At 57.5% G+C, this 109767-nt stretch carries 123 protein-coding genes, 3 tRNA genes and 2 pseudogenes (2 of these 128 running past the window's edge); 97 read left to right on the forward strand and 31 right to left on the reverse strand.

The genetic code is table 11. The features are described 5' to 3' along the window. Nucleotides 1–749 carry the 5' portion of a 3-deoxy-7-phosphoheptulonate synthase gene (gene aroF, locus TSACC_RS09070; RefSeq protein WP_075079008.1) on the reverse strand. 271 nt of this gene lie to the left of the window's left edge, so the window shows 749 of its 1020 coding nt (coding positions 1–749); it begins with the start codon at nt 747–749; the stop codon falls past the left edge of the window. A gap of 71 nt (nt 750–820) precedes the next feature. Between aroF and TSACC_RS09075 the strand changes: the two genes are divergently transcribed. Further along, nucleotides 821–1843, forward strand: a complete 1023-nt coding sequence (locus TSACC_RS09075; protein WP_075079009.1) for an LOG family protein — start codon at nt 821–823, stop codon at nt 1841–1843. 12 nt (nt 1844–1855) lie between these two features. Here TSACC_RS09075 and TSACC_RS09080 read toward each other — a convergent pair whose 3' ends face one another. Then, nucleotides 1856–2401, reverse strand: a complete 546-nt coding sequence (locus TSACC_RS09080) for an HdeD family acid-resistance protein (RefSeq protein WP_075079010.1) — start codon at nt 2399–2401, stop codon at nt 1856–1858. A 45-nt stretch (nt 2402–2446) separates the two neighbouring features. Then, nucleotides 2447–3181: a class I SAM-dependent methyltransferase gene (locus TSACC_RS09085; RefSeq protein ID WP_075079011.1), complete on the reverse strand. Its 735-nt coding sequence runs from the start codon at nt 3179–3181 to the stop codon at nt 2447–2449. 142 nt (nt 3182–3323) lie between these two features. On the opposite strand from TSACC_RS09085, the gene TSACC_RS09090 reads away from it, so the two are divergent. The 41 genes from TSACC_RS09090 to TSACC_RS09285 all read left to right on the forward strand — a co-directional run bounded on the left by TSACC_RS09090 (nt 3324) and on the right by TSACC_RS09285 (nt 30031). Continuing rightward, nucleotides 3324–3398, forward strand: a tRNA-Asn gene (locus TSACC_RS09090). Nucleotides 3399–3666: 268 nt separating this feature from the next. Next, entirely contained in the window at nt 3667–4557 is an 891-nt protein-coding gene (locus TSACC_RS09095) for a tyrosine-type recombinase/integrase (protein ID WP_169809587.1), read from the forward strand. 127 nt (nt 4558–4684) lie between these two features. Further along, nucleotides 4685–5044, forward strand: a complete 360-nt coding sequence (locus tag TSACC_RS09100) for a hypothetical protein (protein ID WP_075079013.1) — start codon at nt 4685–4687, stop codon at nt 5042–5044. A gap of 101 nt (nt 5045–5145) precedes the next feature. Further along, nucleotides 5146–5301 (forward strand): hypothetical protein, encoded by a 156-nt coding sequence (locus TSACC_RS09105; RefSeq protein WP_153811350.1) that lies wholly within the window; start codon nt 5146–5148, stop codon nt 5299–5301. A gap of 91 nt (nt 5302–5392) precedes the next feature. Continuing rightward, the gene (locus TSACC_RS09110) at nt 5393–5683 is read left to right on the forward strand and encodes a hypothetical protein (protein WP_153811351.1); all 291 of its coding nucleotides are present in this window, start codon (nt 5393–5395) and stop codon (nt 5681–5683) included. Between the two features lie 47 nt (nt 5684–5730). Next, nucleotides 5731–5934 carry a hypothetical protein gene (locus TSACC_RS21735; protein ID WP_153811352.1) on the forward strand — a complete coding sequence of 68 codons (204 nt, stop codon included), beginning with the start codon at nt 5731–5733 and terminating at the stop codon, nt 5932–5934. Continuing rightward, a complete protein-coding gene (locus tag TSACC_RS09115; protein WP_075079016.1) occupies nt 5931–6149 on the forward strand; it encodes a helix-turn-helix domain-containing protein in 219 nt (72 codons plus the stop codon). The genes TSACC_RS21735 and TSACC_RS09115 overlap by 4 nt, the downstream gene beginning before the upstream one ends. Then, entirely contained in the window at nt 6146–6376 is a 231-nt protein-coding gene (locus TSACC_RS22695; protein ID WP_075079017.1) for a helix-turn-helix domain-containing protein, read from the forward strand. The genes TSACC_RS09115 and TSACC_RS22695 overlap by 4 nt, the downstream gene beginning before the upstream one ends. 178 nt (nt 6377–6554) lie before the next feature. After that, entirely contained in the window at nt 6555–6704 is a 150-nt protein-coding gene (locus tag TSACC_RS21740) for a hypothetical protein (RefSeq protein ID WP_153811353.1), read from the forward strand. Continuing rightward, nucleotides 6701–6856 carry a hypothetical protein gene (locus tag TSACC_RS21745; protein WP_153811354.1) on the forward strand — a complete coding sequence of 52 codons (156 nt, stop codon included), beginning with the start codon at nt 6701–6703 and terminating at the stop codon, nt 6854–6856. The genes TSACC_RS21740 and TSACC_RS21745 overlap by 4 nt, the downstream gene beginning before the upstream one ends. 19 nt (nt 6857–6875) lie before the next feature. Beyond that, on the forward strand, nt 6876–7181 hold the full coding sequence (locus TSACC_RS09125) for a hypothetical protein (protein WP_153811355.1): 306 nt from the start codon (nt 6876–6878) through the stop codon (nt 7179–7181). Next, a complete protein-coding gene (locus TSACC_RS09130; protein WP_075079019.1) occupies nt 7181–7501 on the forward strand; it encodes a hypothetical protein in 321 nt (106 codons plus the stop codon). Before TSACC_RS09125 ends, TSACC_RS09130 begins: the two co-directional genes overlap by 1 nt. A gap of 130 nt (nt 7502–7631) precedes the next feature. Next, nucleotides 7632–8498, forward strand: a complete 867-nt coding sequence (locus TSACC_RS09135) for a hypothetical protein (protein WP_075079020.1) — start codon at nt 7632–7634, stop codon at nt 8496–8498. Beyond that, the gene (locus TSACC_RS09140) at nt 8495–9124 is read left to right on the forward strand and encodes a lambda exonuclease family protein (protein ID WP_075079021.1); all 630 of its coding nucleotides are present in this window, start codon (nt 8495–8497) and stop codon (nt 9122–9124) included. Before TSACC_RS09135 ends, TSACC_RS09140 begins: the two co-directional genes overlap by 4 nt. Before the next feature lie 5 nt (nt 9125–9129). Beyond that, nucleotides 9130–9411 carry a hypothetical protein gene (locus TSACC_RS09145; RefSeq protein ID WP_075079022.1) on the forward strand — a complete coding sequence of 94 codons (282 nt, stop codon included), beginning with the start codon at nt 9130–9132 and terminating at the stop codon, nt 9409–9411. Nucleotides 9412–9414: 3 nt separating this feature from the next. Beyond that, on the forward strand, nt 9415–9672 hold the full coding sequence (locus tag TSACC_RS09150; protein WP_075079023.1) for a hypothetical protein: 258 nt from the start codon (nt 9415–9417) through the stop codon (nt 9670–9672). 168 nt (nt 9673–9840) lie between these two features. Continuing rightward, nucleotides 9841–10716 (forward strand): DNA cytosine methyltransferase, encoded by an 876-nt coding sequence (locus TSACC_RS22700; RefSeq protein WP_202815938.1) that lies wholly within the window; start codon nt 9841–9843, stop codon nt 10714–10716. 2 nt (nt 10717–10718) lie between these two features. Continuing rightward, entirely contained in the window at nt 10719–11243 is a 525-nt protein-coding gene (locus TSACC_RS09160) for a class I SAM-dependent methyltransferase (protein WP_237763926.1), read from the forward strand. A 19-nt stretch (nt 11244–11262) separates the two neighbouring features. Beyond that, nucleotides 11263–11664 carry a hypothetical protein gene (locus tag TSACC_RS09165; RefSeq protein ID WP_153811357.1) on the forward strand — a complete coding sequence of 134 codons (402 nt, stop codon included), beginning with the start codon at nt 11263–11265 and terminating at the stop codon, nt 11662–11664. Beyond that, nucleotides 11661–11858 carry a Lar family restriction alleviation protein gene (locus TSACC_RS22705; protein WP_075079026.1) on the forward strand — a complete coding sequence of 66 codons (198 nt, stop codon included), beginning with the start codon at nt 11661–11663 and terminating at the stop codon, nt 11856–11858. The genes TSACC_RS09165 and TSACC_RS22705 overlap by 4 nt, the downstream gene beginning before the upstream one ends. Before the next feature lie 314 nt (nt 11859–12172). Beyond that, nucleotides 12173–13150 carry a hypothetical protein gene (locus TSACC_RS09175; protein ID WP_075079027.1) on the forward strand — a complete coding sequence of 326 codons (978 nt, stop codon included), beginning with the start codon at nt 12173–12175 and terminating at the stop codon, nt 13148–13150. Further along, on the forward strand, nt 13147–13497 hold the full coding sequence (locus tag TSACC_RS09180) for a hypothetical protein (protein ID WP_075079028.1): 351 nt from the start codon (nt 13147–13149) through the stop codon (nt 13495–13497). The genes TSACC_RS09175 and TSACC_RS09180 overlap by 4 nt, the downstream gene beginning before the upstream one ends. 41 nt (nt 13498–13538) lie before the next feature. Next, nucleotides 13539–13799, forward strand: coding sequence for an XkdD/Y8K6 family phage-associated protein (locus TSACC_RS09185; RefSeq protein ID WP_153811358.1), 261 nt, complete (start codon nt 13539–13541; stop codon nt 13797–13799). A 430-nt stretch (nt 13800–14229) separates the two neighbouring features. Beyond that, nucleotides 14230–14910 (forward strand): hypothetical protein, encoded by a 681-nt coding sequence (locus TSACC_RS09190; RefSeq protein ID WP_075079030.1) that lies wholly within the window; start codon nt 14230–14232, stop codon nt 14908–14910. Beyond that, complete coding sequence (locus TSACC_RS09195; RefSeq protein ID WP_075079031.1) at nt 14910–15695, forward strand: hypothetical protein; 786 nt, start codon at nt 14910–14912, stop codon at nt 15693–15695. Before TSACC_RS09190 ends, TSACC_RS09195 begins: the two co-directional genes overlap by 1 nt. Beyond that, on the forward strand, nt 15692–15985 hold the full coding sequence (locus TSACC_RS09200; protein ID WP_075079032.1) for a hypothetical protein: 294 nt from the start codon (nt 15692–15694) through the stop codon (nt 15983–15985). Before TSACC_RS09195 ends, TSACC_RS09200 begins: the two co-directional genes overlap by 4 nt. A 618-nt stretch (nt 15986–16603) precedes the next feature. Beyond that, complete coding sequence (locus TSACC_RS09210) at nt 16604–16987, forward strand: hypothetical protein (RefSeq protein WP_075079034.1); 384 nt, start codon at nt 16604–16606, stop codon at nt 16985–16987. Between the two features lie 480 nt (nt 16988–17467). Further along, nucleotides 17468–17854: a hypothetical protein gene (locus TSACC_RS09220; protein ID WP_075079036.1), complete on the forward strand. Its 387-nt coding sequence runs from the start codon at nt 17468–17470 to the stop codon at nt 17852–17854. A 58-nt stretch (nt 17855–17912) separates the two neighbouring features. Then, nucleotides 17913–18359 (forward strand): terminase small subunit-like protein, encoded by a 447-nt coding sequence (locus TSACC_RS09225; RefSeq protein WP_075079037.1) that lies wholly within the window; start codon nt 17913–17915, stop codon nt 18357–18359. Beyond that, nucleotides 18356–19939 carry a terminase large subunit gene (locus TSACC_RS09230; protein ID WP_075079038.1) on the forward strand — a complete coding sequence of 528 codons (1584 nt, stop codon included), beginning with the start codon at nt 18356–18358 and terminating at the stop codon, nt 19937–19939. The genes TSACC_RS09225 and TSACC_RS09230 overlap by 4 nt, the downstream gene beginning before the upstream one ends. Before the next feature lie 331 nt (nt 19940–20270). Further along, a complete protein-coding gene (locus TSACC_RS09235) occupies nt 20271–20591 on the forward strand; it encodes a hypothetical protein (protein WP_075079039.1) in 321 nt (106 codons plus the stop codon). Beyond that, nucleotides 20591–22276 carry a portal protein gene (locus TSACC_RS09240; protein WP_075079040.1) on the forward strand — a complete coding sequence of 562 codons (1686 nt, stop codon included), beginning with the start codon at nt 20591–20593 and terminating at the stop codon, nt 22274–22276. The genes TSACC_RS09235 and TSACC_RS09240 overlap by 1 nt, the downstream gene beginning before the upstream one ends. Further along, a complete protein-coding gene (locus TSACC_RS09245) occupies nt 22273–22587 on the forward strand; it encodes a Bbp19 family protein (RefSeq protein ID WP_075079041.1) in 315 nt (104 codons plus the stop codon). The genes TSACC_RS09240 and TSACC_RS09245 overlap by 4 nt, the downstream gene beginning before the upstream one ends. Continuing rightward, nucleotides 22584–23366 carry a hypothetical protein gene (locus TSACC_RS09250; RefSeq protein WP_075079042.1) on the forward strand — a complete coding sequence of 261 codons (783 nt, stop codon included), beginning with the start codon at nt 22584–22586 and terminating at the stop codon, nt 23364–23366. The genes TSACC_RS09245 and TSACC_RS09250 overlap by 4 nt, the downstream gene beginning before the upstream one ends. Before the next feature lie 3 nt (nt 23367–23369). Then, nucleotides 23370–24263, forward strand: a complete 894-nt coding sequence (locus TSACC_RS09255) for a hypothetical protein (protein WP_075079043.1) — start codon at nt 23370–23372, stop codon at nt 24261–24263. Between the two features lie 255 nt (nt 24264–24518). Continuing rightward, a complete protein-coding gene (locus TSACC_RS09260) occupies nt 24519–25427 on the forward strand; it encodes a phage capsid protein (RefSeq protein WP_075079044.1) in 909 nt (302 codons plus the stop codon). 22 nt (nt 25428–25449) lie between these two features. Then, nucleotides 25450–25911, forward strand: a complete 462-nt coding sequence (locus TSACC_RS09265; RefSeq protein ID WP_153811360.1) for a hypothetical protein — start codon at nt 25450–25452, stop codon at nt 25909–25911. 130 nt (nt 25912–26041) lie between these two features. Next, nucleotides 26042–26572, forward strand: coding sequence for a phage connector family protein (locus TSACC_RS09270; protein ID WP_237763927.1), 531 nt, complete (start codon nt 26042–26044; stop codon nt 26570–26572). A gap of 3 nt (nt 26573–26575) precedes the next feature. Then, entirely contained in the window at nt 26576–28849 is a 2274-nt protein-coding gene (locus TSACC_RS09275; RefSeq protein ID WP_075079047.1) for a phage tail protein, read from the forward strand. After that, nucleotides 28839–29291 (forward strand): hypothetical protein, encoded by a 453-nt coding sequence (locus tag TSACC_RS09280; protein ID WP_075079048.1) that lies wholly within the window; start codon nt 28839–28841, stop codon nt 29289–29291. The genes TSACC_RS09275 and TSACC_RS09280 overlap by 11 nt, the downstream gene beginning before the upstream one ends. After that, a complete protein-coding gene (locus tag TSACC_RS09285; protein WP_153811361.1) occupies nt 29279–30031 on the forward strand; it encodes a hypothetical protein in 753 nt (250 codons plus the stop codon). The genes TSACC_RS09280 and TSACC_RS09285 overlap by 13 nt, the downstream gene beginning before the upstream one ends. A 2-nt stretch (nt 30032–30033) precedes the next feature. Here TSACC_RS09285 and TSACC_RS09290 read toward each other — a convergent pair whose 3' ends face one another. Next, on the reverse strand, nt 30034–30495 hold the full coding sequence (locus TSACC_RS09290) for a putative periplasmic lipoprotein (protein WP_153811362.1): 462 nt from the start codon (nt 30493–30495) through the stop codon (nt 30034–30036). 77 nt (nt 30496–30572) lie between these two features. On the opposite strand from TSACC_RS09290, the gene TSACC_RS09295 reads away from it, so the two are divergent. Genes TSACC_RS09295 through TSACC_RS09345 form a run of 11 tightly spaced genes read left to right on the forward strand, consistent with a single transcriptional unit; the run spans nt 30573 to nt 43101 of the window. Further along, a complete protein-coding gene (locus tag TSACC_RS09295; protein WP_075079051.1) occupies nt 30573–32546 on the forward strand; it encodes an RlpA-like double-psi beta-barrel domain-containing protein in 1974 nt (657 codons plus the stop codon). Beyond that, nucleotides 32543–38248, forward strand: coding sequence for a hypothetical protein (locus TSACC_RS09300; protein WP_075079052.1), 5706 nt, complete (start codon nt 32543–32545; stop codon nt 38246–38248). Before TSACC_RS09295 ends, TSACC_RS09300 begins: the two co-directional genes overlap by 4 nt. 55 nt (nt 38249–38303) lie before the next feature. Continuing rightward, nucleotides 38304–39638: a virulence factor Pgp3 gene (gene pgp3, locus TSACC_RS09305; protein ID WP_153811363.1), complete on the forward strand. Its 1335-nt coding sequence runs from the start codon at nt 38304–38306 to the stop codon at nt 39636–39638. Then, complete coding sequence (locus TSACC_RS09310) at nt 39635–40054, forward strand: hypothetical protein (protein ID WP_075079054.1); 420 nt, start codon at nt 39635–39637, stop codon at nt 40052–40054. Before pgp3 ends, TSACC_RS09310 begins: the two co-directional genes overlap by 4 nt. Next, nucleotides 40051–40530: a hypothetical protein gene (locus TSACC_RS09315; RefSeq protein WP_075079055.1), complete on the forward strand. Its 480-nt coding sequence runs from the start codon at nt 40051–40053 to the stop codon at nt 40528–40530. Before TSACC_RS09310 ends, TSACC_RS09315 begins: the two co-directional genes overlap by 4 nt. Beyond that, nucleotides 40530–41333, forward strand: coding sequence for a hypothetical protein (locus TSACC_RS09320; protein ID WP_153811364.1), 804 nt, complete (start codon nt 40530–40532; stop codon nt 41331–41333). The genes TSACC_RS09315 and TSACC_RS09320 overlap by 1 nt, the downstream gene beginning before the upstream one ends. Then, nucleotides 41330–41674 carry a hypothetical protein gene (locus TSACC_RS09325; RefSeq protein ID WP_075079057.1) on the forward strand — a complete coding sequence of 115 codons (345 nt, stop codon included), beginning with the start codon at nt 41330–41332 and terminating at the stop codon, nt 41672–41674. Before TSACC_RS09320 ends, TSACC_RS09325 begins: the two co-directional genes overlap by 4 nt. After that, nucleotides 41671–41970 (forward strand): hypothetical protein, encoded by a 300-nt coding sequence (locus tag TSACC_RS09330; protein ID WP_075079058.1) that lies wholly within the window; start codon nt 41671–41673, stop codon nt 41968–41970. The genes TSACC_RS09325 and TSACC_RS09330 overlap by 4 nt, the downstream gene beginning before the upstream one ends. Nucleotides 41971–41972: 2 nt before the next feature. Beyond that, the gene (locus tag TSACC_RS22100; RefSeq protein WP_075079059.1) at nt 41973–42182 is read left to right on the forward strand and encodes a hypothetical protein; all 210 of its coding nucleotides are present in this window, start codon (nt 41973–41975) and stop codon (nt 42180–42182) included. 41 nt (nt 42183–42223) lie between these two features. Continuing rightward, entirely contained in the window at nt 42224–42583 is a 360-nt protein-coding gene (locus TSACC_RS21245; RefSeq protein ID WP_075080651.1) for a DUF1353 domain-containing protein, read from the forward strand. Then, nucleotides 42580–43101 (forward strand): CHAP domain-containing protein, encoded by a 522-nt coding sequence (locus tag TSACC_RS09345; RefSeq protein WP_169809590.1) that lies wholly within the window; start codon nt 42580–42582, stop codon nt 43099–43101. Before TSACC_RS21245 ends, TSACC_RS09345 begins: the two co-directional genes overlap by 4 nt. Here the strand turns inward: TSACC_RS09345 and TSACC_RS09350 are convergent. From TSACC_RS09350 to TSACC_RS09370, 4 genes are all read right to left on the reverse strand, one after another. Then, entirely contained in the window at nt 43088–43696 is a 609-nt protein-coding gene (locus TSACC_RS09350) for a hypothetical protein (RefSeq protein ID WP_075079061.1), read from the reverse strand. The genes TSACC_RS09345 and TSACC_RS09350 overlap by 14 nt on opposite strands. 561 nt (nt 43697–44257) lie before the next feature. Beyond that, nucleotides 44258–45301 carry a tyrosine-type recombinase/integrase gene (locus tag TSACC_RS09360; RefSeq protein WP_075079063.1) on the reverse strand — a complete coding sequence of 348 codons (1044 nt, stop codon included), beginning with the start codon at nt 45299–45301 and terminating at the stop codon, nt 44258–44260. A 117-nt stretch (nt 45302–45418) separates the two neighbouring features. Beyond that, nucleotides 45419–45509: transfer RNA gene (locus TSACC_RS09365), tRNA-Ser, on the reverse strand. A gap of 226 nt (nt 45510–45735) precedes the next feature. Beyond that, on the reverse strand, nt 45736–46821 hold the full coding sequence (locus TSACC_RS09370; RefSeq protein ID WP_075079064.1) for a HoxN/HupN/NixA family nickel/cobalt transporter: 1086 nt from the start codon (nt 46819–46821) through the stop codon (nt 45736–45738). Nucleotides 46822–46901: 80 nt separating this feature from the next. Here TSACC_RS09370 and TSACC_RS09375 point away from each other — a divergent pair, with 80 nt between their 5' ends. After that, nucleotides 46902–47189, forward strand: coding sequence for a metal-sensitive transcriptional regulator (locus tag TSACC_RS09375; protein ID WP_075079065.1), 288 nt, complete (start codon nt 46902–46904; stop codon nt 47187–47189). A gap of 40 nt (nt 47190–47229) precedes the next feature. On the opposite strand, the gene TSACC_RS09380 is transcribed toward TSACC_RS09375, so the two are convergent. Next, a complete protein-coding gene (locus tag TSACC_RS09380; RefSeq protein WP_169809591.1) occupies nt 47230–48453 on the reverse strand; it encodes an autotransporter-associated beta strand repeat-containing protein in 1224 nt (407 codons plus the stop codon). Nucleotides 48454–48710: 257 nt separating this feature from the next. On the opposite strand from TSACC_RS09380, the gene TSACC_RS09385 reads away from it, so the two are divergent. Then, complete coding sequence (locus TSACC_RS09385) at nt 48711–50801, forward strand: beta-galactosidase (protein ID WP_075079067.1); 2091 nt, start codon at nt 48711–48713, stop codon at nt 50799–50801. Between the two features lie 13 nt (nt 50802–50814). On the opposite strand, the gene TSACC_RS09390 is transcribed toward TSACC_RS09385, so the two are convergent. The 7 genes from TSACC_RS09390 to TSACC_RS09415 all read right to left on the reverse strand — a co-directional run bounded on the left by TSACC_RS09390 (nt 50815) and on the right by TSACC_RS09415 (nt 53749). Beyond that, complete coding sequence (locus tag TSACC_RS09390) at nt 50815–51246, reverse strand: DUF3347 domain-containing protein (protein ID WP_169809592.1); 432 nt, start codon at nt 51244–51246, stop codon at nt 50815–50817. 55 nt (nt 51247–51301) lie between these two features. Continuing rightward, nucleotides 51302–51706, reverse strand: coding sequence for a hypothetical protein (locus TSACC_RS09395; protein WP_075079069.1), 405 nt, complete (start codon nt 51704–51706; stop codon nt 51302–51304). Nucleotides 51707–51746: 40 nt separating this feature from the next. Continuing rightward, nucleotides 51747–52313: an RNA polymerase sigma factor gene (locus TSACC_RS09400; RefSeq protein WP_075079070.1), complete on the reverse strand. Its 567-nt coding sequence runs from the start codon at nt 52311–52313 to the stop codon at nt 51747–51749. After that, nucleotides 52310–52747, reverse strand: coding sequence for a periplasmic heavy metal sensor (locus TSACC_RS09405; protein WP_075079071.1), 438 nt, complete (start codon nt 52745–52747; stop codon nt 52310–52312). Before TSACC_RS09405 ends, TSACC_RS09400 begins: the two co-directional genes overlap by 4 nt. Beyond that, nucleotides 52744–53016: a hypothetical protein gene (locus tag TSACC_RS09410; RefSeq protein ID WP_153811365.1), complete on the reverse strand. Its 273-nt coding sequence runs from the start codon at nt 53014–53016 to the stop codon at nt 52744–52746. Before TSACC_RS09410 ends, TSACC_RS09405 begins: the two co-directional genes overlap by 4 nt. A 59-nt stretch (nt 53017–53075) precedes the next feature. Next, entirely contained in the window at nt 53076–53375 is a 300-nt protein-coding gene (locus TSACC_RS21755; protein WP_153811366.1) for a hypothetical protein, read from the reverse strand. A 191-nt stretch (nt 53376–53566) separates the two neighbouring features. After that, entirely contained in the window at nt 53567–53749 is a 183-nt protein-coding gene (locus TSACC_RS09415; protein ID WP_075079073.1) for a hypothetical protein, read from the reverse strand. 154 nt (nt 53750–53903) lie between these two features. Between TSACC_RS09415 and TSACC_RS21760 the strand changes: the two genes are divergently transcribed. After that, a complete protein-coding gene (locus tag TSACC_RS21760) occupies nt 53904–54062 on the forward strand; it encodes a hypothetical protein (RefSeq protein ID WP_153811367.1) in 159 nt (52 codons plus the stop codon). A gap of 71 nt (nt 54063–54133) precedes the next feature. Here the strand turns inward: TSACC_RS21760 and TSACC_RS09420 are convergent, their stop codons facing one another. Together TSACC_RS09420 and treZ are read right to left on the reverse strand one after the other, a co-directional pair. Further along, entirely contained in the window at nt 54134–54352 is a 219-nt protein-coding gene (locus TSACC_RS09420) for a hypothetical protein (RefSeq protein ID WP_075079074.1), read from the reverse strand. 32 nt (nt 54353–54384) lie between these two features. Beyond that, a complete protein-coding gene (treZ, locus tag TSACC_RS09425; protein WP_237763928.1) occupies nt 54385–56202 on the reverse strand; it encodes a malto-oligosyltrehalose trehalohydrolase in 1818 nt (605 codons plus the stop codon). Nucleotides 56203–56395: 193 nt separating this feature from the next. Between treZ and TSACC_RS09430 the strand changes: the two genes are divergently transcribed. Next, the gene (locus TSACC_RS09430) at nt 56396–56983 is read left to right on the forward strand and encodes a sigma-70 family RNA polymerase sigma factor (RefSeq protein WP_169809593.1); all 588 of its coding nucleotides are present in this window, start codon (nt 56396–56398) and stop codon (nt 56981–56983) included. 135 nt (nt 56984–57118) lie between these two features. Then, nucleotides 57119–58372: a glycosyltransferase family 9 protein gene (locus TSACC_RS09435; RefSeq protein ID WP_084400342.1), complete on the forward strand. Its 1254-nt coding sequence runs from the start codon at nt 57119–57121 to the stop codon at nt 58370–58372. Here TSACC_RS09435 and TSACC_RS09440 read toward each other — a convergent pair. Further along, complete coding sequence (locus tag TSACC_RS09440) at nt 58348–59559, reverse strand: glycosyltransferase family 87 protein (RefSeq protein ID WP_075079077.1); 1212 nt, start codon at nt 59557–59559, stop codon at nt 58348–58350. The genes TSACC_RS09435 and TSACC_RS09440 overlap by 25 nt on opposite strands. Nucleotides 59560–59715: 156 nt before the next feature. Between TSACC_RS09440 and TSACC_RS22710 the strand changes: the two are divergent. The 6 genes and pseudogenes from TSACC_RS22710 to TSACC_RS09495 all read left to right on the forward strand — a co-directional run. After that, nucleotides 59716–60069, forward strand: a pseudogene (locus tag TSACC_RS22710) (cellulose binding domain-containing protein); the annotation flags it as partial. A 47-nt stretch (nt 60070–60116) separates the two neighbouring features. Beyond that, on the forward strand, nt 60117–60440 hold the full coding sequence (locus tag TSACC_RS22390; RefSeq protein ID WP_174548587.1) for a hypothetical protein: 324 nt from the start codon (nt 60117–60119) through the stop codon (nt 60438–60440). 31 nt (nt 60441–60471) lie between these two features. After that, entirely contained in the window at nt 60472–61797 is a 1326-nt protein-coding gene (locus TSACC_RS22395; protein WP_269084868.1) for a glycoside hydrolase family 9 protein, read from the forward strand. 235 nt (nt 61798–62032) lie between these two features. Then, nucleotides 62033–65881, forward strand: coding sequence for a glycoside hydrolase family 9 protein (locus TSACC_RS22210; RefSeq protein ID WP_237763929.1), 3849 nt, complete (start codon nt 62033–62035; stop codon nt 65879–65881). 100 nt (nt 65882–65981) lie between these two features. Further along, nucleotides 65982–66069 (forward strand) — tRNA-Ser (locus TSACC_RS09490). A 294-nt stretch (nt 66070–66363) separates the two neighbouring features. Further along, on the forward strand, nt 66364–66873 hold the full coding sequence (locus TSACC_RS09495) for a ferritin-like domain-containing protein (RefSeq protein ID WP_075079078.1): 510 nt from the start codon (nt 66364–66366) through the stop codon (nt 66871–66873). A gap of 384 nt (nt 66874–67257) precedes the next feature. Here the strand turns inward: TSACC_RS09495 and TSACC_RS22110 are convergent, their stop codons facing one another. Next, nucleotides 67258–67473, reverse strand: coding sequence for a hypothetical protein (locus tag TSACC_RS22110; protein ID WP_169809595.1), 216 nt, complete (start codon nt 67471–67473; stop codon nt 67258–67260). A gap of 360 nt (nt 67474–67833) precedes the next feature. Between TSACC_RS22110 and TSACC_RS09500 the strand changes: the two genes are divergently transcribed. Beyond that, nucleotides 67834–69579: an endonuclease/exonuclease/phosphatase family protein gene (locus TSACC_RS09500; protein ID WP_369695379.1), complete on the forward strand. Its 1746-nt coding sequence runs from the start codon at nt 67834–67836 to the stop codon at nt 69577–69579. On the opposite strand, the gene TSACC_RS09505 is transcribed toward TSACC_RS09500, so the two are convergent. Beyond that, nucleotides 69576–70010, reverse strand: a complete 435-nt coding sequence (locus tag TSACC_RS09505; protein WP_075079080.1) for a DUF2383 domain-containing protein — start codon at nt 70008–70010, stop codon at nt 69576–69578. The two genes, TSACC_RS09500 and TSACC_RS09505, sit on opposite strands and share 4 nt — an antisense overlap. Before the next feature lie 140 nt (nt 70011–70150). On the opposite strand from TSACC_RS09505, the gene TSACC_RS22715 reads away from it, so the two are divergent. Further along, on the forward strand, nt 70151–70462 hold the full coding sequence (locus TSACC_RS22715; protein ID WP_075079081.1) for a histidine kinase: 312 nt from the start codon (nt 70151–70153) through the stop codon (nt 70460–70462). Here the strand turns inward: TSACC_RS22715 and TSACC_RS21795 are convergent. After that, entirely contained in the window at nt 70437–70610 is a 174-nt protein-coding gene (locus TSACC_RS21795; protein WP_153811369.1) for a hypothetical protein, read from the reverse strand. The two genes, TSACC_RS22715 and TSACC_RS21795, sit on opposite strands and share 26 nt — an antisense overlap. A 170-nt stretch (nt 70611–70780) precedes the next feature. Here TSACC_RS21795 and TSACC_RS09515 point away from each other — a divergent pair, with 170 nt between their 5' ends. Then, nucleotides 70781–71470, forward strand: coding sequence for an HAD family hydrolase (locus TSACC_RS09515; protein WP_075079082.1), 690 nt, complete (start codon nt 70781–70783; stop codon nt 71468–71470). A 93-nt stretch (nt 71471–71563) separates the two neighbouring features. Next, the gene (locus tag TSACC_RS09520) at nt 71564–72223 is read left to right on the forward strand and encodes an ROK family protein (protein WP_153811370.1); all 660 of its coding nucleotides are present in this window, start codon (nt 71564–71566) and stop codon (nt 72221–72223) included. Between the two features lie 105 nt (nt 72224–72328). On the opposite strand, the gene TSACC_RS09525 is transcribed toward TSACC_RS09520, so the two are convergent. Beyond that, nucleotides 72329–72820, reverse strand: coding sequence for a YciE/YciF ferroxidase family protein (locus TSACC_RS09525; protein ID WP_075079084.1), 492 nt, complete (start codon nt 72818–72820; stop codon nt 72329–72331). Nucleotides 72821–73040: 220 nt separating this feature from the next. Between TSACC_RS09525 and TSACC_RS09530 the strand changes: the two genes are divergently transcribed. The 15 genes and pseudogenes from TSACC_RS09530 (at nt 73041) to ligD (TSACC_RS09600) (ending at nt 86872) form a co-directional block, all read left to right on the forward strand. Further along, nucleotides 73041–74054 carry an SDR family NAD(P)-dependent oxidoreductase gene (locus TSACC_RS09530; protein WP_075079085.1) on the forward strand — a complete coding sequence of 338 codons (1014 nt, stop codon included), beginning with the start codon at nt 73041–73043 and terminating at the stop codon, nt 74052–74054. 69 nt (nt 74055–74123) lie between these two features. Further along, the gene (locus TSACC_RS09535) at nt 74124–75281 is read left to right on the forward strand and encodes a zinc-dependent alcohol dehydrogenase (RefSeq protein ID WP_075079086.1); all 1158 of its coding nucleotides are present in this window, start codon (nt 74124–74126) and stop codon (nt 75279–75281) included. Between the two features lie 32 nt (nt 75282–75313). Continuing rightward, nucleotides 75314–76004: pseudogene (locus TSACC_RS09540) on the forward strand (DUF6766 family protein). A 26-nt stretch (nt 76005–76030) separates the two neighbouring features. Beyond that, complete coding sequence (locus TSACC_RS22720; protein ID WP_202815941.1) at nt 76031–76621, forward strand: UdgX family uracil-DNA binding protein; 591 nt, start codon at nt 76031–76033, stop codon at nt 76619–76621. Nucleotides 76622–76815: 194 nt separating this feature from the next. Then, the gene (locus TSACC_RS09550) at nt 76816–77607 is read left to right on the forward strand and encodes an SDR family oxidoreductase (protein ID WP_237763930.1); all 792 of its coding nucleotides are present in this window, start codon (nt 76816–76818) and stop codon (nt 77605–77607) included. A gap of 42 nt (nt 77608–77649) precedes the next feature. After that, complete coding sequence (locus TSACC_RS09555; protein ID WP_075079089.1) at nt 77650–77916, forward strand: hypothetical protein; 267 nt, start codon at nt 77650–77652, stop codon at nt 77914–77916. After that, entirely contained in the window at nt 77913–78431 is a 519-nt protein-coding gene (locus TSACC_RS09560; protein WP_075079090.1) for a hypothetical protein, read from the forward strand. Before TSACC_RS09555 ends, TSACC_RS09560 begins: the two co-directional genes overlap by 4 nt. A 12-nt stretch (nt 78432–78443) precedes the next feature. Further along, nucleotides 78444–79280, forward strand: coding sequence for a DUF72 domain-containing protein (locus tag TSACC_RS09565; protein ID WP_075079091.1), 837 nt, complete (start codon nt 78444–78446; stop codon nt 79278–79280). A 291-nt stretch (nt 79281–79571) separates the two neighbouring features. Next, on the forward strand, nt 79572–80684 hold the full coding sequence (locus tag TSACC_RS09570; RefSeq protein WP_084400346.1) for a DNA topoisomerase IB: 1113 nt from the start codon (nt 79572–79574) through the stop codon (nt 80682–80684). Nucleotides 80685–80740: 56 nt separating this feature from the next. After that, nucleotides 80741–81085, forward strand: a complete 345-nt coding sequence (locus tag TSACC_RS09575; protein WP_153811371.1) for a hypothetical protein — start codon at nt 80741–80743, stop codon at nt 81083–81085. Between the two features lie 69 nt (nt 81086–81154). Next, on the forward strand, nt 81155–82108 hold the full coding sequence (locus TSACC_RS09580; RefSeq protein ID WP_084400347.1) for a YihY/virulence factor BrkB family protein: 954 nt from the start codon (nt 81155–81157) through the stop codon (nt 82106–82108). Nucleotides 82109–82110: 2 nt separating this feature from the next. Next, nucleotides 82111–83490 (forward strand): family 1 glycosylhydrolase, encoded by a 1380-nt coding sequence (locus tag TSACC_RS09585; protein ID WP_075079094.1) that lies wholly within the window; start codon nt 82111–82113, stop codon nt 83488–83490. Nucleotides 83491–83562: 72 nt separating this feature from the next. After that, a complete protein-coding gene (gene ku, locus TSACC_RS09590) occupies nt 83563–84393 on the forward strand; it encodes a non-homologous end joining protein Ku (protein WP_075079095.1) in 831 nt (276 codons plus the stop codon). A 2-nt stretch (nt 84394–84395) separates the two neighbouring features. After that, on the forward strand, nt 84396–85940 hold the full coding sequence (gene ligD / locus TSACC_RS22840) for a non-homologous end-joining DNA ligase (protein ID WP_075079096.1): 1545 nt from the start codon (nt 84396–84398) through the stop codon (nt 85938–85940). Beyond that, a complete protein-coding gene (gene ligD / locus TSACC_RS09600; protein ID WP_075079097.1) occupies nt 85940–86872 on the forward strand; it encodes a non-homologous end-joining DNA ligase in 933 nt (310 codons plus the stop codon). The genes ligD (TSACC_RS22840) and ligD (TSACC_RS09600) overlap by 1 nt, the downstream gene beginning before the upstream one ends. 20 nt (nt 86873–86892) lie before the next feature. On the opposite strand, the gene TSACC_RS09605 is transcribed toward ligD (TSACC_RS09600), so the two are convergent. Beyond that, nucleotides 86893–87606 (reverse strand): response regulator, encoded by a 714-nt coding sequence (locus TSACC_RS09605; RefSeq protein ID WP_075080657.1) that lies wholly within the window; start codon nt 87604–87606, stop codon nt 86893–86895. Between the two features lie 305 nt (nt 87607–87911). Here TSACC_RS09605 and TSACC_RS09610 point away from each other — a divergent pair, with 305 nt between their 5' ends. Next, entirely contained in the window at nt 87912–88733 is an 822-nt protein-coding gene (locus TSACC_RS09610; RefSeq protein ID WP_075079098.1) for a PEP-CTERM sorting domain-containing protein, read from the forward strand. Here TSACC_RS09610 and TSACC_RS09615 read toward each other — a convergent pair. Further along, entirely contained in the window at nt 88730–89680 is a 951-nt protein-coding gene (locus tag TSACC_RS09615) for a LysR family transcriptional regulator (RefSeq protein WP_202815943.1), read from the reverse strand. The genes TSACC_RS09610 and TSACC_RS09615 overlap by 4 nt on opposite strands. Before the next feature lie 29 nt (nt 89681–89709). Between TSACC_RS09615 and metE the strand changes: the two genes are divergently transcribed. Further along, nucleotides 89710–92079, forward strand: coding sequence for a 5-methyltetrahydropteroyltriglutamate--homocysteine S-methyltransferase (gene metE / locus TSACC_RS09620; RefSeq protein WP_202815998.1), 2370 nt, complete (start codon nt 89710–89712; stop codon nt 92077–92079). 58 nt (nt 92080–92137) lie between these two features. Continuing rightward, on the forward strand, nt 92138–93034 hold the full coding sequence (metF, locus tag TSACC_RS09625; protein WP_075079099.1) for a methylenetetrahydrofolate reductase [NAD(P)H]: 897 nt from the start codon (nt 92138–92140) through the stop codon (nt 93032–93034). 30 nt (nt 93035–93064) lie between these two features. Here metF and TSACC_RS09630 read toward each other — a convergent pair whose 3' ends face one another. Then, complete coding sequence (locus TSACC_RS09630) at nt 93065–93559, reverse strand: hypothetical protein (protein ID WP_153811372.1); 495 nt, start codon at nt 93557–93559, stop codon at nt 93065–93067. A 120-nt stretch (nt 93560–93679) separates the two neighbouring features. Next, nucleotides 93680–94690: a glycosyltransferase family 9 protein gene (locus TSACC_RS09635; protein WP_075079101.1), complete on the reverse strand. Its 1011-nt coding sequence runs from the start codon at nt 94688–94690 to the stop codon at nt 93680–93682. A 5-nt stretch (nt 94691–94695) separates the two neighbouring features. On the opposite strand from TSACC_RS09635, the gene TSACC_RS09640 reads away from it, so the two are divergent. Both TSACC_RS09640 and glgX read left to right on the forward strand, forming a co-directional pair. After that, on the forward strand, nt 94696–95745 hold the full coding sequence (locus TSACC_RS09640) for a glycosyltransferase family 9 protein (protein WP_075079102.1): 1050 nt from the start codon (nt 94696–94698) through the stop codon (nt 95743–95745). A gap of 73 nt (nt 95746–95818) precedes the next feature. Continuing rightward, complete coding sequence (glgX, locus tag TSACC_RS09645; RefSeq protein WP_075079103.1) at nt 95819–97951, forward strand: glycogen debranching protein GlgX; 2133 nt, start codon at nt 95819–95821, stop codon at nt 97949–97951. 97 nt (nt 97952–98048) lie between these two features. On the opposite strand, the gene TSACC_RS09650 is transcribed toward glgX, so the two are convergent. Beyond that, nucleotides 98049–98393, reverse strand: a complete 345-nt coding sequence (locus TSACC_RS09650) for a hypothetical protein (RefSeq protein WP_075079104.1) — start codon at nt 98391–98393, stop codon at nt 98049–98051. Between the two features lie 179 nt (nt 98394–98572). Here TSACC_RS09650 and TSACC_RS09655 point away from each other — a divergent pair, with 179 nt between their 5' ends. The 3 genes from TSACC_RS09655 to rpsR are packed head-to-tail and all read left to right on the forward strand — an operon-like array spanning nt 98573 to nt 99579. Next, entirely contained in the window at nt 98573–99154 is a 582-nt protein-coding gene (locus tag TSACC_RS09655; protein WP_084400606.1) for a TraR/DksA family transcriptional regulator, read from the forward strand. A 5-nt stretch (nt 99155–99159) separates the two neighbouring features. Beyond that, entirely contained in the window at nt 99160–99333 is a 174-nt protein-coding gene (gene rpmG, locus TSACC_RS09660) for a 50S ribosomal protein L33 (protein ID WP_075079106.1), read from the forward strand. Between the two features lie 6 nt (nt 99334–99339). Then, nucleotides 99340–99579: a 30S ribosomal protein S18 gene (gene rpsR / locus TSACC_RS09665; RefSeq protein ID WP_075079107.1), complete on the forward strand. Its 240-nt coding sequence runs from the start codon at nt 99340–99342 to the stop codon at nt 99577–99579. Nucleotide 99580: 1 nt separating this feature from the next. Here rpsR and TSACC_RS09670 read toward each other — a convergent pair whose 3' ends face one another. Together TSACC_RS09670 and TSACC_RS09675 are read right to left on the reverse strand one after the other, a co-directional pair. Then, complete coding sequence (locus TSACC_RS09670) at nt 99581–102028, reverse strand: AsmA-like C-terminal region-containing protein (RefSeq protein WP_075079108.1); 2448 nt, start codon at nt 102026–102028, stop codon at nt 99581–99583. 23 nt (nt 102029–102051) lie between these two features. Then, a complete protein-coding gene (locus TSACC_RS09675; RefSeq protein ID WP_237763933.1) occupies nt 102052–102726 on the reverse strand; it encodes an ABC transporter ATP-binding protein in 675 nt (224 codons plus the stop codon). A 129-nt stretch (nt 102727–102855) separates the two neighbouring features. On the opposite strand from TSACC_RS09675, the gene TSACC_RS09680 reads away from it, so the two are divergent. The 6 genes from TSACC_RS09680 (at nt 102856) to TSACC_RS09705 (ending at nt 109506) form a co-directional block, all read left to right on the forward strand. After that, complete coding sequence (locus TSACC_RS09680; protein ID WP_169809598.1) at nt 102856–103731, forward strand: L,D-transpeptidase family protein; 876 nt, start codon at nt 102856–102858, stop codon at nt 103729–103731. A gap of 90 nt (nt 103732–103821) precedes the next feature. Next, nucleotides 103822–105201 (forward strand): hypothetical protein, encoded by a 1380-nt coding sequence (locus TSACC_RS09685; protein ID WP_075079110.1) that lies wholly within the window; start codon nt 103822–103824, stop codon nt 105199–105201. 4 nt (nt 105202–105205) lie between these two features. After that, nucleotides 105206–105664: an acyl-CoA thioesterase gene (locus TSACC_RS09690; protein WP_237763934.1), complete on the forward strand. Its 459-nt coding sequence runs from the start codon at nt 105206–105208 to the stop codon at nt 105662–105664. Continuing rightward, a complete protein-coding gene (locus tag TSACC_RS09695) occupies nt 105661–107337 on the forward strand; it encodes an ArnT family glycosyltransferase (RefSeq protein ID WP_075079111.1) in 1677 nt (558 codons plus the stop codon). Before TSACC_RS09690 ends, TSACC_RS09695 begins: the two co-directional genes overlap by 4 nt. Before the next feature lie 45 nt (nt 107338–107382). Continuing rightward, nucleotides 107383–108303, forward strand: a complete 921-nt coding sequence (gene trxB / locus TSACC_RS09700) for a thioredoxin-disulfide reductase (RefSeq protein ID WP_075079112.1) — start codon at nt 107383–107385, stop codon at nt 108301–108303. Between the two features lie 30 nt (nt 108304–108333). After that, the gene (locus TSACC_RS09705; RefSeq protein ID WP_075079113.1) at nt 108334–109506 is read left to right on the forward strand and encodes a glycosyltransferase; all 1173 of its coding nucleotides are present in this window, start codon (nt 108334–108336) and stop codon (nt 109504–109506) included. A 1-nt stretch (nt 109507) separates the two neighbouring features. Here TSACC_RS09705 and TSACC_RS09710 read toward each other — a convergent pair whose 3' ends face one another. Further along, on the reverse strand, nt 109508–109767 hold the 3' portion of the coding sequence (locus TSACC_RS09710) for a hypothetical protein (protein ID WP_153811373.1). It continues 130 nt past the right edge of the window; 260 of the gene's 390 nt are visible here — the last part of the coding sequence; its start codon lies off the right edge, out of view; it ends in the stop codon at nt 109508–109510.

The raw sequence follows: 109767 nt of genomic DNA on the forward strand, positions 1-109767 counted from the left end.
GTGTTGCGAGTGTAGGTTTCAAAGGTGCGGATGCCCCGCTCGCAGAGAAAGACATTCGGGTTGCCGTGGGCGAGCAGGTACTCGGCGGCGAGGAGCCACTCCTCGATGCGCTCGCTCATGCCGCGCTTCAGCAGGACGGCCTTGCCGCTTTTGGCCGCCTCGATGAGGAGTTGGTAATTCTGCGCATTGCGGGCGCCGATTTGCAGGATGTCGGCGGTTTCCGCGACGTGCTCCACATCGCGCTCGCTCAGGACCTCGGTGATGATCTTCAGGCCGGTTTCCTTACGGGCGAGGGCGAGGAGTCGCAGACCTTCCTTGCCGAGGCCCTGGAATTCGTAGGGAGAGGTGCGTGGCTTGTAAGCCCCACCGCGCAGGATGGTCGCACCCGCCGCCTTAACGGCGTGGGCGGTCTTCATGAGTTGCTCCTCGCTTTCCACGGAACAGGGACCGGCCATGAGGCCAAATTTCCCGCCGCCGACCTCTACCCCATCGACATTGATGACTGTATCGGCCGGATGGGATTCACGGCTGGCCAGCTTGTAACGCTTCTGGACGCGCAGGACGCTCTCGACCTGGGGAAAGGCGGTGAGGGACTCCAGGTTGGCGTGGGTGCGCTCGTCCCCGATGGCGGCGATCACGGTCTGCGTCGCTCCATGAATGGGTGCGGGCGTGTACCCGAGCACCTCGACCTCGTGAAGCACCTGGTCGATTTGTTCCTTGCTGGCGTGGGGTCGAAGAACGATGATCATGGTTTCCAGTAATTGAGGGATTCAGCGTCTAAAGGCAGATGAGGGAAGATGTTTGAGCAACTCGGTACGCCATGAAAGATAAAGAGAAAGCAGACCTGATAAAAAGCCTCATTTCCGATGTTGCCCAAGGCCGCCAGGCCGAGTTGCTCGAGGAGATGGTAGAGACCGTCCTGCGTTTCGGACGCGACGGAGCCGGCATCGCCGACCTGAAGCTCTACAGCCGGGCCGTGCGCGAACTGCGCTACGCCACCAGTGTTTTCAGCAAATATCACGGCATCCGCAAGGTGGCTGTCTTCGGCAGCGCCCGGACGAAACGCGAGAGCCAGGAGTATCAACTGGCCCGCGAGTTTGCCCGGCGCATTGTCCAGCATGGATACATGATCATTACCGGGGGCGGAGATGGCATCATGGGTGCCGCTCAGGAGGGGGCTGGTGCGGAGAAGAGCTTTGGGCTGAATATCCGACTGCCCTTCGAGCAGCGGGCCAATGAGGTGATCGATGGCGATCCGAAGCTGATCAATTTTCGCTACTTTTTTACCCGCAAGCTGCATTTCGTGAAGGAAACCCACGCCTTTGTGCTTTTCCCTGGAGGATTCGGCACGCATGACGAGGGCTTTGAGGTGCTGACCCTCATGCAAACGGGCAAGAGTGCGATCGTTCCCATCGTCTTTGTCGATCGCCCAAATGGCCACTACTGGGAGACATGGCGGAGGTTTGTCTCGCTGGATTTGCTTCAGCAGGGGCTCATCTCACCCTCGGACCTGAATCTCTTCAAGATCACCCACAGTATCGAGGAAGCCGAGGCGGAGATTCTCCAGTTTTACAAGAACTTCCACTCCTACCGCTGGGTGCGGCAGGCCATGGTCATCCGCATCCGGCAGCGTCTCTCAGACACCGCTCTGGACGCGCTTAATCGCGACTTTGCCTCTCTGCTCGTCGATGGCACGATCACGCAGGGTCCGGCCTTGCCAGAGGAGGCGGCCGAGGTGCAACTGGCCGATCTGCCCCGCATCGTACTCACGCCGACCAAGCACGACTTTGGCGGCATCCGAGCGCTGATCGATGCGATCAACGCTGCGGAAACGCAGGAGTAGGTTTTCTTCCGGTCAGGCCGAGGCTTTGGGAGCACCAAATCCGAGGCCGAGGAGCGAGACGCCGGAGAAGATCGAGTTGATCCCGTAAAAGGTGCCGATCACCCAACCCGTATTCGCGGGCCACTGGAAGTAGATCATCACGCCGAGGACTAATGCGATCACACCGGAAAAAACAAAGAATCCCCAACCGCCGTGACCGCGCAGCCGGAAGGCGCTGATCGTGGTGACGATGCCTTCCAGGATCAGAAAGACGGCGAAGATCAGCGTGATGACCTTCATTCCCGAGGCGGCGCAAAGCAGCAGGGCAACGCCCACGCCGATACGAATGAGCGCGGCGATGCCATTAAGGATCCGGTGATCAGGCTTTTTGCCCGAAATGGCCAGGCCGAGGGAAACGAAGCCGCTCACCAGGCAGAAAATACCGATGACCTGGGTGACGATGAGCGAAAAGAAATATGGGAAGCTGATCGCAAGGAAGCCGAGGACGAGGGAGAGAATGCCCGAGAAAATCAGCCAGCTTTTGCTGTGCCCGTGGTGGGAAGGATTTGCGATGCTCATCGGTGCGGACTCTAGTCGGATTTCCTGGATGTTCGCCAGCCGGAATTACCGTGGTTTCATCGCGGTAAGGCTCAGGAATTCCCTTCCATCCGTCCGGTGCTTGTCAGGAAAATTTTCAAAGCAGAAATACTCCAGGGATTCGATTTCAAAGCCGGCCTCGCGCACGGCTCGCCCGAGGATATCCTTATCAAAGAGGTGGATCATATCCGGAAGCCTGTCCCGCCATTCCGGGGAGGCGACTTCCTTGGGATTGAGGACTCCGGGCCATCGATCGCCTCGGGCTTTCCGAGCGTGGAACTCATCCCAGTACTTTCGGTAATAGCTCAGACTTGGCGTGATCGTGATGGCGAAAAGCTGTCCTCCGGGAATCAACCACCGATAGATCCTGCCGAGGGCCTCCTCCAATCTTGGACCATCGAGAAAATGCAGGACCTGGCCCCCGAGCACTCCAGCCACGGAGGCATCGAGCAGGCTGAGTTCCTCCGGGAAACGGGCAGGCATCACAACGAGGCGCTTTTGCTCCTCGGCTCCGGCGGATTGCTGGAGGATGGCCAGTTCCGTTGGAGAGAGATCGACCGCCACGACCGTGGCGCCATTTTTCAGGGCTGGCAAGGTAGCATTGCCATAGGCAGCTCCGATGTCCAGCAGCGGCCGCGTGGCCGATTTCGACAATGCCACAAATTCCCGGGCGGCCGGGCCGAGCTCCCGGGTCATGATACCCATGTTGTCGTCGGTCGGGATAAGCCCTTGTTCCAACTCTTCAGGCCACAGCGATTCCATCGGCCTTCGGTATCGGAAAAACTTCCCGATGAAAATAGCCGGGAGGGAAAAGAGTCTTTTCCTCGTGGCTGACGAGAATCTTGCAAAAAAGCTTGCATGAAGGGGTTGGAAAGCGTTTCTTTACCCGCTCTCGAAAACGAATTCCTGAGTAGCTCAGTGGTAGAGCGGTCGGCTGTTAACCGATTGGTCGTAGGTTCGAATCCTACCTCAGGAGCCATTCCAAGAACCCTGTTAAATACAGGCTTTTCACACTTGAAGGCTGATGAATAAAGGCTCTGCGGAGAGCAATTGCATTTCGATACAATGCGAAGCGCGGCTTTCCGCTGTCAAAAACGCCGACTTTCTGCGACTTTCCGCAATAGATGAAAGGGCGTCCGAAAAAGACAGCGATCGAGCCGCGATTCAATGAAACCCGCCAGCGGTGGCAGGTCGAGTTGCCTGCTTCTTGGGCTGGGAAACGGAAGATCGCCTTTTTTCCAGATGAAATGTCCGCTTGGGACTGGCTCTCTGATCGTCAGAAGGAACGCACCCGAGGGCTGGATATTTCAACGGAGCGCAAATCTGGTGCGCGATCAGTTTCAAGGCTGGTGGATTTGTACCTTGAGACCCGAAAGGACAAGTCCGGGTATAATACGACCCGGAACCACCTCGAAAAGCTCCGGTCGGAGTTTGGCGGGCTACCGATCGACGATATTTCACCCTTGAAGGCTCGGCGCTGGATAGAGGGCATTCCTCTGGCTCCTCGGACGCGCTGGGGGATTTACTCTTCATGCAGATCCTTTGCGGCCTGGGCAGGCCGGTATGAGTTCGCCGCTGGGAATCCGTTCGCCGTCATGGAGGAACCAGAGAAAGGGGAGCCTCCAAAGGTGATTTTGACCGTGGCGCAAATGAAGGCGCTCCTCGCTGCGGAGATGCCCGTCTATATGCGCTCATGGATCGTTCTCGGGGGATTTGCCGGGATACGCACTGAGGAACTTCTGCGTATGACGTGGAATGCGGTCAACCTGGAGGAGAAGGAAATCCATGTTTCCCGGGAGGCGATCAAGCGGACCAGGGGAGGAATGCGTGAGCGGTACGTGTCGATGCTCCCGGCGGTGATTCGCCATAGCCCGCAGGGCCAGAGCGGGAAAATCATCCCGGTTGCCAGGACTACGTTTCACTACCACGCCAAGAGGATTGCGAAGGCTGTTTTCAACATCGAAGACGGCTGGCCGCACAACTGCTTGCGCCATTCCTTTGCCAGCTACCATCTCGCCATGTGGGAAGATTCGGGGAAGACGGCTCACCAGATGGGACACACGTCGCCAAACATGGTGCATCAAAACTACGCCCGGGCGGTGAAGAAAAAGGAAGCCACAGAGTGGTGGGCGCTATGAAACTGTTCTCAATCGAAAAGCGAGCCATGGAGGCGCTTTCGGTGATCCTGTCTCCGCTGATCCTGCTATGTCTTATCGGGAAATTGCTCTGGTCTGCCGTGATGTGGATATGGGATAGGGTAAGGCGATGAGCGGTAATAAAAATTCAAATCCGTGGCCGGTAATAATCGGATTCGGATATCTGTTCTCGTTCCCATTTGCATGGGCGATTTCAGATAAATTGAAACTGGATGGCGCAGGATTCGTTTTTATTGTAATTATATCCCCTGTGTTCGTGGCGCTGGCTATCGCTGGAATAATTGGCGCTGTCGTCTATTCCGTAAAGTTGCTCGCACTTTGGAGTGATGAAGTTGAATCGGTGATGAAAGACCGCAATAAGGCAATCGCCGAAAGGGATTCAAAAAAAACCATTTACCTATGGTTGGTATTGGCGGTTCTAGTTATTCCAGTAGTGCTGTTTGTTGTTTTGATGTTTGCTGCGGACTGAAACTTATTCACCGTTGCGCAACGATATGTGAATAAGTATTTTACGTACGTAAATGTACGTCGGACATCGCATGTCCGATGCCCCCCGTTAGCGTGGGGCGCATGAAGAGAGAAGTGCGAATCCCGGCGGCGCTGAAGCTGGCAGCGCGAGTGATGAAAATTGATGAGGCGACTCTAGCGGAATACCTCCTCGAATGCGTGACAGGTGCCCAGGCGTACCAGATCGCAAAAGCCATCAAGGTGGGAGGTTGGAAGTGAAGAGGGTATATATAAAGGTTCCCGATGGGATCGAGGAATGGGGTGAGAAAAATGGCGTCTCAAGCGAGGCCGCGATTCAGGCCATCCTTGAATGGTTTATTACCCCGTACCGGTTGACACGCAATTCGGGGTGTGTTACACCATGCGCGTCATGCCAAACCAGAGATCAAAAGGGAAAACGCACTTCACGGCGTCAACGGAAAACGAATTAAAGGCGGCAATCGAGAAGTATGCTCGCGACAATAATCTTGATCGGAATACTGCCATTCGGCTCTTGCTGTGGCAGTCCGCCGAAAAAGAGGGGATCGCTGTTGCTCCAGAGGAATTCCATAAAGAGGTTTCCGAAACGAAGCTCAAAAACAAAGCAAAGAAGAGGAAGTAAAATTCCTTGTTGACAGGTGTGTCACACCTAATGCATTCTCTCACCGCATGAGCCAAGTACGATTCACAGCCAGTATTGAGAATCCGTTGGCGGCAGCTATTGACGTGTTCAAAGTTCGTGATCGCAGACGCACCCGAAACGCGGCGCTAAATGAACTGCTGTACCGCCACCCCGAACTGCAAAAAATTTTGTCGGAAGGTGTGACACACCCGAAGGCGAAACGCAAACCCGCGAAAGGAGCAGCGAAATGAAACTTCGCGAGTCCGCCGAGAAGTTCGGTCAGCGCGTCGGCTTGAGCACCTACACGGTCCGCAAGATGTGCCACAATAACAAGCTGATCGCCCGCAAGGTTGGTAGGAGTTGGCAGATCGACGTGGAAGCTAGCGAGAATGGTCTTTCTCTCATCAGTGGAAACACACCGGAGAAGGCAATAACGAAACGGCGCATTACGGATGGGAAGAAATGAGCGCGACAACCCAATCCCAGGCCGACGCGATCTTGGCGTACCTTCGCGCTAAGGGGCGGATTACACCGATGGAGGCGCTGCGTAAGTTCGGATCGTTCCGTCTTGGAGCGCGGATTTACGACCTTAAGCGCCGTGGCTTTATGATCCATACAAAGCTTATCGAGAGGCGCGGAAAGCGGTTCGCGCAGTACGAGATGAGCAACGACCAGCCGGATCACGCGAAATGACGACAATTCGACAAGGTAGCCGGTGGGTCCAATCTGAAACCAAGCTGATCCATTACGTTACGATGGTTGAGGATGGCGAGGTTGTTACGTTCTCCGATCCGTCCCGCTATTCGACTGGATACACGTGGCGAGGAACTACGACGGAGTTTCTCAACCAATTCAAACCGGAGGGATCGAAATGAAAGAGTTGCTGATACAGATTGCATGGGCCTTCGTGACAGTGTGGGCGATTAGCGCAATGGGAATTATGCTGTTTTCGTTCTGGCTGACGGTTGAGGAGATCAAGCGCAGGATCGAAGTGCGGTTCGGCAAGGAGGACGAGCGATGATCGAGATTCCAACATGGTATCCGGTGGCTGGGCTGGTGCTGACTATCGGCTGGAGCGCGGTATGTTTCGCCGCCGGATTCTGCAAGGGCCTGAAGCGCGGCAACCAGATCACGCAACGCAAGCGCCGTTTCGGAAGCGCGGAGGACTATTGAGATGCCTACTGTACTTGAAATGCAAAAGTTCGCCGAGCGATTCAGTTCGGACGAGTGGAAGTTTTTAACGACAAATCAGCGATTCCTTGCTGCTGTTTCGCAGGATATTCAAACGGCCTGGATTTTGGCGATTGGATTGCTTGCGAAGTATTATAGCGCAGAGACACGATTCAAGAGCCATCTTGCAAGGTTGATTAATGTATATCTATCAGCCGGGTTATCACGAGATTTCATCCTGAACGAACTTGATGATGCGGCGTTTCAGATCGAGTTGATCACGGGGCGCGAAGATGACGACTTCGGCGAAGAGCTTGGAGTTTTTTAATGCTTCCGCTGACGATCATCCATAAGGAGCCGAACGGGCGTGAGCATGAGGTCCTTTGCGACCTGAGCCGAGACGGCGACGAGATCGCGGCAAGATCGTTGGAGAACGTCTACGGCTGGGAATGGAATGCGAAGCTCGAAGGATGGGACCGGACGCGCGAGCCGATAATCACGGAATGGCAGCGGATGGAGCTTTCGGACGCCGACTACGGACGAGCCGAGCGAGCCTTTAACGAACAGAGCCTGTTTATGGCGCTACAGAACCGCGACTTCCTCAAGCGGACTGCGGCAGGAGGACGAGAGCGCCAGGAGAACAACTAACACTTTGCGAGCGGCGGCGTGGAAGGCCACGCAGGCAAGAAAAGATCGGGTGTGACTAGCTAGCCCGTGACGCCTCCTAGTTAAGCAGGTTTCGAGTCCGGCCCGCTCGCACCTTTTCAACATCAAAACAATGAGCACAACCAACGAACTCGCCTTGTCGCAGGAGAACGCGGTAGCCGCGCCTGCATCTAACCCTTTCGGAACCGCAATCGCTCATCGCGAATCGCAAACTACGCTTGGCGATGTTGAGCAGTCACGAGCTATTGCCGAGGTTCAATCGGCTATGGTGATCGCTAAGCGGTTTCCGCGTGACCAGAAAACCGCATTTGATGCGATCATGAACGCCTGCGACCGTCCGACGCTGGCAAACTCGGCCCTGTATTCTTACTCTCGCGGAGGGTCTGACATCACTGGGCCTTCCATCAGGCTTGCCGAAGCTTTGGCGCAGAACTGGGGGAACATTCAATTTGGAATCCGTGAGCTTGAGCAACGCGGTGGGGAATCGACCGTCGAGGCGTTCGCGTGGGACATCGAGACGAACACCCGGCAAGTGAAGGTGTTTCAGGTCAAGCACGAGCGCCACACGAGGCAAGGGGTGAAGCGTCTAACAGATCCTCGCGACATCTATGAACTCGCGGCAAATCAAGGTGCTCGTCGTCTCCGCGCCTGCATCCTCGGTGTGATCCCTGGGGACGTGACTGAGGCGGCGGTTGCTCGGTGCGAACAGACCATGAGCGCCAATGCGGATTGCAGCCCGGCGGCGATGAAAAAGATGGTCGATGCGTTCGGCGAGTACAAAGTCACAAAGGAGCAAATCGAGAAACGAATCCAGCGCCGTCTTGAGGCAATCCAGCCCGCGCAGGTCGTCCAGTTGAAGAAGATCTATGCGTCGATCCGCGACGGCATGAGCACGGCAGCGGATTGGTTTGAGATTGCCAAACCATCAGCGGTGGCAACGGAAAATCCGATCAATCCTTTCCCCGAGACGAAGGAATGACGATTTACGACCAGATCGAGCAGGGCAGCGACGAGTGGAAAGAGTTGCGCAAAGGCAAGCCTACCGCGTCGAGCTTCTCAAAGATCATCACGGCGGCGAAGGGCGAGCTTTCGAAGTCGGTTGATGGCTACATTAACAAGCTCATCGCGGAATGCTTTTGCCCCGAGTGGGAGGACTGGCAGGGGAACTTTTTCACCGAGCGCGGGAAGGCTTACGAAGACGAGGCGCGAGAAGCGTTCCGCCAGTTTTCCGGACACGACGTGCGTAAGGTTGGGTTTTGTCTGTCTAACGATGGCGTAAGCGGGTGCTCGCCTGACTCGCTTATCTATTGCGACGGCAACCCGGTTGCAGGGCTGGAAATCAAATGCCCAGCCCCGGAAACCCATGTGGGTTACATCCGCGCCGGGGTGCTGCCAGACGATTATAAGCAGCAGGTGCATGGATCGCTGGCGGTGACTGGCCTGTCAGAGTGGCACTTTTGGAGCTACTTCCCCGGAACTCAACCTTTCCACGTTGTTGTAAGACCGGACGAGTACACGGCCAAACTCGCCGCCGCGCTGGAGAAATTTGTCGAGCTTTACAAGGCCGAGTACAGCGCCGCGCTCCCGAAGATCATTAAGAACTAAATTTTATGGCATCCACAAGAACACACGAAGTAAAAGCCACGGTCGGCGAGTATACCGACCAGAGCGGCGCGAAGAAGAAACGGTACATCACGGTTGGAGCCGCCTTCACGGACGACCAGGGGCGAGTGTCTATCAAACTCGAATCCGTTCCGGTCAGCCCTGAGTGGTCTGGATGGCTTTCGCTCTACCCGGTTGAGCGCAACGGCAACGGCCAGCAGCGCCAATCCCCGCCGCGCACACCTAAGCCCGCCCCGCTGGATGATGACGAAGACGACATTCCTTTTTGACCTATGAGCACTGCAATAACACTCACGACAACAGAACTGGAATCCTATCGCACTTTCTTCATTGGAAGAACCGACATCGACGGGCTTTTGATTATTCGAGGTATCGACGCGGAACTCTACGAAAGGAACGCAACACGCTCAGAGCAAGAAAAAATGGAGGAGGAAATTAGGCGAAACCGTGAGTTTAACCAAATGAAAGAAAGGCTCGCGGAAGCAAATGAGCGTCTCGAAGAGATCAGCGATCTCGCGAACAAGGTCTAAACCCAAAGACGACCGGAGCGAAATGGAGCGAGACCTAATCAACCTGTACGGGAGCGACGCAAAGGCAATGAACGCGCTGGACGGCATTGTGTCTGACGAGGCCGTGACGCTACGGGACGTTGCAGACTGCGACCTCGTGCGGGCCTGGAACTGGAGCAGATCGAAACTGTGAACTATTACAATGAGTTTGACCCTAAAGCAGCCGCTTGGCTCCGAGAGCTTATTTCAGCAAGACTTATTCCCTTTGGCGACGTTGACGAGCGATCTATCTGCGACGTTCGGCCCGAAGACTTGCGAGGATACACTCAGTGCCACTTCTTCGCCGGGATTGGCGGATGGAGCCGAGCCTTGCAACTTGCAGGATGGCCAGAAGATCGTCCTGTATGGACCGGGAGCTGTCCATGCCAGCCATTCAGCGCCGCTGGAAAGCAACTCGGGACAGCAGACGCGCGGCATCTCTGGCCCGTCTTCTTCCGACTCATCGCCGAGTTCCGACCTACAACGTGCTTTGGCGAACAGGTTGCGAGCCGCCTTGGACGTGAATGGCTCGCCGGAGTACGTGCTGACCTGGAAGGAGTGGCCTATGAAGTCGGGTCCGCCGATTTGTGCGCTGCGGGCGTCAGTGCGCCGCACATCCGCCAGCGTCTTTGGTGGGTGGCTTACTCCAAAAGGATCGGATGCTCAAGGAGGGTGGCAGGGGAAGGATTTGCGGACGACTCCGGGAGGAGGACTCAGAAAGTTGATAGATCAAGCGATGATTGCCGGCTGGCTTACTCCATCAGCGAACGAGGATGCGGCGGGGAATTGGGGAACTGGAATGCAGGCGATGCTGGGAAGTCAAGTGAAGTTGGTTTCTGGGACAACGCAATCTGGCACCAATGCCGAGACGGGAAAGCGCGGCGGATTAGTCCTCAACCCGAGATTTTCCCTCTGGCTCATGGGCTACCCGGAAGAGTGGGCGTCCTGCGGGGAAGCGGCAATGCAATCGTTCCGCAAGAGGCCGCGGTCTTCATCAAATCGGCAGCGGAAGCAATCGGAGGATAGCAATGGGGTGGCCTAAAGAGGTGCTGCAAATGCCGTTGGTTCTGGATGCTTGCTGCGGATCGCGCATGTTCTGGTTCAATCCGGCTGATGATCGGGCGGTGTTTGTCGATAAGCGCCGGGAGACTCATCACTTAAAGGACGCTTCGAGCAAGTGGGGCGGTCGAACGCTGGTTGTTGATCCTGACATCCAAGCTGACTTCACTGCACTACCGTTTGACTCTGAGAGTTTCGCGCTGGTCGTCTTTGATCCTCCGCACCTTCACCGGATTGGGAAAACTAGTTGGATGGCCCGGAAATATGGAAAGCTTGAGGGGGAATGGCGCGAGGCCCTGCGCAAAGGATTTGCGGAGTGCTTCCGAGTTCTCAAACCTGATGGAACGCTGATTTTCAAATGGAACGAACATCAGGTTCCAGTTTCGCAAATCTTGGCGCTTACACCGGAGCGGCCGCTTTTCGGAAACCGATGCGGTAAGCAGCAAAAGTCACACTGGATCGTTTTTATGAAAGGAGCCGAATCCAATGGGTAACTACCCGTCAATATTGCACATGCAGAACGTGGCAAAGTGCTTGTCAGAAAAAGACCGGAAGGCGCTGAAAGTCCAGACTCGGGAGGAGGCTGAGCTTGCGTACGTGGCGAAGAGCGAGAAGGAACTGCAACGCAAGATAGAATCTCTCCTTAACCGTCGCGGCTATCGTCCTATCCGGCAGCGGATGGACCGAAAAAGCAACATAGCGGAGGGGATGCCTGACATTCAATTCTCGTGCTACGGGCAAGCGGTCTACTGGGAAATCAAGCTCCCTGGACGAAATCCCGACCCAGCGCAGAAAGAGCAGATCGCAGCGCTACTTACCGCCCCGAACTCCGCAGAGGTTCGCGTAATCCGGTCCTACCAAGAAGCCTTCAACCACCTTCAAGAACTCGAACGAAAGTACAAACCGAAACAATGAACGAAATCACCGATAAGCTTGCGCCATGCCCGTTCTGCGGGTGGCACAATATCAGAATCAATCCTCACCGGGTTGGCGGATACGTCCGAACGGGAACACGCTACCAGACCGTTTGCAGCCGTTGCAAATCACGCGGCCCCATCAAGGGAACGGAACAAGAGGCTGAAGAGGCCTGGAACAATCGAGTGAAATGAGACGCCGACCCCGATCCTGGCGTGAACACCCTATGATGTGGGTGATTGGCTGTATCGACGCCTACGGAGCAATTGTCGCCTCGCCCAGCAGAGAGGGCAGAACGCATCGACCGGAGGAGTCTCGAGGGAAACGCTGGCGCTGGTGTGTCTGGTCGCAGGAACTCGTGACTCTCGGGCCTCGAACGATTGACGAACTAAATAACCCCGATTCGCGCACTCTAACATCCGAAGAAGGATTCGCCGTGTGGGAGTGGCTGCGGAAGCGTGGCTACACAGACGACCGAACGATGCCAAAAACAACTGTTGAATAGCATATGAAAATCCAATACCTGAACCCCGAGAACGCGCCGACTCCGCCCGATGGCTGGCGATGGAAGACCGCGCTGTGCAAGCCTGAGACGATCAATGATTGGCGCGTGTGGAGAGATAACTTTAGCTATTATTGCGATAGATTCCGCTACGATGGGTCAGTCTTTGAATGGACGTACATCACGCAAGCCGACCTCCCCGCGGATTACTATTTCGACTTCGACGGCACTGGGCTGAACTTTGACGACCCGTTCTACCGTCGCGGGGTCATGTGGGCCGCCAAAGAAGGGAAGACGATTCAAGTGCTTCACCATGATGGAAGTCCATGGGAAAACTGCTCTCCTAGTTGGAATTGGAAGTATCATTCATACCGCATCCACCCGCGCCACGCTGCCGACTACGGGCTGGAAGTTCCGGGCGACAAGGAGCCGACCATTCCGGCCAACCTGCCGCCGTTCCCTCCGTCGCCTAAGCCTGGGCATCACTTGGAGTATCGGACGCCTGCACAGGCCAAGGGGAAACTAGGAATATGGTATTGCTTTGGGGGTGGACTCAAAGACTGGACAGAATGCGGTCGTCTGTCGTCTCCGTTGAATGGAAATGAACCGCACTACGCCGAGCTAGTCCCCGACACTCCGACCGAGCAGCTAAAAAATGAAAGTCAAATTATGAACCAAATAACCCTAAAATTACTCCTCGAATCAATCCACGAAAGCACAGCTCTTTCGACTCCCGAAGAACTCAAAAAAGCATGCGTGCTCATTGAACGGGTGCAAGGAATGAATAGTGCCGAGCGCGACGTTATTCGCGCAACCTTCAGGAAAGGCCCGCTTTTTGATGGGGACGTTCCAAGCAAATCTGGTCGAGATTCCTTATTGTCAGACGGGTTTGTTGCGAAAGTCGTTGTGAAAGGCGAGGACGGCTACAACGCGTGCACCTACAAGGGCCGCAAAGCTTACCGACTCATTGAGGCTGGAGCATGAGTGCTGAAATAACCAACCAGCCCGACCTCGACTCCCCGGACTACTGGCGCGGCAAGCAGGATGAGGTGCGGATGCAGTGGGCGCAGAATCCAGCGATAGCGCGGGAGTATTGGGAATCTGCGGATAACTCATGGAAATGCCTAGAGCACACGAATTGGTACGATTTCGCCATCTACCGTCCCCGCCCGGTCGCCCTGACGGATGAGCAGCGGGACGAGCGGGATTTCAAGGAGTGGTTCGGGAAGATTTCCGAAACTAGTAACCAGAGAACACATCATGAAATGCGGTATGCGTGGCTAGCTTCCCGCAAGGCCCTCCGCGAGCAGCAGAAGGGAGGCGCGAAGTGAGCGCGGAGTACATTCCAGCAGGCCCATACGAGTTCGGTCTTTTGACCGGAGAAGTATGGCAGGTAAGCACAGGAGCGCCATTGGCAACCGTCCATGGCATTGCATTGGACGACCCGCGATGCGTTTCGGTCGGAAAACTCTTCGCAGCCGCGCCGGAGCTTCTTGCTGCGCTGAAAGAGTTGCTGATGGTCCGCGAGTGGGCCGATGAAACCGGATACGTGCAGGATGTCGGGTTCGTTGACGTAGAGTCCATCCACGAAAAGGCCCGAGCAGCCATCGCCAAGGCGGAGGGCGGGAGATGAAAATCGAACGAGACAGGTTCTATCGGACGCGTGACGGGCGTAAGGCGCTCTGCGTGTATAATCAAAAGGAAGGGGAATATCCATGCGTAATAGTGGCAGCATCGGGCCAATGGAGTGCAACTGAGAAAGGATCATATTATTCAGACGATTCCGAATCTGATCTCGACATAGTATCACAATGGGTTGAACCCCTCGACCTTGACCATTCCGCCCTCCCGGCTTGGGCGAATAAGTTCGTTACAATGGATGCAGATTACCGATGGACATGCTCCGATTCCAAGCCTGAACGTCGTAATCGCGGATGGGACTCTACTAACTACGCAATGTGGATTCCGCCAGAGCACAATCCCAAAGGATTTGACGGAGAATGGAAGGATTCCCTGCACGAATGGAATGGGAGCGAATGGGTCCGAGTGAAAGGAGAAGAAGCATGAAAGAGACATCCTACGCATTCCCGGCCCCGATAGCAGACGCGATGATCCGGGCGCTTCTGGAGGGGCGCAAGAGCCAGATAAGGGTTCCGGTGAACAACCGAAAGTGGATGCAGGTTTACGATGGAATTGACTACGCAAACGGAGCCGATTTCATGGGTCCTGGAATCTACCATCCGACCGTCATCAAGCGGGGGATCGAACAGCCCGGACCGGAGATGTTCGGAATCTACTCCAGCGATGGTGAATGGGGGATTCCCAGCCCGCTCGGAGCGCCAGGGGACCGCGTTCGGTTCAGGGAGGCGTGGGGAAAGACATACGAGCCGATTCATTGGGATGGGGGGTGCGCGACCAATGACGGAACGGTCCGTTACAGGGCTGACTACGTTCCGGTAGGTGCAATCATCGGACCGAAGCCAGAGAAATGGCGCTCGTCCCACACGATGCCGCGCCACCTGAGCCGCATCTCCCGCGAGATCGTATCCGTCCGCGTCGAGAGGGTGCAGGAGATCAGCAATAAAGACGCGAAAGCAGAGGGAGCGGTCCTTTCTGAAAGGATCAAGAATCTCCAATGCTGGCATGCATCTTACCGAGCCGGATTCGCGTCGCTGTGGAATCGAGCTTACCTGCCCGAATCGTGGTGCGAAAACCCGCTCGTCTGGGTCTATGAGGTGAAGTAATGGCCTGGATCGAATCACACCAGCAGCTAGCACGTCATCCGAAAACCGTTCGGCTCGCGGCAAAGCTCAGGATCAATAAGGCTCAAGCTATCGGCCACCTACACCTTCTGTGGTGGTGGACTCTTGACTATGCCCCCGGTGGGGACTTGTCGGTGTTCACTTCTCACGAGATCAGTGCGGCGGCGGAGTGGCAAAGAGACCCTAACGGATTTCTGGTAGCTTTAAAGGAAGCCGGATGGATAGACGATGATATGCAAATCCATGACTGGCATGATTATGCAGGAAAACTCGTAGATGAAAGAGAGCGCGATAAAGCGCGAAAACGGGCTTCACGTAAAAGAGAATGTCCAGCGGATGTCCTGCGGACGTCCGGCGGACATCCGTCGGACGTCCAACCACCGTCCGGGCGTACCCAACCCAACCCAACCCAACCCAACAATACAGTAGCTATCAGCGACGACGAAAACTCGGTTGATGAAATCTGGCGGTCTCACGATTGGGGCGGAATGACGCAGGAGCAGGCATTCGGCCAGCTTGAGCATCTATTCCCCGGGATTGATGTCATCGGAGAATACCACGCATTTAAAGCGAGGTTAGCCAAGGAAGGCCGGAAACCATCGTGGAAGCCCTTCATAGGCTGGCTACGGAAAGCAACTCCTGTGGTGAAGCTGTCGAAGCCGAAACGTGGAGCCGCGATCATGGATGAAGCAGAGCCAGTATCGGAGGAGGAGCAGTTGCGACTTGCTGAGGAACTGAGAAGAGCACGGGAGGCGGCGAATCTATGACCATAACCATCGACTACGAGACGGAGGAGGAGCTTCCCGGCAAGCTGGCGACGGTTCTGGAGCGGTTCGGGTGGATCGTTTTGCCACCGAATCCGCCGTATGTGACGCCTGGGGAGTACCGGAAGCGGTTCGGAGTTTCTTCGGGGGCGCTATCAACCGCCCTTGCCGATCCGTGCGTCCCGTCCTTCGCGTCGATCACCGGGCCTAGCGGTCGAATTAACAAGCTGCTGCCGAACACAGCTTTAGACCGCTGGCTAGCGGCCCGGTTCGGAAAGAGGAAGAGTTTATGACACCACCAATTGAAGGAATGAAAGTCAGGCCATACGGGGAGGACTACATGGTCGGAGCGTTTTTTGGAATTGTTTCGTTTTGCCTCAGCAATGATGGAGCAAGGGGGGCATTCAAAAAAGCTACAGGACGCGACCTTGATAAAAGCAGATCGCCAATAGAGGTACAGATCGATCAAGCAACTGGATACGATCGGGACACCCTAGCTCTATTCGCTGATTGGGTCGCTGAAACCGAATGGGGGATCGAGGAATGATCCGATTCCAGATCCAGACCAACCACGCCGGAGAGCCGCAGCTATGCCGGATCGTATCGGGCCGAGGCGACGCCGCAAACTGCCGCGAGATCATCGCGACCGGCGACGAGCTACAGGAGATTTTGACACTACTAACCAACAACGAAAGAAACGATATGAAAGTGACAATTATCAAACCCGTGCGCTGCTGCCGATGCAGAAACTTGCACGGAGAGAATGACCGAGTAAGGAAGAAACGCCGTGATGGATGGTTTCAGTCAATCTGTCCCCGATGTGGAGGAATTGATTATCATCCTGTCAATGCAGATGGAAATAACTGCAAATCTGGAGATAAACAGGCTGAGACGCTTGTGAAGGAGGCCCGATGAGCGACCCGACCGAACAACCCGCCCCCGTCGTCTCGGAGAGGCACAGGGAGGTGGCGAAGGAGATAATTGGCGAGTGGGATTCTATTATGCGGTATCCATGCCTAAATGATCGCGAAAGTGAGGCCGACGAAGCCGCAGCGACCGTCCTCGCCCGAGCCTTCCCGCTCCAGGTGCCGACGACCGACAGGCCGACTCAACCAGGAGTTTTCTGGTACAGGAACAGGCCCGAAGAACATTGGGAGCTTGTGCATGTGAAACGCCTCATGAATGCGCTTTGTGCTTATACTGATGGATGTTCCCTTGCATGGGTTGACGACATGACCGGCGAATGGCTGCGCATCCCGACGCCGGACGAGCTGGCCGGAAAGGAGCAGGCGTGAGTGGATTAACCTTTGCCAAACTGGTTGAGGCCAAAAGGATATTGGATGCGTCTTTACCGAAACCAAAAGGCGACGACCTTTTATACATTATGACAGATCGAGGTCCGGTCATGATGAGCCGGGACGAACTTGCGAAGTTTACAAAAACAAGAAAGGAGCAGCCATGAGCGCCCACGAGAGAGCGGCTGAGGAGATTGCTGACGAATTCTATCGAGTCGGAAACTCCAGAAGCGAGGAGATAGACGCCGTGCAGAATGTCCTGCAACGCCACTTCCCGGACTGGCAGGACATCAGCTCCGCGCCGAGGGATGGGACCGTGTTTGATGTCACTGTAAAGGAAAGCGGAGAGCGTAGGGCTGATTACTGTTGGTGGGATATGGGCCGTTGCTTCAAGCCAACCAATCCAAGGGGAGGCCGATGCTTTGACGAATGGGAACTATCCCACTGGAAGCCAATCGGCCCGCTGCCGGGGAGGGTTGGATGAACCGCAGCTTAGGCCGCTTCAAACTCGGATTCGAGAAGGTTGAATTGCGCATTCGATCAGGCGAGGGCGGGTCAGCCGCTCTTTGCCCGGTCAATGGCGCATCTGGTCGAATCACGATCGGTATTGAAACGGATCTCTGGGAGGAGGTTTACAGCGTTCTTCTCCATGAGGCTATGGAGTACGCCTTACATCGCAACGGTTGCAGCTACTCTCCATCCTGCGACTTCACCAACAACCCTGGGGCGCGAACCTTCGTTGTCGATCATCAGAAATTTGACCTTTCCTGCCGAATGGCCGGAGAATTCATCACCGAATGCTACTCGCTCCTACTGCTCGCTTGGAAGAAACACACGAAACAGGTCCAATCCCGCACGCTCCGCTAGCGCTTCGCTAAATAATGTGCTGGAAAACAGCCTGTCAAGCGTGTATTGACTAGGCCATATGGGCAGGCCGTCGAAATTCACTCCAGAAATAGCCGCAAGTATCTGTGAGGCAATTGCATCCACGCCGCGCGGACTTGATTACATTTGCGGCACAAATGAAGAGTTTCCATCAGCAAAGACCGTTCACGCTTGGCTCAATGAGCATGAGGACTTTCGTAAGAGTTACGTGCTCGCGCGGGAAAGGCAGGCGGATTTACTTTTCGATGAGTGCCTAGAGATCGCTGATAATGCGGCTCAAGACACGATTCTCCTTGAAAAGAACGGTTGTGAGATCGAATTGCCTGATAAAGAATGGATTCTCCGTTCCAAACTGCGCGTTGATACTCGTATGAGGATGGCTGGTAAACTGGCACCCAAGAAGTACGGCGACAAGCAGGAGGTGACGCACCAGCCAGGGGACGGATTCACGGAGTTTTTGACGCAGATCAGGAACCCGGGCGCATGATTGAGAACCTTAAGGACAAGCTCTGGCGTCTCCAAAACCTTTACAGCATCAAAGACGCCGAGACCGGGCAGGTCCGTAAGTTCGTTCCTCGCCCGGAACAGATGGAGATTTTCCGGGCGCTGCTTGCAGGACATCGCAAGATCATCATTCTCAAGGCTCGCCGCCTCGGCATGAGTACCGCGATCGACGTTTTCGCGGCGGATGAGGCAATATTCAACGCTGGGCGGCAAATCAGCATCGTCGATCAGAACCAGGACGACGCGAGCAAGAAGCTGCAAAACATCGTCAAGGTGGCGTATTCCTCGCTCCCCGCGGCGATCCGGGAGCGCATCGTTGTTACCCGCGACAATGATGGTTCGTGGCAGGTGCAATCCAAGGCGGGAGACGCATCCAGCGCTATCTACGCGGGAAAGAATGCTCGAGGCGGAACCAACCAGCTTTTGCATATTTCGGAATGGGGCGTAATCCAGGCCGACGACCCGAAACGCTCCGAAGAAATTCTTACCGGTGCTTTGCCATCGGCTGAGCATGGTGTGACGATCATCGAAACCACGTGGAAGGGCGGGCGCAAAGGACACCTTTGGAACCTCGTTAAGCAGGCGCAGTCCATACAAGAGGAACAGCGCACCTTGGGAGATTGGCGCGTGTTCTTCTTTCCGTGGTTCAACGACCCTACCTATGCGGCCAGCGGTCCAGCGGTGACAGATTCGGAATTGCTCAAGTATTTCGCTGAGAAGGAGGCGGAAACAGGGCACACGTTCACGCCTGCACAACGTCTTTGGTATCAGCAGAGGCGCAACACGCTCGGGGCGTTCATGTACCGCGAGTTTCCCACCACGTTTGACGAGTGCTTCCGAGCGCCGATCGATGGGGCGATCTATGCCGGGTTGATCGATAAGGCCCGTGCCGAGGGGCGGATTTGCACTTTCCCGGTGGATGGTGCCGGTCTGGTTCACACCTTTTGGGACTTGGGAAGCCCTCTCAATACCGTCGTGTGGTACGTGCAGTTTGTCGGGCGCGAGATTCGTGTCCTCGATGTCGACATGTCAACCGATGAGGCACCAATCGACCTGACTCCAACGGAGCGGGTAGCGAGGATAAAAGCCAAGGGATACCCGCTCGGGAACCACTATTTGCCGCACGATGCAGCATTGACGGAGCGCAGCGGGAGGACATTCCAGACCGAACTGGCATCGCTCGGCCTGGGAAACATCAAGATCATACCACGCACCGTGGATGTCTGGATCGGAATCAATCATTTGCGACAGATCTTTCCTCGGATGGCTTTCCGTCTTCCAGCGTGTGAGCTTGGGATTGACGCGCTGACCAACTATCACACCCGCAGCGAGAGCGGAACAGGCAGGGCGTCTGACGATCCGGTACACGATTGGTCGAGTCATGCATCGGACGCTTTGCGCATGATGGCGGAGGCGGATATGCATGGAATGCTCGACGCGGGCGGGTATAAGCCTCGGTCGTCGCTGGTTGTCAAACGGGGCGGTGAATCATCAAGGCATGTCGATCCCGTAGACGCCTATTTCGAGCCGCAGCGCCGCAGGCTGGTCGTGAAACGCCGATGAGTCCGGTTGATACCATCAGGGCCATGTATCGGGCGCAGCCGACGCGCTGGGCGTTCGCTGAGGAACTTGACGGGTATCTAAGCCACGGGTGGGTTATCAACTCGCCGGAATGCTTCCTTATGGGGCGTGAGGTCCGGCGCGATGGAACGCATGAACAGATCACGGACCCGTGGTTTATTTTCGATAAGCCTGACGCATGGTTCGTTGCGGCTTATGCAGGGAAAGTCAATACAGCCTTGACTCTGATCCCGTTTAGGCATAGGTGGGTTGGATGGGAGCGCGGTTTAAAGTCCGGGCTTCGATTTCACGACTTCGACACCTTCCAAAAGACATGCGAATCAATGACCCGCTCAAAAACCCGCTCGCCTTTGAGGTGATTTCGTTTTTTTCCTCGCCGAAAGTTTCGGTTAAGCAGCCCAGCCAGAAGGCTGCCAAGATTCCAGCCGCGCCAAATATCGTGATCCCCGACCCTCCGGCGGCTACTCCGGTTGCCCCTCCACCCAGCGCCACGAACGCCGAGGTACAGCAGGCCGCAAGCGACCAGCGCCAGCAGGCCGCAAGCCGAAAGGGAGTACGGGCAACGCTGATCGCTGGTGAAACAGGCGGATTCACTCCGGCAACCCCTAGCGCAAAGAAATCACTCTTGGGCTAATGGCGCAGAACCTTTCAGATGCAAGGCCGATTTTGGCCCGTTGGGAGTCCATGAAGGGAAAGCGGTCAACGTGGGATTCCTACTGGCAGCGCATCGCGGATTACGTCATGCCGCGGAAAGCCCAGATCACTATCAAAAAAATCGGCCCGGACCATCTCTCAAACGATCTCTTTGACACAACGGCGGTATATGCAAACCAAACGTTGGCAAACGGGATGCTGGCCTACATGACGCCTGCTGATGGGAAATGGTTCTCGTTCTCTCCTCCGGCGTCAAAGGATACTGACGATGAGGTTTCGCAGTGGCTCCAAAAATGCACGGAGATCGTGCAGCGCAGCTTGGCGAACTCAAATTTCTACTCTGAAATCCATGAGCTTTACTTTGACGATGGCGCTTTTGGAACCGGGGCGCTGATTGCGCTTCCAGGCAAGGCGTCGGCAATAAACTTCCAAGCTCTTCCGATTGGAACATATTGCATCTCAGAGGATGACGAAAAGCTCGTAGATACTCTTTTCCGGGAGTTAAAGCTCACCGCTGGTCGAGCCGCTGAAAAGTTCGGAGAAGAGAACCTTTCTGATAAACTGCGAAAGGAACTTGCCAAGGAGAGGGAGACTGGAAAGGGATGCGATACAGAGCATTGCTTTCTCCATGCGATATATCCAAGGCCGGAATCCGAAAGGGAACGAGGCAAGGCGGACGGGAAAAACAAACCATTCGCATCGGTGTACATCGACGTTGAAAACCGTCATGTGATTTCGGTCGGCGGATTCGATGAGAAGCCATTCTTTGCGACCCGTCATTTGCGTTGGGGGCAAGAGGTATGGGGCATCTCGCCGAGCTGGATGGCGCTACCGGAGGCCAAGCAGTTGAATTACCTCGTCAAGAGCATGGACGCTCTGGCTGAGATCAAGGCTTTTCCGCGCATCCTTGCTCCTGGGGATATGGAGGGGGAGATGGACCTCGACGCATCAGGAGTGACGTTCTTTGACCCGTCGAATCCGAATTCAAAACCTCAACAGTGGGCTGATGCCGGGGATTACAATATCGGGCTGGAGCGGGAGAAGCGGAAGCAGGAGGCGATTGAGAGAGCGTATCACGTTCCGCTATTCAACATGTTCGCGCAGATCGAACGCCAGATGACGGCTCGAGAGGTGGCGGAGCGGAGCGCTGAGAAACTGAATCAGTTCACACCGGCTTTCACCCGCAAAACGACCGAGCTACTTTCCCCACTGCTTCGTTGCGTGTTCAATATTCACCTTCGCGGAGGGTATTTCCCGCCACCTCCTAATGGAATGGTGACGAAAGACGCAGCCGGAGAGGCGGTATTGAGCGAGCCGGAAATCTCATACAATTCCCGCGTTGCCCTGGCGATCAAGGCTCAGGCCAATATTGCGGCAGGAAGAACACTGGAGGGTAGTCTGATGCTGGCTCAGGCGCGGCCTGAGGTTCTCGACCATTACGACTTTGACCGGATCACGCGCGAAAGTGCGCGGAATGACGGTCTTCCTGCTGACTGGCTTTTGCCTTCCGAAAAGGTTGACGAGATGCGGAACGCCCGAGCGCAGGCACAGCAGGCAGCGCAGGCCCAGCAAAGCGCACTGCTCGCCGCCGAGGTTGCGTCAAAGGCCGGTAACATCAAACCGGACAGCGCACTCGCTCAAGCCGTCCAACAGCAAGCCGCATGAACGAGGCCACCCAAAAGCGACAGACCGAGAACGCCAAGGAGCGGCAGCGCCTAATCAATGCGGCCAAGCGGGTTTTTGCATCCGAGGACGGGCAGCGCGTATTGGCGCATCTCGAGACGACTTTCCGCGTAAACGAGCGCGTTTTCACTCCGGTGCGATCCGGTCCGGACCTGTATGCGTATGACGCAATTACAGCGGCTCTTACGGATGGAGGCCGAGCAGTTATTATTGAAATCAAAAGGCTTTTGGACGCTCCCTCGCAGGGAGATGCCAATATCGAGGAGCCAACCCTGAAAGTAACAAAGCAATGAGCATTGAAATCAAAGACGGTGCCGTTCTGAAGGACGGCGAGAACGTTGGATCAATCGGACCGGACGGAAAATTCGTCCCGGTCGATGGCCTGCAATGGAAGCGCCGAGAGGCAATCGAAAAGTTCCTCGCCGACGAGGCCGGGAAGCCGCCTGCCGAGAAGCCGCCAGAGGAAATCCACCAGGAAGCCGCAAACGGCAAAACACAAGAGGTTCCGGGAACGCAAATGCATCGGCTTTCGATTCCAGATCAGCCGGAGCGCGAGGTCTTTGGCTTCACGCACGTCGACTCGAAAGGGAAAGAGCACTTGATTGCAGTCGAGAAAGACACTCTCATCGTTGACGGTGATATTATCGGACATTTCACGGTGGCCGATGACGGGAAAATCGCGCTCATCGGATGGTCTGAAGAAGAGGATGCTCGCAACCTCGAAATGAATATTCGAAAGCTCAAAGAGAAATGGGGCGATTCGTTCGAGGAAAAGCGCGATCGTGCGCGAAGCGTTGCAGAAGTCGCGGGATTCGACCTGAACACTTCTGACGCACTTCGAGACGCGGGCTTCGTGATCGGCCTCGAGTCGCTCTATGACCGGATATTCCCGGCTGCCGCTCTTCCCTTGCGGGATGGAGTAAAGTCGGGGGAGGTGTTCGATTCAAAATCACCCGAGCCGATCAAAGATCCTCAGTTCGGCGACCTGACCCCAGAATGGGTTGAATGGTTCCGCGCGAATCATTCCTCCGAGGAGTTTGCGGCCAAGTACCATCACAGGGGGGTGTACTAAGCCATGAAGATCAAGCACAGCATGATGTTTTTCGAGGGCGAGACGGCAACGGCGGGCGGTGGCGGTGGCGCAGCAACCACGACGGAAACAGGCGGAGGCTCGCTCATTTCTGATGGAAGCGCAGGTCAGCAGCAGACCGAAGCTACGCCATGGGTAGGAGCGGACGGCGCATTCTCGGAAGGGTGGACAAATCGCCTTCCCGAAGACCTCGGCGATTATCGCGCCAGCCTAGGCAAGTTCAAGAACGTTGGCGACATGGCAAAGTCGTACCGCGAACTTGAGACGAAGCTCGGCGTCAAGGGCACATTCATTCCCGGCAAGGACGCCAAGCCCGAGGAGGTGGCAGCGTACCGCAAGGCCGTTGGAATCCCTGACGAGCCGACCAAGTACAACATCAAGCCCGAGCAGCTTCCCGATGGGTTCACGTGGCCCGCTGACGAGGCAATCAAGCCAATCCTTGAGGTTGCGCACCGGCACAACATTCCCGAGGCGGCGCTCCGCGAGCTGATCGGTGCGAACATCGGCGCTCAGGCGGCGGCATCGGCGGAACTCGCCAAGGCGCAGCTTGAGGAAGGAAAGGCGCAGCTTCAGCGCGAATGGGGCGACAAGTTCGGTGCCAACATCCAGCGGGCGGCGGCGGCGGCAAAGCTGGCCGGAGTCGATCCGAACTCGGTTGGCTTCACTGATCCAGAAGTTGTAAAAGCCGTCGTTGCGCTGGCGGCGAAGATCAGTGACGATCAGTTTGTCACGAGCGGCGGAACCGGCAGCGGATCGAAGGGCGGCGTTGCTGAAGCTCGGGAGATTCAGACGAACCCCGATCATCCGAAGTACAAGGCATATCAGGAAGGCGATGCGGATACCGTTGCCTACGTGCGCGGACTTCTGCAACGCGGATGATTTCGCGTTGACGTATTGGCTGATACCGCATAGTATTCAGCCTTCATCACTCCTCGACGCGGCCCCGGTCGGATTAAAAACCTGACCGGGGCTTTTCTTTGGTGTTGACGTATTGACCGATCCATGCTCTAAGCATGGTAGCGGACAACTTCCTTTGAAGCCCGCCCCAAACCCGAAAGCTGGGACCTGCCTTGAGCAGATAATCCAGGTGCCGAAGGGGCGCAGTGAACTTCAAAACCTCAAAAGGAGAAAATCATGTCCAACGCACTTACTCAGATTCCGTCCTACTATCCAACGGAATTCACAACCAACTGGACTCATAAGGTCCAGCAGATGACCTCCAAGCTCCGCGACCTCGTCACTTTCGACACGGTCAACGGCAAGGAGAAAGTCACTCAGCGAATCGGAACCGTTACCTTCCAGCGCATCACTGAACGCGCCGGGTCGACTCGAATCACCGATCTTAACCTCGAAAAACGCTGGTTGCGCATCGCTCCGTACGATGATGCAAAGCTCTTCGACGAGTGGGATGACGAGTTTCTCGGCCAGATCGTGCTCCCAACGAGTCCGCTGATCGAGAGCCAATCTCGGGCGTATGCTCGCCTTTGTGATTCGGTTATCATCACGGCAGCGATCGGCGATGCCATCACCGGAGTCGACGGAACGACCTTGACCCCTCTTCCGAGCGGTCAGCAAGTCGCCGTTGATTACGTGGAAACCGGAAGCACGGCAAACAGCGGTCTGACCATCGCGAAAATGCGCGCCGCAAAGTACATCCTCGACAACAACGATGTTGACGATATGGAACAGCGTACGCTCGTCGTCACTGCCCGCCAGTTGCAGAACCTTCTGCGTACCACGGAGGTAACCAGTCACGACTACAACGATGTGAAAGCTCTCGTCGACGGCAAGGTCGATACCTTCCTTGGCTTTTACATCAAGCGCGTTTCGTCCACCATCGTCCCGAAGACGGGCAACATTCGTTCGCTCCCGTTCTTCGTGAAAAGCGGCGTTCGCTTTGCTGACACCGGCAAGCAGACGCTCATGGACATCATCCCGACGCAGTCGCATTCCGTCCAGATTCGCACGAAGGGTGCCGTTGGTGCCGTGCGTGACGAAGAGGAAAAGGCTGGCGTCATCTTCTGCGACGAAACCGTCCTGTAATCCAACGAAAGGAACCTGACTTATGGCAACTGTACTTACTGATGTGGCGACCTTCCAGGCCTCCACGAACCCGAAAGATCGTGGCGACGCCAATAAGGTGTCAGCCGAAATCCGAATCGCCGAAGCCGTTTACACGACCACGGCGGGCTGGTCTGATGGCGACATTATCAATGTCGTCACGCTCCCCATTGGCGCAATCGTGCTTCCCGAGCGTTCTTGGGTGGCGACCGAAGCGACCGGAGGAACTGGAACGGCAATCTCCAAGATTGGCGATGCCTCCGACGATGACCGCTACTCGTCAACCAGCATCACGCTCACCAGCGCGGCAACCATTGCGGTGACGGCGGCTTCGTCCACTGGAACCATTGTGCGAACCCCGGTGACGAGCGCGACCAACACTATCAAGGCGACCTGTGCGCTTTCGAGTAGCACGGTGACGGCGGGCAAGAAAATCCGCTTCTCGATCGCCTACATTCTTCCCTAATCCGGCTCAGGGTTGATACCCCGCCTTCCTGGGTTTCATTGTTTTCCCGGGAAGGCGGTAATCAGCCATGGCAGCAGATCAGACCACAATTTGCAATCTGGCCTTGGCCCATCTCGGCAAGGCGTCAATTATGTCTCTGGACGACCGTACGCCGGAGGCCGCGCTATGTAATCGATTCTACGATCAGACGCGGGACGAGGTTTTGCAGTCGCACCCGTGGAACTTTGCCATCAAGCGGGCGACGCTTTCACTGCTGGCTGATGCTCCTGCCTTTGGCTGGGCGTATCAATACCAGCTACCTTCCGACTGTTTGCGCATTCTGCAACTGAACGGGTATCAGGTCTATCAGGCGGACGGGCGATTTGATATTGAGGGCGGGCGAATGATGACGAACTGCGACACGGCGCAGGTTCGCTACATTGCCAGGGTGACGGATGGGACGCTTTTCCCGCCGCTCTTTGTTGAGGCGCTGGCTCTGAAGCTGGCAACCCGACTGGCGAAGCCGATCACCGGGAGCGCGTCGGAGGTTGAGCGCCTGAAGACCGAATACGAGCGGATTACAAAGCCGCTGGCGATGCGGATGGATGCCGCCGAGGGCAAGCCTCTGGTAAAACTGCCGTGGGCAAACAGCCGGTTTGTGCGGGCGCGATTCGGAGGATAACCGATGCCGTATCAACTGATCCCGAGCTTCAACGCAGGGGAAATCTCGCCATATCTCGATGCGCGGGCGGATCTGGAGAAGTACGCCTCCGGGTGCCGCCTGCTGGAGAACTTCATCATCATGCCGTATGGCGGTGTGTTCCGCAGGCCGGGGACTGAATACCTCGGTACGGCAAAGTACTCGGACAAACGCTGCCGTCTCGTCGGATTCAACTTTTCGACAACGACGCGTTTTGTCCTCGAACTTGGTAATCTCTACATTCGATTTTGGTCAAACGGGTATCAGGTGACTTCCGGAGGGTCGCCTGTCGAGGTGGTTTCGCCATACCTTGAAAGCGAGCTGCGCGACCTCCAGTACGTGCAGATCAATGACGTGATGTACTTCGTTCATCCCGCGCATGAGCCGATGAAGCTTACGCGCGTGACGGATACCAACTGGACATTCGCTTCGGTCGCCTGGGATTGGCCCGCTTTCCTCGATGAGAATGTCACAGCTACAACAATCACACCGAGCGCGACGACGGGAACAGGAATCACTCTCACGGCCTCGGCTGCTTTGTTTGATTGGGGTCATGTAGGCGGATATTTCCAGATTGCGCACGCCCGGACGAATGCAGCGGTGGCGCTGACATCGGTGACAGCATCCGGCTCTTCCGGCGGATTGGCCGTGCTGGGAAGCTGGGATTTCACGACGTACGGAACTTGGGTCGGCGTGATCCAGTTGCAGCGGAGCAAGGATTCCGGCAGCACGTGGGAGACGTTCCGAACTTTTTCCGTTGCGGGAGATCGGAATATCACAGCCACCGGGAAGGAGACGGGCGAATCTCAACTCCGTATCACCTACACGCACACGAGCGGAACGCTGACGGCCAGACTGGAGGCCATCGACGCCCGGGAATACGGTGTTGTGAAGATTACCGCGATAACCGACACCACGCACGCAACAGCGGATGTCGTCAATGACCTCGCTGGAACGGGAGCAACAAAGATTTGGAGCGAGGGCGCATGGTCGGTAAAGAACGGATTCCCGCGCACAGTTGCGCTACATGAGCAGCGGCTTTGGTTCGCTGGAACGAGCGGTCGGCCTCAGTCGCTATGGGGGAGCATGATTGATGATTTCGAGAACTTCCGCACCTCGGCGCTAGATGACTCGGGATTGTTCTTCACCCTCTCCGCGCAGGAGTCGAACGTCATCCAATGGTTGCTTTCGCAAAAGTCGCTTCTCATTGGAACCGCTGGAGGAGAGTGGACGCTGGGAAGCACGGACAGCAACGCCGCAATCACACCAGCGAACGTCAAAGCGTCGCAGGAATCGTCCTACGGGTCGAAATACCTTCGGGCTTTGATCGTCAACGACGTGGTTCTTTTCGTCCAGCGCCAGGGGCGCAAGGTGCGCGAGTTGCTGTATTCCAACCAGACTGAAAGCATGGTGGCGCAGGATTTGACGCTGCTTTCCGAGCACGTTACCAAAGGGGAAATCCTCGAGACGGCTTTTCAGCAGCAGCCGGACGCGATTTACTGGACAATCACCGGGACGGGGCAGCTTGTCGGGTTGACATACGAGCGGCTGCAAAATGTCGTGGGATGGCATCGTCACACCACGGACGGCACGTTTGAGAGCGTGGCGACGACGTACGGAGCGAACGGAGCCGATGAGGTATGGGTTGCAGTCAAGCGGACGGTAAACGGTCAGGATGTGCGGTATATCGAGCGATTCCGCACTGATTTCCGTGAGAGTTTCGAGGCCGAGGACAAGGAAAATTGGTGGTATCTTGACTCTGCCAAGCGCGTGACGCTTTCTCCGGAGAGCGCGAGCGTCACCGGTCTGGCGCACCTTGAGGGTCGTACGGTCGACATTCTTGCTGATGGCGCAGTGTCTCCGGCCCGCACGGTATCCAGCGGAGCAATCACTTTGCAGGCTCCGGCTGGAACGGTTCTCGTCGGCCTGCCGTTTGTCTCGACGCTCAAGCCGACGAAGTTGGAAATGACACAGTACGGAACGCGCGGGAAGACGAAGCGGGTTCACCGGATCAACCTTTCCTTTCACAAGTCCCTGGGCGGCCTGTTCTCGACCAATGGGAGTGAGTTTTGGGACATCGTCAGCCGGACAACCGCGGACGCCATGGACGACAGCCCGCCCGCATTCACCGGGGACAAGAATCTCGCCACCGGTGCCGATCATTCAGCATCGGCTGACATCATCATCCGGCAGGAGCAGCCTTTGCCGCTGACGATCCTTGCCATCACTCCGAAATGGGACGCCTACGATGACAACTGACCTGACCCCATTTGATGGCAGCCCGATCGCATTCGGCGAGATCACCGACGAGATGCTCGATCATATCGAGGATCGTCTCGAGCAGATCGCTCTAAATACAGGGGTTCCGTTTGAGGCTCCGGTTGATCACGCGTTTGCCGGTGGAATCTACATGCGTACGGTTTTTGTCCCGGCTGGTTCGCTCGTCGTCTCGCATATCCACAAAACCGAGCATCATTACGCCGTGCTGATGGGGGAGGTTTCTGTTGCCATCGCTGGCGGCCCGGTCGAACGCTTCGCGGCTCCACGTACCGGAATCACTAAGCCGGGAACCAGGAGGCTCGTTTACGCACACCGTGACACCGTCTGGACGACCTATCACGCGACCGAGGAAACGGACGTTGAAAAGATCGCTGAAATGATTCTCGAACCACGAAGGAGGAAAACGCCATGTCTTGGGTAGTCACCGGAGCGACCGCAGCCAGCCTTATAGCCACGGGTGTAGGAACGGGCATGAGCTACATGGCCGCGCAGGATGAGGCGGCGAATCAAAAAGCGCTGGCAGACATGAATTACGGCATTCAGGCGCGGAACGCGAAGATCAACGCGACCATCGCGAAGCGTCAGGCGAACCTGAAGAAGACCTATTCGAAAGCAGCGATTGCCGCCAAGGAGGTAAACGCCAAGAACTACGAGATGCAGGCGGGGGCCGTCGAGGCGCAGGGCCGTGAGCAGGCGCGGCGAATGCGCGAGCAGGGAGCCTCTGTTATGGCGGCAATCCGCTCCGGGTATGCGGCGTCTGGCGTGACATCGGAGGGAACGCCGATCATCGCCATGGCCGACACCGCCGGAAAACTGGAATTGGCCGTTCAGGATGCGAAATGGCAGTCCGACACCGAGGCGAACCGATACAAGGACGCTGCCGCCATGGAGCGGTATAACCAGAATTTCGACCGGGCTGACATCCTCGTTGCCGATTACGAGGCCCAACTCGCCAAGATGGGGCAGCAACTCAACATGGACGAGGCGTATTTCAATCGTTCGGCAGGGTATGCGCAGGCGTCGGCCACCAAGACAGCATCTTACGGGACGCTGATTTCTGGGGTAAGCTCGATGGCTACGACCACCGCGAATTATGCGGGATCTTCAGCGGGACAGCAGCTTTTCGCAAAGAAAACACCTCAATATACCGGGAGGGTATAATGCTATCGACTGCCATAAATAGCAGTCGTGACAGCTTGGGTATTTGCCATGTTGTTCAACGTCTGAGCGTTTGCCTGAGCATTCGATTGTGCGCTGGACATGATATTATTCACAGCCTGAGCGTCGGCTGCTCTGCGGGATTGCTCAAGTTGCTGTTGTTGAACAAGAAGTTGCTGGCGTTGAATCGCAAGGCGCTCTTTTTCGATCTTATAGTTAGCCTGCTCAACGGGAGTCATCGAGGCGATAAGCTTTGCCTCCGCCGCATCTTCCGCTCTTGCATTTCTCCATATCGCCATCATGCGATCGTACTGAGCTTGGGAAATCTTTCCAAGCTCAAGGCTGCTTTTAAGGTACGCGGGGTGTTGCTCTACGGGGAGAGTGTTCACATAGGCAACGGTCTTTTCATACGAGGACGCACACCCGACCAAAACCAGAGCCAGCCCGAGGAAAAGAAAACGCTTCATGGTCGAGGCGGTACGCAACTTTGCGAAGAAAAGCAAGGCTGGATTTTTCCTCTCTCACCCTGTATTGACTAAGCCTTATGCCCGTGCGTCTTGCTGAAATCCCGAATGCTCCGCAAGCCGGAGGCCAGCCGATCACCTCGAATGGACCCGGCGCGGCCCCTGATATTTCCTCGGCGGCGCGGTCGTCGCTCTTGCAATCGAGCGTGGACATCAACGCTTTCAGCGGCCCGGCCCAGGCAGCGCAGAGCGTCGGAGAGGCCATTGCTGTCGCTGGTCATCGGGTGGGGGCGGCCATGACGGATTTCGCCCAGAAGCGGCAGAACATCCAGGACATGACCGCCGACAACCAGGTGGATGCAGAATGGGCGGCGCTGACTGCCGACGTGACGGCGCAGACGCAGGGGAAGCCGGGGGATCAATGGCAGGGAATCTTTGAGAAGGCGTATCAAGAGAAGGCTCCCAACTTTAACGCTCTGATCGCGACAGCCTCACCCGAGGCGCAGGCGCGAATCCGTGGCATGATGGGGACTCGGTACGCAACGACGCTGGGGCAGTTCAAAGTGACCGGCCTGCAAAAGGCGCTTTCGGATTCCAAGGACATCAATGATGCGGCGATCGAGAGGGCATTTCAGGCCGGAGACTACGAGACGGTACACACCAAGATCATCGAGGGCGAAAAGAATGGCCTGTACACCCAAGGAGACGCGGAGAAGAAGCGCGTCTACTACGATGGAAGGCAGCAAGACGACCTCCTGCAAACCGCAGTTTTGACCAATCCCCGGGCGGTTCCCGAGATGGTGAAAAAGGGTGTGTTCGGAGAACTGCCGGACGCCAAAAAGGCCGAGGTAATTTATCGGGCTGATCGGGCTGTGAAGATCGACGAGAGCGAGGCGTGGAACGAGGCGCAGAACATGCAGGCCGAGGGAATGACGCTGGACGCCATCAAGAAGACGCTCGGCGACCGACTGCCGGAGCGCCGCGCCGCGCTCCTTCAGAAACGTGCCATGGCCGTACGCCCGTACGATCCGGCAACCGATGGCCCGATGGTTGCGGAGATTCAAACGCTGATCCGGGGCTACAACGGCAAGGACGACCCGAAAAACGACCAATACAACCAGATCGACGAACGGATTTCCACGCTGCCGAAGGAGTACCAGGACCGCTACCGCACCGAACTCAACCAGAAATGGAACAAGACATGGGTGAACGGCGAGGAAAACCCCATGAAGGACAAGCAGCTCGCGCAATGGGGCAACGAGTTTGAGCGGCTCTCGAAGGCCGGGTATCTCGGCCCGACCGGGCGCGACAAGAAGAGCTGGGAAAAGGTCGACGATATGGCGGCTAGTGCGGCCTGGGGACAGAAGTACCAGGACTTTCAAAACCAGATGGCCGATTGGGCCACAAAAAACCCGCAGGCCAGCCCGGAGGAATGGCGCAAGAAATTCGCCGAGATCGTCGGGCCGGAGGCGGCGAAGCATAGCACACAGTCTTTCATGCCACAGCCGACGCAGGAATTCGGAGGCGGATGGAATCGCCATGCCTCGGCGGTGAACTACGGAATACCTATGTCCCGACCAATCTTTCCCAACGTGCCATCCGTGGCCGACGTGCAGAACAAAGTGGGCGTCAAAGTCCCATCGACCTATTACACGCTCGGAAAGAGCGTAGGAGGAACCGACGAGACACAGGACACGTGGACGAACAAGGGATACTCCGCAAAAGGAGAGAACCTCACGCCCGGGGTGGTCGCCGTCAATACCGATAAGTACCCGCTTGGGACGATCTTCCGCGACCCGGCCACGGGAGAGGCATTCATCGCCAGCGACAAGCACGGAAACGCAGATCCCAACGTGATCGACTTCTATACACCGCCCAGCCAGTACCAGGCGAAGAAGGAAGACCGGACGTTGCAGGTGGTCGGGAAGGTGGCAGAGAAGGACATTCCGAAAGACGCCGAGGGCATCCGCTCCCTGCTCGCAAAATACGGAACCGTTCCGCCCGGTGAATCCGCCAAGGAATCCCTTGCGAAATCCAAGCTAGCCAGCAAATGACCAATCTCCTTCAGCCCACGACCGCGGCGACCATCGACGACGCGACGGCCACGCGGTACTACAACGAATTCGACTCGATCACGGACCCGGCGCTCAAGCAGCAGCGAACCGCCGAGCTTCAATCGTGGATCGCATCGAAGCAGCAGGACGCGCAGGACAGCGTCGACACGCATTTCGAGAAGGTTTTCACTGATGACCGCTATTTTGAGCAGCTCGCCCAGAACCCGCAGATGCGCGAGGCGGCGAGCCTGAGCGTCGCTCCGGACCTGCTCAAGTACGAATCGGCAAACCGGGCATACTTCAACTACATCCGGGGCCGCGACCTGACGGACGAGGAATACCAGATTGACCGCTCTGCCTACCTGAAAAACCGATTCGACAAGACGCACGCCGGAGACGGGGAGCTTTATCGGATGATCCGGGGAGAGTACGAGATCGGGAAGTCGCTCAATACCGACATCCCGAAAGCGATTGTCGGCGCCATGGCGACCGGGAAGCCGATTTCCATTCCGGCAATCGTCGACGAGTGGAAGGCTGGAAAGACGATTCCCGGACCGCAGCAGGACGCCATCATGCAGCAGGCAAACCGCACGGCGGCGCAGGTCTATTTCGCCTCGCAGAAGTTCGGGCCTGAGATTCAGGACGCATACGGGGTTCTGAAGAGCTACACCGAGGGCGGGAAAGGGCTGGAGGACATCACCGCCCTGGCCGAGCGCCTGCAATCAAAGTCTCTCGAAGAGCGTAAGGCGCTTTATGGATTCCTCGCCCTGGGAGCGGACGCGAACGGGATCGACCGGGGGGCATTTGAGCAGGTCGCCAAGAATATCGGAGATTCCCTCTCGCGGAGCGTGGACTTTCTTCCGAAAGGCGCACTGAATGCCCAGCAACGAGAAGTGCTTTTTGCCATCGACGCGGCAGAAAACGGGCGAATGCTGATCCGCGAGGAAGACGGGAAACCCGTCATGCAGGCCGGGAGCATTTACGAAGGCGCTCCGGGATACCGCAAGCCCACGGCAGACGAAACGGCGCAGTTCATCGATAAATACCGCAAGGTGCTGCCGGTGATCCAGATTGCGCGGGAGCTTCGTTCCGTGGCGAAAGATGGCATTGACCCGATCAAGCCGATCTTGCGGGAAGGCTCGCTCCTCGGTACGGCGGAACGCGGTATGTACGGGCTGGCTGGTAGCGCTGGAACGATGGCAGCTACGGCGGTTCCCGGCGTGGGAATGGTGCTCAGCTCGCTGGCGCTGGCCGACGAGGAGCTTGACCGCATCCAACTGCAATACCCGAACGTCGATTTCAACACGGCGCAGAGCATGGCGCTCGTGAGTGGAACGGCGCAAATGTCGCTAGAAAAGCTGCAACTCGAGTCGCTCGCCGGGCGGCTCCCGATGGTGGGCGCTTTGTTCAAAAACATGCAGGCAGGCTTTCAAAAGGCCGCGCTTGGCGTCGCGGCATCCGCTGGAGAGCAAAATGTCCAAGAAGGATTGCAGGACATGGTCCCTGTGCTGGTCGACAATATCACGGCAGCGGTACGGCAGGACATGCCGGAAGCGAACTGGAAGGATGATCTTGGCGAATGGGCGAACCAGAGGCCAGAAACGTTCTTCGCGGTGCTTCCGCTGGCGCTTGTTGGCGGCGGACTGGCGAACTTCCGCGATTTCAAGGACGGCGGGCGGTTCATGCTCACGCCGGACATGCTGAAATATGGCGGATTTTCACAGAGCCAGCGCGATCGGATTCTTGCGGCTACAACGCAGGACGAGGCGCAAGCGGTTTACCGGGAGGAATACGGGAAGCGCACGCCCGAAAACATTTCTGCCGGTGTGCAGGCGCTCCAGGCTGACCAGAAGGCGGCACAGGAAGCCCAAAACGACGCCACAAGGCCAACCATGGAGACGTTCACCAAGCCGGACGGCTCCCGCGTGTGGCGCATCACAGAGCCAGAGAGCGGGCAGACGACGGAGTTTGGAGACCAAGACTCGGCAGATCAGGCGTACGTTGATGCCGCCCGGCGAGCGGAACAAGTGCGCATGGTTGCGGATCAGCAGGCGGCGCAGTCGGATCAAGCCATCCTCGAATCCGGTCGGAAAGCCAACCCATGGGGCGCAATTGACAGCACGCCGGATCAAGGGTTGACTATGACACCGGAAAAGCTTTTCAACTTCACGCCGATTCCCGATGAGCAACTCCCAGCCTCAACCCAAAAAGCGCTTAGCGCCCTCAATCAATCCCAACAAAACCGAGGAGCAAAAACGTCGGCAGTTCGCTTCGTTGCACAAAGCTATGGGGGAAACCTGGATAACGCCAAACAGGCAGGAAAATCCGCCGAATTCATCAAGCAGTTTGAAAACCTGACCGGCAAGCAGGTTGTCTTTGTAGATTCCAATCAGGAAACGCCCACCTTCGCCGGGGCGATGAATAAGGCGAATCCGAACACCATTTTTATCCATGTTCGGGGTAATCGCGATGTTCACGCGCTGATCGGGCATGAATGGGGCCACACGGTGGAGCAACAAAACCCGGAGCTTTACCGTGAGATGCAGCGGGCCTTGCTTGGTTACGTCAACGATCCGAAGTCCAGGGCCAAGGCGCTCAAGAGCTCAACATACACCGATCCCAAGGTGATGACGGTCGAACTCGCCAATAACATCATTGGTGATGCCTTTCTTGATCCGCAGTTCTGGGATTACGTACACGCCGCCGAGCCAACGCTTTTTGAAAAGCTCGTCGCCTCGGTAAGGGCGTGGTTCAAGGCGGCAATCGAAAAGATCAGCAATTCCGAGTGGGGTACACGGGAATTCATCTCCGACATCGAGGGAATGCAGCGCACCTTGGCCGAGTATTTCAAACGGGCTACTGAAAACGGCAGGCAATCAGAATTGCCGATGTCTCCTGACTCGGAGCTTTCCCTTTCCACTCCCCGCCCGGTCAACCGCGAAGCCGAGACACAGGCCGCTCTTGAGGCGCAGATGAAGTCACCGGACGGTCGAATCCGCATGTTTGAGCGGGCGCGGGATCGGATGATGACGTTGCAGCAGCAGAACCGGGTGGCGATTGAAGGGATGCGGTGGGGGACGGCCAGCCAAGACAAGGTTGCCCGGCAACAGCTTATCCGATCCATCGGAGAACTCGACGCCCTGCTTTCGGTGTTCCCGCCGGAGATTCGCGGGAAGGTCGGAGGGTACGCCGTGCTCTCAAAGATCGGCAACGGCGAAACCGCCCTGGCCGACTTTTTCACGAAGCGAATCGAGATGATCGGAACCGAGTTGGAGCGGTCGCTCAAACGCGAATACGGCTCGAAGATGGCAAAGCTGATGGAGCGATCCAAGCCAGCCAAGAACCAGTCAGGCCAGAAGCGGGAAGGCACAGCAGGAGCAGACCTGCACGCGCTCTTTGACACGCTGCGCGATGCGATGGACTGGACGACCGACCGGGCAGAGGCGCACGTCACGGCCTTGGAGGCACAGATTGCCAAGGGCGAGATGACGCCAGAGGAAGAGGCCCATGCGCAGATGGAGATTGGCCTTGTTCCGCTTGTCGCCAGTTGGAAGCAGGCCGATGCGGAGCGCCGGGCGGCGGCAGTCGCCAGCGCAACCGAGATTTGGGATCGCGGATACCGGGCATTCAAGGAACAGAAGATCCAGGAGCGCGAGCGGAGGCAAGCCATCCGGCAGCAACTCATCACAGACACCGGGAAGGCCGGAACAGCCCCGGAGCGTGACGCCAAGGCGCTCGAAAACAACAGCCTGAAAGGGCGGTGGAAGGATTCGCTCCTCGGACTTCTCAACTTTGAGCAAGTCTCTAAGTGGGTATTTGGCGACAAGTCGATCGAGGCGCAACGGCTGGCCGACATGGAGCGCGAGGCATCCCACGCGAAAGAGGACTCCATCACGGAAAAGACCGTGGCTCTGGAAGACCTCTTTACCAAGCTGGCCGGGGATCGCTTCAAGGGTGAAAGCCTCCGCTGGCAGATGGCGCAAAAGTCGATGACGGTCCCGCTCTCGAACGGGAAAGAATCGCTCCATATGAGCCAGCTTGAAGCCATCACGGCAACGCTGCTTTGGAGGCAGGAGGACGGACGGCGGCACATGATTGGCCTTCTCGACGACTCCGGGAAGCCGGTGAGTGCCTGGCACTACAATCAAGACTTCATCGACAATATCGAGAAGCAGTTGACGCCCGAGGCTCGGGAGGTGCGGGCGTTCCTGAGCGAGCAGTACGCCAGCGAGTATGCCCGCCTGAACCCGGTCTATCGGGAGTTGAACGGAATCAACCTGCCGAAGAACGCGAATTACTCGCCCATCACCGTTGTTCCCCAGCAGGCGCAGTCCGGCCAGACCATCGACCCGGTAACGGGCAATACGATGTCCACGGCATCAACCACGCCGGGGAGCCTGCGGACGCGATCCGGCAGGGTGGCCGAGCCAGATTTCCGCGATGCCCTGCAAGTCTACATCTCGCACACGAAGCAGATGGAGCATTGGATTGCGTACGCCAAGTTTGTGAACGAGGCTACGGCCTTGCTCAACAATCGCGACGTGGGCAACAGCGTCCAGGCGGCGAGCGGTGAGCAGGCCGTCAAAGTCCTTCGCGGATGGCTCGACTACTTTGGAAAGGGAGGGACACGCGACGCCGGGGCGTTTCTAGCGCTCAATCAGGGATTGGGCCGGATCATGAACCGGGCGGCATCCGTGGCGCTCGTTGGGCGCATCGGGACAATCGCCGTGCAGTCGACCCAACTCGCCGCAGGGTTGGCCGAAATGCCGACAGGCTCGTATCTGTCCCGGCTCGGTAAGCTCTTCACCGGGCAACTCGGCTGGGGGACGGCTTTCCAGTCCGACTACATCCAGCGGCGCTTGCAAGAAATGCCGCCGGTCGTTCGTCAGGCGGTCGAAGGCATCCGGGCCGAGAAGCCGAATCGTTTGCGTTATGCAGTTTCCAAACTCGGCCAGTTGATCGGCGGAACCGATGCACTGATGACAGCGGGAACGTATGCAATCGTCCATGATTACCAACTGAAACGGGCGCATGAGTCCGGATTGACCGGAGCCGATGCCGAGCGTGCGGCGCGAGAGGCGGCAGAGCGTTCCGTTGATCGTCTGGCGCAGCCGACGCGGGCCGGAGCGCGATCTCTTTTCGAGAACACGGCGACAAATCCGGCTGTTCGTCTGGCTTGGGCCTTTGCCTCGGACGCTCGCAAAAACTTCGGACTGATGGCATACGCGCTGGCTAATCGGCCAGCGGCAGAGGCCGCGCGTGTGATTACGGCTGTCTGGATCGCAAATAGCGTCATGGCGGCGCTGATTCGAAGTGCCTGGGCGGATGCTCGGAACGATGACGATGAGGAGATTTTTGACGCGAAGAACTGGAGTCCAAAGACCTTGGCGCTAAAGGCTGCAACCGACCCGCTAGCTGGCATCCCGTTCCTTGGAGACAAGGCGCAAGGAATGGTCTTGCGGGCGTTCGGCGTCTGGACGCCTGATGGGGATATTCTTTCCAGCATCGACCGTGCAGCTGTCAGCGTAAACCGTATTGACGATTACCTATCCGGAGACTTCGAGGCAAAAGACGTTTTCCGAGACGTAGACACGATCCTTTCAGGAATGGGATTACTGAATAGCAATATTGCGGCTGCGGCTTCTCTTGCGCACTTGTCCAGCGACCTTTTCAACGTAACCAAAAACGCAACAGGAGAATAAGCGGAATGCCTAAGAATTCTTGCGCGTCAACCTTTTTCCGTGTATTGACTGCCCCATGAGTGTGCAGAGCGATAATTCCAGAGTGCAGTACGTTGGCAATGCCTCGACTGTCACGCCGTACACCGTGCCGTTCTATTTTTTCGATAATACGGATTTGCGAGTGGTCGCGACAACCGCTGTTGGAGTCGATACGACATTGACTCTCGGGACTGATTACGCCGTAACCGGTGCAGGTAATGAAGCTGGAGGAAGTATTACCACGACCGCAGCTATTCCGAACACTTCCAAGGTGACAATCTTCCGTCAGGTTCCAATGACCCAAACGACGGTTTACGAGGAGAACTCCGACTTTCCGGCTAAGTCCCACGAACGTGCCCTGGATCGGGCAACCATGTTGGCACAGCAGAACTCCAGAACGGTAGGGCGGTCGCTGAAGGTGCGCGAGAGCGACGGGGCGAAGAACGACCTTACGACCGTTGCCAATTCGGTGATAGGATTCGGCGGCGACTCTCAGCCCCGGACGTTCACTCCGGCGCAGCTTGCGGTATGGTTGAACCTGACGCAGCAGTATTTTGGCGAGGGAACGAAAACATGGCTTACGAATTCCGATCGGGCAACGGCGGTTCCGGATTTCCTCGGACAGGTCGGTGTGCAACTGGATAACGCCTCGTTGTGGGTTGCCAATGGCACATCCGCCGGGAACTGGACTGATCCCGTCCCAGGAATCGCTGACGGGTCCATTTCAACGGTTAAGCTCGCTGATGGAGTTCTCTCTGCCGATGCGACGGGTCGGGCAAAAATGGCTGATGCGTTCCTCACGCTGGCCAAGATCGGAGCGGGTATTTTTACGGCTGACTCCACGGGGCGCGGTAAGTTCGCTTCCGGCTTCGTGGATTCCAGTCTTTGCGCCTCGGGCTTGTGGAGAGCAATAGCGCCAGCAGGAGCTGTTATTCAAACGGTTTCCGCCTCGGTATCGGCCTCATCCAGCTTTTCAACAGCCATACCGCTTGACGCGACAATCCCGCAGAACACAGAAGGCACACAGGTTATTTCTGCGTCTATTACGCCATCAAGTTCCTCGTCAAAAATCAAGGTGTCATGGAGCTTGCAGTTGTCTCGTCAGTCAGGAACAGATCCAGACGTAATTGCTGCACTATTTAGCGGCGCTGCGAATGCAATCTTTTCGACTTGTTTCGAGCTATATGCTCGCCAGGAGAATCGTACCGCTGCCTACATTGATTCACCGTCCACAACAAGCCCTGTGACCTATAGCGTTCGCGTCGGAGCCAGCGGGGGAACGACGATTTACTTGAACTCGACGCCATCCCTCTCAACGCTGCTTGGTGCTACAGCGGTATCAACTCTCTTTCTGGAGGAGATCAAGGGATGACGATTACTGCCGCAAAATACGCGAATGCGCAGCGCTCCATCGTTGAGGTTCAAACGCTCGAGGCCGGGGCCGTTCTCGTGCCGCTCGATGGGCCAGACGTTTCCGGCGGGTGGCGCGATGTCCTCTATCGCTGGGTTGAGTTCTTTTCTCCTGATCCCTACATCGAACCAGTTCAAACGCGCTCGGTTTCGGAGCATCTAGCGGCTTTCGGGTTCGATGCCATCGCGCTCGTTAATCTTCTCGATACCGCGGCGAAATTTGCGGCGCAGGGCGTTCCGCTGCCTCCGAAATGCGCGGCAACTCGCGAATGGATCAACGCGGCACAACTCGCCTATGCCTCCGGCCAGACTCTTCCCGACGCACCCTACACCCTTCCCGAGCTTCTCGCGGAAATTGCACCACTCCTACAGCCATGATCGTTGAAAACTTCCGAACCATAATCGTTGATCTTGTCCCGACTCTGGACACCTCGGCCTATGCCGCCGGCGATGTCCTGTTTGATCGAACTGTGCTCGACATCGGGAATTACGCGAACCCGGGCCAGAGTGCCGTGCAGAAGATCCGGGGCCGAATCCTTTCGATCGGTGTGCTCGACAAGGACGATCAGGGTATTGCGATGGACCTCTATTTTCTCAAGGCTGACGTGAGCCTGGGAACGGTGAACGCGGCTCCGTCGATCACGGATGCGAACGCCGAGAACATCATCGGGTTTGTCACTGCCACGGCCAGCAAGGATCTCGGCGGATGCCGATTCGGCCAGGCTGATTGTGACATCCGATTTTCGATCGTCGGTGAAACCCTCTATCTCGCCGGGGTGACGCAGGGAACTCCGACACACACGGCGGCGGGGCTGAAGTTCCGCATCGTGCTCGAACTCGAGGAGGGGTGGTAATGTCGGTGCCTTGGCGGCGGTCTTCTGGTATTGACCCCGACGCGCGGGCGTATTGCCTGCGAAGCGGGGCGACGGATCGGCGCGTGATGTCGGACTGGGTGCGCGGGCTGAAGGGGCTGGCCCTTTGGGAGCAGTGCGCCGGCTGGACATTTCTCCCGGGGCAATGTGCTGGCACGGGATCGGTAGCACATACCGTTGGCGGGCTGTACTCGACGAACGGCACGCTGGTTAATGGGCCGACATGGGGCCGGGGATTAACGATGACGGCTGCGAACGCGCAATATATCGCGACCGGTACCATTCAGAATGCAGCGGCGGCGTCCATCGCGGTCGTCTGCATGATTCCGTCCAGCACGACCGTCCTGCAAAACAACCTGTTTGGAGACTACGGAGGATTTTCCACCATCGGCTCTTACTCTCTGCACTTTGGCAGTCAGAACAACGGAAACTCGTCATTCGCGGGACCATCGAACCCATTCACCTTCTCCGGTAACGGATCGGAAGGCGGAATAAATAAGGGATCGGGTTACTACAAGGACGACAAGTATCATTTCCTCGCGCTCTCCGGAAATCGGGCGATCCCTTCCAATGAATTTTTCCAGGATGGCGAGTTTCTGCAAAAGTTTCCTACGTCAGCTAATGGTATTTTAGGGCAGCAAATCTATATCGGCGGCGTGGTCAATCCGCCAACGGCAACTTTTGCGGCAGCGCTTTACTTCCCCACGCGACTGAGCCAGGCGCAATGGGCGGGGGTCTATCAGCTCTATCGCTCGACGCTCGGAAAGGATCTCGGATTGCTATGAGTTTCCAAACTTATCAGCGCATCGTTGCGATTGATCCCGCGCGGGTTGCCGACGTTTTCGGGCCGCTGTGGGCGCAGTTCGGCGAGGTCTTACCCGATGGGTCAGATCGCATCCGCACGATTGGGGCATTTTGGGATGATGAAGGGAGGACCCGCATTCGCGCAGCCAGCCTGGTCGATGGAACTATTTCGCCAATCCCGCTGACAGATGGGCGAGTTGCTTACCGGTGCCTGTGGCAATCGGATGTTGCGGCGGCTTTTTCAGCGGGAGAAATCCCCGGCGCTACTGAGTTGACGGAGGAACAATTTGAATCCCTTCGGGTGAAGGAGGAAGCACCATGACCGACGAACTGAAAGCGGCCGCGCAGGCTGGAGACCGTTTTGCCAACATTATCTTGATGGCCTACAAGCTGGGCGGCTGGGGTGTGCTTGCTCTCTCCTTGCTGGTGGCGCTCCGGTATGTGTGGGACGAGCGCGCGTTAACCAGTCAGGCGCTCATCTCTGAACTCCGTGAGGGGAAACAGGCACAAATCGAGGTGATTAGTCAAAACTCGCTGGCTCTTCAAAAGAGCGCCGAGGCGCAACAGCAGGTAGCCAAGGCGGTTGAACAGCTGACCGCGGAAGTTCGGAGGCGATAACTATGAAGACCGCATTTGCATTGTTGGCGCTGACGCTGGCCGGTTGCCAGTCATGGACATCTGTCGATCGCTCCTACGGCGTGCAGTACGACATGACGAACAGAACCGGGTATTTGACGCTGAAATTCACCGGCAACCCGGAGAACAAAGGCCGTGCCTCGGTGGAGGCTACAATATCGGGAGGCAAGGCGGTTATCCCGCTGGGGAAGTGATGGAGACGGGATTCATTGAGCCGTTGCCGGGATTCCGATGGATGAGCTATCGGGACGGGCGGCAGGCGCTACTTGCGCCGCTCGTATATGTCTCCAAGGACGGAGAGCGGTTCGAGGTGCCAGCGGGATTCGTGACGGATTACGCCTCGGTTCCGTCGATCTTCTGGAACATCCCGGGCTTTGATCCGTACGGCCCGGCGAAGTTCCCGGCGGTGCTGCATGACTGGCTGTATTCGCTGCGGGGAGGCGAACCTCACCGGAAGACCCGTGCGCAATGTGACGCGCTCTTTCTCGAGGCCATGCAGGAGGTAGGGGTGGGCTGGCTTCATCGGCGCATCATCTGGGCGGCGGTGCGCCTTTGCGGCGGCATTTGGTCGATGTCTCAGCCATGGGCGAAATGACGAGCACTTTGCCACCGCTTGCGGTTTCACCCCTCGAGATCGCGGCCCGATACGTCGGGACCCGGGAGACTTCGCGCAACCAGGGGCCGGAAATCGCGCTCTTCTGGAACGATACCAGCTATCCGCAGGGCGACGATAACCGGGAGCCGTGGTGCGCGGCCTTTGTGTGCTTCTGCCTGGCTGAAGCTGCCCGGCAAGGATGGCGTCCGAAGGTCAAAGCGCTCCCCAAGGAGGCGGCTGTCCGGTACTTCCTCGACTGGTGCCGGGGGCGCTACGGCGTCGAGGTGTGGGCGAACGACGGCAAACGGCTACCGCAGGCCGGAGATATCGCCGTTTTCCTGCCGAAGCTCTCCCATATCGGATTTGTCGAGAGCGTGTCCGGACGCACGTTGAACACGATCGAGGGGAACACTGACGACGGCGGAAGCAGGGAAGGGGATGGCGTTCACCGGCGGCAGAGGGCACTATCGTTTCCCGGGTGGTTTGTGCGATTCCAGAATCCTATCACCTCGGCTTGATTCCCATATAGATTGTCACGTCAGGATTGGGAAGACTGGTTCCCGTCATTAACATTGCTGCTCCTCCTCGAAAAACCGGTCCTTGTTCTGAAAAGGGAATCCCGGCTTTGGAAAAGGCTTCACGGACGGTGCTTACCATCTGCGGGTTATCTCCAGTTATGGCCATTCCAACAAAGATCATGTTTGGCAATGTAAAGCCATTCGCACCAATTTCCCAATTTTCAAAACACTGCTGCAGATAATAGGTATACATCTGCGATTCTGGGTCATTTCCCACCAATACAAAATTAAGCGTTCCTCTAGTTTCGGCCAAAGCGCTTCTAAGAATTTTATCTTGCTCCTTTGTGATTTCTCGCCACGAAACTCGCTGTTGGAGCTCTTTATATCTTACTAGATTATCCGAGTTCTCCTTCTGAAGCTTTGCAACAACCTGTCGCGATTCCATTTTGTCTCGCTCCATCGCTCTTTCTTTATTTTTTGAATCCTGGGTTGTAAAAAAAAGGGCGATGGCAGTGAAAAAGCCTGCCAGAAGACCGAGTCCCACGCTGGCTATTGTGCACCAACTTCCAAGTAATGATGTAAGTTCAGGGTTCATAAGCATGTTGTTTTTGCTTTCATTTCGGAGGTCAAGCGTTGACTTGGTGAAAGGCCTAGACCCCACACTTTCCGTAGCCTTTGCCACTCGGTATATCTGGCTTGGATTGTTTCCAGACGTGCAAGGGTGCTTTCCCGCATCGATTCAATCGAGTGCGCCCATCGTTCTCCCCTCAGAATGGCTATTTCCCAAGCGATAGCGGTCTGACATTCCGGGTGTGTCTCGGGATACCATTTCCCATCGAGGCGAAAGTACCAGCCAGGATCTACGTTCCAATGGCCTATGGTCCATTCTTTGCCCGCCTCATCGCGTAGAACGATATCGCGCTCTTTTTTATCCACAATTCGCAGCAATGCTCCGTCGGGGAGGCCCGGGGGAAGCGGGTATTGTGGAATCTCCGTGGTCCAAGCGGGTTCACCGATCAAAAATTCCCGCTTCATGGCCATTCCGAGGACCGTTCGCGTACCCATTCCGAGACGATCACGGGAAGGCTGCGCATGGTCAAGGATCGGAATCGTGAAAAGTCACGATTCTTCTAGCATCAGGCTCCGGCAAATGCCGCTACAGTGCCCACCACTTTCGCCAGTCAGCTTTTTTCGCTGGAACGGCGTAAACGCGTTGGACCATAGCGGGCGAGGTGTGGCCCATCTGAAAGGCCGTGAGCCCCGGGTTCTTTGTCTTCGCGAGGTGGTAGGTTGCAAAGGAGTGACGAAGGCAGTTTTTCGGCCATTCCTTCCAGTCCATCGGGCCGAGGATGTATCGTTCCCTGTAGGTGTGCAGCTTGCGACCAACGACGGGTACAAGCTTCCCGACGCCTGAGATTTCTTCCTTTCGCCGAATCAGGGGCGGCATCATGTCGACGATTCGCTCGAAGAATCCGCCCGAGTCCTTTTGAACGCCTGGGCGGATATGAATTTGCTCGGCCTTCGTGTCGATGTCTTCCCAATTCATCCGAACCATTTCCTCTGAGCGCAGCCCGGCGAATGCGCCAAGGAGGACGGTTGCGCGGAGCCATTTGGGCATCTCGAGAGCGAGCACGGTTTCGAGATCCTCGGGAGTGAGAATGTTCCGCAGCGGCCGCGACGTCGGACAGTCGATTGCTCGCATGGGGTTCCGGTCGATCATGTCTCGGCGTTCAGCCCATCGGAAGAACATGCGGAGGTAGCGAAAATATCCGGCCTGGGTGGTTCCGTTCGTCTCACCTTTCCGCATGATGGATTCGACGTGCTCGGGGCCAATCGCCTTTAGGCTCATGGCTCCGAAGCGTTCCTTGAGGATGCCACAGATTTGCTCGGTCTTTTGGCGGTGCGACTTGCTCGAGCCTTCGACGCGAGGGAGGAACTGAGCCACGGCGGCTTTTACGGTCAGCCCGCCGGTTTCGATTGATTGTCGGCCCTGATTGCGGATCTGATCGACCAGCTGCGAGCCTACGGAGATGGCCTCCTCCTCGGAATCCCAGAAGCTCCGGAGTTTCTTCCCGGCAAAGCTGGCTCGGATTTCCAGCTTGAAAGGCTTACGGGCAGGGTCACTCCACTTGGTGACGAAGAACTCTTTGCACTCGAAGAGTGGTTTAGCGGGTTTGGGTCTTGTGTCCGCTGTGTCCATTAACCCCGGATTAAACGCAATATTTCGCAACAGCAAGCAATGTTTCCGCCCGGTGAAATGCCTCCTTGTGGAGGCTCATAAACAGAGGCAGAAGAAGTATTTCCAGAGGGGAAATACTGGCGGAAGGGGTGGGATTCGAACCCACGGACCCTTTTGGGGTCGCACGATTTCGAGTCGTGTGCCTTAAACCGGACTCAGCCACCCTTCCTAAAGAGGACGGGGAGTATTGCGCAGGAGGAAGGGTTTGTCCAGTGCCCTCCGGAGGATTTTTCCATCCGGCCTCCAGGAGGTTCCACGCCGGAGCACTTCGGTAAGTTGTCGAAGAGTTTGAGCGTGGGACGATCTGGCAGACGGCGCGCTGGAGGCTGCTTCATCTCACTTGTTTCCGGCCTGTCAGTCCCTGCGCCGCCAGGCCACCGTGCCGTTGAAAACGCCTACAGGATATGCCGTGCACCCAGCCAGGTGATGAAAAGGCCCAATACAAGGAGAATGGCGCTGGAAAAGTAGGGGGCGCGGGCTGCCAGTGAGGAGAACCAGGAGAATCTTTTCGAGGCGTGCTGTACCCCCCATGCGGCGGCAGCACCGACGGTCACCATGGTGAGGGCGAGACCGAAGCTGAAACAGGCGACGAGGGTGAAGCCAAGGATGAATTGCTTCAACTGCAGACAGACGAGCAATACCGTGATCGCGGCGGGGCAGGGGAGCAGACCTCCAGTGAGGCCGAAGACCACAATCTGCCCGGTGGTGACATGGCGGTTGCGAAATCTGCGTGCAATGTCAGCCGCGTGTTCGCGTTCATGCGTATCCTGGAAGTTGCCGCCAGAAAGGTCCAGATGTTCGTGTTCCTCGAAGGTTACGCTGTATCCTTGGCCTTTGGGTTCCACCCGAAGCTCGGCAGTGAAGGCGTGAGGCTCGGGCAGCTCGGATGTGGCCTCCCAGTAATCTCCCGAGCGGGTGAATTGGTAGATTTCCCGCGAATCGTCAGGGCGGGAGACTTCCACAATCGGGGCGCTGGTTTGCGTGAGGGGCCCATAGACCCGGAATCGTGGAGGCACGCCGTCTTCGTGGATGCAGACTTCGATTTGTCCGAGGTTCGTTGAGACGATCTGGCCGCCATGGGCGCCTGCTCCAGAGGCATCATGATGATGGTGGTGCTCATGATAAGCCGCATCAAGCTGATCCCGGCGGGTCCGCCAGAACATCCACCCGGCGAGGGCGACGATGATGAGCCCGGAAATGAACTGGAAATACGGCTCCGTGGTTTCGACATCCCACCGGGAGCCAAAATGCAGTGCTGTTGCCGCCAGCAGCCAGATGACGAAAGAGTGCGAGATCGCGGCCGACAGTCCGAGCAGGACAGCTTGTGCCACTGTGCCGCGGATCGCGATGATGAAGGCCGCCATCATCGTCTTGGAATGGCCGGGTTCCAGTCCATGCAGGATGCCGAGGAGCACCGCTGTCGGAATGAACAGCCAGGCATTTGCCGCTCCCTGGGTGATTAATTCCTGGAATGATGTCACGGATAGGGTATACCCCCTACCCCTATAATGAGCAACCTTGCTCTGGCGGAAAAATCTTTCACCCCGTATGATCGCGTGCGATGTCGAATGACCTGCATCACCACCCGGAAGATGAAACCAAGGCGCTTAAAGCGCGTCTGCGCCGCATCGTTGGACAGCTTAACGGCATCGAGCGAATGCTGGAGGCCGACCGGGATTGCGCGGATGTGCTGATGCAGCTCGTCTCGGCGCGGAAAGCGTTGAAGTCGCTTTCCGAGAGGGTGGTGAACATCCACATGAACCACTGCATCGAGGGTGCCCAGCATCCGGAGGAGGGCAAGCGCCGCCTGCGCGAACTCCTCTCCGTGCTGGAGCGATACGTCGAATAGGCGCTGCGATTGAGGCAGCGCCGTGGCGGGACAGCGAAAGCTAGCTTTGCCGGCGTCTGCGCCGGGCAACGAAGACGAATGTCATTCCCAATGCGAGGCAGAGAAGGGTGGCCGTCTGCGGCTCGGGTACGACGGTGAGGATCAGGTTGGTATTGGAATCCGAAAGACTGAGCGTGCCTGTGTAGCCATTGCCCAGGTCGACGCTCGTATTGGCTCCCAATGTTCCCGAGATCGTGGAGGCGGTATCGAAGAGGACATAAACCCCTGAGCCAAATCCTGCGAGGGTGGTGAAGTCGAAGTCCGTTGCCTCCAGCAGGCCCGTGCCGATGTCCAGCGTGCCGCTGGTCATTATGATCTGGTCATAGGTTGACCCCGGGGTGATGTTCGACCCCAACTCAAAGATGAACGCGCCTGTATTGGCACCTCCGACGGCAGCTTTCGCATCGAGAGATCCCGTGCCGAGGGCAAAGGTGAGGCTTTCCACGGAGGCTCCGCCGGAACCTCCCGCGGTCAGCTTCGCGCCCGATCCCAGCGTGACTCCGGAGTTGACTGCGGAAAGATTGATCGTGCCAGTTCCCCCGAGGATGCCGCCGGTAACATTGTAGGCGGTGGCCGATGTCGTGCCGGAACTCACCGTGTGGGAGCCGTTGATGAGGAGCGTTCCGGACGAAACAGTTGTTTGTCCGGTGTAGGTATTGCTGCCGGTGGAAGTCAGGATGCCATTTCCGCTTTTGGTGATCCTGCTGATCTTGACTGCATCCCCATCGGTGATAGCGCCATTAATATTCGTTGTGCCATCTCCAGTGATATTGATGGTTCCGCCGCCGTTCGTGTTGGAGTAAAAGGCGGTGTTGATCGTTAGCGTGATTCCGCTTTTTACCGTAACGGATGGAGTGGTTCCAGACATCCGCGTGGCAAAACTGCCGCTAATGGTGAGATTCTGGGTGGCTTCGGATAAATCCAGTGAGCCAACGGTGAGTGTTCCGCCTGTGGATAGAGTCACCGCATGTCCTGGATCGAGGATCACAATAGAGTCAGCGCTGATTCCCGCAGTGTTGACTGAAGCGGTAGTGTTCGCGAAAACGTTGTTAAAGATAATACGAGATCCTGAAGGGTTGGTAACGGTGTCGTTTGGAGCGGCATAGGTGCCAGCAGTCTTCAGGTTCAGGCTATTATCAGCCTTGATCAAATCTGCAGCGTGCGTGGAGGGAATCCCTGCGGCAACGCTCAGAGCAAGGGCCAGCTTGGGGAAGGGGATCTTCATGACGGCACCGTACATCGGGTCGTCGGGAAATAGAAAGGGGCAGGCGTGCCAAGATTGTTCTTACCGTAGAATTCGTGAGTGCGGTGTTTCTTTTCTTTCGAAGATCAGTTCAATGCGTTGAATGAAATTTCCCCGCAAAACCGCCTCCGCGGGATTGTTGGGTCGAGGGAGCGCCGGATACGGTTGCACTCCCTTGGAGAGGCGACCGCCTGACCGACTTAGGCAATCGCATCCTTTGCTAGTGATCCCCTGATATTATGACATCATCTGAAGCTTCTCGCCCTTTGCTCATTCCGGGCTTCCGGAAAATCCTCCATGGTGGAGATTATAATCCCGACCAGTGGTTGAATGCTCCCGAGATCATTGACGAGGACTTTCGACTGATGTCACTGGCAGGATGCAATACCTTCACTCTCGGTGTTTTTGGCTGGACGAGTTACGAGCGCGACGAGGGTGTCTATGATTTTGAATGGCTCGACCGGATATTTGACCGGATGGCGGGGCAGGGTCACAAGGTGATCCTCGCCACACCTAGCGGGGCGAAGCCTGCCTGGATGTCGCAAAAGTATCCCGAGATCCGGAGGGTCAATGCCCAGGGGCTGCGGGAGCCGCACTGGCACAGGCATAATCACTGCTGGTCGTCGCCCGTTTACCGGGAGAAAGTGAGGGCGATCAATGAGCGTCTCGCTGATCGTTATGGCCAGCATCCGGCTCTGGCGATGTGGCATATCTCCAATGAGCTCGGCAACGACGATCTCCAGGGGCAGTGCTTCTGCTCTCTCTGCCTGGAGCAATGGCAGCGCTGGCTGGAGCGGAAGTACGGGACGCTGGAAAACCTGAACCGCTCCTGGTGGGCCGCCTTCTGGAGCCATGAGTTTACAGCCTGGGAGCAGATCGATCCCCGGGATTGGAGCGTCGACAGTCTCTCGGTGGACTGGCTGCGGTTTAGGAACTGGCAGCTTCAGGATTGGTATGAGTTTGAGGCGGGGACAGTTCGGCCGCTTTCGCCTGGTGTGCCGATTTCAACCAATTTCATGGGCATGCATTCGTGGATCGATTATGCCGCGCTCTCTCACAAGGTGGATCTGGTCATGGATGATCAATATCCGGCTTATGAGATCGATGATCCCGATCTCATCCAGTCCGCAGCGGCGATCAGCTTCAAGGATAACTACTATCGCTGTTTCAAGCCGGATCGCCCATGGATGCTGGTGGAGAGTTGTCCGGACGCGCCGCAGTGGAAGTCTCGCATGCGACCGAAGCCTGCGGCGGTGCATCAGTTGGAAATGCTTCAGGCCCTCGGACATGGTGCCGAGGGGACGTGCTACTTTCAATGGCGTAAAGGACGGGGAAGCCGGGAAAAACTCCACGGGGCGGTGGTGGACCACTCCGGTCGCGCCGATGGCCGGGTCTTTCGCAGCGTGGCAGATTTGTCCCTCAGCTATGAACGGTTGGAACCGGTTCTCGGCTCCGTGCCTCAACCAGCGCGCGTCGGCCTCGTTTACGACCTGGAGGCGCGGTGGGGATTGGAATTCTCCGAAGGGGCTGCTCGCGGCAATGATGCGTACGACGTGGTCGCAGGTCAGCATCACTTTGCCTTCTGGGAGAGGTCCATACCGGTGGACATCTTCCCATCCGAACACGATTTCACTCCCTACGAAATACTGGTTCTGCCTCAGCTCTGGATGCTCAAGTCCGGTGTCGCACGGAGGTTGGAATCCTTTGTCGAGCAAGGCGGCATCCTGGTGGCCACCTCATATCTCGGCATCTGTGACGAGACAAATCTTTGCCTCACTGGCGGCTGGCCTGGGGACGGGATGATGCGTCTCTTCGGCCTTTGGAACGAGGAATACGACACCCTTCCCGACGGGCAGAAGATCGCACTGGAACCCGCTGTCGGCGCTGCCCGTGGCCTGGGCGAGAGGCTGATGGCAAGCGTGCTTTGCGGCATCCTGCGCGATGTCGAGGCCGAGGTGGTCGCCACCTACTCGTCGGGGATGTTTGCGGGAACCCCTGCGATCACGAGAAATCGCCACGGAAGGGGCGAGGCCTGGTACATCGCTCCCCGATTGGAGGCTGACGCGTTGCGAGCATTTTACCGCCCTCTGATCGAGCGTCTGTCGCTGGAGAGCGCCTGGACGGGCGAGTTGCCTGCGGGTGTATCGGTCCAGTGCCGGATCGGTGACGGCGAGGACTACGTGTTTATCGAGAACTTTACGCCGCAGCCCCAGGTGGTTTCCCTGGCAGGGATGAAGGTGCGTAATGTGTTGCTCGGTGAAGTGCTTGACGGTGCTCTTTGCCTCTCGCCAGCAGGATCGGCCGTGCTGGCGATCGATTCATCGCACTAACATCCGGGAGGCGTTAGCCGCAGCAGCCGCCCATTTTCATGGGAGCAGTGGAGTCCTTGATACTTCCGCAGGAGGACATCTGCTTACCCATGTAGGGATTTTGCACATCCTTGCTCTTTTGCACCCAGTCGGCTCCGGCCATGGGACAACGGAAAACATAATACCCAGACTGGCCCGAGGCCAGTTTCTCCGCGGCGGCGCTGAGCGTGCGAAAGCTTTCGCGAGCTGCGTCGAGGGAGGCTGCCTCCGCCACCTGGGAGGCCGGTGCTGAGAGAGCGCCCTTCTCCCGGGCGAGTTTTTCCGCAGCCGCCTTGGCCGAGCCGAGGTTATCCTGGGCGAGTGCCGCGGAGACCGCCACGTACTCGTCGAGTTCAGCGCTCTGTGCACGGAGAAGCCCCGGCGCGAGGGATACGGCGATGGCGATGAGAAGGAGTGTTCTTTTCATGATAGGAGTGAATAGCCGCAGAGAGAAAAACCCCTCGGGGAAATTCGTAAAATCCCTATATTTTTGCTTCGCCATGGTGATGGCCAGAGTGCGGGATGACGGCGACCTTGCCAATCTTTGAGGCTTCTACAGGAAGATATGCTGTGTAGGAGGCCCGCGGGCTAGGGGCGTAGTGGCTCGCGATGAAATCGGAGCGGTTCAGGATCTCGATCTTTTCTAGAAGGATGTCGCCGTCTCTGTCGTATGCGATGATATGGAGATGAGGCTGGGCCGGGGCCGAAACTCCCAGGGCCGGTCGGGAAATGCCGGAAATATAGGTCCCGCCGTCGGGAGCGGCGCGGATATGCGAACTGGCGACGACCACGTCGCTGCCTGAGTGAATGTCGATCACCGGATCGGCTTGCATGGCCGTCGGGACGGCGAGGAGAAACGCGGAAGCGAGAGAAAACACCGTTTTCATATGGGTAAAATCCCGTGAAAAGGGGAAACCCTCGGAGTTTCTAGAGAAGGAAGCGTAGTTTTTGGCGAAGGATCTGTCGCGCCCGGTAAAGGCGGGTCTCGACGGCCTTTGCCGAGCAGCCGACCACGGCTGCTATCTCGGCATGGGACATTCCCTCGTACTCGAAAAGGATCACAGCTTCGCGAAGGTCTTGAGGGAGATCGCCGATGGCCTTCTTCACGGCGATGGCCTGTTCGGATTTCACAGCATCTCCGGAGGGCGTGCCTGAAGCAGATGGCAGTCGGTCATGGAGAGCTTCTCCGTCGACGGGATCATCCAGGGACACCGCAGGGTGCCTCCGCTGCCAGCGGAGGTGATGACGGGCCAGATTCGTCGCGATGGCGAAAAGCCAGGTGGAAAATGTCGCTGACGGACGGTAACTCAGGCGACTGCTATAGACGCGGACAAAGGTCTCCTGCGCCAGGTCGACGGCCGTGGTCTGACTGGACACCATTCGAATGAGATAGCTGATGACACGTGTGCGCCATCGATCCATCAATTCGTTCAATGCGAGGTCGTCTCCCGCCTGGAGACGCAGCATTGCAGCGCTGTCAGGTTCAGGACTCATCGCATATGATCGTCGTGCATTTCTCCAGGGTGCAGGACGACCGGTAATACCTTGTCCAGATACCGCTGGCGTTCGCTCTCAGGCATCAGGGCCGCGGTTTGATAGAAGTGACTTAACATTGCGATCCGGCAATCGGTGCGGACGCGGTCGGTCTCGGCGATCGCCGCGGCGATTTCCGGCGTGATTGAGGTGCTTGAGCGGATCGCCGATGCGAGCCGGGCGTCTGTCTCCGCGATGCGACGGCACATGGTCTCGCAGCTGGCCTCATACTCGGAGTGCAGAGCCGCAGCCTTTTCCATCTGGGCGTCGGTGAGGTGAAACTCGTCGCGGAGCCAGTCCATCGACGAACGGTTGGCGAATACGTGGCGGGAGACTGCCAATGCCACAAATGCGGCGACGAGAACGACGGTGAGAACGCTGATTGCTCTTTTCACCGGAGGCGGGCGTAGGGATTGACGGAGCGAAGATACGTGGCGCTGTCGGTGCGCTCCGCCGTGGCGGCGCCGGCGAATCCACCAAGGACGAGGGCGACCGCAACCATGGCCCATGCCACGCGGGGGCGGACTAGCCACTCAAGAATGGGCCGCCTTCGTTGTACGGAGGGCGTTTGCTCGATACGCGACCATACCTTTCGGCGAAAATCCGAGGTCTCAGGGACGTCGGGTTGCCACGATTTCAGCAGGTTTCCAAGGTCGTCTTGCATGGTGAGATCATAAGCATGATCTGGAGGCGAATGCAGCATTCGCCTCCAGATCGATAGTCTTAGCTCTGGCGCATGGCCTGGCAGGAGGTCTGGCTGGGCTTGCACGTCAGCTTGTTCTCCGCGGTGCGGGTGCAGCCTTCGTGGCGGTAGGAGGTCGTCTGTGTGGCAGCAGCAGCTCCCTTGGGGTTGGTCGTCGCCAATGAGTGGGCCACTGGCGTGACCATCGGACATCCATGCCTCTGTGATACGGACGGGACCCCGGAGAAAGAGCTGGCGGGATTACTGGGGCCTGCGACGGCGAATCCGGTGGCGGCGATAAGGGAGAAGGCGAGCGCGAGAAGTTTTCTAGAGGTTTTCATGGGATTCAGGATTTGGTTTTTTTTTGGATCGGGAGGTGTTTTCCGTCCCGTATATCGAGTCCAATCCCGCTTCCGGGAAAAACCCTCATGGAAATTTTTGTGGCTTCCGTTTCACAGGGGCAAAAAAAACTCCACCTCTCGTGCGCCAGGCGAACGGAGAGGTGGAGTGGGTTGCGTGTGGAGGCGGCTTCCTAATATGTCGTAGTGCGTTCCACGGTGGTGGACGACGATGGCACAGCCGTGGAGGTTCGTGTCACGGTCGTCGTGGTATCAGGTTCCGTGTGGCGTTCGACGTTGATGCAACCGGATAGGAAGGTGCCGGTCAGAGCGAGGGCCAGAGCCAGGGCTGTTTTGCGAATGAGTGCGAGTTTCATAACTGAATAGTATTTACGCTAGGTTCGTTTTTAGATCGGCTGGTGGTTGTGTCCGAAATGTGGGGAAATCTTACGGCATCCGAAAGTGGCTTGAGCGCCGATTCCCGGGCATGAAGAAACAATATTCATTCATCGGAGCGGGAGGTGTCTCGTCATGAACGGAATCATCGGCGTCGCAATATTCCTCTTGATCGCCTGGTTCATTCTGCGGGTCGCATTCGCCCTCACCGGGCTGGCCTTCCACCTGCTGTGGATTGCGGCGATTGTGCTCTTTGTGATCTGGGTGTTTGGAAAGATTTTTGGGGCAAAGTAAATCCTCCTCTGAAAGCAAACACCCCCTCCGGCGCAAGGCTGGAGGGGGTGCTTTTTTTTATTTCCAGGAAGCTATCGTTTGCCTTTTACGGCGGAGGCGATGACAATCCCGGCGCCCGAGGCCAAGACCACCAAGCCGATGATCGGCGAGATCGGGACGCTTTCCTTCTGTTCCTTCACCGCCTCGATGGGACCGATATCAAGGACCTTTTCCTTTTTCGTGAAGGTAATGTAAGGCAGCGCAAGAGTGGCGATGCCGATGACAATAAGAATGATTCCGAGAGTTTTCATAGGCTACTTTCCTTGGAACATTCGCAAATGGTTCACTTGGTGCGTGTACCGGGGAGAGATCGTTTCAGGAGAATGGATTCCGGCCCTCTAAACTGTAAGGCCTCCACCTCACTGTGTGCCGTACGGATGCCGCCGAAGCGGATTTCTTCGCTGCTTAGCACGCTCTGCCAGGTGCCGCCGGGCGAGATCTCACATGCTTCTCCAAGGTGGGTGACGAGAAGCCATTCCGTATCACTGCCTGTCCAAAGAATGCGTAGAGTGTCTTTCTCGCATTCGGTGCGATAGCCATCTCGTGCGCAGGGACGGAATGCGGCTTCCTTGCGCCGCAGCTGCAGGCACTCGCGGTAAAGGGAGAGGACGAGCGCGTGCGGCTCTCGTTCCACTTCATCCCATCGTAGCTTGGATTTGAGGAAAGTCTCCTGGTCCTGCGGACTCGGTATGCGCTCCCGGGTTTCCGCATCGGCAAATTCCGGAAAGGAGGCAAACTCCTTGCGGCGGCCTTCGATGACGAGCTTGCCCAGCTTTTCATTATGGTCCGTAAAGAAGAGAAAGGGCGATGTGGCCGCCCACTCCTGCCCCATGAACAGCATCGGGGTGTAGGGAGAGAGGCACAGCAGCATTGAGATGGCACGATAGCCGGAGAGTGAGGTTACTTGACTGATCCGGTCTCCAAAGGCGCGGTTGCCCACCTGGTCGTGATTGGACAGGCAATGAACGAACTGATGTGGCGGCAGATGTCCGCCGGGTGTGCCTCGGGGCTTGCCGGTCACCGGAGCTTTCTGACCGTGGTACAACCAGCCTTCCTCAAGAACGGCTCCCGCTTCCGTTGCTCCACCGGTGAAGTTGCCGAGATAGGAGTGATTTTCTCCAGTGAGGGTCACGCGGATGCTGTGATGAAAGTCGTCGGCCCATACGCCGTCAAATCCCATGCCACCCTGCGATGTCGGAGTGAGCATCCGGGCTTCGTTCCGATCATCCTCTGCGATGGCAAAACCACCCCGCTTGTGAATCTCGTCGGTCATCTCGGCGAGAATGTGCGGAGTAGTGTCGTCCTGAATCTCGTGGGCTGCGTCGAAACGAAATCCGTCGATATGAAACTCGTCCATCCAGTACCCCGGATTGGCCCGGAAATACTCACGCACCGGGGCGCAATGGTCGGCATCGAAGTTGAAACCGTTTCCCCATGGGGTGTGATGTCGGGAGTGAAAGTAGTAGGGACTGAACGCGCTCAGGTAGTTCCCATCCGGTCCGAGGTGATTGTAGACGACATCCAGGATCACAGCGATGCCCTCGCCATGCGCTGCATCGACGAGCGACCGAAGGTCATCTGGCGTACCGTAGCAGGACGCTGGAGCATAGATCTGTACTCCATCGTATCCCCAGTTACGAGTGCCGGGAAAATCTGCGAGTGGCATGAGTTCGATCGCAGTGATCCCGAGTGTGCGGAGGTACGGCAGACGATCCTTTGCCGCCAGGAATGTCCCGGCCTGAGTGAACGTCCCGATATGCAATTCGTAGACCACCAGGTCGCGCAAGGCGGGGGACCTCCATCCTTGGTCCGTCCAGTTGAAGGCGGCTGGATCGATAACCAGAGAGCGTCCATGTACTCCTCCGCTGAGGGCGCGAGAAGCGGGATCAGGGAGTATTTGGTCACCTTCATTCAGTCGATATCCATAGGTGTCGCCGGGCCGACCCTCGGGGTCCTCCCCGATGAAGTATCCCCCTTCGGCTCGGGAGAGAGCTATGGCTCGTGTCTTCCCATCGCGATGAACCTCCACGGCAACCGAACTGAATTTTGGCGCCCACACCCTGTAAAACACAGCATTTCCCGTCCAGGTTGCTCCGATCATGTGTTCCATTTTCACGGCTAAGTATCGTACCTGAGCGATTCTTGCGAGTGCGGGAATACCCCTAAACGCCCGTCAGGGTTTCCTGATGGGGTAGGATTTTTGCTGATGCGCCAATCGTAGGGTGCACCGATTGGAGGAATCGATCGCGTCGGTTAGTCTGCCATCGAACCCAAGACAACCTATGGAAATCACAATGGATCAGATTACGTCGGGAGAAGACCAGGAGTTGATGGAGGGATTGATGCAGAGGGTCCCGCAGGCGCTTGAGCGTTTGCACCGGAGATATCGTACGGTTTTGAGATCGATCATCATGCAGGTGCTTCATGACGAAGCCGAGGCCGAGGATGTCCTCCAGGAGGTTTTTCTCCAGGTCTGGGACCGGGCCGACAGTTACTCTCCGCGCAAGGGCAAGCTGGTAAGCTGGCTTTGCACGCTGGCTCGTCGTCGGGCGATCGACCGCCTCCGCCAGCACAGCGCCTATCGCCGGGCCACGGATCGGTACGAGGTTTCGTGCAATCATCCGGACAAGGCCGTGGACGAGACGCATGTGGTGGAGCGCGATGCCTTCCGCGATGATATTCGGGAGTTGCTGCACCAGCAGATCGCGACACTGCCGCCCAAGCAGCAGCAGGTCATCCGGTTGGCATACTTTGAGAATCGGAGCCAGCGCGAGATTTCTGCTCTTACCGATACGCCGCTCGGGACCGTAAAGACCCGCATCGAACTCGGTATGAAGAAGCTCACTCACGCCTTTGGTGGCCTGCGCGACAAGCTCGTCTAGAGCAGTATCGCCATGGCTCAGCCGATCCCGGGCGGGCTGCGGCAGGTGCATGCACCGCCGCGCCGTCGGGAAGGCGTGAAATCGCCTTGCCTCCGGCCTTACCGCCGCGCTTAAATTGGCGGTTTGTATCTGTAGATGAGCCAACTTGCCACCAATCCCAAAGTCCTCGGTTTCATTGATCGGTGGTGTGGCGGGACCGCCTGCGCGGTTCTTACCGTTTTTCGCAAGTTATTCGGCGGCAAGGAAATGGTAACCCCGGAGCACCGTGGGCTGCTCTTTATGAAGCTCGCGGAGCAGGGGTCTACCGTCCTGGCCAGCGCGGCCATCCGTGATGCTGTCCAACGTCACGGTCGCGAAAATGTCTATTTTTTCGTTTTTCAGGAAAATCGCTTCATTCTCGACGCGCTCGAGGTGATCCCGCCGGAGAACGTTCTCACCGTGAATACGAGGAACGCCTTCACCATGATCACGAGCGCCCTTCAGGTCGTGGGGCGGATCCGCCGGATGAAACTCGCGGCATGTGTGGACATGGAGTTTTTTGCTCGCTCCACGGCGGTGCTATGCTACCTGACCGGCATCCCGATCCGGGTGGGCTTTCATGCCTGGCATGCGGGCGAGGGACCGTTCCGGGGAGATCTCTTTACGCGTCGACTGCGGTACAATCCGCATCTGCACAGTAGCGTGACGTTCCGGTCTCTGGTGGCGGCGGTCGATGATCGGGACCCCGACATGATGCCGCGCTTTGACTGGCATGCAGATGAGGAACTCCTTCCGCTGCCCCATTTCCAACCGACTCCCGAGGAGGTGGCTTCCGTCCGCGCCCTCGTGGCCGAGACGACCAGCCCGGATCGCAAGGCGCTCGTGCTCCTCAATGCCAATGCCAGCGATCTTCTGCCGTTGCGGCGGTGGCCCAATGAGAACTACCTTGAGCTCGCCCGTCGCGTGCTTGCCTTGTCCGAGCACTACTATATCGGTTTCACCGGCGGTCCCGCCGAGGCAAAGAAGGTCGCGGGTATTGTCGCGGAACTCAACCACCCACGAGTCGTGTGTTTTGCAGGTCGTACGACGTTGCGCGAGCTTCTCGCTCTTTATAATGAGTCCGACGTGCTGGTGACGAACGACAGCGGGCCGGCGCATTTTGCGGCTTTGACCTCGGTGGAGACGGTGGTGCTCTTCGGCCCCGAGACGCCGAAGCTCTTTGGCACACTCTCACCCAACACGCAGTCCATCACCGCCGGGCTGGCCTGCAGCCCATGCGTGAGTGCGCTGAATAATCGCCAGACGAACTGCCGCGACAATGTTTGCATGCGGCGTATTTCTGTGGATCAAGTCTTTCAGGCCGTCACCATCGCGCTTGAGCGGCGTCAGGCCGCTTCCCTGGCCGCCTGAAACGGCAGCGAGGTGGTTTTCGGCAGTGAGAGGATCTGGCGGGCCAGCCACACGAAAATCGCGGAGGCTACGAGGGCCTTTAGCCAGAGATTCGTCCATGGGAAAATCGGGTTGCCGTAATTTTCGGACCCCAGAATGATCGCGACAGCAGTCCACCACGCGGCGTAGTCGATGCGTTTGAGGAACGCTCCGGTATATGCTCCCATGACGGCTGCAAAGGCGGCCAGCATGATGTAGGAGTTGGTCTCCGTTCGAGGGTTGAAGAGCATCAGGTACGTCACATTGAGGAACAACACGGCAAAAGCCCCCCGGACAGGATCAAATCTGCGTAGCGCGAGCCAGGAGAGGACGAGCGTGCCGAGACCGGCAAGGCCGCGGATACCGAGTTGCACCGGGGACGGAAGTTCCATTCCGAACGATTTGAACATCCCGGCAAAATCGCACCAGGAGTGTCCGGTGGGCTTGCCCGCCTGGGTGAGGTTTTTAAAGAACGCGGGGTATTCCCCGGCGGCATAGCTGAGGTTCCAGTGCAGGAAGGGCATTGCGATGATTGCCGCGAGGGTGGCAGCAAGCGGAATGCGCAGACGGGGAAAGAGCACTCCACAGACCAGGATCGGCGCGATGGCGATGGGCTTTAGGATCAGGGTCAGCCCGAGCAGGATGGCGGACGTCCACCATTTTTCTCGGGCGAGGGTGACTGCGAGCAGCAGGAAGAGTCCTGCAAGGGGCATGTTGACCTGGCCGTTGCGGGCGCTGGAAAACGATGCCGGCAGGACGAGCAGGGTGGCGACAAGAAAGATGAGTTCCTTACGCCGGGGGGTGAAATGCCCCGCTGCAGCCCACAGTGAACCCGCGAGCAAACCGAGGCAGGTCAGGCGCCAAAGAGGTTCGCCGACGCGATCGGGAAGGATTTCATAAGGGGTGTAGAGGATCGCAAACTGTGGCAGGTAGAGATAGCCGTTCTTTTTGCGATACAGGCTCTTTTCGCCGCCCCACCAGTTGTCGGTAGCCCGCTGATACTCGATGGTGGCGCTACGACGGGTCGGCTGGATGGCGACGATGGTCGAGATGACGGTGCCATACACGATCCAGATGGCGAGGGCGGCGACCAGGGCGCGTTTGGCAGGGAGTTTGTCCAGGAAGGACCAGAGATTCTGCCAAAGAGTCGAGATGCTTGCTGCGGGCATCGGGAAAGAGAACCTGATCGCTCCCCGCCGCGCAAGCCGGAGGTGGGGGATTATATGCTCCAAGAGCAGCCTTGGAGGCGACGGGCAACCAATTGCGACTAGGAAAATGAGCGTTTCTGGGCGAGATTCCGGCAATCTGTTGGAAAACTCGTGAAGATGTTTGCTTGTTCGTGTCCTGGAAGGGGAGCCTTGTTCGCCCTCGCATTTTTCGCTTTTTTTTCCGAACCTTCGCGAGCGCAGGAGAGAAAAGAGGCTCGCGACGCGCGATTTGAGAACGATCAGGTAATCGTCACGTTTCGCCTGAACAGCGACTGGGGCGTCGGTTATCAGGCTGATGTCACTATCGAGAACCGGACGGCGCATGTGCTGCCGGACTGGCAACTGGCATTTCGCATCGAGCAACCTCCGGCCAACGTCTGGAACGCGCGGGTCGCGAAGACTTCTGAGGACTTGTACACTTTCGACGCCCAGTCCTTTGACTGGAACAAGAGCGTGCCGCCGAATGGACGGGTTTCTTTTGGGTTCATCGGAGCCAAGGGAGGACTAACCAAGGCACCTTGGGATTTTGCCTTTCAGACTGGCGGCGAACTAACGGCCACGCCAACGGCCACACCAACGGCCACACCAACGGCCACGCCAACGGCCACGCCAACGGCCACGCCAACGGCCACGCCAACGGCCACGCCAACGGCCACGCCAACGGCCACGCCAACGGCCACGCCAACGGCCACGCCAACGGCCACGCCAACGGCCACACCAACGGCCACGCCAACGGCCACACCAACGGCCACACCAACGGCAACGCCAACGGCCACACCAACGGCAACGCCAACGGCCGGATCGAGTCCGCAGTCATCATCGACACCTGTTTCCAAGCATAGTGGGCGAGGCAAGTTTAACTACGCGGAAGCGTTGCAGATGGCGTTATATTTTTATGATGCACAGCGTTCGGGGAAGCTGCCGGAGGGCTTTCGCGTAAAGTGGCGGGGGGATTCTGCTCTGGAGGATGGGAGTGATGTCGGGATCGATCTCACTGGGGGCTTCTATGATGCGGGCGATCACGTCAAGTTTGCCCTGCCCATGGCGAGCGCTATGACTTTGCTGAGCTGGGGAGGTATCGAGTACGGCGATGGATATCATCGAGCACACCAGAAAGGGGTGCTCCTCTCGCTGGTGCGATGGGGTGCAGATTGGTTGATGCGGGCGCATCCGAGCGAGGATGTCTTCTATGCCCAGGTCGGCAACGGTGCTCTCGATCATGATCGCTGGGGAGCAGCCGAGGCGATGACCATGAAACGTCCGGCCTATAAAGTCGACTCCAGCAAACCCGGCTCGGATGTCGTGGCGGAGGCTTCGGCTGCCCTGGCTTCCGCAGCAATACTGTTCAAGAGTGAAGATCCCGAGTATTCGCAGAGACTGCTACGCAGCGCCCGCTCTCTATTTGCCCTGGCCGATACCCACCGTGGCCGGTACTCCAAGGCCATTCACGATGCGGCGGAGTATTATCCCTCCTCGGGTTATCTGGACGAGCTCATCTGGGCCGCCGCATGGCTTTATCGCGCGACAGGCGAAGCGGGCTATTTGCAGAAGGCCGAGGCGTATTACCAGCGCTTCCAGGATGATGACGACCTTCATTGGACCCAGACCTGGGACGACAAGATCTATGGAGCCAACGTCCTGCTGGCCGAGATGACGGGAAAGGACGTCTACAAAAGTGCGGTCGAGCGGTGGCTGAATTTTTGGACGGTGGGGGATGCTGGCAAACGCATCAGGTATACACCGGGCGGCCTTGCCTGGCTCGATCGCTGGGGTTCGTTAAGGTATGCAGCCAATACCGCATTTCTCGCGTTTATCTATGCCGATCGGGTGGGGGATCATGGTACTCGGTACCGGGATTTCGCCCGCTCGCAGATCGATTACATCCTCGGCGAAAATCCCGAGCATCGCAGCTATGTGGTGGGATTTGGCGCGAACCCGCCGCGTAATCCCCACCACGCTGGAGCGCATGGTTCCTTGAGCGACGACGTCGATGAACCCGGAGATAACCGGCATATCCTCTACGGCGCCCTGGTCGGGGGTCCTTCCGCGCCAAAGGATGATGCGTATATCGATCGCCGCAGTGACTATGTTACGAATGAAGTCTCGCTCGACTACAATGCCGGGTTTACCGGCGCTTTGGCTCGCATGGCTTTGGAATACGGCGGTACTCCTCTCGAGGTCTTTCCGCCTGTGGAGTAACCGCTTGCGTTGATGTAATTCCTGCTCCAAGGAGCAGGCTATGCTTTCGTGATGGATCAGGCAAGAGGGTGAGTGCATCCTGTTGCCCTGACAATTCACCGACTTTTTGGGGATGTTCATCGAGTTGGGCGGGAGATTTTTTGAGAGTTCCGCACACTCCCGCTCCATGAGGTTCCTCCTGCTTTCCATCACGGCATTTTTGGGATCGTTGGTCGCATGTTTTGGACATGGCTCCATGGCCAGTCCCATCAGTCGATCGTACGAGGTCTTTCTCGAGAATCCTGAGCATCCATCCTCGGCGGCAGGGCGTGCTGCGGTCGCGGTGGCCGGCACACAGGCATTCTACGACTGGCATGAGGTAAATCGCCAGTTGCCCAATCACGACTACCGCACGCAGATTCCAGATGGGAAATTGCCCGGGGCGGGCCGGGATAAATATGCGGGATTGAATCTTGCCCGTACCGACTGGCCGGCAACCAAGGTGCAGCCTGGACATTTTCATTGCGTCTTTTACGCCGCGACGCCGCATGATCCGAGTTACTTTGAGGCATACATCACCAAGGCGACCTATGATCCACGCCAGCCTCTGAAGTGGAGTGATCTCGAGCCCTTGCCTGGCGGGGAAAATGCCCGCCTCGAGGGAAAGAACTATATGTTTGATGTCACCTTGCCGGAGCGCAAGGGGCGTCACATCCTGTACGTCATCTGGCAGCGCATCGATCCGGTAGGCGAGGTCTTTTTCTCCACTAGCGACCTCGATTTTGGCGGGGTCGATTATGGTACCACCGCCCCAGATCCGATGGTCGCACCTGAGGTGCCTGCGGATCATGATCATGGCGGCTCCAATCCCACACCTACACCGACTCCGGTTCCCACGCCCACTCCGACGCCAGCTCCCGGGTCGCGGAATGCACGTTTTGAGAACGACCAGGTCATCGTCACCTTCAAACTGACGAATGATTGGATCAGCGGATACCAGGCTGATGTGGTGATCGAGAACAAGACATCAAGCATCCTGCGGGACTGGTCGCTCTCTTTCCGGATTGAGCGCGAAGCGGTCAGTCCATGGAATGCGCGACTCCTCAGTAAATCGGGAGATCGCTACACCTTCGACGCTCAGCCGTATATCTGGAACAAGGATGTTCCAGCCAAGGGCAAAGTGTCGTTTGGCTTCACCGGCTCGCCTGGGAACCTAACCAAGGCCCCATCGGACTTCATTTTCCAAACCTCCAGTGGAGGAACCACGCCGACGCCAACCCCAACGCCCGTCGCTACCCCAACTCCCACGCCTACGCCTACGCCTACGCCTACGCCTACGCCTACGCCTACGCCTACGCCTACGCCTACGCCTACGCCTACGCCAACTCCGACACCCACTCCGGTGCCGACACCCACTCCTACCCCAACTCCTGTTCCGACACCTACAGCCACACCGACACCTGGATCGCCAAATACAACGGTGAACCTTGGCAGCGTGAGCGTGACCTTCAAGGTGACCAACGACTGGCGAAGCGGTTTTGAGGCGCAGGTCGTCATCAAGAATCTCACCTCCTCCGTCATCAAGGACTGGCAGCTTGCCTTCGATCTAGATCGCTCGATTTCCTCGATCTGGAACGCCGGGTACACGCAGGTTTCCTCGAGCCGCTATGCGTTCAATGCGCAGCTTTATACTTGGAACAAGGACATCCCGGCTGGAGGATCAGTCAGCTTTGGCTTCATCGGCAGCCCGGGCAGCCTCACGCAAGCCCCGTCAAATTTCGCCTTTCAGCCATCGGGTGGGGGAGGAAATCCCACGCCGACTCCGACTCCAACTCCAACGGCCACCCCTTCGCCGACTCCCACGGCGACGCCGACTCCCACGCCTACGCCGGTGCCAACACCTACGCCGACGCCGACTCCAGCCGTGCCAAAATTTGCCATCGAGGATATCGTGGTGGATGAGCCAAAGTCCGGCACCACGGTGGCTCAAGTGAAAGTCACCCTTCTCCCTGCGGCAACCTCCGTAGCGGGTGTAAGCTTTCAGACAAAAAACGGAACGGCGTGGAGCGGATCGGATTACGTTTCAGCCAACGGCAACCTGCTCTTTGAGCCGGGAACGACATTTAAGACGATCTCGATCACGATCCTGAGCAATCCGACGAATGAAGGTCTCGAGAGCTTTACCGTGGAACTCTCTGCCGTGGTCGGCGGAGAAATCTCCCGCGCCGTGGGGACAGTAACGATCCGCGAATCCAACGCAGGCACCGGGAAGTTCAATTATTCCGAGGCTTTGCAAAAGTCGTTGTTCTTCTATGACGCGCAACGCTCTGGCAAACTGCCGGCAAACTTCCGCATCAACTGGCGCGGAGACTCTGCCCTGCAGGATGGAAGCGACGCAGGGCTGGACTTAAGCGGCGGCTACTACGATGCGGGCGACCACGTGAAGTTCGCATTGCCGATGGCAACCAGCATGACGCTCCTCGCCTGGGGTGGTATCGAGTACGGTACGGCTTATCAAAGCGCGCAGCAAAAGGAGGCGTTTCTCTCGGCAATTCGCTGGGGGGCGGACTGGCTGATCAAAGCCCACCCTAGCGACAATGTCTTCTATGGACAGGTGGGCAATGGCGGCAGCGATCACTCGTACTGGGGGCCTCCGGAGACCATGACCATGTCTCGCCCATCGTACAAGGCCGATACCTCCAGGCCGGGCACGGAGATCGCAGCCGAGGCGGCGGCAGCTCTCGCATCAGCGCACATCCTTTTCAAGAATGAGGACTCCGCTTACGCGACCAGGCTCCTCCAGCATGCCAAAGCGCTCTTTGCTTTTGCCGATAACTATCGCGGCACCTACACAAGCGCCATCCCCGATGCGGCCTCGTACTACAACTCCTACTCCGGATACTACGATGAACTGGTATGGGCTGCGGCGTGGCTCTATCGCGCCACGGGAGAGACATCCTACCTCCAAAAAGCGGAATCAATCTACAACGAGCAATTCCAGAACAAATCGCTTAAATGGACGATTTCGTGGGACGACAAGATCTACGGAGCCAATGTGCTCCTGGCTCAGTTGACCGGCAAGGACGTGTACAAGAGTGCCACCCAGCGCTGGCTCAACTTCTGGACCGTCGGAGAAAATGGGTCACGCATCAAGTATACGCCCGGCGGTCTTGCCTGGTTGGATCAATGGGGTTCGCTCCGGTATGCGGCCAATACGGCCTTCATGGCCTTCATCTACGCCGATCGCGTGGGTGATGTCGGCACGCGCTACCGTGACTTTGCCAAGGCGCAGATCAACTACATGCTCGGCGAAAACCCGAACAACCGGAGCTATGTCGTGGGCTTTGGCAACAACCCGCCAATCAATCCCCATCATCGAGCGGCGCATGGTTCCTGGAGCAATAATATCTCCAACCCTGTCAATAACCGACACGTGCTCTACGGCGCCCTGGTCGGCGGCCCCTCCTCGGCCAGCGACACGGCATATACGGATGACCGGACGAACTATGTCACCAACGAGGTTGCCCTAGACTACAATGCTGGCTTCACCGGAGCACTCGCCCGGATGGTGTCCGAGTACGGCGGTGCCCCGCTGGCGAACTTTCCTGTCGCCGAGACACCGGATGACGAGTACTTCGTCGAGGCCTCGATCAATCAGCAGGGTGCCGGTTTCACTGAAATCCGGGCGCTGCTCAACAACCGTTCGTCCTTCCCGGCCCGGGCCAGTGAAGCGCTCTCGTTCCGCTACTACGTGGATCTCAGCGAGTTGTTTGCTCTCGGGTACAATGAAACCAGTATCGAGGTGAAGACCAACTACACGCAGGGCGGCTCCGCCTCGCCGCTCAAGGTCTACGATGCGACACGCAAGATCTACTACACCGAGGTAAGCTACGCCGGTACACGCATCGCGCCAGGAGGAGGCAACACGTACTGGAAGGAGGCGCAGTTCCGCCTGAGCCTCAAGAGCGGAGTCCCCGCCAGTGGGTGGAATCCCTATAACGACCACTCCTTCTCCGGGCTGGTCGCGGGCAACCAAAATACGAAAAAAACCGACAAGATCCCCGTGTACGAGTCCGGCAAGAAACTCTCCGGTGTGGAACCCTAGGATCACCCGTCCGGTGGATCCCGGGGAGTTCCATGAACGAGAGCTTGAACATCCCCGGGATCACGCTAGGAATGAATCCTCGGCTTCTGGCCCCATTCAAGGAGAGGTGGCAGAGTGGTCGATTGCGGCGGTCTTGAAAACCGCTGTGCCGCAAGGCACCGTGGGTTCGAATCCCACCCTCTCCGCCATGACGGAATTGTATGCAGGCGCCGGGAGACGAGAGGTCCTGAATTTCTCTTTTGCTCTCTCTGCTTTCCGACGAACGTTCCTCGAAGCGTTATTTTACGTACCCGGCGAGCAATGGGAAGCCGCTGGGGGTGACAATGCGGGTTGTATCTCTGTTTGGAAGTTTTCGGACCCGTTAATCTTGCCGCAAAGGACGGGGGGACGTCGTTCGATCAGGTGGGGGTGGGGACACGCAGGGTTGTCTCAGGGAAGATTCTGACACACTCCGGGGTCTTCCGCAGCGAACCCTTTGCGTTATGGCACTCTTCGCACCTACATTCAATAACCTGAACGAATTGCTTATCAACGAATTGCGTGACCTCTACAGCGCGGAATCCCAATTGATCAAAGCTCTCCCCAAGATGGCTGAAGCCGCATCTGATCCCAAGCTCAAGAGCGCATTTGAGATGCATCTCAAGGAAACCGAGGATCAGGCCTGCCGGTTGGAGAATATCTTCTCTGAACTCGGAGAGAAGCCGACAGGAGAGACCTGCAAAGCCATGGAGGGTCTGGTCAAGGAGTCGAGCGATTACGTGAAAGCCGGAGGGAACCCGGACGTGCGAGACGCCGGTCTGATCGGCGCTGCCCAGCGGGTGGAGCATTATGAAATGGCTGGATATGGCACGGCCAGAGCTCTCGCCACCCGGCTCGGCCTTTCGGATATCGCACAGTTGTTGCAGACGACCCTCGATGAAGAAGCTGCAGCCGACCAAAAGCTGACCGAGATCGCAGAAGGACAAGTCAACATTAACGCCGCTCAACCGTGAACGGCCTTGGGCCTTTAGCAAAAGGCCCTGGCCCGCAAAAGGAGACGCCTCCGAGAAGGAAGGGAAATAAGGATCGTCTCCGGACTGAACTACGAAAGCTTCTCCGCACCCATGATCGGAGCGGCAAGGTGGCAATGCACCGCGCCTCCGAGTCGCGGATTCTCAAGAAACCATGGTGATGGCGGCGATTTCGCAAGCCGAGGCGCTTCGCTCCACCGCTTGGTTTCAATAGAGCTATCGCTCCTGGAAAAGAGGCGGTCGTGTCGAAAAGGCATCCTTGGGACCTGCCGCTCGCGAACTCAAGCGGGAGGCAGGTCTTCCTCTTTTGCCCATGCAACGCGGTGAAACCGTAATCAACGTAAGCAGTACTCGGGAAAGATGTTTTCAGAGGTAGAAGCAAAAGTTCGTCAATCGCTGCGGTGGTTTGATCGCTGCGAGTGGGCGATACGATGGCTTCGTCTGAGAGTTTGTCCCGACGCTGGAGAGTCTCCCGGTGTATTGCTGATCCAGATAGATGGTCTGGCTTATCGCCAGCTTGAGACGGCGATGAGTGAAGGTCGGTGTCCGTTCCTGAAATCCCTCCTGGCCAGGGAGAATCATTCGCTCTCGGTCTTTTATAGTGGTTTGCCGAGTTCCACCCCCGCAGTCCAGGGTGAGTTGCTCTATGGGACACGGTGCGCGGTTCCGAGTTTCAGCTACAGGGATCCTGATACCGGAGAGATCTCTGATTTGTTTCATCCCGATCTCGTTCGAAAGGTGGAAGGTTGGCTATCCCGTCAAGGTGAGCCGCTGCTGGCGGGCGGGAGTTCATGGTCGAATATATACTCTGGAGGTGCAGCAAAAGAAGACACACACTTTTGCATATCGGATATCGACAGTGAGTTGCGGCCGCGCAATCTCGTTCGGCGGCTGGCTGTGTTTATCTTGTTTCCCGTCGCAATAGTACGAGTCGGGCTGATGATGGTGTCGGAGTTTTTCTTCGGCCTGCTTGATGCGCTCTTTGGAGTTGCTCGAGGACAACATCCCGTCAAGGAAGCGGCCGCCCTGGTAGCTCGCTTGTGCGCCGGAATTGCACTTCGTGAGTTGATCACGATAGGCGTGAGAATCGATCTGGCCAGAGGTCTCCCGATTATTCATGCCAATTATATCGGATATGACGACATGGCTCATCGAAGGGGCCCCGGCTCCCGGTTCGCTCATTGGAGCCTGGCGGGTATAGACAGGTCCGTCCGGTCTCTATTTCAAGCGGCACATGGCTCGACGCGGCGCGATTATCACGTTTGGATTTTTTCCGATCATGGACAGGAGGCCACCCGGCCTTTCGAGCAGGTCCATGGGCGGAGCATATTTGACGCGATAGATGAGGCCCTGGCACTTGCGGGAGACCCGATCGCTCCCAAGGATTCCGATTTGGAGGTGGGAGGCCTACCGCAGGGAAGAGGTTACCAATTGGCCCATCTCGGTCCCGTGGCACAACTTTATCTGCCGATAGAACCGGACGATAAGCAGAAGCGTCGGATCGCGGAGGCTCTCGTTGCCGCGGGCGTACCCGGGATATTGATTCGAAGCGGAGACAGGCTGCTTTGGATCGATGACACGAATGGTCATTTCGTTGAGCAGGGATCATCGATACCCGCCCTCCAAAGTCACCCGCCGGGATTGGCAGCGATTATCGTCGAGGATCTGATTCGTCTCGCCACGCATCCTGATACCGGTCATCTCGTTCTGCTGGGGTGGGGGTTGAGGAAACCCACTATCACGTTCACGACAGAAAACGGTTCCCATGCCGGCCCGGGGGTGGACGAAACGCGAGGCTTTCTCATAACGCCACCGGCGGCCGGGATCTCCCGAAAATTGCTTCTACGGCCGTTGGATTTACGGGAAGCCCTTCTTTCCCTTGTGCGAGACCGACCGTTCTCGGCACCGCCGGAGGCCCGGGACCCACCGGCGGAAATACGCGTGGTGACTTACAATGCCCACGGATGCTGTGGAAATGACGGGCGGATATCCCCGAGGCGAATCGCTCGTATCCTCAGAGAGTGCAAGGCCGACGTCGTTGCCATCCAGGAGCTGGATCGCAACCGTTCCCGATCCAGAGTTGAGGATCAGGTACTGGAAATCGCGGTTTCTCTGGGATTTCACCACGTCTTTTGCCCGACGGTAATCCGGGGTGCTGAGCAATACGGACATGCCATATTCAGCCGCTATCCCATTACGAAAGTAAAAGTGGATTATCTCCCATCGGTTTCTTTGACCTGGTGGAGAGAACCCCGGGCGGCGCTGTGGTGCACGGTGCAATTAGGTACCCGGGCGATACACATCGTTACGACTCATCTGGGTTTGACTCCGGCAGAGAGGCGCGCTCAAGTCAACGTCCTGCTCGGGCCGGAGTGGATCGGGAAAATTCCCTCTGGAGAGTCGGTGATCTTCTGTGGCGACATGAATTTCCAACCCGGCGGCTACTGTCACAGAGAGGTCCTCCGAGCGGGGCTGGAAGATCCCGTTCCTCCTTCGATGAAGACATTTGGATCAACTGTGTCTGTCGTACGGCTGGATCACCTGTTTACCTCACCCGATCTGAAGGTCCGCGAGGTTCATGTCGTGAGGAATTACCTCACCCGTCTCGCCTCGGATCACCTTCCCATCGTCGCGCGTATCGGGGTTGGCGGCGATCAGCGGGCGCCTTCCCAAAAGGTGCGAAGCTAGGCGGTGAGGGTTTCGAGTGCGCCGATATGCCTCTCCGTGGTGGGAAGGAGTTCATTGCGGATCATCTCTTTGCACGAAGACATCACTTCCTCGTCCTCCATGGCGGCTTCATAATCCATCTTTCCGGCGGTTTCACCTGCCCGGAGACTCGCCACCGCGGATTTACCTCCCAGGAGATCTGCCGTACCTTGGACGAAACTGGTGAACGCACCCCACGCGCCTGTGTCGGTTGACGGGGCGCCTCCCATCGAACGGACATTTTCGGTCAGCATGGAGACTGCCACTTTATGATCATCACGGATGGCCAGGAGGGAGTTGGGAACCGCGTATTCCTTCTCGAATGTCATGATCGCCTTGGTATAGGCCTCCACGGCAGACCGTTCGCCTCGCAGGAGCTTGTTGCAGACTTCGATACAGTGTTGTGTATTCATATAAATAGATCGCCTCAGCACTTGGGGTCGGATCTCGGGTGTCGCCCGCCGAGGCTTTGATCAGGGAGAGAATGGAGGGGAACGATGCTTGCCTCTTTGGGAGGATCAACGAACTTTGTAGCTCTTGAGGACCATGTGATATGAGCGAGATATCGAACGAGCCTGCCGAGCCAACACTGAGCGCCGAGCAACTTTATCGCGAGTTGCACGATGGTTTGTGCCAAAATATCACCGCATCGCTTTTCTTCGCCCAGAACCTCCGCTCTCGCCTCCGGAAAGACGAACGTTCGGACGAGGTATTACTAACTCTCGCTGACAGTGCAGTGAATGCAGCGACGAGTGCGGTTGCTGATATGCGGGTATTGTTGGAGAAGCTCGGAAATGACCGGAAGGACCCGGGCGAGACTTCTGTCGCAAAGACTCTGGCTAGGGGAGGCGAAACGACACCTTGAGTCGGTTGCCGCGATTGCGGATGATCGAGCTTGTGGGAAACGATACCCCTCCGGCGAGGAGTTTTCGCAGACGTTGATCCAGTCTGGCCTTGTTGTCGTTCATTTTGATCGCAAATCTTCCGGGCAGGTAAAACGGATAGGTCTTCATTGGCTTAAAAATCCGGGTAGCAATTTACCACGCCTCCACCTGCGACCAATCGGTGAAGTCCCTGAGCGAGAAGTCATGTTTCTAGCCCTGAAGGGATATAGCCGCGTAAGCGGCAAGTGATAAAGACCGGGCACGCGCATTGAGCCTGCGTCCCGCGATTATCACGCGGGATGAAATATCGCGTGTTTGCCACGGATTTTGATGGAACGATCGCAACGGATGGCATGTTGGACGGTCCCACTGTTGGGGCATTGCAGCGATTGCGTAGCGCGGGCGTGATCTGTTGCCTGGTTACCGGGCGTGAGTTGTGGGACTTTGAGAACGCGGACACGGTCCTTTCACTCTTCGATTATGTCGTGGCCGAGAACGGAGCGGTGCTTTACACGCCCGGGACGAAGGAGACGCGTGTGATTGCCCCCGCACCTCCTGCGGATTTTCTGAGCGAGCTGACGCGGCGGGGAGTGCCGATCAGGGTAGGGCAGGTCATCGTGGCGACAGTGGAACCCCATGAAGTCGCAGTGTTGGAGGCTGTAAAGGAGACGGCCCTGGAGCTGCAGGTGATTTTTAACAAGGGAGCGGTGATGGTGCTGCCCGCAGGTGTGAACAAGGCGACAGGGTTGCAGGCAATACTTGATCTCTGTGACATGTCCTTTGCCGATGTGGTGGGAGTGGGCGATGCGGAGAATGACCATGTGTTTCTCGAGCATTGCGGGCTGTCAGCGGCTGTAGCCAATGCCGTGCCGGGAATCAAGGAAAGGGCAAAGGTGGTGACGCGTTCAAACGCTGGCGCTGGTGTTACAGAGTTGATCGACGCTTTATTAAGCGAGAATATTAAATCTCTTCAACCGGAGGAAAACTGAGTGCAAGTCCTGATGCTCGACATCGGCGGGAGCAATGTGAAGTGCATGAACTCCCGCAGAGGGGAAATGCGCATGGTGAAATCCGGGCGTCGTATGGGACCCGAGGAAATGGTGGCGGAGGTTGACTCGGAGACGAAGGGCTGGGATTTTGATGTTGTATCCATCGGATATCCCAGCCTCGTCCGGGACGGCGCCCCGGCTCGTGAACCACTCAATCTGGGCGATGGATGGCTGGACTTTGACTTTGAGAGGGCGTTTGGACGGCCGGTCCGGATGATAAACGACGCAGCAATGCAAGCCTTGGGGAATTACACGCAGGGGCGGCTTCTCTTTCTCGGGTTCGGGACGAGCATAGGCGCCTGCATCATTGCTGATGATGTCGTGGTACCAATAGAGATTGGACTGATCAAGATCTGGGCGGATGAGAACCTCGTGGACCGGGTTTCGAAAAAGGCCCTAAAGAAGCACGGTCTGGGACCCTGGGTCCGCGCAGTAGAGGAGACGGTAGAGCTCTTGAGCGACGTTTTTCAGCCAGATGAAATTGTTTTGGGGGGAGGGAATGCAAAGCGGATTCGAAAGCTCCCACCCGGTTGTCGCCTGGTTGACAATACTTCTGCCTATGTCGGAGCGGAGCGTCTCTGGGAGTCGTCCGACCTGCACGCTGTCGCGGACGTAAGCACCTGGAAGATCGTCCGCCACCTGACGCCTCGCGAGCAGGCGATCAAAAAGGAAAAGCAGTCTCCAAAGGAGTGATGGGCTTTACCCCACCGGCGATATAACCGTGCGGTTCCCGGACAGAAATAGAACCCGACCGAAGTGGGAGATCTCCGGCCGGGGTTGAAGGAGGATGGAGGGCTGTTATTTGTCTGCGGAGACGTTGATGGAGGATTCGGCGAGCTCGGTGAGTTTCTTGTCGGTTTCTGCCTCTTCTTCCAGGGTGGTCTGGAGAAGCTTGGCCCCGTTTTTGTCGCCCACCAACTGGGCATAAGTGCGGGCGGTGCCGTATCCAGCGATTTCATAGTGCTCGACTCGCTGGGCTGCGGCGATAAGGCCTGCATCCTTGACCTCGTCGTCAGCTTCTTCGTTGATCATCTCCTCGCCTTCCTCAATGAGGCCCTGCATCCCCTTGCACTTCGGGCCGCGGGTGGATTGATCGAGATCCGAAAGGATTTCCTCCAGCCGGGCTGCGTGGGTTTTGGTCTGCTCTAGATGCTCACGGAATCCAGCGGCCAGCTTTTCGTCAGAAGCGGCCTGAGCCATTTTCGGTAGGGCGCGGATCAACTGCTTCTCGGCGCTGTGGAGGTCCTTGAGTTCGTGAATATAGAGATCCTTGAGGGTTTGTAGTTTCATTGGGTGGTTGTTTTCACTGGAGGATCGACTTGATTCTGCGCGCTGGATGGCATGAATCCGGCATCCGAGGAGTGGATCAGGGAGGCTTCGTACTTCTCTGCGGTATCTCTGCCACAGGGCTTGGTGTAACGCGGCAGACTTGCCCCTCATGGCTTGCTCAGCCTGTCCCCTGAGGTCAATCGGGTGCGGCGTTGCGATAAATGCTCAAACATACTCGCATATGAACAAAAGATGGATTGTTGCCGGAGCCGGGCTGGTTGCTGCGCTAAGCGTGGGAGGGATGATCTCGCGCCGAAAGCGGGTGGGGCAGTTTCAAGGCCGTGTAGTTGTCATCACTGGAGGGTCTCGCGGCCTCGGTTTGGCTCTCGCTCGGGAGTTCGGAACGCGAGGGGCTCTTGTTGCTCTGGTCGCCCGCGATGAGGCGGAGCTGAATCGGGCACGGGCGGACTTGTCTGAAAGGGGGATTCGTTGTGCGATCTATGTTTGTGATCTTGGGTCAGCTGATCCGATCAGGGCAACCGTCGAGGCAATCATTTCGGATCACGGAAAGATCGATGCTGTCGTCAACAATGCAGGGATGATGCTGGTGGCTCCATTTGATCTGGCCGATGACCAGGATTTCAAGATCGCTATGGATCTTCATTTTTGGGCGCCATATCACATGATCAAGGCTGCGTTGCCGCATCTGCGGAAATCCCAATGTCCCCGGATCGTGAATATTTCATCGATCGGCGGTCATGTTGCCGTGCCGCATATGGCGCCCTATGCCGCCAGCAAGTTTGCCCTCGTCGGGTTTTCGGATGCGTTGCGGGCGGAACTTGCTTCCGAAGGCATTCGAGTGACGACCGTAGCTCCTGGGCTGATGCGCACGGGCTCTCATGTAAATGCCTTGTTCAAGGGCGATACCGCAGGCGAGTACGCCTGGTTTGCCACCAGCGCTTCCCTGCCTGCGCTTTCAGTAAGTGCATCGCGGGCGGCCAGGCAGATCGTCGATGCCGCTGCCACAGGGCGGGGGGAGTTGACCGTTGGCTTTGCGGCAAAAAATGCGCGCATCTTTCAGGGACTTCTGCCTCGGGCTGTCTCCGTATTTGCCGCCATGGCCGACCGCATGCTGCCACATCCGTCGCGGACTGCTTCTCACGCCCCTGAGACCGGACGGGAAAGCCGAAGTAGCCGCCTGCCTCGCGCTTTTACCTGGTTGGCGGACCGGGCCATTCCGCGCTATAATGAATAGCTAAGCGGGCGCTCTGAGCCCTTCATCGGGGAGCATCTCTTCGGTAGGCGGGTTGCGATCCTTCTGACCATGAGAGCCGTCGTCTACCACAGCCCCAAGGACATGCGAGTCGACACTGTCGGCGATCCGATTATCGAAGATTCGCGTGATATCATTCTGCGCGTTACCTCTACGGCGATCTGCGGATCCGACCTCCACATCTATAATGGATTTATTCCCCAGACGAAGCCTCTGGTAATGGGGCATGAGTTCATGGGGGTGGTGGAGGAGACTGGGGCGGCGATTTCCACCCTGAAGAAAGGCGATCGAGTTGTGGTGCCGTTTCCCGTCGCGTGTGGTGGCTGTTTCTTTTGCTCGCACGGGCTGCCGATCCACTGTGAGGAATCGAATCACAACACGTATGGTCCGGAGGGTGGACTGCTGAGCCAAAAGGGGGGAGCGCTTTTTGGATATACCGACCTTTACGGCGGCTACTCTGGAGGACAAGCCGAGTTTGTGCGGGTTCCCTATGCGGACTTTGGACCCAGAAAGGTTTCTGACCGCTTCAGTGACGATCAGGTGCTCTTCTTGACGGATATTTTTCCCACGGGATTTTCCGGAGTGGAGTGGGCGGGAGTTCAGGGAGGAGAAACTGTGGCAGTATTTGGCTGTGGCCCAGTGGGATTGATGGCTCAAAAATGTGCTTACGTCCGGGGAGCCAGACAGGTCATTGCGATCGATATTCAGCCCTACCGGCTGGAGGCTGCCCGACGCACCACCGGTGCTACCGTGGTGAACTCCAAGGAAGTGGATCCTGTCGATGCGATTCGATCACTTACCGAGGGCCGCGGTGCGGACGTCTGCATTGATGCTGTGGGCATGGAGGCGGATCGTACGCTTTGGGACAAGGTGAAAAACATCGCGCATCTCGAGGCAGGTAGTACGTCCGCCCTTCGCCAATGCTTTAGCGCGGTGCGCCGCGGCGGTTCAGTGTCGATCCTGGGAGTTTATGGAATGGCGTATGATAATTTTCCTCTAGGCCAGATTTTTGACAAGGGGATCACGGTGCATTCCGGGCAGGCTCCGGTACATAGATATATTGATGAACTGATCCAGTGGCTGGACGAGGATCGGATCAGGCTGGATGATATCATCAGCCATCGGCTTCCACTTAACGAGGCGCCCCGCGCTTACGAGATCTTCAATGAAAAAAAGGACGACTGTGTAAAGGTTGTCCTGCAGCCATGAGGGAGTGACTCATGAAGGTTGGGCATGTCTAGATGTCATCTTCTGCTCCAACGCCTCGTCATTTAGCCTTTTTCCAGATCATTCGGGACAACGGCTTGTCCTTGGTTTTGGCCCTGATTTTCCTGGGTGCGATCGCTGGACAGGCGATGGTCGGGTGGAAGGATGCCAACGAAGAGAATCGGCTGCACCACGAGCCGGCGGTCAGCCTCGGAACCTATCTGGGAAGTGGAGATTTTGGGGAAGCTGTCTTTGAAAATTGGGAGAGCGAGTTTCTTCAGATGGCAGTTTACGTTGTGTTGACCGCGTTTCTTTTTCAAAGAGGTTCGGCGGAATCCAAGGACCCCGATGCAAAAAAATCGGAGGTTGGGCAACAAGCGGGCGATGCATCCGTTCCACCAGTGGCTCGGGTGGGAGGGTGGTGGTCCCTGATCTACAGCCATTCTCTTTCTCTTGCGTTGGGGGGGGCTGTTTCGTCTGTCCTTTCTCGGACACGCTGTTTTTGGGATGAGGGCATTTAGTGACGAAGCAGCCGAGCATGGCCAGGCCGCGATATCCCTGTGGGCTTATATTGGCTCCTCCCGGTTTTGGTTTGAATCGCTTCAGAACTGGCAGAGTGAGTTTCTCGCGATCCTGACGCTCGTCGTGCTCTCGATCTGGTTGCGGGAGGCCGGTTCCCCCGAATCCAAGTCTGTATTCGCGTCTCATGCCGAAACGGGCAGATAGCTCTCAATGGTCCGCGCTACCCCTGGTTGCCGGAGTCTCGTAATCTTCTTCAACTCCGATCATCGGCCAGGGATTGTCAGGGTTGCCTGCTCTGGAGGAATGCGACGCAAACGGTCTTTGGCAGAGGAAGCGGCGATGCGAGATGGGTCTTCGTCGGAGAGCAGCCGGGAGATCAGGAGGATCAGAGGGGCGAACCCTTCGTCGGTCCTGCTGGTAAGCTGCTTCTCCGGGCTCTTGCTGATGCCGGGGTCGCCGAGTTGGAGTGCTATTTCACCAATGTTGTGAAACACTTCAAGTGGAAGCCGCGGGGCAAACGACGGATTCATCAAAAGCCTTCCGGGGGAGAAATAGCTGCCTGTCGGCCCTGGCTTCTTGCCGAGCTGGAGGCAATACGGCCACACGCGACCATCTGCTTGGGTGCGACTGCGGCGACCGCCGTCCTGGGACCCAATATCAAGGTTTTACGCGATCGCGGGAAAGAATTTGCCTCTTCGGGACACGGACGAACTTGGGTCACCGTCCATCCCGCGATGCTTCTCCGGATGCCGGATCGATCAAATGCGGAGGAGGAGTATCGGCATTTCGTGCGAGACATTCGGCGGGCGACCAACGGGTGATTTTGCCCGGCCAACGCTCGTCTGCCCCGGGTCGCCTGCGGGCTGATCGCGACATCAGGTGCGATACTGAGGCCGGGTATTCGGTCCCCTGCGAATCATACGATATGAAATCGACCATTTCCGATCCCAGAACCCTATACCCGCAGCCTCCGTATTCTCGCGAGAAGCAGCCGCCGCCGGGTAACGAAAGAGAAATGGTCCCGGAATCGGACCATGGTGAGGCGACCTACCAGGGACGCGGCCTGCTGACCGGGCGGAAGGCCCTGGTGACCGGTGCCGATAGCGGCATAGGTCGGGCTGTGGCTCTCGCTTTTGCCCGCGAAGGAGCAGATGTCGCGATAGGATATCACTCGGAGGACGGTGACGCTGAGGAAACAAAGCGGCTCGTCACCGCGGAGGGCCGGAGGGCTGTCCTCCTCCGTGGCGATCTCGGGGATCCCGCCGTCTGTGAGCATATTGCGGCCAAGGCGGTTGAGGAATTGGGAACGATCGATCTGCTGGTAAACAACGCCGCCTACCAGCGCAATTACGGGGCATTTGAAGACATCCCGGTCGATGAGTTCGAGGAGGCCTTTCGAGTCAATGTCTTTGCCATGTTTCGGCTTTGTAAGGCGCTCCTGCCGCAGATTCCTGCAGGTGGTTCTATCATAAACACGGCCTCCATACAGTCGTTTGACCCGAGTCCCGGCCTGATCGCTTACGCCGCCACCAAGGCAGCTATAGGCAGCTTCACCAGATCGTTGGCCAATCTTGCGATGTCTCGCGGGGTAAGAGTCAATGCTGTGGCCCCCGGCCCGGTCTGGACTCCGCTCATTCCAGCTACTCTGGATGCCGACAAGGTTGAGAACTTCGGAGCAAACACTGCCTTCAAACGCGCCGCGCAGCCGGCAGAGATGGCTCCGGTCTTTGTGTTTCTCGCGAGTCCTCTTGCCTCCTATGTGACCGGCGAGATCTATGGCGCCACGGGGGGGCAAATGCCCGTCTAGCCGGACGCCGACAATGAGTGATTCACCCTCAAATCGATCCCTATGAGTGAGCAACCTGTACCAATAGTTCTTTTTCCCACCACCCATGAGCAGGAAAACCCCACCTTCCATGTGGAGGCGTCGGTCGCGGACGCCTTTCTGGAGTTCTTGAAGGAGAAGGGGTTTTCAGCGTGGGAACCGCCGCAAAAAATCGAAAAAATCGGTCCTGATCACCGGCGGGTCATTGAGTTAAGGTTGGAACCAGAGACTTCTCAGGATAGCTTGGAAGACTTGCTCGGGCAGTTTCTTTCACTTCACAAGCTGACATGACTTCCCTTTCCGGAGCCATGCTGGGGTCGGTCGCGCTCGTGGTAGCCGGTTTGATTCTGGTATTCCTGGGGCGGCGATTGTTTTGGTTCTTTGTGGGTGTTGTCGGATTTGTTTTTGGATTTCGGTTCGGGTTAACTGTTTTTTCGGACTCCACGATGACTCTCGTACTGGCGGCCGCGGTTGGGGTGATAGCGGCGCTCCTTTCTGTTGTGTTAGAGAAGGTATTGATTGTGCTGACGGGGGCTGCGGCAGGCTGGCTGCTCTTTGCACGATTGGCAGAGATTCTCGGAGCCGGGCCACAGCTTACACCGATTTTGCCCATTGTCGGAGCAGTGCTTTTTGCGGTTGTGTCGCTCCTCGTCTTTGATGTCGCCCTGATCGTGATTTCCTCCTTGAGCGGCGCGGCTCTCGTGCTGGAACCATTTGCCTTGGTTGGAACGGTGGAACTGGTTCTCTTCGTCGCTCTAGCCGCAGTCGGCATTGCAACCCAGCTACGGACAAGGCCCCTTGATTAGCGTGGAAGAATCATGGGACGCGACCTGCGTATTGGCATATCCGGATGGACCTACGCCCCCTGGCGCGGCGTATTCTATCCCCCCGACTTGTCGCATTCGATGGAACTTGGCTACGCGAGTCGGCAGTTCAACTCGATCGAGATCAACGGAACGCACTATTCGTTGCAACGTCCCGAGGTCTTTCGCAGATGGTATGAGCAGACTCCGGAGGGATTTATCTTTAGCATCAAGGGCAGTCGGTACATTACCCATCTGCGGCGATTGAAGGACGTGGAGATTCCCCTGGCGAATTTTTTCGCTTCAGGGCTGCTCGGATTGAAGGAAAAGCTAGGGCCATTCTTGTGGCAGTTCCCTCCGAGTTTTCGATTTGATGCTGCGCTGATGAAGGCATTTCTGAGGCTCCTGCCGAAGACGACTTCATCAGCAGCCAAGCTTGCGTCGCGGCATGATGAAAAGGTCAAAGGAAGGGCGCTCCTGAAAGCGGGTGGAAATCGCCGTCTGCGGCACTGTCTAGAAATCCGGCACACCAGCTTTCTCGTTCCGGAGTTCTTCGACCTGCTGAGGAAACACCATATGGCGTTTGTTTTTGCGGATACTGCCGGGAGGTGGCCTTATGCGGAGGAACTCACCACGGACTTTGTCTATATCCGCCTTCACGGGGACAAGCAACTTTATGTCAGTGGCTATACGGCTGAAGCCTTGGAAAGCTGGGCAGGGCGCATTCGCTCATGGCGCTGTGGCGAACAGCCTGGAGCGAAAGGACGCGATATCTATGTCTATTTCGACAATGACGTTAAGGTTCGCGCGCCGTTCGATGCTCGCGAGCTTTATCGTCTGACGGCGGGTTGATGTCAGGTCCCTGGGGCGGGGCTGGATGAAGTTCGCTCTCGATGAATTCTTCTTGAGGCGCGTCCATATTGGATTTCTCCGTACGGGGTTCGTCAACCTTGTCTTCGTCTTGTTTCATATTGTGGCATCGGTCCGGATGGGTGGATCGGATGTTCCGGCAAAATCACCAGCCGAGAATCTGGGATGTGGGCCGGGTTGCCTATCGAGTTCTGCCCTCGGAATTACAACCAAGGCGGGACCCTGTCCCGAATCCACGAGGATGAGTAACCTCCCAATTCCTTGCTCGTGTAGATGATTAGCGCCACAGAAAATGTCGTATCTGTGCTCGATGCGTCCCAGAAGGCCCGGGTGATCTATTGTCTCGAGCATCAATCCGGCATTCGAAGGAAAAAGGCTGGCCGGGGGTTCTATTATTTAGCTCCAGGCGGTCAACGGGTGAGTGCGAAACGCGATCTCATACGGATAGAGTCCCTCCGCATCCCCCCGGCGTGGACCGAGGTATGGATTTCCGCGGACGCAAACACGCACCTGCAGGCAACCGGCAGGGACAGCAGGGGAAGAAAGCAGTATCTTTATCATACGGAATGGCGATCACACCGAGAGCAACTGAAGTTTCAAAGGCTTCTGACCTTTGCCCGGTTCCTGCCAGCGTTGCGACGAAAGGCGCGGACTCATGCGCGCCAGCCGGGAACTGGAAAGCAAAAGGTTCTCGCCGCCATCTGCAACCTCCTGGAGCGAACGCTTATCCGTGTGGGAAACGATGAATATGCCGAGCAGAACGGCTCATATGGACTAACCACGATGCGCAATCGACATGTCACGGTGCGTGGGCCATTGGTCCAGTTTTCCTTTCCTGGGAAGAGTGGCAAGCATCATGACATCGCGCTTCACGACCCCGTGCTGGCGCGAATCGTTGCCCAATGCCGGGACCTGCCAGGACGCGAACTCTTTGAATACAGCGACTCATCGGGTGAGATTCATGATGTCACAGCAGCTGATGTAAACAGGTACATTCAGGAGGTTTCAAAGGCGGAGTTCACAGCAAAGGACTTCCGCACATGGCATGGCACGGTTCTCGCCGCAAAGGTGCTCAGGGGGATGCCTCCCTTTCAAAGCGCTCGAGAGGCTTGTCGGAACCTCGTCTCTGCGGGACGCCGGGTCGCTGACAGGCTGGGAAATACCCTGGCAGTCTGCCGGAGATCCTACATCCATCCAGGGGTCTTCGAGAGCTATCTCGCTGGGGATTATACCGACATTTCGCCTGTCCCGATTTCCGGATTGCGCGAGTCGGAACGTTTTACTTATGCCCTTTTGCAGAAGTGGTACTCGAATCATGCGGCCCGAAAGCGGCCGCGCCAGTCAAATATCAGTCCACGTCAGCGGCGAAAGTCGAATCATAGCTGATGAAGGCTCTATCGAAACATGGCGGTTTTGGAGTCGCGCTCGTGGCCAGCGGGTTTGTGATTCTCGACACGATAGGAATATTGCTGACGGCCGCGATTGTCTGGAGCTTGACCGGGTTTCATTACTTGGAACTACAGCACTTATGGCAAAACAGCCCGCTTCCTTTGGCTGTATACGGGCTGTGGCTCGGGGGAGTGGCCGGAACGACTGCGGCAATCGTGGCGATTTTCGTTTTCGACTTTCGCGAGCGATGGTTCTGGCGATGCCTGATTGTCGCCAGTCTTGCATGGCTGGCGTTTCCTCCGATTCATGCTCTCCTGGGGCTGCTTGCCTTCTTTCTTTTATTACGCAGCAGGAGAGCCTTTCCGGTGAATCAATCCGCCGACGCGTCGAATTTTTAGGCTGATGTCCGGGTCAGGGGCTGCCCTGAGAACCTGAAAAGTTTGCGGGACGATCATTCACGGCTCCGAATGATAACGAACAGAGAAGGTTTACAGAGCACCCCCCATGAGCGGGTGGCAGGTCCTCCCGCGACGGTGTGGTCGATGCTGAAGGAAACTGTTCAGCAATGGACATCTGATAATGTCCCCACGCATGGGGCTGCTCTCGCCTACTACACGGTCTTTGCGATAGCGCCCCTCTTGTTGATCGCCATCAGCATCGCCGCAACGATCTTCGGAAACGAGGCCGCATCCGGGGAACTCTTTCGCATTCTGCGCGACTGGACCGGAGATTCTTCGGCGGCTTTTCTCCAGGACATGGTCAGGAACGGCAATTCGCATCCCGGGGCGGGACTGTTTTCTTCGATCGTTGGAGGGGTCGCTCTTGTTTTTGGGGCGTCGAGCGTCTTTGTACAATTGCAGACGAGCCTCAACCAGATTTGGCACGTCGAATCCCGGCAGCGGCAGGGTGTCTGGGCAATGGTAAGGAATCGCCTCATTTCCTTCGGTTTTGTGCTGGCATCCGGCTTTGTGCTGCTTTTTTCGCTTGTGGTTACGATCGGCATATCTTTCGCCGGCGACTTCTTTACAACGATGAGGGGGAGCTATGAGGCGGTTGCGCAGATCATCAATTCTGTGGTCTCGGTAGGAATCGTTACTGTGCTGTTCGCGCTGATTTACCGATATCTGCCGGAGGCGCAGATCGCCTGGCGGGATGTCTGGGTCGGTGCTTTGCTTACGGCGGTTCTGTTTACGATCGGGAAGTTCCTCGTGGGATTCTACCTGGGAAGGAGCGGAGTCGGTTCGGTCTTTGGAGCAGCTGGATCGCTCATTGTTTTTCTGGTGTGGGTGTTTTATTCGGCGCAGATCATCTTTTTCGGCGCCGAGTTTACGAAAGTCCATGCAATGAGAAACCGCGGTGCTTCCGGGAGTTTGCGTCAGCGAATGTCCGAGATGACTGCGAATACTGCGCAGCAAAGGTGAAAATGGTATCCCGACTCTTTACCCTGGGCGTTCTCGCTCTCCTGACAGGGTGTCTGGCGGGACCGAGGGGTCCCCGATATGACCCTGTCGGGCAACGTCCGGAAACGGTTCGCACGGGTCCTCATTTCTGGTGGGGTATTGGACAAAGTAACTTCCAGAACGAAGATCCAGGCGTGAAGCCCGGGCAGCCGGAATTCTTTCGGACCGATTGGGATGTCTTTGCCGACAAGGGACGGGTTCCTCCCAAGGAGAACGGGACTGATAGCTGGTCCAACTACGACAAGGACATCGTGGCGATGAAGCGCATCGGCGTCACTCATGCCCGGTTGGGCATTGAATGGGCTCGGGTCGAGCCCAAGCCGGGAGTATGGAATCAAAAGGCGCTGGACCAGTACGCAACGATGATCCGAAAGCTACGCGCTGCAGGTATTGAGCCTGTCGTGACGCTTTGGCATTTTACCATGCCAGACTGGCTGGTGAACGATTTTCACAGAGACAGCACCCGGTGGCTTCATCCGGACTTCCAGGAACACTGGAAACAATACGTGGACCGGGTGACCCGGCGCTTTGGTACCAGCGTATCGATTTATGTGCCGCAAAATGAGCCGAATAGCGATGTGAATCTCGGTTGGATCGCAGGGCAGTGGCCACCCGGGATTTGGTTGGATTTTCACAACAGAAACCGCGCCACCACTGCGAGCATCGAGGCTTTTCGGACTGCGGCGGACATCATACGTCGCAACGCTCCTCACGCGAAGGTGATAGCGATCGAGTCTCTGAACTATTTCGAGCGGTTCTTCCCCTATGATCCTACCGGCGCCTTTTTCCATGCCAGCCAGCGAGCGAACTTTGACCACCTCGACGGGGTCGCCGACAAATGCGACCTGATCGGCCTGAATTACTACTATACCGAAGTCGCGAGTCCCCTGACGGCCATGACGATGGGTAAGCGCAGCGGTCCAGGGATCACTCTGCTCGGCTGGAAGATCAAACCCGTCGGGCTGAGGCGCGAACTCAATCTTGTGTGGCACCGGTATCGCAAACCGATCGTGGTCTCGGAAAACGGTATCGCCACCGGCCATGATGTGAAACGGATCAAGTACCTGGTCGATCACCTGATTGAGATGGACCGCGCGAGAATGCTGGATGGCGTGGATGTGCGGGGATACTTTGCGTGGACCCTGGCCGACAATTACGAGTGGCAGTTCGGGTACAAGGGACCCTTCGGTCTCTCCAAGCTCAATGCGGACCGTACGGACTATATTTTGCGGCCGTCTGCCATGTTCTACAAAGGAATTATCGAGTCGCAGCAATATGCCGCTCGGCTGCGTAATGAGGATATCGCTCCCGATCACGTGGAGGCCATCAAAGAGGCCTGGTAAGGCCCCGCCGACGGATTCTTACGACCGGAGAAATCGTCGGAAGCGATTCCTGTAGATCACCTCGGGTATTCGATGAGAACGCTTTGGAAAGGAGCCATCACCTTTGGACTCGTGTCGATCCCAGTGTCGCTCTATCCGGCGACCCGGCGGGAGGAGTTGCGGTTTCGCATGCTGCGGAGGGCAGACCTGAGTCCGGTGAGCTTCAAGCGAGTGGCCGAGAGTGATGGCAAGGAAGTCCCCTGGGACCAGATCGTCAAGGGATACGAGTACGAGAAGGGGAAGTTTGTCGTGCTCAAGGAGGAGGACTTTGCCCGGGTCGATGTCGAGGCGACTCAGACTGTTGACATCATGAATTTTGTCCGAATGGATGAGGTCGACCCGCTTCTTTTTTACAAGCCGTATTACCTGGAGGTGGGCAAGGGCGGTGACAAGGCCTATGTGCTCCTTCGGGAAGCCATGGAAAAATCGGGCAAGATTGCCATCGCAAAAGTCGTCATCCGGGTCAGGCAGCATCTGGCCGCGATCAAGCCGCAAAAGGATGGATTGATCCTGGAACTCATGCATTTTCCCGATGAGCTTACGGACATCTCAAAATTCGCCGAGCCGAAGGAGCGAAAGATTGCCGCTGCGGAGATGAAGATGGCGCAGCAACTCATCGATAGCATGAGCGCAAAATGGGATCCATCGGAATACGTCGATGACTATCGCACTGCGTTGGAAAAGATGATCGAGGAGAAGGTCGAGAAAGGCGACAGCGCGAAACCTCCAAAGGCCCGCCGCCGACATCCGAAGAATGTCATCGATTTGGTCTCGGTCCTGAAGAAAAGCATCGAGGAGACGAGCGCCGCAAAGACCGGGAAGAAGCGGACTGGAAAAGGGAAGCCGCGTCGCAAAGCTGCGTAGCCATGTCGCTGAAGACCTACCATAGTAAACGAAACAACCGAATAACCCCCGAGCCATGGAGGGATGGTGGGAATGCTTCAGGTAGAACATTTGTCGTGCAGAAACATGCGGCATCGCGGCTGCACTATGACTTCCGCCTGGAATTGGGGGGCGTCTTGAAATCATGGGCTCTGCCCAAAGGGCTTCCTTTCAAGCACGGCGAAAAGCATCTCGCTGTACACGTGGAGGATCATCCTCGGTCCTACGGTGATTTTGAGGGTTCGATCCCCAAAGGCCAGTACGGCGGAGGTACGGTGATGCTTTGGGACCGGGGAACCTACAAACCGCTGAGCCGGTCTCCGCTAAAGGATCTGGAAGCGGGAAAGCTCCATGTCGAGCTTCGTGGAGAGAAACTCTCAGGCGAATGGGCTCTAGTTCGGATGCGAGGGAAGGGCGACGACTGGCTGATAATTCGCAGTGACGAGGATTTGCGTCCGGTTTCCGCGCGCGCAAACGATTGTTCGGTGAAAACCGGTTTTACCATGAGGCAGCTCGAGCGCGGGGCGCCCACCAAAAAGCGGACGGCAACCGGGAGAGGCAGGGCGTCATCCGGGTCGAAAGGGGAATATCCTCCTTTCATTGAGGTGATGAAGGCTCTGACTGTCGAACACCCTCCGGCAGGCGACTGGTTTTACGAGATCAAGTTCGATGGCTGGCGAGCGCTGGCATTATGCGGACTTGAGAAGGTGAAAATCATGTCGAGGAACCACAAGGATATGACGGACCTTTTTCCGGATGTGGCCGACGCTCTCGAGAGTCAGGGCCTTGGCGACTCCATTCTGGATGGGGAAATCGTGGCGCTTGATTCGCAAGGAAGATCATCTTTTCAACTTCTCCAGGCTTATCGATTGGCTACCGAGAGCCCGGCGTTGTTCTATTATGTTTTCGACCTTCCGAGGTACAAGGGAAGGGACCTGCGAGATCGCCCCGTTGAGGTGCGCAAGGAGATGCTGCGGGAGATAATTCCCGGCGCTGGGGAGGTGGTTCGCTTCTCGGACTCGCTCGGGAGCAACTATCGCAAGCTGCGCAATCACGCCAAAGCACTCAACCTGGAAGGGTTGATCGGCAAGCGTGGCGGCTCTCTCTATGAAAGTGGTCGGAGGAGCGGCGCGTGGATCAAGATCAAAATCATTCATGAGCAGGAGCTGGTCATCGCGGGATATACCGACCCCCAGGGAAGCCGGAGCGGCTTTGGTGCGATCCTCCTGGGTTACTATAAACAAGGCAGGCTGATCTCGGCGGGCAAGGTGGGTACAGGCTTCAGCGACGCCTTGCTGGATTCCCTGTCTGCGCGCTTTCGTCGGATGTCGCGTGGGACGATGCCTTATGCCGATGCGAAGAATCTCACTCCGGCAGAGCTTCGGTCTGCACACTGGGTGAAGCCGGAGATGGTGGCTCAAGTTCGGTTCAAGGAGTGGACCAGCGATGGGCGTTTGCGGCAGCCTGTTTTTCTCGGGCTGCGGGAAGACAAGTCGCCGAGGGATGTTGTCCGGGAGGATCTCGGGTGATGGCCAAGGAAACCACACTCGAGATCGACGGCATGTCCGTCGGCGTAAGCCGCCTGGACAAGGTCTTTTATCCCAAGACCGGTTTTACCAAGGGCGATGTCATGGATTACTATATCCGTGTCTCACCGTTTCTGCTCCCGCATCTGAAAGACCGGCCCATCAGCTTGAAACGGTATCCGGATGGGGTGGAGGGGTTTTTCTTCTACGAAAAGAACTGCCCGGATTACCGGCCCAAGTGGGTGAAGACCATGAAGGTGGCAAAGTCGGACGGCAGTACCATTAGATATTGTTCGATGAACAATTTGCCCGCTCTCGTCTGGGCTGTGAATCTTGCCGACCTCGAGCTTCATACATTTCTTCATCGCTATCCGGCCCTGCATCGCCCGAGTTGTCTGGCGTTCGACCTGGATCCCGGGCCTCCGGCGGGGCTCATCCAGTGCGCCGAGGTGGCGCTTCTTCTTCGTCGGATATTCCAGCAGCTTGGAATGGAGGCTTTCGCGAAAACATCAGGCTCAAAAGGGATGCAGGTATATGTCCCGCTCAATACTTCCACGACCTATGGGAGAACAAAGGAGTTTGCCGAGGTGATGGCCAAGGTGCTCGCGGAGAAATTTCCAGATCAAATCACGGGCATGATGAGCAAGGCCAAGCGACCCGGAAAGATATTCGTCGACTGGAGCCAGAATGACGAAAAAAAGACAACCGTATGTGTGTACTCCCTCCGTGCAAAGGACCATCCCACCGTTTCCACACCGGTGACATGGAGGGAGGTCGAGTCGAGTGCCAGGAGGAAGAAGCCTCTTCAGTTTGAGACGGAGCAAGCCCTGGCGAGAGTCGCGAAGGCGGGAGATATCTTCGCACCTGTTCTCGCTCTCAAGCAAAAGCTTCCGTCGCTCGCGCGGCTGCGGGACTGTCTGGAGGAACTCTCGTAAAAGGCTTCGTCCTTGCAGCTTCAGGGCGCCAGCGCAGGGGTGCTATTCTTCGTGTCGGGAGTGACCTCCTGCTCGGAATAGAGCTTCCATTGGGCGGCAAATTCAGCGACCTCGGCTGCGTTCTTGCAGAGTAGTTTTTCCCTGATGTGAAGCCGATGCGTATCCACGGTCTTGGTGCTGAGTTTCAGCCAATCCGCGATGTCAGCGGAATTCAGGCCGTCTCCTAGAAGGTCGAATACCTCTCGTTCCCGGCGGGTCAGCTTCTGAAGGAGGAAATCCTGGCCCGCATCCAGGGCCTCTATGGCCTGAAAGATGATCCGATGCTTGATCTGATGGCTTAGGAACAACTCGCCTCGCATGATGGCGCTCATGCCCGTCAGGATCTCGTCCCCGGATTCTCCCTTCAGGATGTAGCCGCGTGCGCCGGCTTTCAAGGCTCGCACCGCGTAGATTACCTCGTCGTGTACAGTCAGTACGAGGATGGGGGTATGGGGGCGCTCTGCCTTCATCATTTTCAAAAGCTCCACTCCATTGTGGCCGGGCATGGAAATATCGAGGATGATCAGATCCGGATTTTTCTGGCGCATATGGGTTAACCCATCTTTGCCGTCCCCGGCATCGCCGATCACCTCAAAGTGTTCCGATTCATCAATGATACTGATGATCCCCTTACGAAACAGCGGATGATCATCGACCACCAACACTCCATACCGTGTTCGTATTTCAGCACTCATGAGAGGTGCCAGCATACGCTCATATGGAGGCCTGGGATATTCAGGGCTGGCCCTGAGTTTTTTTTCAGAACGACGTGACGCGGGTGATGACTTTTCCCGGGGAGTGATATAATCGCCATATTATGATTTTCCCCCGCTCTATTTCAAAGGATCTCGCCTGTATCCTACGAGGTTGGTTGCCGAAGGGATCGCGCGTGCTGGCTGGAGTGGCCTTAACTATTTGCACTTTATCCCAGGCGCATTCCCAGTCGAGCCAGTGGGATTCGGCTTTTAGCAACACACGATGGTATGTCCCGACCCAGAACATGCTGGCATACTCCGCCTCGGGATCTGATCTCTCCGACGCGATTCCCATCGCAGACCAGACCATATGGTCGCTGGGGGCGGTGGTGAATGGTCAGTTCACTGGCACATCGGCTGCGGAGTTCAAGATCGGGTCAACGACCTTTACGTCATCGAACTCCATGAACGGCGTCGTGACCGACAGCGGTCAGGTGCGCATCCTCTTCTCAAGCGCAGGTACGCCGACCACCATAGGCATCGGCCAACTGCGCACTGTGGAGGGTACCACCTATTTCGAGATGCAGATGATCTCGGGTGGGTCCTCGTACGTGACTCACTGGGCCTATATGGCCCCGTACACTCCGGGTACCACGCCTCTACCGCCCCTTGAGGTGTCCCCATCCCAACTCCGCTCTCCGGAGTGGAACTGGATGCAGGGAACGACCTGGTCGATGCAGAATAATGCACTGTTCGGCGAGGGGGGATCTGGGAGCTTCAGCGTGACGAGTTATCAGAACGGATATTTCTGGGGCACAGGAGCCGGGCCGGTCGGCAGCGAAGCGGAGAGCTTTTCCTTCATTGGATCCGCCACCCCCGAGGGAAATATTCTTTTTAACCTCTTGAGCGGAACAACGCTGACGAGCCTCACCGGGTTGATCTCTGGCAACGCGTCCGATGGTTCAATGGTCCTCAGGTCCTATAGCGCGAGTGGAACTCTGGGTAATCCCGGGGTGGCGATGGTGGTGCCGGAACCGTCAACGCTGATGGCGCTTCTTGTCGCTGCAGCGGGCTTTCTGCTGGTGCGGCGGTTCTCGCGCAAGCAGGGCAATTCTCTACCTCGCTAGCTCTTCGCCGCCGTAGATGGGATTTCCCTGATCCCTTTCAATGTGGCGAAACTTACGTCGCGCATGATGCGGATAAACTCCTGCATATATGCGAGTGAGGAGGCGGAGGTCTTGGTGGCCACATAGAGCCTGCTTTGCAACCCGCGTTTCCCTACCGGTTTCCCAATGATGTATTTGCGATCCAGGAAGGGCTGTACAGTCCAGCCCGGTAGCGCGCCCACGCCGCGACCGCTCGCCACGAGTTGCAGGATGGCCACGGTGAGTTCTGTTTTTCGGCGTTCCGGCTTCACCCTCGCCGGATTGAGAACTTCACGCACGAGGTCGAGTCGATCATCCGGGATGGGATAGGTCACGAGCGTCTCGTGCTTGAAATCGGAGGCTGTCAGATAGGGTTTTCTGGCCAGGGGATGATGCCGGGAGACCAGAGCTAGGACATCATAGGAAAATAGCGGATGAAAACTCACGCCGGTTCGCTTTTGGGCATGGGAAACGATCACCAGGTCGGCTCGGTCTTCCTCCAACAGTCCGACCGGATCAGCGTGGAAGCCGGAGACGAGATCCAGTTCCACCTGCGGCCAGTGTTCGCGGAATGCATCCATCGAGGGCATCAGCCAGTCGAAGCAGGAGTGACACTCCACCGCGATGCGCAGTTCGCCGGCCTGACCTTGCGCGATACGGGCCAGGTCGCGCTCGCCGTTCTGGATGCGCTTGGTCACCTCGTAGGCCAGCTCTACCAGCAACTGCCCCGCGGCTGTGAGCTTGAGAGGGTCGCTCTTCCGCTCGAACAACTCGATGTCGTAGTGCTCCTCGATGCCCCTGATCTGGTGGGAAACGGCAGGCTGCGACAGGTTCACCCGCTTCGCCGCTTTGGAGAGGTTTCCAGTTTCCGCGAGAGCGACGACGGTTTTCAGGTGGCGGAGTTCGAGCATGGTAAAAAAGAGCATCATAAATGGGATGAATGATGAACAAAAAAACAATGCGTTATGAGAATGGCGTCCCATCCGCCAACACTGCTGATGTGGACAAGAACATCATGACACACAACCTTGGCTTTCCCCGGATCGGGGAGCGGCGTGAACTGAAGCGCGCCACAGAAGCCTTCTGGAACGGCAGCCTTTCTCTCGATGAACTGAAAAGTGCTGGAGCCGAACTGCGCCGCCAGCATTGGCTGCTCCAGAAGCAGTCGGGCATTGATCTCATCCCTTCCAATGACTTTAGCTTCTATGACCAGATGCTCGACATGAGCTGCCTGCTTGGCAACATTCCGGCCCGATTTGCCTGGGATGGCGCGGCGGTGGATCTGCCTCTGCTGTTTCAGATTGCCCGGGGTTCGGGTGGAGCCGGCTGCGCCTGCGGGGCGCACACTCCGGCGGTCGCCAGCGAAATGACCAAGTGGTTCGACACAAACTACCACTACATCGTACCGGAGTTTCATCGCGCCACGACATTCCAGTTGGGGGCAATGAAGCCGTTTGACGAATTCTCCGAGGCTCTCGCTCTCGGCTTCAGGACCAAACCGGTGCTGATTGGCCCGCTGACTTATCTTTATCTGGGCAAGAGCCACGAGGTGGGTTTTGACAGGTTGTCTCTCCTCGACAGGCTGCTGCCGGTTTATGAGGAAATCCTCCGGCGGCTTGCCGGTCTGGGAGCGGAATGGGTGCAGATCGATGAACCTGTCCTGGCTCTCGATCTGGCTGCGGACTGGCAGGCGGCATTTCCTGCTGCCTTCCAGGCGTTGAGAGGCGCCGCGCCATCTCTAAAGCTGATGCTCGCAACCTATTTTGGCGAGTTGAGGGATAACGCGGCGCTGGCCTTCAGGCTGCCGGTGGATGCTCTGCACATTGATCTCACTCGGGGCGGGAGCGAATTCGATTCGATTCTGGATCGCGTGCCGGAGAATATTACCTTATCCCTCGGTGTTGTTGACGGGCGCAACATCTGGAAAAACGACTTCGAACTCTCATGCGCCTTCCTTGAGAAAGCCCGCCAGAAGCTGGGCGCCGCCCGGATGATGGTGGCGCCATCCTGTTCGCTGCTGCACTGTCCGGTTTCCCTGAGAAATGAGGAGTCAATGGACGCCGAGATCAGGGAGTGGCTTGCCTTTGCCGAGGAGAAACTCTCGGAGGTAACGGAGCTTTCGCAACTGGCATGCGGAAATGGCAATGCCATGGCGCTGCATGATAACCAGGTTGCTATCCGATCGCGGCTGGGTAGCGCGAGAGTTCATCGGCCTGAGGTCAAGCGCCGCTCGTCGGCGGTGACCCCGGATGACAGTCGTCGGGCATCGTCATATTCGGTCCGGCGCGAAAAGCAGCGGTCGGCCCTGCGATTGCCATTGTTTCCAACGACCACGATCGGCTCTTTTCCTCAGACGAGCGAAGTTCGCAGCGTCCGCCGTCGGTTCAAAAAGGGGGATGTCTCAGAGGCCGATTATATCTCCTTTCTCAAGGAAAAGACTGCCGAGTGTGTGCGCTTTCAGGAGGAGGTCGGACTGGATGTGCTGGTGCATGGAGAGTTTGAGCGCAATGACATGGTGGAGTATTTCGGGGAAAGCCTGGATGGGTTTCTTTTCACCGCAAACGGGTGGGTGCAAAGCTACGGCTCCCGATGTGTCAAACCGCCCGTTATCTTTGGCGATGTGCAGAGACCTCGGGCAATGACCGTTGACTGGTCCACCTATGCCCAGTCGCTCACTGAGCGTCCCATGAAGGGGATGCTTACGGGGCCGATTACGATCCTGCAATGGAGCTTTGTACGTGACGACCAGCCTCGTAGAGAGACGGCCCGGCAGATCGCATTGGCGATCCGCGACGAGGTGCAGGATCTTGAGCGGGCGGGCATTCGCATCATTCAGATTGATGAGCCTGCGCTACGTGAAGGCTTGCCCCTGAGGCGTTCGGACTGGGCGGTTTATCTGGATTGGTCGTCTGAAGCATTCCGGATCTCGGCCTCCGGCGTGAGGGATGAAACTCAGATCCACACGCATATGTGCTATTGCGAGTTTAATGACATCATTGACACCATTGCAGCGCTCGATGCGGATGTCATTTCGATCGAAACTTCGCGATCCAGCATGGAACTGCTGGGAGCTTTTGTGACATTTGATTATCCGAACGAGATTGGCCCTGGTGTGTGGGATATTCACTCTCCTCGTGTGCCATCGGCGGAAGAGATGCGGTCTCTCCTGCGCAAGGCGGTCGCCGTTCTGCCGGTCGATAAGCTCTGGGTGAATCCCGATTGTGGATTGAAAACCCGCGGATGGCCCGAGGTGACCATTGCTCTCGGCCATATGATCGCGGCAGCCCGCGCACTTCGCGCCGAGTTCCGGGAAAGCGTATACGCCTGATTCGATTGCAAGAAGCCGCCCGCCGAAGCCAGCGGGTGGCTCATCCCTCTATCAAGAAATGCACATCCGGGACATCTTCTCAGCCAGCAGGACAACCATCTCATTCGAGTTCTTCCCGCCTCGCACGCCTGGCAGCATGGAGTCGCTCCTTGAGACGATTGTCCAGTTGGAGGCGGTCGCTCCAGACTTTGTGAGCGTCACCTGCGGCGCGGGCGGGTCGACACGAGAATTGACTTATGACCTTGTGGTCACACTGGGCAGGGAGACCACACTCAACCCCGTTCCTCACCTGACCTGCGTCGACCATTCCCGGCGGGAGATAGACGGTATCCTCGAGAGATATGCTCGGGCGGGAGTTGGCAATATCCTGGCACTGCGGGGAGATCTGCCGCGCGATGGAAGACGGTCTTCGGGAGATTTTCGTCACGCGGCGGATTTGGTGCGAGCGATTCGAGAGTTTCAGGGGCACCAGGATTCTCGAGGATTCGGCATCGGCGTTGCAGGCTTTCCCGAGGGGCATCCCGACACGCCCAATCGCCTGCTGGAAATGGATTACCTCAAAGCCAAGGTCGACGCCGGGGCGGACTATATCTGCACGCAACTCTTCTTTGAAAATCGGGATTTCCTCGATTTCCGAGCGAGGTGTGAGCTTTCCGGCATTCACGTCCCCGTCATCGCTGGCATCATGCCGGTTACGAGTGAAGTCGGGCTGAGGCGCATGGCGGAGCTTGCTGGAGGGGCGCGGTTCCCGGCTCGCCTCTTGAAAGACCTGAGTCGCGCGAATGGCGATCCCGACGTGGTTCGGCGTATCGGTATTCACTATGCCACCGAGCAATGCGTGGATCTATTGCACCACGCGGTCGCGGGGATTCACTTCTACACGCTCAATCAATCTGCTGCCATCCGCGAGATTCTGGACAACCTCGGCAGCCTGCGCTCGGTCGCCGGTGTCTGAAAGATCAAGCCTGCGCGCGACGATGGAGCATCAGTCCTTGTTCAGGATGAGCTTCTTTTCCGCGGCGAGTTCGGCTTCCTTCTTTTCGATCTCGGCCAGCCGCTCGGCCTTGCCGTGCGCATCGTCCTTCTTTTGCGGAGCGGCGTCTGGTGATGGTTTTTCGCACTCCTTCTGATAGATGGCGGCGATCTTGTCGCCTAGCTTGCCGCGTTTTTCGCAGAGTTCCCTGGCCTTTTGCAGGTAACGTTCGGCGAGCCGGATCTGTTTTTTCTCGTAGGCTTCACCGCTTCGCTGGAGCCACTCGGCCTCCTCAAAAGTCATCTGAGCGTATTTACTCAGGATGTCGGCATCCTCCTTGGCGCATTTTGCCGCCTGCTCGGCGTGGTTCTTCGCCTCCTCGTACATCTGCTTTGCCTGCTTGAGGTTCTCCGATGCGGCCTGGTCCGGATCTCTTGGCGCATCGACGGCGTGCAGCATGCTTCCAGCCAGGAACATCGCGAGGAGAATGTGGGGGAGCGTTCTCATGGTCGGTAGTTTACTCCTCTCGGGCGGATGGGCGAGGTTTCTTTGCCGCTGACGGCGGCATCGGCCGCGGTCGATAATCGGCCGTGTTTGCGACCGACCGCAATCGGTTGATTGGGATTTTTATCCGTGGCCGAGCAGTTGATCCATGCTCGCTAACACCGGCTCCAGTTGGAGATCTCGCATCCGGCGCGTACCATCTTCTCCCATGGGAGCCTGTATGGCGGCATTGATCGGTGTGGCCCGATGCCAGTTGCCGATATTCGTCGGGCCAAAGAGAGCGAGACTCGGCGTGCCAAAGGCCGATGCAAAATGGGCGGCAGCACCGTCGACGGTCACGACCAGTGCGGCGTTGGCGCAGAGCCAGAGGAAATTGCGGAGGGTCGTGCCGCTCGACAGGCTGCAAACGGGGTCCCCTGTGAGCTTTTCGATCTCGGCACATTGCGCCATCTGCCAGTCGGTTGAGGAACTGGTCATCAGGATCGGGAGCTGCAAGCGCGCCTTGATATGCCTCACCGTCTCTGCCCAGCGAGTTGTCACCCAGCTTTTGCGCCTCCAGCCCGAGGTCGGATTGATGAGGACGAAGCCGCCGGGCTGGACCCCGTCAACTCTCCACTCGGCCGGCGGGCGGTTAAGACGTGGCATGGGAAAGGGCGAGCTCGTCGGTACAGGCGTGTTTTTCCAGAAGTATTCCGCGATGTATTCGTCGTGCAGTCCCGGAACGATGAGGGGCCGGAACAAAAGCCGGTGAAACCATCCGAGTTCTTCAACTGAAGGCAGGATGCAGGTCTTGTGCAGGGCTGGGGTGAAAATGGAGCGCGTGGCTGATTTATTCACCGGATCGTAGCAGTACAGGTGACGCCGGGGCGAGAGCGCCGGTCCGGAGTGCATCTCCACATCCGGCATGAGATTGACCAACGCCTCGTGGCCACTGCGGGTCAACAGGCGAACGGGGCCGCCATGGTGGGCTAAAAGCCGCGCAATCGCAGGCTGCAGGAGGAGTAGGTCGCCAAGTTGCTTGTGAAATACGACATAACAGCCCCTCATATGAACCTCTTGAATCGCCCAACCTTCGCCAAGATTCCAATCGAAAATGAAATTGGCTTGAGCGAGAGCCGGTTCGCAGAGACTCATCAGGAATGCGCGTTTTTGTTTTAAAACCGGATGGCATCGGGGACTTTGTGCTCTCGACCGGTGCGATTCGCGCCCTGGCTCGTGAGTACGGAGAAGAGAATCTCATTATCTGCGTGCGTGAGGTGCTCGTGCCTCTCGCCCGAGAGCAATTTCCCGTCGCCGAGATCTGGCCGCTCCCGGTCGCGCTCAAGCGCAAGGTGCTCAACCTTTTTCTGCGCAATCTCCTCGCCTGTGTGCCTCTCTGGTTCCGGATGCGCTTCAATCCTGTCGACTTCGCGGTCTGCCTGCGCGGTCTGCGCAACTACCTCGAGACCGCGCTTTTCTATTCGATCCCGGCCCGGCGTTACATTTCCTGGGAAAATCACCTTTGTCGGGGCAGGAAGGTGAGGGGCACAGTGGAAAACATCCTGACACGGGTCTTTCGTTCGGAGCTGGTGGAGTATCCCGAGACACCATGTGGGGTGCCGCTTGAGATCGAGGCGTTTCGCCGGGTGGTTTCTCGTACCGTAGGGCGTGACGTGGCTGTTTCTGATGTCATGCCTCATCTCCGGGCGCGCATCGTGCCGACCGAGAAGCCGGTCTGGATATGCGCCCCCATCACCGAGAAATCCAAGGTCTACCCTCTGGATCAGTGGGTTGCTTCTTTCTCGGAGCTTCAGCCCGAGTTGGAGGGGCGTACCTTGCTGCTGGTCGGCTCCGAGGACCAGAAGCCGCAACTGGCGGAGTTTGCCTCCGCGTTGCACTCGGCCGGCATTACTCAGGCGACTGTCTTCATTCCCGCCAGTCTCGTCGCCTTTCTCGAGTGGATCGCAGCGGCGGAAATTGTGTTCACGGTCGACACGGCTGCGGCTCATTTCGCCACAGCTTTGAACCAGCGCTGCATCGTCGCCTTCTCCGGGCTGCATTCTGGTATGTTTGCACCGTGGCAATCCGGCGACCGGCAGGCGTGGCTGCTTGCCGAGCCGCGTCCAAAGAAGAAATCCCACTGGTACAAGGCGATTCCACCAGGGCGAATCGCCTCGGAAGCGCGCCGGGTGTTAGCTCTTTCAAAATAATCTCGCGAAATTGATCCTAATTTCCCGGATTGCGCATGCTTTCTGCTTATAACAGTCTCTTGCTGTCGCCGTCATGATTCCTAACCACACTCACACGCACGCCGATTTCCGGCTACGGTACGGACACCCGCTGCCTTTCGGAGCGAGCCACGTCCCCGGAGGCGTGAATTTCTCGATCTTCTCGACCTACGCGAAATCCTGCACGCTGGTGCTTTTTGAAAAGGGATCGGCGCAACCCTACGCGGAGATCCCATTCCCGCCGGAGTATCGCCTTGGCAACGTCTGGGCGATGATCGTTTTTGATCTGAGCTACGAGGATCTCGAGTACGGCTATCGGTTCGACGGTATCTTCGATGTGCGGGAGGGGCTGCATTTCGATCCGAAGAACGTTCTCCTCGACCCCTATGCGCGCGAGATCAGTGGCCGTGAGGTCTGGAAGCAGGAATCGCGGCATGGCGACGCCCACCCCTTCCGCGCACGCATTCCCTTCGAGGCTTTTGACTGGGAGCATGATCGCCCGATCAAGCGCCCCGAGAGTGAGCTCGTCATCTACGAGATGCACGTGCGGGGATTCACTGCGCACCCCTCGGCAGAGGTACAACATCCCGGCACCTATGCCGCGATGAAGGACAAGATTCCCTACCTCAAGGATCTGGGAGTCAATACCGTCGAACTCATGCCGATCTTCGAGTTCGACGAACTCGAGAATACCCGTACCAATCCGCTCACGGGCGAGCAGCTTTGCAACTACTGGGGCTACAGCACGCTGGCCTTTTTTGCTCCCAAAGCCGGATTCGCCGCCACCGGAAAGCACGGCACCCAGGTCGAGGAGCTGAAGGATCTCATCCGCGCCCTGCACTCCGCCGGCATCAAAGTCATCCTCGATGTGGTCTTTAACCACACCGCCGAGGGCGGGGAAAACGGCCCGACCTATTCCTTCCGGGGCATTGATAACAAGACGTACTACATGCTCGACTCGAGCGGGAAGTATGCCAATTACACGGGATGCGGTAATACTGTGAACTGCAATCACCCCGTCGTCCGTGGGTTCGTCATCGCCAGCCTCCGTCACTGGGCGGCGGAGTACCATATCGACGGATTCCGCTTCGACCTTGCCTCGGTGCTCGGTCGCGACTCCACCGGCGCCCCGCTGTCGAATCCCCCTTTGCTGGAATCCCTCGCCTACGACCCGGTGCTCGCCCAGTGCGACCTCATCGCCGAGGCCTGGGATGCTGGCGGCCTCTATCAAGTGGGCAATTTCCCATCCTACGGGCGCTGGCTGGAGTGGAACGGCAAGTTCCGCGACGCCGCCCGCCGCTTCATCAAGGGCGATCCCGGCGTGGTCGGAGAAATGGTTCAGCGCATCATGGGATCGCCTGACATGTACGCCGCGGCGGGGCGCAAGCCGACGGCTTCGATCAACTTCATCACCTGCCACGACGGCTTCACTCTGCGCGACCTGTTTTCCTACAACGAGAAGCACAATCTCGATAACGGCGAAAACAACAACGACGGCGCCAATGATAACTGGAGCTGGAATTGCGGCGTGGAAGGCGAGACCACCGATCAGGAGATCAACGCCCTGCGCCTCCGGCTCCAGAAAAATGCCATCATGCTTCTCTTTGTCAGTCAGGGCGTGCCCATGCTGTGGATGGGGGATGAAAGCGGACGCACCCAGCGAGGCAATAACAACGCCTATTGCCAGGACGAGGATTGGAACTGGCTCGATTGGGCTCTCACGGAGGAAAACAAGGGGCTGTATCGTTTCACTCGCAATATGATTGCCTTTCGCAAGGCCAATCCCGCCCTGCGTCAGCCGGAGTTTCTGACCAGCAAGGATGTCATCGGGAGTGGGTATCCGGACATTTCCTGGCACGGTGTCCTGCCGTGGAAGCCGGATTGGGGGCTTCCCAGTCGATCGATCGCTTTCATGCTCTGCGGTCGCCATGGAGCCGCCGCCGGCGGGCCATCGCATTTCATTTATTGCGCCTTCAACATGTACTACAAGCCACTGGAGTTCACTCTTCCGGTGCTGCCCAAGGGTTACGTATGGTTCCGCGTGGCGGATACGAGCCTGCCGTCGCCCGATGACATCGTCGAGCCGGGGCAGGAAGTGTTGCTGCCTGGAGTGAAGACGCTCACGATTGCCGAGCGCAGTTCGGTAATCCTTTTGGGCAAGCCCGATCCGTCGGTCGCCGTTACCTAGTTTCGGTCCGCTCCACGACTCTATAGATCCCGACCGCTATAGCGGCGGGATTATCCTAGACGCTCTCAGGCGGCTCGATTTTTTAATATGTTGCTGTCTAGGTGTTTGCGAGGATGCAGATTCCGAAAAGGAGGCCGATGATCGCGGCGAGGACGATACCCGAGCCGCGAATAGCGTAGCGCCAGCCCCTGGGGGCGATGCGATAGGCGTGTTCCGACAATGCGGTCCAGATCAGGGGAATCATCAGCAACAAGACCCCGTGGTGCACCAAAAAGGCTGCCATTGGCGTGACATCATCCGGGTTGCTGACTTTCAGCGCCACTCCCAGCAGCAGGATGCCGATCGTCAGGAAGACAAACTGTGTGATGCCGATGACGACAATGTCCGGCTGGGGTGGAATGAAGGGGAGTTGGAAGAGGTTTTTGGGGGATTTCTGATCCATGATGGGTGCCTCCAAAGAGAAGATACCATCATTTGGGAGGGGGACTCATCCAATATTGTTGATTTCTTGCCACTTATTGAAAGTTTGCCGTCCGCAAAATAGGGCTGAAAACCCAAAGAATCCCCTTGCACAGTGCCAAGGGAGAGGCTAAATATTCGCCCCTTTTCAACGAACCCAAAATGGCGAGCAAGCAGAATAAATCCCCCAAAGCTGAAGGCACTCCTGATGAAGGAGCTGACGCTGCGAAGAAGCAGACTGCCAAGAAAGAATCCGCACCCGCCGCTGGGTCCAAGGAAGCGGTGTTCCTCGAGAAGCAGCGCGAGCGTCTTCTCGCTCTCAAGGACACGCTCCTCGATTCCATGCAGGGCGTGGCCCGCGACAGCCTCCGCTCCCGCGCGGAAGGCAGCGAGGCGAGCGCCTTCGGCATGCACCAGGCCGACGCTGGCAGCGACGCCTACGACCGCGACTTTGCCCTGAGCCTCCTTTCCCAGGAGCAGGACTCCCTTTACGAGATCGATGAAGCTCTCAAGCGCATCGAAGCCGGCAGCTACGGCGTCTGCGAGATGTCGGGCAAGCCGATCCCTCACGCCCGCCTTGAAGCTCTTCCCTTCACCCGTTATACGGTGGAGTGCCAGGCGGAACTCGAAAAGCGCAACCGCTTCCAGCGCGTGCGCCAGCCCGTCACCTCGCTATTCGGTCTGGGCGAGGATGATGGAGGAGACGGCGAAGACGAAGACAACTCGACCGACACCAAGGACTAATCACCATGCCACAGGAAATCATCACCCTCGAGTGCACCGAGGCCAAGGCGGAGGGCAAGCCCGTTTCCCGCTACGTCACCACTCGTAACAAGAAGAGCCCCCGCACCCCGGGTCGTCTCGAGAAGAAGAAGTACAACCCGAATCTCCGCAGGCACACCCTGCATCGGGAAATCAAGTAACACATCATGCAGCCGAAAACGCCCAAACGCCGCTCCAATTTCCGCCGCGCGAATCGCACGATGCCGCGCCGTCGCACGGATCTTGCCGAGGAGGCGATCGATTACAAGAACCCTGAGCTCCTGAAGCGCTTCGTTACCGAAAGCGGCAAGATCATTCCTCGCCGTGTCACCGGTATGTCCGCCCGTCTTCACCGCAAGATCACCCGTGAGATCAAGCGTGCTCGTGCGGTTCTGCTGATGAAGTAGTTCAGCGCTGGCGACCGTTGCTATGGTCGCCGCCGTTGGTTTTTTGAGGAGCCGGATGCGTCCCTGACGTCTCCGGCTCTTTCGTTGCGTCCCCGGCATTTCCGCTGTCGAAGCGCGGGATGATCTTGGGACGCCATTGCGGATCAGCAAATGATCCCGTCGAGACATACTCAAAGAGCTTGCTCACCGGGAACAACACGATGCCAGGCACTCCTTTGGCATTGATGCGCACCGAGAGGTTCATCTTGTCGACGAGGAAGCCGATATCGCCGCTACCGATGAGATTGAAGCCAAATCCCTGGATCACCAGGTTGTCGGTGATGATCTTGCCGTCGTTGATTCGGAAATCGGCCGTCGCGAGATGCGCGCTTTCATAGCCGCTGCCAGGGATGATCTTGTCCAGGATGTCCGAAAACGGTCCCAGGAACGGGATGGCAAAGACCTTTCCATCCTCCACCCGGATCGAGCCTTCCCCTTTCATCGTCTCGGCCAGCCCTCCTCGCATGGTGAATTTGTACGTACCCGATGCTACGCCCTGGGAGGTGTCGTAGTTAAAGTAAAGTTTCGTCAGCTTGGCAAAATCGACCCGCTTTACGGTGACACTGGCGGTTACCGTGGGATCGTTGGGTGCAGTTGAGACGTTGGCGTCCAGGGCGGCCTCTCCGTCCATCAGCTTGGCACTGCCGATCTTTACCAGCACCTTGCTGCCCACCACATTGACTGTCCCTGTCGTGCGGCCAAAGCGCAGCGTGCGGGCCAGTAGATCGTAGTCGAAGCCATCCGCCTGCAGCTTGAGCGCGAGATTGTTGCCGCTTGGATCCTTGAGGGAAATGACTCCGCCGCCCTGGACCTTCGGAGCCTTGGTGAAACGGTATGGCTTCAGCGCCTCGGCGATCTTCGGATCGGCCCACATCAGCACATCGACCGGGAAGAGCGACGAGTTGATATTCTGGAGACGCACCTGCTGTCCGCCGAAATCATAGACGAAATTGCCTGTTCCCGTCCCCCCGCGTCCCTTGATCGTGAAATCCTTGTAGGACACCGCCCGGTTTGCGATCTCCAGCTTGGCCTCTGCGGAGTCAAACCACGCGCCGCGCATGGCTGTGCGACCGAGTTTCATCGTGCCGGTTCCGGTAACACTCGCAAAGTCGGGTTTTGTCCCTTGCACCTCGATCTGGACATACGGATTGTCCTTGAACTCCATCTGCTTGAGAAACTCCTGCTCTTTCGGCCCGAGAAGAGGCGCAAACAGGGTGGGGGGGATGGAGTTCGTCATGCGCAGGCGAAAATCGCCGGGGCTGTACAGCACGTCGGCGACCAGTTCCGCCCCATTCATCCAAAGCTGCACATCCCGTGCAAAGACCTGCCCGTTACGCCATGCAAAATCCGCCGCCAGCGTATCAACCTTCGCTCCCTTGAGCGTGAACTTCCCGGCGCGGACCGAACCTGTGAAAAAGGACGCTGCCGGGGTAGTTATGTCCACCGTCCCGGAAACGGTGAGCTGTGGAGCTTCCTGAAAGATGAAATTCCGTGCGAAGGATGTCTTTGGAAACAAGCCCATGAGGGGCTTGGGAGACATCGAACTCGCTAGCTCAAACTCGAATTGCCCGTTTTCCAGGCGTCCGCTCAGGTTGAGCGAGCCATCGGTCCCTTGAATCTGCAATTGAGGAATGGTCAGGATCTTGTTTGCGACAGTGGCCTGCGCCTGTATGCCCTCGATGCGCCAGGTAGGACCGATGATGGGACCACTCTGGATCGAGATAGGCGCAACTCGAATGGTCGATGGATCGGCGAGATCCCCGGAGATCTCGAGCCGGATCTCGGGACGGCTTCCGCTGAAGCGCAGTTTAGAGAGAGAGTCGATGATGTCTGCGGCGAGTTCTCGATGCGCCTGCCCGGCGGTTGGCGAGTTGTTGTTCCCGAAATGAAACGCTCCCGGGTTACGTACCAGTCCGTTCAGCGAGAGCCGGATGCCAAAAAACTCACAGTCAAAATAGCTCAGCCGCATCTGGTCCGCGATGAGGACAAACTGCCCGTTCACGTTGCGCAGTTCCACCCGCACCGGGTTCGGTCCCGGCTCAAGCGGGACCGAGACATCCGTTCCGTCGAGTTCCAGGTGGTCGATGGTGACCTGGCGATTCATCAAATCGCTCATGGAGATCGAGACTGTCAGGCGATCGATATGGGCAAAATCGGGACCTTCCGGAGTAGTGCCCGAGACTACGACATCCTCCGCCACCAGGCCGCGGAATGGATTGAACCGCAGCTTGCCGATCACCGTTTTGAAATTGTCTCCTCGCAGGGCCTTTTCGACCTGTTCCTTCAGCCCGAAGCCGATGCCGACGCGATCGGCATAAATCAATGTGGCCGGGAGACCGACAAAGATCACGAGCATCGCAAGCCGCAGCAGCCAGCGAACGAGGAACCTGGGGACCGGAGGAAGGAGCATTGAAACTGTCGAGGGGGATCGCGTCAGTTGGCCAGGAGGCCATCCTCGATGCGAAGGAGTCGGTCACCTCGCTTGGCGAGGTTTTCATCGTGGGTCACGACGACCAGTGTGCGCTTGTCGTCCCGCGCCACGCCTAGGAGGAGCTCGATGATCGATTCACCCGTGTTCTTGTCGAGATTGCCCGTAGGTTCATCCGCAAAAAGGATCGTCGGATCATTGACGAGGGACCTCGCGATGGCAACGCGCTGCTGCTCGCCGCCGCTCAGTTCGGAGGGGAGGTGATTCATGCGTTCCTTCAGTCCCACACGCTCGAGCAACGCCTCGGCCAGTTCGGAGTTTACCTTGCCAGCGAGCATTCCGGGGATTTTTACATTCTCCAGCGCCGTCAGCTCAGGCAGCAGGTAGTAGGATTGGAAAATGAAACCCATGCTCTTGTTGCGGACCCGCGCCAGTCGGTCCGATCCGAGGGAATAAAGATCCTGTCCTTCAAAGGTCACCGTGCCGCCCTCTGGGCGTTCCAGCCCGGCCAGGGTATAGAGGAGGGTGGTTTTTCCAGCGCCCGAGGCGCCGCAGAGGAAAACGGTTTCCCCCTTCTGCACTCCGATCGAGATGCCTCGCAGGACATTCAGGTTGGTCCGGCCCATCCGAAACGAACGGGACAGATCCTTGGAAACGAGTTGATATTCCGAAACAGCCACGTCCTTTCCCTACGCGAAAAACTTGCGCTTTGCACCGCCAACTTGACGAAATCTCCCTCCGGGAGCAAAACGGATTGCGCGAATCACGGGAACGGAATGCACTTCGGTACTCCAGGCCTTCGCTTTCTGTTGCTTCCTCTTGGATGCACTCTGGTTTCGCTGTTTCCCGGCTGGTCCGAGGAGCCGGTGCTCGCCCTCGCCACTCTGCCGGTTCCGGTGGTTACGACGATGGGCCCGATTGTTCCGGGGACGGATACCATCCTTAGCCAGATCGAGGACCTGCGGCGTGCAGAGGAAGCCCGACAACACGCGCTTGCCATGGAGTTCTTCTCCGCCATCGCCCGGGACGACAAGGCCACGTTTTGCCGTCTCCTGAATGAGGGACTCGATCCCAATACGACGTTGCCTGCCCCGGTCCCGAGGGAGTTCGTTCGCCAGTTTTCCGATGAACTCACGGCCTACTATGCAGGCAGCGAGCAGGGCGTGACCGCTCTCATGCTGGCTACCCTCACTCGGAATGAGGTGTTTGTCAGGATACTCCTTCAGGCTGGAGCAGACCCCTGGAGGATGACGAAACGGCACAAGACCTTTGCTCTCTGGCTCGCGGGCAAGACTCAGCAGGTGACCATCATGCAGATGCTCATGGGAATCGCTCCGGATAGTGAGGCGGCGCGTACTCGCATTTCCGTCGATCTTTCCGCGCAGCGGGCTTCTGTCTGGCGGGGTGACGACGTCGTGCTCGTGACAGATATCTCCTCCGGTCGCCCCTCGCGTCCTACTCCCACCGGGCGTTTTGTGGTCACCGATAAGTACCGGACCTGGAAATCCACGCTCTACCACGCGAAAATGCCGTATTTTTTGCGGCTTTCCTGCGGTGATTTTGGGCTGCATGCGGGCTACTTGCCAGGTTATCCCGCCTCTCACGGTTGCATTCGGTTGCCTGAGGAGGTCGCCCGCAAACTCTTCGCCGATATACCGGTTGGGACGCTGGTCGAGATCAGGTAAACACCGTAAGGCTTTGCCCTGACCGAGGGAACAGGGTGCGAATTCCGCGATTGCCCGCCGTCGGGCGAACGCTATTGTAACTCGCTTTCGATGCTAACCTCCCCGACCTCATCTTTGGCGCGCATTGCGTTCCTTTTCTGTTGTCTAGCCTTCTTCGTTCCGAATAGTCCGGCACAGACGACTGATTCCCGCCCCGGGATTGCTCTCGTCAAACCCCAGCCCTGGTCCAAGCCGACAGAGGCTACCGTATCGGAGTTTGTCGGCTACGTAGACCGCACGCCCGAGGGCGCTTCTGGAGCCGGGTATTATGAGCTCAAGACCAAGCAGGGTGATAAGCGGCAGGTACCGGCCTCGCGGATCGTCAAGCTGATCGTCTATCCCGATGTCACCGTGTATTCGCGCATCATCTCAGCGAGTGATCGTGAGACCCTCGCCAGTGCCGCGGCAGATTTGAAGTCCACCATTGCAGATTATCCCTCGACCCGAACGTACCTCGACCCCTCGGTCAAAGCCTTGAACAAGGAACTCGCCCAGTACGATGCGGGAAATGTGAAAATCGATGGAAGCTGGGTGTCCCGTGAGAGCTACATTGCAGGGCAGGTTCGTGGCCTCGGCGGCCAGCTCCGCTCCGATATCGCACGCGCGCAGCCTACCAGCAGTTTCGACCTTCATACCGATCCGCGTTTCGTCGGCCTTCAGGACATGGCGGCGACGAGCGCCAGCGCCAAGACGCTGGTCACTGAGCTTTCCGAAACATACGACAAGCTCCTCCGAGCCGAATCCCGGCAGGCCCTCCTGGCGTCCTTTGATTCCAATGCTCTTGCGTTTTCCGAGGCTCAGGGTGCGGTGGAGCGTCTCAAGAGCTTGAAGCCCGAGGAGGACCCTCGCAGCCAGGCTTTTATCAAGAAATGGGATGCCTCCATGGATATGGTCAAACAGCTGCGCTCTCGCGCCGAGCCGCTGGCCAGGGAATTCGACGACCAGATGAAAAATGTCACCGATGTCGCGATACCGCCGCTCGCTTCGCCGGAGTTGCTGCCCAAGATCAACAGCCTCGATGGTGATGTGAAGGTCTTCCTGGCCACCAAGCCCGCCCCGGTGCTGATCAATGAGAGTGATCTGGCGATCAGCCTGACCTCGATCTCATCGGCTTTCAGCAAACTCCAGACCCTTTTCCCTGCCCGGGAGTTCCTCCAGGCCAAGGAACTGCTCGATCCGCTGGTGGCGCGTTCTTCCGTGGTTGGCCCGGAAACCAAGCGGGTAGCCGGGCTGCTCCAGACCTACGTGAGCGAGCGTATCCGGGATTTCTCGCGTCAGCGTGAGGAAGCCAAGATTCTCCTCGATTCCGGTAAGCAGAAGGAGGCTTTGGAAAAATTCGAGGCCGCCTTTGCCGTCATCCCCGATCCTACTGTGGGAGAGCAGGTGAGCCAGCTCAAGGAAGCTCTGGGACTCACGGCAGATAAGAAATGATCTTGTGAGCGCCGCCTCGGCGGCGCATATCCGGCGGATGGAAGTTTCGGACCGCTGCCGCATCTCCACGGATATCCGGGTGATGTATTTCGACACCGACGCCGGGGGCGTCGTGCACAATATCGTTTACCTGCGGTTCATTGAGACCGCGCGCACGCTGCTCGCCATGAACATGGGGATGAGCTTTGAGGAGATCAAGCGCACCCAGATTCACCCGGTCGTCGTGCGCACCGAGATCGACTACAAGCGCCCGGCCGTGCTCGGCGATATCGTGGTCGTCAATGGCTGGCTGGCGGAGACGACGCCCGCCCGGTTTTGGGTGGAGTTTGAGATTGTCCGTCCCTCGGACTCGACCCTGCTCGTGAAGTGCCGGCAGTCGCTTGCCCTCGTCCAGATGCCGGCGGGCAAGCTCATCCGCCTGCCGGAGGGCTTCCCGGAGAATTTTGTCATGCCTGCCGCGTGAACGCGTCGCGGACTCTGCTTCTCAGCGCCCTCGTCGGCCTCGCTCTCGGCCTCACGGTTTTGACCGGAGGGTGGGGGAATCTTTACAACGAGACCGACGGGCAGTACGGCGGCGCCGCCAAGGTCATGGCCGAGGGCGGTTCCTGGCTCGTCCCGCTGAACAACGACATCCCGCGTCTCGTGAAGCCGCCTCTGCTCTACTGGGCAATGGCCGGCTCGATGCAGGTCTTTGGCGTCAACGAATTCGCCGCCCGCCTGCCCGGGGCGCTTTCCTGGTGCGCGGTCGCTGTATTGACATTTCTCCTGGGAGAACGGCTAGGCGGTTCCTGGCGGGGCTTTGTCGCGGGGGCGGTGATGTTGACGGGCTTGGGAACGTTCACGCTCGGGCGCATTGTCATGCCGGAGCCAACGTTCGTGGCCTTCATTGTCGGAGCCCTTTATTGCGCGGTGACCGGGGCCGATACGGGGCGGCGCGGCTGGTTCCTTGGTTTCTGGGTCTGTGCCGCGCTGGCGAGCTTCGTCAAAGGCTGGCACGGCCTGCTCTATCCCCTGGCCATCGTCCTTGTCCTGATGGCGCTCGATCGAGAGGCGCGCCGCAGGTATCTGCCCATCCTTTCCTGGCAGGGCTTGCTTATCTTCCTTGTCATCAACGTGCCGTGGTATGCCTACATCGAGTGGCGCTTCCCCGGGTACCTGGGAAATCTCATCTACGGTGAACAGATCGGCCACATCGTCGGCTCGCATGCTCCCGCGACGGATTACACCAACGTTCCTCGCTGGCAGTTTCTCCTGCTTCATGTCGCGTGGTTTTTCCCCTGGCTCCTGCTTGCTCTCACGGCCCGGCGAGATTCCCCGGCGACCTCCTCTTCGCTCTCCCGGCTGGTCTGGATCTGGGCCGTCCTGGTGCTGGCGTCAGTCCTCCTGACCGGGCAGCGACAGGATTACTATGCCATGGCCATGTGGCCCGCGGCGGCGTTGATTTTCTCCAGCCGCTTGCAAGGGCGGATTCCCCGCTGGGCGGTGGGAGTCCTCGCTGCCGTGCTCGTGGCTGGAGCCGTCTTTTGTATCTGGGGAGTTCCGAAACTGACCGGCGCGTCGTCCACCGCCAGTGTGAGCGAACGCTCCACGGCCTGGAATACCGTGGTCAATTTCGACGCCGGGGTCTGGAAAAGCCTTTGGCTTACGGCCGTTCTCGCCGTGGGCGGAGCGGCCATTGCGGCCGTGGCAGCGGTCATTGTGCAGGGGAAGGCGCGTTTTCTTGCCGTGCTCGCGGTGGCCATATCCCTGGATCTCGGGGCCCTGAGTGGTACGGCCATCGTCGCTCCCTATTTCTCCCTCGGAACTTTAGAGGATGAACTTGCGCAATTTCCCAAGGCCCGCGTCGTCTTCGATGGCGACATCGATACCGCGAGCAGCCTCCTCTTTTACTGTGATCTCCCGGTGGTTTTGCTGAACCGCAACCCCAATCAGGATTTCATCGTTCGCAAGTTCGGAATTGGGCGCGATCGCTTCGTGGATCAAAACCAGCTCAAGGCTCTGTGGGACGGCAATCAACCGCTTCTCTTCGTCGCGGAGAAACGCGATCATGACAAGTGGGCTAATCTCCTCGGAGTGAGTGGGTTGAGGTCCGTTGGTGACAGTGGCACGCAGGTGCTGTTCTGGAACGGTCGCTAGATTCTTTCATTGGCACCTCCGGGCGTTTCCGTGTAGTTCCTCTTTATGGAGAATCTGATTATCGTGGGCACTGGCTGTGCGGGACTGACCGCCGCCATCTACGCCTCACGCGCCAACCTTTCGCCCTTGGTTTTGCAGGGCAAGCTGCCTGGCGGGCAGTTGACCACCACCACGCTGGTGGAGAATTTTCCGGGCTTCCCCGAGGGAGTCGACGGCCCCGATCTCATCATGCGCATGCAGCAGCAGGCGGAGAAATTCGGCGCCCGCTTCCAGTATGGCTTCGTTGAGGAGTACGAGCATCTCGGCACACACTCCCGCCTGAAGATCGATGGCGAGTGGGTGGAAACCCGCGCGCTCATCGTGGCGAGCGGGGCTTCCCCTCGTTATCTCGGCATCGACCGCGAGCACGAGCTCATCGGCCATGGCGTGACCTCCTGCGCGACTTGCGACGGAGCGTTCTACCGCAATGTCCCTGTTTGCGTCGTCGGCGGCGGCGACTCGGCCTGCGAGGAAGCGACCTTCCTCACGCGCTTTGCCTCGACCGTTTACCTCATCCATCGTCGTGACACTCTGCGTGCCTCGAAGATCATGGCCGACCGCGCGCTGGCCAATCCCAAGGTGAAGCCGGTTTGGAACTCCGCCATCACCGAGTACATCACGGATGAGAGCGGCGAGGTCACCTCGGTGAAGCTCAAGGATCTCGTCACCGGCGAAATCTCCGACTTGGAGGTGAAGTGCGTTTTTGTCGCCATCGGCCACGAGCCGAATACGGCGGCCTTCCGCGGCAAACTCGATACCGATGAGAATGGTTATCTCATCCAGGTTGAAGGAACCCGCACAAACCTTCCCGGCGTGTTTGCCGCAGGCGACGTGGCCGACCACGTCTACCGGCAGGCCATCACGGCGGCGGGGCAGGGATGCGCGGCGGCGATCGATGCAGAACGCTGGCTCGCCACGCTCGAATAGGGCGTCTTCCCTCTTCCCGGCATCGTACGAATGAAGGTCTGCGACCTCACGCAGTTTTACTCTCCCGTCAGTGGAGGGGTCCGCAGATATATCGAGCAGAAGGTGGCGTACATCCGCCGCCATCGGCCCGATTGTCAGCACGTGCTTGTCGTTCCGGGCAAGCGCACGGAATGCGTCGGAGATGATGTTGCCAAGGTGTACACCATCGAGTCCCCGATGGTGTCGCGCACCTCGCGCTATCGCATCCTGCTCAAGCTCCACCTCGTCGAGGAGGTGCTGGAAAAGGAGCGGCCCGACATCATCGAGTCCGGAGACCCCTACCAGCTCGCGTGGAAGGCCATTGCCTCCGGGGACGGCCTCGATATCCCCGTCATTGGGTTTTATCACTCGCACTTTCCCGAAGCCTACATTCGCTCGGTGGCAAAGTTCTTCGGCAAGACCGCCGTGTCTGTCGCGGAGGACTGGGCAAAGCGATACGTGAAGACGTTGTATAACCAGTTCCACCGTACGCTGGTGCCAAGCCCCAATCTCGTCTCGCTCTTGCAGGACTGGGGCGTAGAGCGGGTTGAAGGCATCGATCTCGGGGTGGACGATGAAGTGTTTGTCCCTTCTGACATACCTGTGGAGGGTTTTCGCCGCGAGCATGAGATTCCCGAGGATGCGCGGCTGCTTCTCTACGTCGGTCGTCTGGCTTCTGAGAAAAACGTGGTTACGCTTTTTGACGCCTTCGATATTCTGCACCGCCAGTCACCCGGCAAATATCATCTGCTCGTGGTTGGGGATGGCTCTCTGCGCTCATCCATGCTTCGCCTGAAAGAGTCGACCAACGCCGTAAGCTGGATGGAGTTTTGCAGCGACCCATATAAACTGGCCGAGGTCTATCGCAGCGCAGACCTGTTCGTGCATCCCGGCGTGCAGGAGACCTTTGGCCTCGTCACTCTTGAAAGCCAGGCCTGCGGCACGCCGGTCATCGGCATCCGCGGCAGCTACATGGACCGCATCATTTTCTCCAATCAGGTCCACTGGGCGGCGGAAAATACCCCGCAGTCCCTGGCGGCAGCCATCGAGAACAAGTTTGGCGAGGATCTCCACCTCACCGGCCTGCAGGCCAGCCATGAAGCCCGGACCCGCTATTCCTGGAAGTCCGTCTTCGGTCGGATGTTTGGCATCTACGACGACGTGATCGCCAACTACCACCCCTGAGTCAACGCGCCATGCCCGGGATGCGTCCCGGCGGCATCGAGCCAATCTCGGCCATCTTGGCGGCGTTCTTCGCCCGTTCCTTGGCGACGATTTCCTTGTACTTCAGGAAGTTCTCCTCGTTCCCGACAAAAATGCGCCCGTTCGCGGGATCGGCGTATTTATAGATCACCGTTTGATTGCTCTGCTCGATGGAAACGACCTTGTTGGGCGGCAACTGTCGCAAGACCTCGGTGTCGGCAAAGGATGTGACTTTCTCCTCTT

This window comes from Terrimicrobium sacchariphilum (assembly GCF_001613545.1).
Taxonomy (GTDB): Bacteria; Verrucomicrobiota; Verrucomicrobiia; order Chthoniobacterales; family Terrimicrobiaceae; genus Terrimicrobium; species Terrimicrobium sacchariphilum.

Excerpts from the sequence above, each read along its gene's own strand:
- TSACC_RS09500 (WP_369695379.1), top strand. The coding sequence starts at position 67,834 with ATGGTGTCGGAGTTTTTCTTCGGCCTGCTTGATGCGCTCTTTGGAGTT.
- TSACC_RS22715 (WP_075079081.1), top strand. The coding sequence starts at position 70,151 with ATGAGCGAGATATCGAACGAGCCTGCCGAGCCAACACTGAGCGCCGAG.
- TSACC_RS09655 (WP_084400606.1), top strand. The coding sequence starts at position 98,573 with ATGGCGAGCAAGCAGAATAAATCCCCCAAAGCTGAAGGCACTCCTGAT.
- TSACC_RS21795 (WP_153811369.1), bottom strand. The coding sequence starts at position 70,610 with ATGAAGACCTATCCGTTTTACCTGCCCGGAAGATTTGCGATCAAAATG.
- TSACC_RS09535 (WP_075079086.1), top strand. The coding sequence starts at position 74,124 with ATGAGAGCCGTCGTCTACCACAGCCCCAAGGACATGCGAGTCGACACT.
- TSACC_RS09430 (WP_169809593.1), top strand. The coding sequence starts at position 56,396 with ATGGATCAGATTACGTCGGGAGAAGACCAGGAGTTGATGGAGGGATTG.
- TSACC_RS09190 (WP_075079030.1), top strand. The coding sequence starts at position 14,230 with ATGAAAGAGACATCCTACGCATTCCCGGCCCCGATAGCAGACGCGATG.
- TSACC_RS09235 (WP_075079039.1), top strand. The coding sequence starts at position 20,271 with ATGCGAATCAATGACCCGCTCAAAAACCCGCTCGCCTTTGAGGTGATT.
- TSACC_RS09420 (WP_075079074.1), bottom strand. The coding sequence starts at position 54,352 with ATGAAAACTCTCGGAATCATTCTTATTGTCATCGGCATCGCCACTCTT.
- TSACC_RS09410 (WP_153811365.1), bottom strand. The coding sequence starts at position 53,016 with ATGCAAGACGACCTTGGAAACCTGCTGAAATCGTGGCAACCCGACGTC.
- TSACC_RS22705 (WP_075079026.1), top strand. The coding sequence starts at position 11,661 with ATGAACGAAATCACCGATAAGCTTGCGCCATGCCCGTTCTGCGGGTGG.
- TSACC_RS09325 (WP_075079057.1), top strand. The coding sequence starts at position 41,330 with ATGAGTTTCCAAACTTATCAGCGCATCGTTGCGATTGATCCCGCGCGG.
- TSACC_RS09515 (WP_075079082.1), top strand. The coding sequence starts at position 70,781 with ATGAAATATCGCGTGTTTGCCACGGATTTTGATGGAACGATCGCAACG.
- TSACC_RS09525 (WP_075079084.1), bottom strand. The coding sequence starts at position 72,820 with ATGAAACTACAAACCCTCAAGGATCTCTATATTCACGAACTCAAGGAC.
- TSACC_RS09310 (WP_075079054.1), top strand. The coding sequence starts at position 39,635 with ATGACGATTACTGCCGCAAAATACGCGAATGCGCAGCGCTCCATCGTT.
- TSACC_RS09290 (WP_153811362.1), bottom strand. The coding sequence starts at position 30,495 with ATGAAGCGTTTTCTTTTCCTCGGGCTGGCTCTGGTTTTGGTCGGGTGT.
- TSACC_RS09495 (WP_075079078.1), top strand. The coding sequence starts at position 66,364 with ATGGCACTCTTCGCACCTACATTCAATAACCTGAACGAATTGCTTATC.
- TSACC_RS09585 (WP_075079094.1), top strand. The coding sequence starts at position 82,111 with ATGGTATCCCGACTCTTTACCCTGGGCGTTCTCGCTCTCCTGACAGGG.
- TSACC_RS09115 (WP_075079016.1), top strand. The coding sequence starts at position 5,931 with ATGAAACTTCGCGAGTCCGCCGAGAAGTTCGGTCAGCGCGTCGGCTTG.
- TSACC_RS09390 (WP_169809592.1), bottom strand. The coding sequence starts at position 51,246 with ATGAAAAGAACACTCCTTCTCATCGCCATCGCCGTATCCCTCGCGCCG.
- glgX (WP_075079103.1), top strand. The coding sequence starts at position 95,819 with ATGATTCCTAACCACACTCACACGCACGCCGATTTCCGGCTACGGTAC.
- TSACC_RS09180 (WP_075079028.1), top strand. The coding sequence starts at position 13,147 with ATGAGTGCTGAAATAACCAACCAGCCCGACCTCGACTCCCCGGACTAC.
- TSACC_RS09225 (WP_075079037.1), top strand. The coding sequence starts at position 17,913 with ATGGGCAGGCCGTCGAAATTCACTCCAGAAATAGCCGCAAGTATCTGT.
- metE (WP_202815998.1), top strand. The coding sequence starts at position 89,710 with ATGCGTTATGAGAATGGCGTCCCATCCGCCAACACTGCTGATGTGGAC.
- TSACC_RS09640 (WP_075079102.1), top strand. The coding sequence starts at position 94,696 with ATGCGCGTTTTTGTTTTAAAACCGGATGGCATCGGGGACTTTGTGCTC.
- TSACC_RS09140 (WP_075079021.1), top strand. The coding sequence starts at position 8,495 with ATGACGATTTACGACCAGATCGAGCAGGGCAGCGACGAGTGGAAAGAG.
- TSACC_RS09160 (WP_237763926.1), top strand. The coding sequence starts at position 10,719 with ATGGGGTGGCCTAAAGAGGTGCTGCAAATGCCGTTGGTTCTGGATGCT.
- TSACC_RS09075 (WP_075079009.1), top strand. The coding sequence starts at position 821 with ATGAAAGATAAAGAGAAAGCAGACCTGATAAAAAGCCTCATTTCCGAT.
- TSACC_RS09385 (WP_075079067.1), top strand. The coding sequence starts at position 48,711 with ATGACATCATCTGAAGCTTCTCGCCCTTTGCTCATTCCGGGCTTCCGG.
- TSACC_RS09375 (WP_075079065.1), top strand. The coding sequence starts at position 46,902 with ATGTCGAATGACCTGCATCACCACCCGGAAGATGAAACCAAGGCGCTT.
- TSACC_RS09210 (WP_075079034.1), top strand. The coding sequence starts at position 16,604 with ATGAGCGACCCGACCGAACAACCCGCCCCCGTCGTCTCGGAGAGGCAC.
- TSACC_RS21245 (WP_075080651.1), top strand. The coding sequence starts at position 42,224 with ATGAGCTATCGGGACGGGCGGCAGGCGCTACTTGCGCCGCTCGTATAT.
- TSACC_RS09295 (WP_075079051.1), top strand. The coding sequence starts at position 30,573 with ATGCCCGTGCGTCTTGCTGAAATCCCGAATGCTCCGCAAGCCGGAGGC.
- TSACC_RS09175 (WP_075079027.1), top strand. The coding sequence starts at position 12,173 with ATGAAAATCCAATACCTGAACCCCGAGAACGCGCCGACTCCGCCCGAT.
- TSACC_RS09200 (WP_075079032.1), top strand. The coding sequence starts at position 15,692 with ATGACCATAACCATCGACTACGAGACGGAGGAGGAGCTTCCCGGCAAG.
- TSACC_RS09275 (WP_075079047.1), top strand. The coding sequence starts at position 26,576 with ATGCCGTATCAACTGATCCCGAGCTTCAACGCAGGGGAAATCTCGCCA.
- TSACC_RS09130 (WP_075079019.1), top strand. The coding sequence starts at position 7,181 with ATGCTTCCGCTGACGATCATCCATAAGGAGCCGAACGGGCGTGAGCAT.
- trxB (WP_075079112.1), top strand. The coding sequence starts at position 107,383 with ATGGAGAATCTGATTATCGTGGGCACTGGCTGTGCGGGACTGACCGCC.
- TSACC_RS09320 (WP_153811364.1), top strand. The coding sequence starts at position 40,530 with ATGTCGGTGCCTTGGCGGCGGTCTTCTGGTATTGACCCCGACGCGCGG.
- TSACC_RS09150 (WP_075079023.1), top strand. The coding sequence starts at position 9,415 with ATGAGCACTGCAATAACACTCACGACAACAGAACTGGAATCCTATCGC.
- TSACC_RS09260 (WP_075079044.1), top strand. The coding sequence starts at position 24,519 with ATGTCCAACGCACTTACTCAGATTCCGTCCTACTATCCAACGGAATTC.
- TSACC_RS09415 (WP_075079073.1), bottom strand. The coding sequence starts at position 53,749 with ATGAAACTCGCACTCATTCGCAAAACAGCCCTGGCTCTGGCCCTCGCT.
- TSACC_RS09280 (WP_075079048.1), top strand. The coding sequence starts at position 28,839 with ATGACAACTGACCTGACCCCATTTGATGGCAGCCCGATCGCATTCGGC.
- TSACC_RS09350 (WP_075079061.1), bottom strand. The coding sequence starts at position 43,696 with ATGAACCCTGAACTTACATCATTACTTGGAAGTTGGTGCACAATAGCC.
- TSACC_RS09685 (WP_075079110.1), top strand. The coding sequence starts at position 103,822 with ATGCTAACCTCCCCGACCTCATCTTTGGCGCGCATTGCGTTCCTTTTC.
- ligD (WP_075079096.1), top strand. The coding sequence starts at position 84,396 with ATGTCGCTGAAGACCTACCATAGTAAACGAAACAACCGAATAACCCCC.
- TSACC_RS09565 (WP_075079091.1), top strand. The coding sequence starts at position 78,444 with ATGGGACGCGACCTGCGTATTGGCATATCCGGATGGACCTACGCCCCC.
- TSACC_RS09610 (WP_075079098.1), top strand. The coding sequence starts at position 87,912 with ATGCTGGCATACTCCGCCTCGGGATCTGATCTCTCCGACGCGATTCCC.
- TSACC_RS09245 (WP_075079041.1), top strand. The coding sequence starts at position 22,273 with ATGAACGAGGCCACCCAAAAGCGACAGACCGAGAACGCCAAGGAGCGG.
- TSACC_RS22210 (WP_237763929.1), top strand. The coding sequence starts at position 62,033 with ATGGCCAGTCCCATCAGTCGATCGTACGAGGTCTTTCTCGAGAATCCT.
- ligD (WP_075079097.1), top strand. The coding sequence starts at position 85,940 with ATGGCCAAGGAAACCACACTCGAGATCGACGGCATGTCCGTCGGCGTA.
- TSACC_RS09550 (WP_237763930.1), top strand. The coding sequence starts at position 76,816 with ATGGTCCCGGAATCGGACCATGGTGAGGCGACCTACCAGGGACGCGGC.
- TSACC_RS09580 (WP_084400347.1), top strand. The coding sequence starts at position 81,155 with ATGATAACGAACAGAGAAGGTTTACAGAGCACCCCCCATGAGCGGGTG.
- TSACC_RS09605 (WP_075080657.1), bottom strand. The coding sequence starts at position 87,606 with ATGAGTGCTGAAATACGAACACGGTATGGAGTGTTGGTGGTCGATGAT.
- TSACC_RS09360 (WP_075079063.1), bottom strand. The coding sequence starts at position 45,301 with ATGGACACAGCGGACACAAGACCCAAACCCGCTAAACCACTCTTCGAG.
- TSACC_RS09135 (WP_075079020.1), top strand. The coding sequence starts at position 7,632 with ATGAGCACAACCAACGAACTCGCCTTGTCGCAGGAGAACGCGGTAGCC.
- TSACC_RS09265 (WP_153811360.1), top strand. The coding sequence starts at position 25,450 with ATGGCAACTGTACTTACTGATGTGGCGACCTTCCAGGCCTCCACGAAC.
- rpsR (WP_075079107.1), top strand. The coding sequence starts at position 99,340 with ATGCAGCCGAAAACGCCCAAACGCCGCTCCAATTTCCGCCGCGCGAAT.
- treZ (WP_237763928.1), bottom strand. The coding sequence starts at position 56,202 with ATGATCGGAGCAACCTGGACGGGAAATGCTGTGTTTTACAGGGTGTGG.
- TSACC_RS09560 (WP_075079090.1), top strand. The coding sequence starts at position 77,913 with ATGACTTCCCTTTCCGGAGCCATGCTGGGGTCGGTCGCGCTCGTGGTA.
- rpmG (WP_075079106.1), top strand. The coding sequence starts at position 99,160 with ATGCCACAGGAAATCATCACCCTCGAGTGCACCGAGGCCAAGGCGGAG.
- metF (WP_075079099.1), top strand. The coding sequence starts at position 92,138 with ATGCACATCCGGGACATCTTCTCAGCCAGCAGGACAACCATCTCATTC.
- TSACC_RS09240 (WP_075079040.1), top strand. The coding sequence starts at position 20,591 with ATGGCGCAGAACCTTTCAGATGCAAGGCCGATTTTGGCCCGTTGGGAG.
- TSACC_RS09300 (WP_075079052.1), top strand. The coding sequence starts at position 32,543 with ATGACCAATCTCCTTCAGCCCACGACCGCGGCGACCATCGACGACGCG.
- TSACC_RS09145 (WP_075079022.1), top strand. The coding sequence starts at position 9,130 with ATGGCATCCACAAGAACACACGAAGTAAAAGCCACGGTCGGCGAGTAT.
- TSACC_RS09110 (WP_153811351.1), top strand. The coding sequence starts at position 5,393 with ATGGTTTATTACCCCGTACCGGTTGACACGCAATTCGGGGTGTGTTAC.
- TSACC_RS22695 (WP_075079017.1), top strand. The coding sequence starts at position 6,146 with ATGAGCGCGACAACCCAATCCCAGGCCGACGCGATCTTGGCGTACCTT.
- TSACC_RS09285 (WP_153811361.1), top strand. The coding sequence starts at position 29,279 with ATGTCTTGGGTAGTCACCGGAGCGACCGCAGCCAGCCTTATAGCCACG.
- TSACC_RS09230 (WP_075079038.1), top strand. The coding sequence starts at position 18,356 with ATGATTGAGAACCTTAAGGACAAGCTCTGGCGTCTCCAAAACCTTTAC.
- TSACC_RS09440 (WP_075079077.1), bottom strand. The coding sequence starts at position 59,559 with ATGCCCGCAGCAAGCATCTCGACTCTTTGGCAGAATCTCTGGTCCTTC.
- TSACC_RS09530 (WP_075079085.1), top strand. The coding sequence starts at position 73,041 with ATGAACAAAAGATGGATTGTTGCCGGAGCCGGGCTGGTTGCTGCGCTA.
- TSACC_RS09670 (WP_075079108.1), bottom strand. The coding sequence starts at position 102,028 with ATGCTCCTTCCTCCGGTCCCCAGGTTCCTCGTTCGCTGGCTGCTGCGG.
- TSACC_RS09105 (WP_153811350.1), top strand. The coding sequence starts at position 5,146 with ATGAAGAGAGAAGTGCGAATCCCGGCGGCGCTGAAGCTGGCAGCGCGA.
- TSACC_RS09125 (WP_153811355.1), top strand. The coding sequence starts at position 6,876 with ATGCAAAAGTTCGCCGAGCGATTCAGTTCGGACGAGTGGAAGTTTTTA.
- ku (WP_075079095.1), top strand. The coding sequence starts at position 83,563 with ATGAGAACGCTTTGGAAAGGAGCCATCACCTTTGGACTCGTGTCGATC.
- TSACC_RS21760 (WP_153811367.1), top strand. The coding sequence starts at position 53,904 with ATGAACGGAATCATCGGCGTCGCAATATTCCTCTTGATCGCCTGGTTC.
- TSACC_RS09615 (WP_202815943.1), bottom strand. The coding sequence starts at position 89,680 with ATGATGCTCTTTTTTACCATGCTCGAACTCCGCCACCTGAAAACCGTC.
- TSACC_RS21755 (WP_153811366.1), bottom strand. The coding sequence starts at position 53,375 with ATGAAAACCTCTAGAAAACTTCTCGCGCTCGCCTTCTCCCTTATCGCC.
- TSACC_RS09255 (WP_075079043.1), top strand. The coding sequence starts at position 23,370 with ATGAAGATCAAGCACAGCATGATGTTTTTCGAGGGCGAGACGGCAACG.
- TSACC_RS21740 (WP_153811353.1), top strand. The coding sequence starts at position 6,555 with ATGAAAGAGTTGCTGATACAGATTGCATGGGCCTTCGTGACAGTGTGG.
- TSACC_RS09315 (WP_075079055.1), top strand. The coding sequence starts at position 40,051 with ATGATCGTTGAAAACTTCCGAACCATAATCGTTGATCTTGTCCCGACT.
- TSACC_RS22110 (WP_169809595.1), bottom strand. The coding sequence starts at position 67,473 with ATGATTCTCCCTGGCCAGGAGGGATTTCAGGAACGGACACCGACCTTC.
- TSACC_RS09250 (WP_075079042.1), top strand. The coding sequence starts at position 22,584 with ATGAGCATTGAAATCAAAGACGGTGCCGTTCTGAAGGACGGCGAGAAC.
- TSACC_RS09435 (WP_084400342.1), top strand. The coding sequence starts at position 57,119 with ATGAGCCAACTTGCCACCAATCCCAAAGTCCTCGGTTTCATTGATCGG.
- TSACC_RS21735 (WP_153811352.1), top strand. The coding sequence starts at position 5,731 with ATGAGCCAAGTACGATTCACAGCCAGTATTGAGAATCCGTTGGCGGCA.
- TSACC_RS09650 (WP_075079104.1), bottom strand. The coding sequence starts at position 98,393 with ATGGATCAGAAATCCCCCAAAAACCTCTTCCAACTCCCCTTCATTCCA.
- TSACC_RS09630 (WP_153811372.1), bottom strand. The coding sequence starts at position 93,559 with ATGAGAACGCTCCCCCACATTCTCCTCGCGATGTTCCTGGCTGGAAGC.
- TSACC_RS09095 (WP_169809587.1), top strand. The coding sequence starts at position 3,667 with ATGTCCGCTTGGGACTGGCTCTCTGATCGTCAGAAGGAACGCACCCGA.
- TSACC_RS09705 (WP_075079113.1), top strand. The coding sequence starts at position 108,334 with ATGAAGGTCTGCGACCTCACGCAGTTTTACTCTCCCGTCAGTGGAGGG.
- TSACC_RS09100 (WP_075079013.1), top strand. The coding sequence starts at position 4,685 with ATGAGCGGTAATAAAAATTCAAATCCGTGGCCGGTAATAATCGGATTC.
- TSACC_RS09400 (WP_075079070.1), bottom strand. The coding sequence starts at position 52,313 with ATGAGTCCTGAACCTGACAGCGCTGCAATGCTGCGTCTCCAGGCGGGA.
- TSACC_RS09330 (WP_075079058.1), top strand. The coding sequence starts at position 41,671 with ATGACCGACGAACTGAAAGCGGCCGCGCAGGCTGGAGACCGTTTTGCC.
- TSACC_RS09505 (WP_075079080.1), bottom strand. The coding sequence starts at position 70,010 with ATGAATACACAACACTGTATCGAAGTCTGCAACAAGCTCCTGCGAGGC.
- TSACC_RS09220 (WP_075079036.1), top strand. The coding sequence starts at position 17,468 with ATGAACCGCAGCTTAGGCCGCTTCAAACTCGGATTCGAGAAGGTTGAA.
- pgp3 (WP_153811363.1), top strand. The coding sequence starts at position 38,304 with ATGAGTGTGCAGAGCGATAATTCCAGAGTGCAGTACGTTGGCAATGCC.
- TSACC_RS09555 (WP_075079089.1), top strand. The coding sequence starts at position 77,650 with ATGAGTGAGCAACCTGTACCAATAGTTCTTTTTCCCACCACCCATGAG.
- TSACC_RS09380 (WP_169809591.1), bottom strand. The coding sequence starts at position 48,453 with ATGAAGATCCCCTTCCCCAAGCTGGCCCTTGCTCTGAGCGTTGCCGCA.
- TSACC_RS22100 (WP_075079059.1), top strand. The coding sequence starts at position 41,973 with ATGAAGACCGCATTTGCATTGTTGGCGCTGACGCTGGCCGGTTGCCAG.
- TSACC_RS09165 (WP_153811357.1), top strand. The coding sequence starts at position 11,263 with ATGCAGAACGTGGCAAAGTGCTTGTCAGAAAAAGACCGGAAGGCGCTG.
- TSACC_RS09635 (WP_075079101.1), bottom strand. The coding sequence starts at position 94,690 with ATGAGTCTCTGCGAACCGGCTCTCGCTCAAGCCAATTTCATTTTCGAT.
- TSACC_RS09085 (WP_075079011.1), bottom strand. The coding sequence starts at position 3,181 with ATGGAATCGCTGTGGCCTGAAGAGTTGGAACAAGGGCTTATCCCGACC.
- TSACC_RS09195 (WP_075079031.1), top strand. The coding sequence starts at position 14,910 with ATGGCCTGGATCGAATCACACCAGCAGCTAGCACGTCATCCGAAAACC.
- TSACC_RS09080 (WP_075079010.1), bottom strand. The coding sequence starts at position 2,401 with ATGAGCATCGCAAATCCTTCCCACCACGGGCACAGCAAAAGCTGGCTG.
- TSACC_RS09570 (WP_084400346.1), top strand. The coding sequence starts at position 79,572 with ATGATTAGCGCCACAGAAAATGTCGTATCTGTGCTCGATGCGTCCCAG.
- TSACC_RS21745 (WP_153811354.1), top strand. The coding sequence starts at position 6,701 with ATGATCGAGATTCCAACATGGTATCCGGTGGCTGGGCTGGTGCTGACT.
- TSACC_RS09395 (WP_075079069.1), bottom strand. The coding sequence starts at position 51,706 with ATGAAAACGGTGTTTTCTCTCGCTTCCGCGTTTCTCCTCGCCGTCCCG.
- TSACC_RS09270 (WP_237763927.1), top strand. The coding sequence starts at position 26,042 with ATGTCTCTGGACGACCGTACGCCGGAGGCCGCGCTATGTAATCGATTC.
- TSACC_RS09520 (WP_153811370.1), top strand. The coding sequence starts at position 71,564 with ATGGGACCCGAGGAAATGGTGGCGGAGGTTGACTCGGAGACGAAGGGC.
- TSACC_RS09345 (WP_169809590.1), top strand. The coding sequence starts at position 42,580 with ATGACGAGCACTTTGCCACCGCTTGCGGTTTCACCCCTCGAGATCGCG.